We start from the raw sequence: 115,343 nt of genomic DNA on the forward strand, positions 1-115,343 counted from the left end.
ACCGCAAAGCATAGCTAATTCCGCAGCTAATTCATGCAAGGCGAGGGTGATTTCATATTGCAATTGCCAAGCTTGAGGACATAACAAAGATAATCCCACAGTGACATACTCCCGCGCCGCTTGATAAGCAGTGGCGGCTTTAGCTTTGCGACAAGCCATCAAATTAAGTTGTGCAAGTTCCTCTTTTTCAGTGACTTGGGTAATTAAATCTACACCCTGATTTAATTGATTCACAATTTCAAAAATTCGCCCTTCCCTTGCAGTGACAGAAACTTTTTGTAACAGTAGTTTGCCAATGCGGTAATGAGTTTTTTGTTTTTGTTCTAAAGGAATTAATGAATAAGCTGCTTGTTGAATGCGGTCGTGTAAAAATCGATATTGGACTGATATTTGATGATTTTGATGGTCATGGTTGATGATGACTTCATCATTCACATCTCTTTGATAAAACTTATAAATATTATTTGTCGGTAAAATTAACCCTTCCTGTAATGCTTTCCATAAATCTGCCGCCACTTCAATTTCTGATGTCTCCGCCACAATGGCTAAGGTTGTCAAATCAAATTGATTGCCAATATACGCGGCTAACTGTAATACATATTGCGTTGCTAATGGCAATCTTTGTAACTGAAATGTCATGAAGGTGACTACATCATTTGTCACTGCTTGTTGACTAACTTTTGTGATGTCGCATTCCCAACAGCCCAAGTCATAGTTAAATTGAATCAGTTGATCTTGATGCAGGGCTTTGAGAAACTGTGTTGTAAAAAAGGGATTGCCGTGGGTTTTTTGTGCTATCAGTTGTGACAGAGGCCAAGCTAAATTTTCAGGACATTTCAGGGTATCGGCTACTAATTGATTAACTTGTTCTTGGCTGAGGGGTAATAAGTGTAATTGATGAATTGTTGTGTGGTTTTTTTCAAGTTCAGCCAAAGTTAACATTAATGGATGTATGGGACTGACTTCATGGTCTCGATAAGCACCAATTAATAATAAATGGGTGGTGTCAGTCATTAATAGCTGCATTAATTTGAATGATGCGATATCAGCCCATTGCAAATCATCGAGGAATAATACTAAGGGATGTTCGTTAGTTGTAAAGACTTTGATGAATTTTTGCCAGATGAAATAAAATCGATTTTCGGCGCTTATACCTGAGAGTTCTGGGACTGGTGGTTGTTTACCGAGAATTTGTTCTAGTTCGGGAATGACATTAATGATGACTTGTCCACTGTCGCCAATGGCTGCTAAGATTTTGCTTTGCCATTGCTGAATTTGGGCATCGCTTTCTGTTAATAATTGCCCGATTAAATCGCGGAATGCTTGGACGAAGGCACTAAAGGGAATGTTGCGATTAAATTGGTCAAATTTACCTTTAATGAAATAACCATGTTGTTTGACGATGGGTTTATGTACTTCGTTGACGACGGCTGTTTTGCCAATTCCCGAAAAGCCGGAAACTAACATGATTTCTGTGGCGCTTTGACTGACTCTTGTAAATGCTTGTAAGAGGGTATCTATTTCGGCTTCTCTGCCATAGAGTTGATCAGGGATGAGGAAGCGATCGCACAAGTCCCTCTGTCCAATGATAAAATTCTCTATCTCACCTGTTTCTTTGAGTTGACGCAAGCATTTTTCTAAATCATATTTCAATCCCAAGGCGCTTTGATATCTGTCTTCGGCATTTTTCGCCATTAGTTTCATCACAATATCGCATAAAACTTTTGGTATTTCTTCTCTTCTATCTCCTGGATTTTGCTCACTTCGACTTCGCTCACTTCGACTTCGCTCACTTCGACTTCGCTCAGTGAGCCTCCTGTTTTCTAGACTAGGTGGCATTTTCGCAATGTGAGAATGTACCAATTCCATTGCATCGTTTGATTGAAATGGTAGTTCTCCTGTAAGTAGTTCGTAAAATGTTACTCCCAAGGAGTAGAAGTCTGTGCGGTAGTCAATACCCCGATTCATTCTTCCTGTTTGTTCTGGGGAAATGTAGGCTAGGGTTCCTTCTAAGACATTGGGGTTAACTAGAGTTTGGCTTTCTCTTGGGAGTAATGTTGCGATGCTAAAGTCGATTAGTTTTACTTGTTTACTTTCGGGATTTATTAAAATATTGCTGGGTTTAATGTCTTTATGGATGATGCCCTCTTGATAGAGCAAATCAAGTGCATCGCATAGTGAAATTGTGATTTCTAAAAACTCTTGTAGAGATGCTTGGTTTTGTTGCAGTAGCCATTGTTTGAGAGAGATGCCACCAAAATCTTCCATTACCAGCACATAACTGTTTTGATAAGATTCTAGGCTATAGGTTTGAATAATGAGAGGAGAATTGAGATTTTTTGTAATAGTGTACTGATTACAAAATGATAATAGTTCCTGATAGTTTGGGTAAGGATTTTTCAGAAATTTGATGACTACTTTTAATGAGTCAGTTTTTCGATATCCTCGATAAACTATGGTTCTGGAGCCATTGTATAGTTCTTCGGTGAGTGTGTAGTTGGGAAGACTGAGCATACTAATGAGTTACTAAATATACTTGATTATTATTCCCCTACATACATCATATAAAACAGTTCAGAGCAACTTTTTTGCTTTTTGAAGTCCTCTAAGCAATTTTGGGAACACTAAATAACACATTCTCCAGTCTGAACGCAGTTATGATTAGCACTCCAGTCAGTCTTCCCGGATATATAGTCAGCGAACAAATCTATGATGGTTCTAGAACTGTAGTTTACCGGACAGTCAGAGAAGCTGACAATTTACCTGTAGTCATTAAACTGCTGAAAAACTCTTATCCTAGTTTTAGTGAACTTTTATCTTTTTGCAATCAGTACAGCATCGCCAAAAATCTCAACTCACCGCTAATTATTCAAACCTATAGCTTAGAAGCATACAAAAATGGTTATGCGTTAATCATGGAAGATTTTGGTGGCATTTCTCTTCCAGAATGGAAGGCTAAGAATGGGGAAGAATTTCTGGAGGAGTTTTTAGAAATTGCAATTTCACTGTGCAGAACTTTAGATATTTTATATCACGAGCGGATTATTCATAAAGATATTAAACCGAGTAATATCTTAATTAATCCTTTAACCAAACAAGTTAAATTAATTGATTTTAGCATTGCATCTTTATTACCACGAGAAACACCAGCGATTGTTAATCCTAACGTCTTAGAAGGGACACTTGCTTATATTTCTCCAGAACAAACCGGAAGAATGAATCGCCCAATTGATTACCGGACTGATTTTTATTCTTTAGGTGTGACTTTTTATGAATTACTCACAGGAGAATTACCTTTTCAATCACATGATGCGATGGAGTTGGTACATTGTCATATTGCGAAAATGCCGCCTAGTTTAGAAGGTAGGAGGCTCACTTCGACTTCGCTCAGTGACCAGACTTCGACTTCGCTCAGTGAGCAAAATGGAGGAAGAAGGGCAGAAATACCAAAAGTTTTATGTGATATTGTCATGAAATTGATGGCGAAAAATGCTGAGGATAGGTATCAAAGTGCTTTGGGAATAAAATATGATTTAGAAAAGTGTTTATCTCAACTCCAAGCAACGGGTTTTATTGAACCTTTTGAAATTGGAAAACGGGATATATGCGATCGCTTCATTATTCCTGATAAACTTTATGGTAGACAAGGGGAAGTAGATACTCTATTACAAGCATTTGAACGAGTCAGCCAAGGCGCAACAGAAATAATGCTGGTTGCGGGGTTATCTGGAATTGGTAAAACGGCAGTTGTGAATGAAGTTCATAAACCAATTGTCAGACAACGCGGTTATTTTATCAAAGGTAAATATGACCAATTTCAACGGAATATTCCCTTGGGTGCTTTTGTGCAAGCATTCCGCGACTTGATAGGTCAAATCTTAACTGAAAGTGATACACAAATTCAACAATGGAAAAATAAAATTTTAGCGGCCGTGGGTGAAAATGGCGGGGTAATTATGGAAGTTATTCCCGAATTAGAAATCATTATTGGTAAACAGCCACCTGCTATAGAATTATCTGGCACAGCAGCACAAAATAGATTTAATTTATTATTTCAAAAGTTTACCCAAGTATTTACCTGTGCTGAACATCCCTTAGTGATATTTTTAGATGATTTGCAATGGGCAGATTCAGCATCATTAAACTTAATCCAGCTTTTAATGACTGATACAGGTTATCTTTTTTTAATTGGGGCGTATCGTAATAATGAAGTCAAGCCAGCAGATCCATTAATGTTGACTTTAAATGAAATTCAAAAAACACAAACCCCAATTAATACTATTTATTTAGCCCCATTAAATCAAATTGAATTAAATCAATTAGTATCAGAAACCCTAAAATCACCCGAAGATTTGGTATGGAATCTTTCTGTATTAATCTATCAAAAAACCCAGGGCAATCCGTTTTTTGCCACCCAATTTCTGAAATCATTACATCAAGAAAATCTCATTCAATTTGATTTTGACTTGGGTTGTTGGCAATGTGATATTACTCAAGTCAATCAACTGGCACTTACAGATGATGTTGTGGCTTTCATGGCATGGCAATTACAAAAAATGCCACAATCAACACAAAATATCTTACAATTAGCGGCTTGTATTGGGAATTCTTTTGATTTGGCAACTTTGGCAATTGTTTCTCAGCAGTCAGAGATAGAAACTGCTGCTGATTTGTGGAAAGCATTGCAAGAAGGGTTAATTTTACCCATTAGTGAAGTTTATAAATTTTACCAGGGAATTGAAGGCGATCGCCTGACCCTAGAATCAAGCAATACTAATCAACAATTGGCAAAGTATAAATTTTTGCATGACAGAGTACAGCAAGCCGCCTATTCGCTGATTCCTCAAGAGCGAAAACAAGCAACTCATCTCCAAATCGGGCAATTACTCCAACAAAATTTATCTGACACCGAACAAGAGGAAAAAATATTTGATATTGTTGGACATTTGAATCAAGGCATTCAGTTAATTACTGAACCAAAAGCACAGGAACAATTAGCGCAACTCAATTTAAAAGCAGGAACTAAGGCGAGAAATTCTACAGCATATTCCGCAGCCAGAATATATTTTCAAACTGGACTAGAACTATTACAAGAAAATTGTTGGATTCAGCAGTATGAATTGGCTTTGCATCTTCATGTTGCGGCGGCAGAAGCGAGTTATTTAACTAGTGACTTTGCCAGTATGGAACAAATAGCAAGCATCGTATTGCTATCGGCTCGCAGCATTTTAGATAAAGTTAAAATTTATGAAATTCAAATTGCCGCCCAAGTTTTACAAAGTAATGTGTTAGAGGCGATCGCAGTTGGCAGAACAGCATTAGCGCAATTAGGGGTCGAACTGCCACAAGCACCTGATCCAGCCTTGACTGGTAACATCCTACAAAACCTGAATACTCAACTTTCAGGCAGAAACATTGCAGACTTGCTCAATCTGCCATTAATGACCGATCCCACTACAGAAGCCGCAATCGAAGTGTTGGGAATGCTGTTTTCACCCATCATCCAAGGAATGCCCGGTTTATTACCCTGGTTAAGTTCGATGATGGTGAGTTTATCTCTGCAATCAGGTAATACTGTAGCATCCACAACTGGATATGGTATTCACGGGATGGTGTTGTGTGCATTCTTAGAAGATGCAGTCACAGGCTATGCTTTTGGTCAGTTGGCGATCAATTTACTGGAAAAATTTCAGATCCAAAAGCATAAATCCGTTGTCCTTTCTTTGTTTGGCTGCTTTATTCAACATTACCAAGAGCGATTAGATGCCACAATCCCTCTGTTGTTAACCGCCTACCAAACTGGTATCGAAACCGGAGATTTTTTACACGCTGGTTTTGCTTTGGGTGGTCACAGTGATGGCAGATTTTTCACTGGTGAAGAACTGCATCGTTTTGTTCCAGCGATGGCTGATTATAGTCTGGCATTGGCTCAGGTAAAACAATATTCGGCTCAAGTATATTTGAATTTGGGTAAACAAGCAGCGGAGAACTTAATAGAACCAGTTAGCCAACCAGATTACTTGATTGGTAATACCTACAATGAAACATTCATGCTGACTAAGCACCAGCAAGATAATGACTTCATTGCGATCGCCCAAGCTTATATCTACAAACTGCTACTTGCTTGCTATTTTGCTAATTATACAAATGCACGCAACTATATTGACCAAGCCAAGCCTTGTTTAATGGCAGTATCAGGATCGATTTTTGTACCGATTTTCCATTTTTATGCGGCGCTAACTTATCTAGGACTTGTCCCCAACCAGCCAGAAACAGAACAAGCCGAACTGCTGGCGGTTGCAGCCAGCCACCAAACATTTCTGCACCAATGGGCTGGTTATGCGCCGATGAACCACTTGCATAAATGGTATTTAGTCGAGGCTGAACGTCATCGAGTTTTGGGTGAAAAATTTGCCGCCAGTGAGTGTTATGACAAAGCGATAAATCTGGCTAAAGAACATCAATTTATCAACGAAGAAGCCCTCGCCCAAGAATTAGCAGCCAAGTTTTATCTGCAATGGGATAAACCGCGCATCGCCGAGGAATACATGATTCAAGCTTATTATGCTTATGCCCATTGGGGTGCAAAAGCCAAAATTGCCGATTTAGAAACACGCTATCCCCAATTACTTGCGCCGATATTACAATCAACTCGTGCGACGATTACAACTAACGAAACTATCCTGGCTTCAGGAATTTTCACCTCTACCAGTTCCCCTACTTCTAGTAGCAATATCTCTGATACCTTCGATTTAAAAGCGATTCTCACAGCTTATCAAACTCTGGCTGGCGAAATTGAACTAGGAAAATTGCTGTCAACATTGCTGGCGATTGTTGTGAAAAATTCTGGGGCTGATAAATGTGTCTTAATGTTATTGCGAGATGAGCGTCTGTTCATCAAAGGCTTGATGACAGAAGGAAAACCACCAGTTGTCTTGCAGAGGATTCCAGTTGAAGACAGTCAAGAAATTCCCCACAAGTTAATTTACAAAGTCAAGCACAACCGCCAAACTGTTGTCCTACGGGATGCAGTCGCAGATTATACCTTAGCCAACGACCCATATATTGTTCGACAACAGCCCAAGAGTATCTTGTGTAGTCCAATTTTGCATCAAGGTAAATTGCTGGGGATTTTATATCTAGAAAATAATTTAGCAACAGGAGCCTTCACTAGCGATCGCGTCGAACTGTTGAATTTACTCTGTACGCAAGCGGCGATTTCGCTAGAAAATGCCCGACTTTATGAGCGAGAACAAGAAAAATCCCATTCCTTACAAATTTCCCTGGCACAATTACAACAAACTGAAGCGTCTCTGGCTCAAGAACGAGAATTTTTAAATATCATCATTGATAATATTACAGATGGAATTGTTGTTTGTGATGCTAACGGCACATTGACCTTATTTAACAAAGCAACTTATGAATTTCATGGCTTACCAATAGCATCATTACCCCCTGAAAAATGGGCAGAACATTTTGACCTTTATCAGCCTGATGGGCAAACACCATTATCAACCCACGAAATTCCTTTATTTCGTGCTTTACAAGGGGAAAAAATCGAAAACGTCGAGATGGTAATTGCTCCCAAAAATGGTACACCGAGAATTTTGTTAGCTAGTGGTCAAGCAATCTTTGATGCTTGGGGTAATAAAATTGGTGCGGTAGTTGTTATGCGAGATATTAATGAGCGTAAACAAGCTGAACTGGCTTTACAACAAAAATCATTAGACTTACAAAAAGCTCTCCAAGACTTACAAACAGCACAATTGCAAATCATCCAAAGTGAAAAAATGTCAGCTTTGGGTAATTTAGTTGCGGGAGTGGCGCATGAAATGAATAATCCTTTAGGCTTTATTTCTGCAACTCTCAAACAAACTAAACCAAATTTGGGAGATATCATAGAACATTTAAAACTCTATCAAGTAAATCTAGAAAATCCTAGTACTGAAATTCAAGACCATGCCGAAGAAATTGACTTGGATTATCTGTTAGAAGATTTACCAAAAACTCTAGATGCCATGATGATTGCTTGCGACAGATTAAAAAATATTAGCACTAGTCTGCGGACTTTCTCGCGTGCTGATAAAGATTACAAAGTCCAATTCAATCTTCATCATGGCATTGATAGCACCATCTTAATTCTCAAACATCGCCTCAAAGCAAATGAACAACGTCCAGCGATTGAAGTTATCACTGATTACGGCGATTTGCCCCAAATAGAATGTTTTCCTGGACAGTTAAATCAGGTATTTATGAATATTCTCGCCAATGCGATTGATGCTTTAGAGGAAGCAAATACAGGTAGAAGCTTTACAGAAATCAAGGCTGATCCCAACCAAATTAAAATTACAACATTGCTTGTAGAAAAATCTGTCAAAATCTCAATTGCTGATAACGGTAAAGGTATGAGCGAAGAAATTAAACAAAAAATATTCGACCATTTATTTACTACGAAAGGAGTTGGTAAAGGTACAGGATTAGGATTAGCCATTGCTCGGCAAATCGTTGAAGAAGTCCACGGTGGTAAGTTAAGTTGTCACTCTGTTTTAGGACAAGGTACAGAATTTGTGATTGAAATTCCAGCGTGAGATTGATGGAGCAAGGTAAAAGAAAAGTTAAAAGGCAAAACTCTTCTTCTCCTTTCTCCCTGCTCCTTGCTCCCTGCGGTCTTTATAATAAGTCTTTTAGCGTACACAATATAACTTAAGCTATGGGTAGAGAAATTATAAATTCAGTTCCTTCACCAACAACAGAATTAACGGTGATTTTACCGCCGTGTTTTTCTTCAATAATTTGAAGGGCGATCGCCAATCCTAAACCTGTACCTTTACCCACAGATTTGGTAGTAAATAAATGGTCAAATATTTTTTGTTTGATGTCTTCACCCATGCCATTAGCATTATCAGCAATGGAAATATTGACATATTTATCTACTATTGCCGTCGTAATTGTAATGCAATTAGGATGAGCTTTAATTTCAGAAACTGTTTTGCCAATACTTGCTTCTTCTAAGGCATCAATCGCATTAGCCAGGATATTCATAAACACCTGATTTAATTGCCCAGGAAAACAGTTAATTTGAGGTAAATCACCATAATTAGTGAGCACTTCAATGGCTGGACGCTGGTTATTAGCTTTGAGGCGGTGCTTGAGAATTAAAATGGTACTATCAATACCTTCATGTAAGTTAAATTTAACTTTATAATTTTGATCCGCGCGAGAAAATGTCCGCAGGCTAGTGCTGATATTTTTCAATCTGTCGCACGCCATAACCATAGATTCAATCATCTTGGGAAAATCTTCTAAAATATAATCTAAATCAATTTCTTCAGCGTGTTCTAGAATTGTATATTCTGGAGTTTGTAAGCTTTCTTGATATAATTTTAGATGTGTAATCATATCAGACAAATTAGGTTTAGCTTGTTGGAGACTCGCAGCAATAAATCCTAAAGGATTATTCATCTCATGGGCGACACCTGCAACCAAATTACCCAAAGCGGACATTTTCTCACTTTGAACTATTTGTAATTGTGCCTGTTGTAAATCCTGCAATGCTGTTTCTAATTCTTGGGATTTTCGTTGAACAGCAGCTTCGGCTTGTTTGCGGTCACTAATATTTCTAGAGAAGACAAAATTATATTCTTTACCTTGGAAATCTACATAGTTAACCGTCATTTCAACTGGAAAAATTTGCCCATTTTTACATTGATGACAACTTTCAATAGTAAATGCGCCTTTTTCACAAACTGCTTGCCAATGTTCTGCCCATAATTCTTTTTTAAAAGTCGTATCGAAGTCAAAAATATATTTCCCAATTATCTCTTCTCGCAGATATCCTAAATCTTTACATACAGCATCATTCACATAGAAAATACGAGCATCTTTTTCAATCCACCACACAGCAACGGAAGCCTGATTAATTGAAATTTGCTTGAGTAATGAATCTTCTAGAGCTTTTTGCACTTGTTGGTAAAGCCGAGCATTTTCTAGAGATATTGCAGCTTGAGAAGAAAGTAAATTGATTACTTGGAGACGTTCAATAGTAAATACTCCAGTTGCTACATTATTCTCTAGATAAATAACCCCCATGAGTTTACCTTGGTTAAGAATCGGACTACACATTATACTTTTTGGTTGGTGTCTCTCAATATATAAATCACCAACAAATTTATGTTCAGTAGTTGCATCAATAATCATTAAATCTTTTAAGGTGCGTTTGACAACATTGATCAAACTAATCGGAACTTCTTGGGTATTTTCTAGTGTTTCGGGATTAGTCAAAATTTGAAAATTGCCAATTTGATAGATAGCTTTTACTATTAACTGTTCTGACTCTGAGATGAGCAAGACACATTTTTGTGCGCCTGTATTTTCTACCATAACTTGTAAGAGAATTTTCAGTAATTTTTCTTCGTGAATTTCCCTGGCTAATATTTGAGAGGCTTTCAGAATACTTTCTAAATCGAGATAACTGTTAATTTGAGTAGTAGATTGTGAAGAAATAAAAGGATGAATAGTATCAACTTTAGAAATTGTTGTTTCTGGCAAGAGATGAAAATGAGGGGTGGAATTAGTCATAAAAACTTGCGGATATGCTGAAGCCAAATTCTTACATTTAGCGTTAGCTCTCCATTGTTGATAACCAAGGTAAGCTTTTTTTAAATATATATAAGCAAATTCATCCTTACCTTTATTCAATAAGAATTTTGCTGCTTGTTCATTAGCGATCGCCTCATGGTGGATAAATCCGTATTCATGGGCAGAAGCAATAGCTTGATCATAGATTTCTATAACTTCTAAACCTTTACCAGCAATATGATTAATTTCTGCTTTGACTAGTAAATAAAGATGCTCAAAATTTTCATGACAATTGTTTGACCAAATTTGCAGTTGTTGTAATCTAGTTTGTAATTCTTCTAAAATATTCTTCTGTTCATCTTCTGTAGTTGTAAAATAGTACGCAGCTAAAATCAAACAATGATAAAGGTAGAATGCAGGAACAATCATTCCGGCTCTACGTGTATAAATGAGTTCGGCGGCTTTACAAGTTTGTGCATAAGCTTGCGGTAAATCGCCTGCCAAATAGTAAACTAAAGAACGCAAAATGTAATGTGTACACAATCCTGCTAATCGATTCTGCGCTTTACAACTAGCAATGAAATCTGCTTCTGTCCAAAATTGGCGATCGCATTCGATGGTTGTAACTGCTTCCCCAGCTAATTCCTGTAAAGAAAATCGAAATACAGCATTTACAACCTCAGTATACTTATTCTCAAATTTTTCTAACTCCAGTTGAATAATCTGGCTTTCTGCAAGTAATTCTTCAATATTTTGTCCAGCAAATAAACGATTACCAAAACATTCGGCGTAGCTATATCCGGTATAAGTTAAGTCTGATTTAACGAGAGCTTGCAGTTGATAGGATAAATGCACAGGTTTAACCCAACTCATCAAAAATGCACTTAAAACATGAGCTGTGCGACTAATTTGTAAAGCTTCATTCCATTTTTGAGCTAATAACAGTGCAATATTACCAAATTCATAGGCATCTTGATATTCTTCCGTCTCAAACACCAAGAGCATTCCATAACAAGAAAAACCATGACAACTACTAGGATGTAATCCAAATTCCAGGGAATATAAAACCATAGTGACAATTACCCAGGAAAAAAGTTCTGGTTTAGCAACATAAGTTGCAGGTAGCAATTCATCTAGCAGTTTCATCGCTAGTTTCTTGGCGGGATCACTCATCATTGGTAAATCCATTAAAGATGAAATAGATTTTCCTAACATGGAGGCTTTGATTTTTTTCATTCCCGCTTTAGCAACAGATTCAGGTAGATGTTCTGGAACATCCACACCCAAAAGTTTAAAAGCCTGATAAGTTATCTGTACAGCATCAAAGTAGCGTCCAGCCAGAACATTTAGTACCATTTGCTGGGTGTATATATCTGCCTTTTCTAAATCAGTCCGAGCTTTTAGTAATGTATGTTCAATCCATTGCAGAGAATTTTCAAAATTCCCGTTGAGATATTCAATATCCACTCGTTCACGATACATACTCATGGCTAAATTGGAGTCATATTCCCAAATAGCTTCATTTAATAGGCTCATTCCGGCAATCATATATTTCAAGGCTGCTGCATAAGCCATTGCTGTTTTAGCTTTTTGAGCAGCTTGTAAATTTAAACGAGCTACTTGTAAACAATCATCTAAATTATCAATTAATTCAATGCCGGAATTAAAATGATCAGTGATTTCAAATAAGCGTTCTGAAATTTCTGCTAACGAAATATTTCTTAAAATTAGCCGAGCAATATTAATATGTATTGATTTCCTACTTTCACTAGGAATCAGAGCATAAGCAGCTTGTTGAATCCGATCATGTCCAAAGCAATAGTTTTGAATTAATAGTTGTTCATCTAATTTAGATGTGGGGATAATAAATCCTGGTTGCAGGGCTAATTCTAAATTAGTGTAAATATATTGGTGAGATTTTTCACAAATAATTGATAAAGTATTTAAATCAAAGTTAGCTCCTATACAAGCTGCCAAACTGAGAATTTTTTGTGTTGTTTCTGGTAGTTTTTGCAGTTTTCCTATCATCAATTCAATAACATCATCAGTAATACCTCTAGCTTCAATTTGGGCGATATCCCACTGCCATATTCTCATCTCAGAATTAAATATTAATAACTCTTCCTGATACAATGCTTTGAGAAATTCATTGACAAAAAAGGGATTTCCTTCTGTTTTAGCTATAATCAAGTTTGCCAATGATGAAATTATGGCGATATCACTATATAAAGTATCAGCAACAAGTTGATTAATTTGTTCTAAGCCTAAAGGATTGAGAATAATTTGGTTGATTATTTGTCCCTGCTTTTTGAGTTCTTCAACCAGTAATATAAATGGATGTGCAGCATCAACTTCATTATCTCGATAAGCTCCAATAATTAACAGATTTTGGATATTTGCATCCGTCATCATCAGTTCAATCAGCTTAAGTGTTCCGATATCAGCCCACTGTAAGTCATCTAAGAAGATTACAAGCGGATGTTCAAAAGCGCCAAAGATGCCGATAAAACGTTGAAATAGAGAGTTAAACCGCATCTGAGTTTCTATTGGCCCTAATATTGGAACTGGAGGCTGTTTACCAATAATTAATTCAATTTCTGGGATAACTTCAATAATGATTTGTCCTTGATTACCCAAAGCTGTTTGCAATTTATCTTGCCATTTTTGAAATTGAATTTCGCTTTCTGTGAGTAATTGTTGTACTAGTTGGCGAAATGCTGTCACAATAGCAGCATAGGGAATATTACGTTGAAATTGGTCAAATTTACCAGAAATAAAATAACCTCTTTGTCGCACGATTGGTTTATGTACTTCATTGACAATTGAGGTTTTACCAATACCAGAAAATCCTCCAACTAAAATACATTCGCGGCTTCCTTGAGCAACACGGTCAAAGGTATCTAAAATTAGTTTTATTTCCTGCTCTCGTCCATATAATTTTTCAGGAATCAAGAAGCGATCGCATAAATCTCGTTGGGCAATGGGAAAGCTTTCTATACTTCCAGTGTCCTCTAATTGTAACCAGCATTTTTCTAAATCATATTTCAGTCCTAATGCACTTTGATAGCGATCTTCAGCATTTTTCGCCATCAACTTGTAAACAATTTCTGATATTACAGGTGGAATTTGGGAATTGATTTCATGTACTAAAGGTGCAGTTTTAGCTATATGACAATGTACCAATTCCATCGCATCTTCAGACTGAAATGGTAATTCTCCTGTGAGTAATTCATAAAAACTGATACCTAAAGAATAAAAATCAGTGCGATAATCAATACCTCGATTCATTCGTCCGGTTTGCTCTGGAGACAAATAACCAAGTGTGCCTTCCAGTACGTTAGGACTAATTAACATTTGAGTTTCTCGTGGCAACAGAGATGCAATACTAAAGTCAATTAATTTAACTTGCTTAGTTTCTAAATTAATTAATATATTGGTAGGCTTAATATCTTTATGAATGATGCGGTTTTGATAAAGAATATTTAAGATATTACTCATAGCAATTGCCACAGGCAAAAAGTCTCTGAGAGACAAATTGCTTTCTTGCTGCTCCATCCACTCTTTGAGAGATATTCCCCCAAAGTCTTCCATTACCAAAGCATAAGCATTCTGATAAGGTTCTAAGCTATAAGTTTGGATAATTTCAGGTAGCTGAAGACTTTTAGCAATAGTGTATTGATTGCGAAATAGTACCAATTCCCGAAAGCTGGGATAAGGATTTTTCAGCAGCTTAATGACTACTTTTAATGCGTCATTTTCTCGATATCCGCGATAAACCAGAGTTCTGGAACCATTGTAAAGTTCTTTGGTGAGTTTATATCCAGGAATATTCACAATGGTATCAAACATACTTTTAAATCCTCACAATGTTTAGATTTAGTATTCCCAGATATAGCAAGCTATTTAAGTTTTTGGACGAAATTTACACTGGAAGTTGAATCACAAACTCAGTACCTTTACTTAAAGTGGAGTGGCAAGTTAACTTACCACCGTGGGTTTCCTCCACGATTTGACGTGCGATCGCCAATCCTAAACCTGTACCTTTACCCACAGATTTGGTAGTAAATAAATGGTCAAATATTTTTTGTTTGATGTCTTCACCCATGCCATTAGCATTATCAGCAATGGAAATATTGACATATTTATCTACTATTGCCGTCGTAATTGTAATGCAATTAGGATGAGCTTTAATTTCAGAAACTGTTTTGCCAATACTTGCTTCTTCTAAGGCATCAATCGCATTAGCCAGGATATTCATAAATACCTGATTTAATTGCCCAGGAAAACAGTAGATTTGAGGTAAATCACCATAATTAGTGAGCACTTCAATGGCTGGACGTTGGTTACTAGCTTTGAGGCGATGCTTGAGAATTAAAATGGTGCTATTAATACCTTCATGTAAGTTAAATTTTACTTTGTAATCTTGATCCGCGCGGGAAAATGTCCGCAGGCTAGTGCTAATATTCTTTAAGCGATCGCAGGCAATCACCATTGCATCTATAATTTTAGGTAAATCTTCTAAACTATATTCCAAGTCAATTACTTCGGCATGTTTAAAAATCTCTGGATTTGCATCGGGGAAGCTATCTTGATATAACTTCAAGTGGTTAAATATATCTGCAAGAATTGGTTTAACTTGTTTGAGGCTGGCAACAATAAAACCCAAAGGATTATTCATTTCATGGGCGACTCCCGCGACTAAATTACCCAACGCTGACATTTTTTCACTTTGGACGATTTGTATTTGAGCTTGTTGCAAATTAGAGAGTGCTTGTTTTAATTCCTGAGATTTTTGTTTGAGTGCGATTTCTGCAAGTTTGCGATCGCTCACATCAATTACCACCCCATCCCAGATAATTGCGCCGTCGGCTTGCAGTTCGGGACGCGCATTTGATTGAATCCATTTCACTGTTCCCGAAGGTAAAATAATTCGCCACTCTTGCTCAAACGGTGTTAAATTTTGGGCAGATTCAGCAATTGCCTGGGCAATAAATGGGTCATCTTCAGGATGGTGTAGAGTGTAAAGGGCTTGTCTACCTGCCATCACCTCTTCTGGATCTACGCCATACAGTTCATAACAACCAGAACTAATATAAGGAACAGAAACCGCACCATCAGGCGCAAGCCGGAACTTATAAACCACACCAGGAATGTTATCTGCAAGATTGCGAAATTGAGCTTGGCTGGCTTGCTGTTGTGCTAAAGATTGTTCTAATTGTAGAGCATAGTTTTGAGCATCTCGATACAACCGGGCATTTTCTAAAGCAATCGCCGCTTGAGTGCAGAGTAAGTTGATAATTTCGATGCGATCGCTAGTAAAGACTTCGCTGGTTAAACTATTTTCTAAATACAAAACACCAATTAATTTACCCTGATTAATAATCGGAGTACAAACAATACTCTTGGGTGAATGTTGCTGAATATAACTATCTGTCACCCAGGTATTTTCTTTAGTGATGTTGTGAATAATAATTGGTTGCAGGGTGTGTTTAGCTGCATAAATCATTTTAATGGGGACATCATCACTGCTGTCGAGAGCATGGGGTGAGAAAATAGAAGTCTCGACATCCTCAATGGTTGCTATAGATGCCACAACCCAATCGACATTTTCTGACAATACCAATGCTATTTTCTGTGCTCCAGAATTTTGCAATAACACTTGCATTAAATTTGTAATCAATTCCTCAAGTTTGATTGCACTTAATAACACCCTTGAAGCCTTGAGAATAGCGCCGAAATCTAGACTGTCAGAAAAGTTGCTGCTATGAGAAGTAGAAGTTTGCTGAGTATATGTAGCAATAGTAGCGTTGCTGATGGTTTCTTGCAGATTCAGGTTAAGTCTTCGCTGTTGCAGAATATGTTGCAGCAGGTGGGGATATTTTTGTTCTAAATCGTCTGTTTTGGCTTTGGCACCCCAATGAGCATAGCAGTAATATGCTTGCTGTAGATATGCTTGGGCGACTGTTTCCTTACCCCAATCAAGATAAAATTTTGCCGCCAATTCATTCGCTAAGGCTTCTTCTTGAAGATAGCCATTTGCTTTTGCGCCGGCAATAGCGCGATCGTATAATTCCATCGCCTCCAGTTTTTGATCTAATACTCGATGCTGTTCGGCTTGAATTAAGTCATACTTATGTTGAAAATTCATTGGTGCAGGCAACGCCCTTTTCCGCAGCATTTCTTGATTAGCTGCGATAATTTCAGCATTACCTGATGTCGCTAACAGTGCCAGTGATTCATAAAAATACAACAGAGTTACACTGAATGTCCCAGCCCCGCCTCCTAAAAATTGTTTAGCCTGTTGGGCTACATCTACAGCTTGAGAATATTCTCCAAACAGGAAACACAAATACACTTTGTTTGTTAACAAAAACCACAATCCTGAGTTATCACCAAGTTGATGCAGTGTTGTCAACATACTTGCTTCGTCCATTGCTTCCCCAGTCAAAACAACAGGATTAGCCGCATTTCCTAAGAGATTTAACACTGTTTGTTCATAGGTTTTGATAAAATTTAAAGCTGTTTGCTGATGAATTTGTTGGATACCTTGACTGTATGTATTGATATTTTGAATTAGTTCGTTTAAAGGCTGCCCAGTAAAATAAGAGTTGGCACAATAAGTAAACCCAGCAAAACCCGCAAATACCAAGTCTCCTACTTCTAGACTGCGGTTGTATCCTTCTTGTAAGGGTGCAAGAGTTTGTTGGAGATGATGAGTGCAGAATTTAATAGAAAAATTGACAAGAACGAGTGTACGTCCATAAAACTCTTGTTCATGTAATTGTTCACAGAGGTTGAGTGCTAGTTGTCCAAACTCATAACCTGTGGAAAAGTCTTCCAGTACCCCACACAACAACAGCCCATAACCAACATAGCCACTTACAGAAGTATTGGCATTACCATACTGGAGTGATAATTCTAGTTGTTTCAAAGTCACCAGAGGAAATAACTCTGGCTGACAAGCATAGGTAGCAGCCCCAACCTCAACTAAAATCCGCATAGCAGCTAAGGCTATTGCATCAGTCATCGGTGGAAGAGTTAGTAACTCAGCCGCCGATCGCCCATTTAGTTGCAGGGCGATCGCTTGAAAAGCGGCGGGAATTTCTGCTGGTGCAGGTTGTTTCGGTAAATCAATGCCTAAATTATTCAGTAAATCTAATGCCATCTCAATGGCAAACACAAATTGACCTTGATTGGTGTAAGCTTCGAGTTTGACTTCGGTAATTTTGACAGTATCAGTGAGGGTTTGTGCATTTAGTTGAATTTCTTGGGCATAACCCTCCATTGCTGTAATATTACCTGATAAATAAGCTGATTCCGCCGCTAAATTATAGAGATTGAGAGTTAATAAATACTGGTCATTCCAGGCAGATTCATTTAATAATTCTAAGCCACTCCTGGCATAATCCAAAGCACTAGTATAAGCTGTGGCAACGATGGCTTTTTGACTAGCTTTGAGGTTACATTTTGCTAGTAAAAATTTTTCATTTACGTCAGTAATTAAACTCTGTCCTAAATTCATCTGCCCAACAATTGCAAAAATGCTTTCTTCCTGCTGCTCATCAGCAATATCTTGGAGTAAGAGTCTGCCAATTTGCAAATGATTGGCTTGCTTTTGTTCATCAGGAATTAATGAATATGCCGCTTGCTGAACGCGGTCATGGAGAAATTTATAGGTAACAGATTGAGAGTTTTGTGCAGTTGAATTTTGATTATCTGTACCTACAAAAAATTTATAAACTTCACTTTGGGGTAAGATTAATCCTGCTTGTAAGGCTTCCCACAAATCCGCTGCCGCCTCTCGGTCTGATTTTTGACAAACAATTGCTAAGGTTTTTAAATCGAATTGATTGCCGATACAAGCAGCTAGTTGCAATATTTCTTGTGTAGATGCTGGCAGTTTTCGTAACTGCATCGCCATAAATTCAACCACATCGTCAGTTAGCGATCGCTGGCTAATTTGAGTAATATAACATTGCCATAAACCTTGATTAAAATCAAAGTAAATTAGTCCATCTTGGTGTAAAGCTTTGAGAAATTGCGTACTAAAAAATGGATTACCTTGAGTTTTTTGATATATCAGATGAGCCAGTGGTAAAGATAATTCTGCTGTACAACCTAATGTATCAGCCACTAACTGATTGAAATTTGCTTCGCTGAGAGGTTGTAAGTTAATTGGATTAATTCTGGAATTACTTTTGTGAATTTCCTCTAATGTCAACATTAAAGGATGTCCAGGAAATACTTCATTATCTCGATAAGCCCCAATTAATAGTAGAAAACTACTATCGACTTCACTCATTAAGAGTTTAATTAGCTGTAAAGAAGCTAAATCAGCCCATTGTAAATCATCTAAAAATATTACTAAAGGATGTTCTTGAGTTGCAAATATTTGAATGAATTTTTGTAATAATAAATTAAAGCGATATTGCGCCGCCGTCCCAGATAATTCTTGTATAGGTGGTTGTTGACCAATAATTTTGGCTAATTCGGGAATCACATCCACAATTACTTGACCATTTTCGCCTAACGCTTGGAGAATTTTAGCTTGCCATGTTTGTAATTGTTGGTCAGTTTCAGTTAATAACTGCCGCATTAAATCGCTGAGTGCTTGCACAAAAGCTGAAAAAGGAATATTGCGGTTAAATTGGTCAAATTTACCTTTAATAAAATAACTACGTTGTCTAACAATTGGTTTATGCACTTCGTTGACAACGGCTGTTTTACCAATACCAGAGAAACCAGCAACCAAGACTAATTCACTGCGAAAACGAGATGAGTCGTGAACTGTAGCTACTCGCTCAAATGCTGCTAGAATTTGCTCAACTTCCTTTTCTCGGCCGTATAATTTTTCAGGGATGATGAAGAGATCGCAAATATCCCACTCAGCAATTTCAAAGTTGACAATTGTCCCAGTTGCTTGCAAATGCGACAAGCAAATTTCTAAATCATGTTTTAATCCTAAAGCACTCTGATAGCGGTCTTCGGCATTTTTCGCCATCAGTTTCATCACAATATCGCCTAAAACTTTTGGTATCTCTTCTCTTCTACCTTCTAGACTAGTCGGCATTTTCGCAATATGACAATGCACCAACTCCATTGGATCTTCACTGTTGAAAGGTAATTCTCCGGTTAACAGTTCAAAAAATGTCACTCCTAAAGCATAAAAATCACTGCGATAATCAATTCCGCGATTCATTCTGCCAGTTTGTTCTGGAGATAAATAAGCCAGAGTTCCTTCTAAAATATTCGGGCTAATCAGTGTTTGAGTTTCTTTAGGTAACAGCGAAGCAATGCTAAAATCGATAAGTTTAATTTCGTGGGTTTGGGGATTAATTAATATATTGGCTGGCTTAATATCTTTGTGAATTACCCGATTTTGATACAGGTAATGAAGAATATCACACATTTGCAAAGCAATAATTAAGAACTCCAGCAATGTTAATCTTTGATTGTTCAAATATTCTCGTAATGACAAGCCTCCAAAATCTTCCATCACGAAGGCATAGCTATTTCGATATGTGTCTAAACTTAAAGGACGAACAATCCCAGAAAAATCAAGTTCTTTCGTGATGGTGTACTGATTTTGAAATTGCAAAAGTTCGCTAAAACTGGGAAACTCTCGATTGAGTAATTTAATTACTACAGGTTGGTCGTCTACTGTGCGAATACCTCGGTAAACTACTGTTCTAGAACCAGAATAAATTTGTTCTATCAGTTGGTAGCCAGGAATTTTTGCTGTTATATCCACAGGTGTATTCATTTCCACATACCTCAGTACATAATTGGCATAGCAGACATTAACAAATTTATTATTCCCTTAGTTTAATTATTGTGAACAGTAAGATTTTTCTCAGTAGATCGTTGCAATTTTAAAGATAACTAGTAAAGCCTACGATTGGCATTTTGTTATCAAACAGAATTCAGCAGTCAGGAGTCAGAATCCAGAATTAAATTCTGTGGTCAGCCGCCTATGAATGACTGTAGGAATCCGCTTTGATTGTTGAAATTATCTGTAAAAGCTGGGAGTGGGGAATCGGGAGTCGGGAGTAGAAAAGAGCATTTTGTGGGTGTGCTGATTGTTTTCAGAAATCAAATATGATTCCTATATAGCAATCCTGTCTGAGTTGTGAAAAAATATTCTTTTTAACGTAGACGCGAAGCGGCTTCCCGTTCGCCGTCAGGCGTTCCCGAAAGGTAGGGTACCGCAAAGGACGCAAAGAAGGAGAGGAAGGGAAAGAAAAGGAATTTCACAAATAATTTAGGATTGCTATAGGTTAAAGATCCCAGAAAATAGAAGATTTTGCACTCTACAATCATCGGTGAGTCTGAATCTCCTCCTGATTGATTCTGACTCCTGAATTCTTCAATGGGAGACTAAATTCTAACTCCTCACTCCTGAATTATGGGGGATATTAGCATCTAAAAAGGGTAATATAGCTTGTGCAACTTCGGCTGCATATTCTTCAGACATTCCTAATGTGCCAGGTAGAGTTAATGATTGAATTTTTGGAATTGCGGCCATTGCAGTCATTTCTTGTTTGGAATAGGGAGGGGCTTGTGCTGCTAAAATTAACAGCACAGGCACAGGTGAAGATTGCAGTAATGTGAGAAATTCTTGGCGATCGCGCACTGGATCAAGTCCACCTGTCACAAAGGCCGCTGGGGCAAATCGCGCCCCTGGTTGTCGAGTAATTTGCTGTTTCTGCTCAATAAACTCTGGTGTGAGGTGTGATTTATCTGCATAAACATGCCTACCATACATCAGCCGCAAAAAGCCTTTGGTTGTATTTCCTTGATAAAGTCCTTGACCAATCACGGGAAATCTGACCAGTTGTCGGACTGCTGTTGCTAGTGGTTTGGGTACGCCCATTGTGGGTAAAGGGCCACGCCAAGTAGGCGCAACTAAAATTATGCTAGAGCAAGTCTGGGGTTGTTGTTGAGCCAGTTGCAAGGCATAGCCAGCCGTATGACCAGCCGCAATGATCGCCACTGGTTCCGAGAAAGTTTGTTGGACAAAGGCCTGAAGCATCTGCTGTAACAGCGTCGGTTGATAATCTAAAGCAGGGCGTTCAGATTCACCAAATCCCAACCAATCGAGTGTTACTGCTTGATAGCAATGGGCAATTCTCTCAGCAATTCCTTGCATTTCCCCACGGCTAGAAACCGTGCTAAAAGCAGGTAACAGCAATACAGGTTTACCCTGACCGACTGTATCGTAAGCGATCGCATAACGCTTTTGCTGCCACTCAAATGAAAATTGATGCTTTGTTTTCACAGCCATCTTAAACCCATCCAGCTTGTATCCATTTAACTTTAATGTAGAGCTGGAACAAGACTGATTTACAAAGGTTGTTTGTTAAGAAGGGTTTAGGGGTGTGAGGGTGAAGGGTTTTGAATACATACACCCCTTCACCCCTATACCCATTCACCCTTTCTTTCTTCAATCAGCTAAAGGTAAAACTAAACGACTAACTACCCGATAATCTGGTAACTGATAAAAATCTAGGGTTCCGCCTAACTGTTGTGTGAGTTGTTGACAAATTAGCAGGTGTAAAGCTGGTGGTTGGTTGAGGTAAGAACGGGCTAGTATATCTTTGGGTATTTGATGTTGTAGTGCCGCTAATAAAGGCGGTTCAATCATTCCATGATCTGTAATTGAGATTTCTAGCAATTTTTCTTCTAAGCGACGACACCAAATATCAATTCTGCCGCCACTTTGAGAACGGTTACAAGCGACAATCAATAATTCATATAGTACTAATTCAAATTTAACGATATCGCCTGTAATTGCTAAGGATGAGGGATAACTGGAAGATTGCAATCCTTTGAGGAAGATTCCACTATTACCGGAATCTGTATCTGTCGCTGATTGTCCTAAACCATGCACTCCTGCCCAAAGTTTACGTTGTTTGAGTAAATTATCCACTCGTTCGAGCGATCGCTTCAACAAACTGGCTATGGGCATAGTTTCAGAACTCTGATGCAATTGCCATTGCTCTAGTTTAACTAGGGCTGTCATGGCGGCGGTGTTATGGTCTAATTGCCGCAGTAAGAGTTTATAACGTGTCTGTGTCAGTTCATTACTGGGAATACCCAAGTCTTCAATTTGGCTGAATAACTGTGTGGCAGTGCGTTGAATTTCTTCGAGGCGACGATGTTTGTACCAGTTGAGTTGGCGCAATTCTTGGTTTGATGACTCCAGCAGTTTGGTGATTTGTTGTTGACGACGCGACCATGCTAATTGTGTCACCAAAGTCTCTGTAGCATTCAGACTTTGTTCTGTCCAATAACGTTCTCGGTAATCGGCAACCAAAACTACACCTGTGGGTGCATAATCAGCACTAGTGCGGAGTGCGATCGCTAAAACTTGACCAATGTTCTGCCCATTTAACCATTTTCTGGTTTCTGCTGGTAAATCATCAGCATACACACATACATAATCATCTTTGGCTAATGCCCACTGAATTATCGCTTCTGTGTGAATGGGAACTGGTTGATCGGTCACAACCGCAAATCGACTATCATGAATCACACTCGGAATAATTTCTGCAAAGTTATCCCCCGGCGACCAAGATAACAACACTGCTAACGGAGAATGGAGAACAGTGGCGATTTGTTCTATGGCGGTGCGTTCTAGACGTTCTACACCCGACTCAGTTGTGTCATTTTGGGTTTTTTCGAGAATACGTAAGCATCGCTGAATACTATGGAGAATTTTTTGCTGTTGTTCAACTTCCGCATTTAATTGCCACTGGCGGACAATTACGCCAATTTGTTGACTGACAGCCCACAATAATTCTTTGTCTAAGCTTGCCCAACCCCGATTTGTTTCGTGGGCAATCACTAACAGGGCATTTGGTGTATGCTCTTGAGCGCAGTTACAAACCAACAGCGATCGCATTCCATGTTCTAATAACAAAGGTCGCCAGTTAAAAAACCGCAAATCTTCTTCTACTTTCTGCACTTCTACGGCTGTGGTAGCGGACTTCAACATCTGCTCATCCATATCTTTGAGCGTATTGAAGCTAACTGTCAGGGGACGACGATTTTGGGGTTGGGTTTGAAAAATAATTTGATAACTATTTAAATCAGGGTTGTATTGTAAAAGTAAAAAACGAGTGGCAGCAAAGCGCGTTAAAACTTTAGTGGCACAGGTGCGTAAAGTTGCTTGCAAGTCATCTTCGTGATAAATTGCTTGGGCAACTTGGCTCGTTAATTGGGCATCTTCTTGAATTTGCTTGATAGTAGTATCCATAGTTTCGCTAGGCGCAACTAAAGAAACTAACCCAGCCGCACTTTGAACAAAGTTTTTATCTGCTTCTGTCCAAATGCGTGGTTCATTGGCTTCTACCGCCAGAAAACCCAATAGTTCTTTTTGCCACATAATCGGCGCGGCTAACAGCGATCGCACCTGTAAACGTTCCAACACTTTGGCAGTAAAATGACTTTTTAAAGAACTGCGCTCATCACCAATCAAAACAATTTGATTCACCGACAAAGCATAATAAAATTCACTTAAATCCTGGACTGTCATCCCCGCCGCTAGTTGCTGTTGGCTGTTATTCCGACCAATATTAGCCAGTTGATTACTCATCCGACACCAAAAATAACGCCCTTGGCGCTCAAACCAGTAAATATTTGTCCGGCTAGGCGCAACAAATTGATGTGTTGTTTGCACAACTGCTTTCAGTTTTTGGTCTATATTATTGAGAGTACGTAAGTTTTCTAATAAGTGTAATATCGGCTGATCAAGATGCTTTGTTTGCTGTTGCTGTAAATTCAATTCTTGTTGATAAAGCACTGCTCCCAGTTCGCCCAACACCATTAACAAACGAGCTTTGGCATCCCCTGGTAACAAATATCCCCAACGTTCCGAACCAAATAATAATAAACCTAAAAAACGGTCTCGATAGCGAATAGGTAAAACAACCGTTCCCTGAATATTAAATTTTTTCCCAATTTCTTGCCATTCAGCTGCGCGAGGTTCCAGCCGCAAATCAGCCACACCCAAGGGACGCTGTTCAATGACTACTTGTTCTAAAAGTCCGCCGGGAGTAAGTGTCACCTGTTTGCGTAAAAACTTAGTATCACCATCAGGCGCAACCCCACCTTTACCAACTAATGTATGTTTTGGTAAGTCATATAAAGCAATCCAAACCAAGTTGTAGTCAAACTGCTCTTGAATATAAGCAATCGTAGTATCAATCAGAACATCAACATTATCCTCTTCCCTCAAGGTTTGGAGGACACGTCCCAAAGCAATGATTGTATGTTCAGCTGCTATCGGTCTTTGTGGCTGCCCCATTGGATTTTTAGTTGACATCGCTCTTTAATATATAAGATGCCCAGAAAAGCAACCTAATACCATTTTGGATTTTAAATTTTAGATGTTGGATTCAAAAAGTACTGAGTCCAAAATTCTCCTCCTGCTCCCTTGTCTCCCTTGTCCCCTCTTCCCTCCCTTATCCCCCACTCCCAACTCTTTCAAGGGCAGGTTTTTAAACCTTCGATAAATAGTTGAGAATATTCTCAATTATGAAACGTAGTTTTAACTGTTCAGACAATAATTTTGGTTTTAAAAGCCCAAAAATTTGTCTAATAAAAAAAGCCTGCCCTTGAAAGCACTCCCAACTCCCCACTCCCTAACTTCCCCACATGGATATTTACCAAATTGCCCTTCGTCCACTACTGTTTAACCTACTGAAAACAGATGCGGAGTGGTTACATAAGCAGGCTATCAGCAGTCTAGATTGGTTATCGCAAAATCATCATGCTCCTGCTAGTTTAATCAATCAAACTTTACAGCAGTCTTTGTGTCTGTGCGATCGCCGTCTGGAACAAAATTTGTTTGGGCTAAATTTTCCCAACCCCTTGGGTTTAGCCGCCGGTTTTGATAAAGATGGGGTAGGCGCAAAAATTTGGTCTAACTTTGGTTTTGGCTTCGCTGAGTTGGGAACTGTGACTTTTCACCCCCAACCAGGAAATCCCCAACCAAGGTTATTTCGCCTACCTTTAGATCAAGCTGTCCTGAACCGGATGGGTTTTAATAATCAAGGTGCAGCAATTATGGCTGCTAGGTTAGCAGCACAAAAAGATTTCACTCATACAATACCCATCGGCATAAATTTAGGTAAATCGAAAATCACCCCGTTAGAAGCAGCCGCCGCAGACTACCTCAACAGTTTCCGCTTACTCAAAGAATTAGGCGATTATTTTGTGGTGAATGTCTCTTCACCCAATACACCAGGATTGCGATCGCTCCAAGATGCCGCTATGCTCAGTTCTATCTTGGACGTACTACAAACAGAAAACAATACACACAAACCAATATTTGTCAAGATAGCACCTGATTTAGAATGGGAAGCGATCGCCGACATTATTAGCTTGGCTAAAACCTACCAATTAGCAGGAATTATTGCCACAAACACCACAATCAGCCGTGATGGCTTGAAAACCCAGCTAATTCACCCAACTGGGAAACCCCCGCAAGATGAAGCTGGCGGAATTAGTGGTGCGCCATTGCGCGATCGCTCCACAGAAATTATCAAGTTTATTTGGCAGCAAACCCAAGGGCAAATTCCCATTATCGGGGTTGGTGGCATATTTTCCGCAGAAGACGCTTGGGAAAAAATCACTGCGGGAGCCAGCCTCATTCAAGTTTATACAGGCTGGATTTATGAAGGCCCCTTGATGGTGCGCCGAATTTTAACTGGTTTGCTGACCAAGTTAGAGCAGAATAAATTAAACTCCATCACCGAAGCGATCGGATTAAAAGTTTGAAGTATTCAGAGTCAGAACTCAGGAGTCAGAATAAATTTTTGATTCTGGATTCTGACTCCTGATTGGATTTCACCCCTAATCATTCATGACTCTTCTAAAGGAAAGAACTCTTTTGTTTTTTCCGAGAAACTCCAAGCAATACCATCAGGATCACGGCTGCGAGTCCATTCGGGAAAATCTGGATCATTACGCCGTTTGTAGACAGTGCTGGAATAAACATTCAACCGTTTCGCCAATTCCGATTGAATCAGTGAACCGAAAACTAACTGTTTTGCTAAATTGGGTTTAACTTCTGTATGAGTTGCTGGCGCTGCTAATTCAACTTCTGGTTCTGCTAATAGTGTTTGAGTTGCTGGCGGTGCTAAAAGCGATCGCGCAGCCGTTGTTACAGGTTGAGCAGACAAAGTTTTGACAGGCTCGCTACTGTCAAGAATATTACCCAAAATACTGGCAGTAATAAAGTAATAAACTTCATTGCCTGAACCAGCATTGACTATACTTGCACCAAACTCTGAAGCTTTGCCATCCAGGTAGCGTTTTGCTGTTGGGCCAGGAAAACTACCCCGCATTGCCAAGTCCATTGGTGTAATTTTGCCCTGGTTTTCCCGAACTAACTGATGGAAAACCGGGTTAACTCGCTGACACCATTGTTGCCATTGATATTGTTGCCAGATATTGAAACCAATAATCAAAACAACCAGCGCCAGCAAAAATCTCCAGGTAGAAACCAGGAAAATTATTAAAAACGATATTGGCAAAAGTAGAACGAGAAAACCTTTCCCGCCACTTTCCATTGTTTTTTCACTCATGCCGATTTTTGCCAAGCGAATTTTTTGGGAAATAATATATTATATTGGCAAAAATTGGGACTGGTTTTTGTATCTTTTGGCAAAATTACGGAAAAAAGCAGGTGTGCGATCGCTCATTTGCATCACCTAAAACCCAAACAACCCATATTTAAGGCAAAAATAGGCAAAAAATTTTTGCATGATGAAAAAACTCAGCAAAAACAAAAACTTTACATAAACATTAAGAAGTATTTCATCTTATATTCAACAAATCTCAGCGCACTTGACGTTAAAAATATTTATCTCTCACTGGCTCAACCTATTGACGTTTAAAATTACATATACTACATTAATACTACAAGTTGATATTCCCAAAGGAGTTAGCCAAAAACTGTAGCGGATAGCTCAAATACCAGAGCGCCCCCCTTGCCTGCAAAGGCCGACACATCAAGGGTTATCGCAAATAACTTAAACATCCTTGAGACAAAATTCTGGAGGTGCAGGTGAAAACCCTGCTCCGCTACACCCAACAAAGTGCTGAGTTAAAAATAATTCTTATGTGGCGGGTAGCTCAGTGGTAGAGTGCTTTACCCTTATTCACTCTTTGCCTGCAAAGGCCGAAGAATTGAGGGTTATCGATTAGGGTTCGAGAGGTCGCAGGTACCCTTCGGAAAGCCGCCACCGCGTCTACAAATCCTGCTCCGCCACCCAAAACTCTTGCTTTCTTCTTTGCGTCTCTGCGCCTTTGCGTGAGACACAATTACATATTTTTATGTGGCAGGTAGCTCAGTAGGTAGAGCGCCTAAACATCCTTATTCACCCCTTGCCTGCAAAGGCCGAAGAATGAGGGTTATCGCCTTCCAAGCGGGATGTCGCAGGTTCAAATCCTGCCCTGCCACCTTTCATTTTTGCCCGCAAGGGCCGGGAGATGAAACCATGAACTACAACTTCTTTACCAGAAACAAAATCAGCACCCCACAAACTCAACCCATCCCCGGACGGGAAGCCGAGATGATTCAAGGACGTTCCGGTGGCTGGATGTTTGATGCTGGCTTATGGAAGATGCTGCGGCGCTGTCTGTTAGTTGGGACAGCCCAAAGCACCTACTATGCTGGTAAACAAGAATTAACTGAAGACTTTGTAGCGGTTGTCAACCAAGCTGTTGCCGAAAATCCCAGCCGTGTTGCGGAAGAAATTCTCTATGCCAGCGATGGACGAGCTATCAATAACAGCGCACCTATCCTGGCTTTGGTCTTGCTGTCGATGGGTGAAACAAAAGAAGCCAAACAAGCCTTTGCTGAAATCTTTCCTCAAGTTGTCCGCACAGGTAGCCACTTCTACGAATGGTTGAACTACACCAAATCTCTGCGGGGCTTTGGTAAAGTTGTCCGGGAAGCAGGTAAAACTTGGCTATCAAGAGAAGATGTCAAAGGTTTGGCTTATCAACTCTTGAAATATCAACAACGCCAAGGCTTCACTCACCGCGATGCTTTGCGGTTATTCCACGTCAAACCACCTACAGAAAATCACCGTCAATTATTTGAATGGGTTGTCAGAGGTTGGGAGGAATTGCCCACAGAGATACCCTCACAAGCTTTGGCGCAGATTTGGTGGTATGAATGGCTGAAGCGCAACCCTGGGCAAACCCACGAAGCCATTTTGCAAGGACGCTTAACCCACGAAATGGCTGCACCTGTTGGCAATATGGACAAAGCTGCTTGGCAGTTGCTATTTCAAGAAATGCCCATCGGTGCAATGTTACGAAACCTGGGTTCATTAACTGAACTGGGCGTATTACGTGCTGACGAAAGTACCAACTTGCTACGGGTTGAAGAAGTTCTCAACAATAAAGAACATCTGCGTAAAGGTCGCATTCACCCAATCGATGTTTTAAAAGCCCTCAAAACTTACGAGTCTGGGGGAAGACTAGGACGCAGTAAGAAAACTTGGACTCCCGTTCCTCGCATCGTAGACATCTTAGAGAAAGCCGTTGAGTTGTCTTTTGATGTCGTAGAACCCACAGGCAAAGTTTTCATGCACGCTGTAGACGTTTCCGGTTCGATGGGTAGCTTAGTTGCAGACATGGGACTAAGTTGCTGTGAAATAGCCACCACAATGGCACTCGTCACAGCCAAAGCCGAGAAAAACTACATGATTCGCGGCTTTGCTAATGAATTTCGGAACTTAGATATCACTGCTAAAGATAGTTTTAGTTCGGCGGTGCGTAAAGCCAGCAATCAAAACTTCGGCGGTACAGATGCCTCTGTAGCTTACGACTGGATGATTCAAAATAAGTTCAAAGCTGATGTAGTCTGCTTCTGGACTGACTCAGAAAGCTGGGCTGGTTACAAGCATCCTAGCCAAGCCTTGAAGGAGTATCGCAAAAAAATCAATCCCAATGTCAAGGCTGTATACGTTACTCTGACACCATACCGCATCACCTTGGTAGATCCCCAAGATCCACTTTCTTGGGATTTAGCAGGATTCGACCCTGGTACACCTCGCATCATCCAAATGTTAGCGACAGGTGAGTTGTAAAAATTGTGAAGTATGAAGTATAAAATTTCATACTTCATACTTCTCGGCGGGTTATCCCTTGTTCGTAACTTGCCCTTTGGGACGAAGAATTTAGGGTTATCGGTTAACGTCTCCACCATCTCCGGGGACTAGCGGGTTCGATCCCCGCACCCGCCCTTATACTTTTTTTGAATTAAATATTACCGCTATAGGTCTTTGCTAAAATACCCTTAAAAGCGACAAGTAGTATGGGATGTCAGCCAAAGATAAATTTCATGATGCAGTTAAAATAGCCCTACAAAAAGACGGGTGGCTAATTACACATGATCCTCTCCGCATTCGGATTAGTTCTACAACTAAACTATATATAGACTTGGGAGCAGAAAAACTGGTTGCAGCTGAACGCAATGGGCAGAAAATTGCAGTTGAAGTCAAAAGTTTTTTGGGTGCTTCTGCGATGGCTGAATTCCATTTAGCTATAGGGCAGTATATTAACTACCGTTATGCTTTAACTGACTTTGGCTATGAACAAGTTTTATACTTAGCGGTACCGTGGCTCATTTATGATGAGTTTTTGACACAGCCATTTGTGCAGGCAGTCATTCAACGTAGTCAAGTCAATTTATTGATTTTTGATGACGAAAAAGAAGAGGTTGTGCTATGGCAAAGCTAGATATCTATCGAGAGTATATCCAAAGATTACTCAAAGAATATGCAGCGCGAGATTTAGGGGAAGATAATGTAGACGTACAACTGATTTTTGATACTGAACACGACCATTATCAGCTTTTTTATGTTGGTTGGCGTAATCGAAGACGTGTTTATGGCCCGGTCATACATTTAGACATTAAAAATGAAAAGATTTGGCTGCAATGGAATGGTACAGAAGATGATATTGCTGCTGATTTAGTAGAATTGGGTGTACCAAAGCAAGATATTGTTTTAGGGTTTCATTCGCCTTATATGCGTCAGTTTACTGATTATGCTGTGGGTTAAAATATTTATTTTTGAAGTTTAAAAATTCCCTGCCGAATCTTCCAACCAAGGTATAGTCGGTAAGTTTGAATTATCATTTTGTGGTAAAAGATTCGTATCTGGATAAATTGGTAATTTATCCAGTATTGCTAACACTTCTGCGGCTGATTGATAGCGTTGTTTAACATCATCTAATACCGTTTTTTCCAAAATCTCAGCTAGGGCATCGCTGACAATTACTTGATTTCTCCATTGCCATTCGCCATTCTCATTTCTATTCATTTCATGGGGGGCAATTCCGGTTAAGGCGCGAATCCCAATCATCCCGATCGCATAAATATCACTACTGTACTGCGGACGACCAAAGCATTGTTCGCTAGGTGCATAGCCTCTTGTCCCAATACCAATTGTAAAAGGGGCTTGTTCGGAATTTTCTAGTTGTGGAACTGAGACTTCTTTGACTGCACCAAAGTCTATTAAGACGAGTTTGTTATCTGTATGGCGGCGCATGATATTACTGGGTTTAATATCTCGATGAATCACTCCGTTTTCGTGAACAAAGACTAAGATTTGTAATAGTTCTTTGATAATTTCTCTGACTTGAGCTTCTCTTAAACCTTGACCAGATGGTAGTTCTTTAATCAAGGAATGACCTATGACATATTCCTGAACTAAATAAAATTCATCATCTTGTTCAAAATAAGCCAAAAGTTGGGGAATTTGCGGATGATTCCCCAGTTTTTCGAGGGTTTCGGCTTCGGAATGAAATAAACGTCTGGCAAGTTCTAAACTTTTTGCTTGGGTATTGGCTGGTTTTAATTGCTTGACGACACAGCGTGGATAACCAGGACGGTGCATATCTTCAGCGATGTAGGTTTCGCTGAATCCACCAGAACCGAGAACTTTGACAATTTTGTAGCGTCCGGCGAGGATTTTGCCAGATACGGCTAAATCCCTTTTCTGGAGTAAGTCTTGTAAGTCGTTTTGTTGGCTGATAATTTCTTGAACAACGGGAGATGTTTTATATTTCTGAAAGATTACGACTAATTGACGGGTTCGCAATTTTTCTCTAGCAACTTCTATTCCCAGATAAGACAATCCATTGAACGCGATCGCTATCATTGGGATGGCAGTGGGAAAAATTAACTGACCATGTATAAAGCACACATAGTTAATTCCTCCCCAAATACTAGCTGCGGCTAAACTAATCACAAAGCGTTTAATATTGCTCTTGCTTCTATTGGCAATGTAGACGGTAGCGCCAACTAAAATCAGCACAAACAATCCTTGCAATGTTGAACTAGAAATTGCTGGGGCGATCGCTTTATTCTGCATTAAAGTGGCGATCGCATTGGCATGAATTTCAACTCCCGCCATTCTCTGGGGGGGATTCACCGCCGCTACCGGGTGATAATCATTGTTGAGTTTATCGGTAGAGCCAATCAAAACAATTTTGTCTTGAAAAACTCTACCTTGCTGCAAATAGTTCTGCCAATTTGGAGGGTCGAGAACATACCATAAGGGAATTTGCTCAAATGTTCCGGCTGAACCCCAAAAATAAATGCGATCGCCTTTTGGCTGGGGATATTTGACTTGGGCTGCACCTAAAACTGCTTCATCAAAAGCAGGTGCTTTCTCTGTCAACATTCCATTAGCTGCTAACAGCTTGGGAAATTCACTGGCTAATTTATGAACTTTGCCATCTGCTTCTAAGGGGAAATTTACAGAACCAACTGTCACTCCACCAACTTGAAACATCTCTTGGGGTAGCGTCAACTGTGTAAAAGTCCCTTGATGGCTCTCAAAATCCTCATACAGCGCGGCTAAAGTCACTTTGTTGCCATATTTTTTTAAGACGGCTTGCAGTTGGCGATCGTCCTCACTGCCATAGCTACTGGGTGTGTCAAATACTACATCAACTGCCACAGCCCGCGCCCCAGCTTTGACTAATTTTTCGATAATTTGTCCATAAGCAGCCCGTTTAAACGGAAAAGATTTCAGTGGTTCTAGGTAGGCATACTGTTTTGGATCTGAATTATAGTACTGTTCGGGAACTGAAATTGACTGGTCGTCAATTGCCAAAATCACGATATCTGCTGGTGGTGCGATCGTACCCCGCAGTTGAAAAAACGCTGAAAATATCTGACTCTCCATCAAATTCACCCAGCCCACACCAGAAGTAGTCAGCAATGCTGAACCGATGGTAGATACAGCCACTAAAAAGTGACTTAAGCGAGCCACAAGTTTAGACTGTGAAGCTGTCAATGTGACTTTTGTGGGTTTGCCTGAAGCTGTATTGGCAGTAGAGACATTTTTTTTGCTGAAGGTAGATGTAGGTTCTTCTGCCATATCGTGTTAATAATTGGTTTACAGACAAATTGGTTGATTTAGTCTCGTTTCTACTAAAAACATATTGAAATAAAACTTAAATGAAAATCTTATACATTTGTAATCTATCTTCTCTGACTCTGGATAATATGCCAAATCTAAATGGGAAAGGCCTTCAAATCTAAGACAGTCTGAGTTATTTGTTGAGTGAGTTTGAGCATTGATGATTACTTGACTGGAGTCAAACCCAGGCAATTCCTACTGTACAGGCTGAGGTTGTGGCAAATTGGTCGCTGAAACTTGATTTCATGATGTAAGGATATAAAGGTGTTGGAGATCGACAATTAATTGTTGATTTCTGAGGTTCCACTCCTGAGTTAAACATCTCCTGTTGTCAGGATATTCATATTCTGCATTGGATAGCGGCCAGACTGTCATCTGTGACGACTCAATGTGAGACTCATAAAAATATTATCCAGGAAGCTGGATTGAAAATGACTCCGGCTGATTGTCTCCAGGTGATATTTGCCAAAAAGTTCCTAATTTTGTTAACAGGAAAACCAATATGTGGATTAATATACTTGAAATCTCTCCTTGAGTTCCCAGTTACCTCACATTTCTACATTTGCCAGAACAGATAACTTTACTTCACTCAACTGTATGTATATATGAGCATTAGCCAATATCCTCCTTTCAGACATATACCTTACCTCTTTAGGAGTAAAATTGACAGTTATATCACTAAGAATGCTGTTACTCAGCCAGCTTTATTGGTAGATTTTGATTGTATGACATATTTATATAGTGTTAGAGGTTAAACTATCCCACACCCAGCAGCTTGGGTTGATGTTTGCGTCAAATTTATGCTTTGCAAGAGGTAAGATAAAGGCTATACATGGGAAACTAGTTCCCATCTATTAGCAAATTTATGATTTAAGAGTTGCTATAATCTATTGTTCAATCTAAATTCATTGCTATATTTTAGGTGTAAATTTTTATGGGTTCCCCTATGAATCGTCTGTCTATTTTTGTAGACGGAAATAATATGTTCTATGCTCAACAAAAAAATGGCTGGTTTTTTGACCCTCGGCGAGTATTAGAATATTTCAAACACGAGCAATCAGAGACGACTTTAATTAATGCCTTTTGGTACACGGGCTTAAAAGACCCCCAAGATCAACGAGGTTTCCGAGATGCTCTTATCAGTCTAGGTTACACAGTCCGAACAAAAATTCTCAAAGAATACTATGATGATACTTCCGGCCGCTATTCCCAAAAAGCAAATTTAGATATAGAAATTGTCGTAGATATGTTTAATACTGTAGACCAGTATGACCGGGTAGTTTTATTTAGTGGTGATGGTGATTTTGAACGAGCGATTGAACTATTACGTTCTAAAAATACACATATTACAGTAGTATCTACAGAAGGAATGATTGCGCGAGAGCTGCGTAATGCTACGGACAGATATATAGATTTGAATGATATTAGAGACCAAATAGAAAAAGTGGATGGTCAAGTACCTTAGCAATAATTATTTACAAAAATAAGAGCGAAACAACTAAGGTTACAAATATTTAAAATAAAAGAACTACACCTAAACAAAAAACCAAAAAGATGAATAAACCAGAGCGAATTATCATTTTTGATACGACACTCCGCGATGGCGAACAATGCCCAGGTGCAACGCTGAATATAGATGAAAAGCTGGCGATCGCTAAACAATTAGCCCGCTTAGGCGTAGATGTAATTGAAGCTGGTTTTGCCTTTGCGAGTCCTGGAGATTTTGAAGCAGTCAGTAAAATTGCTCAAACTGTAGGGACAGAAGATGGCCCAATTATTTGTAGTTTAGCTAGAGCCAGACACGACGATATTAAAACAGCCGCAGAAGCAATTAAAGGGGCAGCACGGGGCAGAATTCATACATTTATTGCAACTTCTGATATTCACTTGCAATATAAGTTGAAAAAGACCCGGCCAGAAGTAGTGGCGATCGCCGAAGAAATGGTCGCTTATGCTAAGACTTTTACTGATGATGTGGAATTTTCGCCTGAAGATGCAGGGCGTTCTGATCCAGAGTTTTTGTATCAAGTATTAGAACGGGCGATCGCAGCAGGCGCAACTACAGTTAATATTCCTGATACTGTAGGTTACACAACTCCCAGCGAATTTGGCGCGTTAATTAAGGGCATTAAAGAAAATGTCCCCAACATTGATCAAGCAATTATCTCCGTTCACGGTCATAACGACTTAGGTTTAGCAGTTGCTAACTTTTTAGAAGCAGTCAAAAATGGTGCAAGGCAATTGGAATGCACCATTAATGGTATTGGTGAACGTGCCGGAAATGCTGCCTTAGAAGAATTAGTCATGGCGCTGCATGTCCGTCGTCAATATTTCAATCCCTTCTTAGGTAGACACGTTGATTCCGAAGAACCATTAACAAATATTGACACTCGACAAATTTACAAAACTTCCCGTCAAGTTTCGAGTTTGACAGGAATGTTAGTACAACCCAATAAAGCAATTGTGGGCGCAAATGCCTTTGCCCATGAATCTGGTATCCATCAAGATGGGGTATTAAAAAATAAACTCACCTACGAAATTATGGATGCCCAATTGATTGGTTTAACAGACAATCAAATTGTCTTGGGTAAACATTCCGGTAGAAATGCTTTCCGCACCCGCTTAAAAGAATTGGGCTTTGAATTATCCGAAACCGAATTAAACAAAGCCTTTGTCCGTTTTAAAGAAGTGGCTGATAAAAAGAAAGAAATTTCTGATTGGGACTTGGAAGCAATTGTCAATGATGAAATTCAACAAGCACCCGATTTGTTTAAAGTAGAGTTGGTGCAAGTTTCCTGCGGTAGCAATGCTCGTCCCACAGCTACAGTCACTCTCCGCACTCCAGATGGCGAAGAATTAACTGATGCCGCCATTGGTACTGGCCCAGTTGATGCAGTTTACAAAGCAATTAACCGCGTTGTCAACGTACCCAATCAGTTAATTGAATTTTCTGTACAGTCAGTCACGGCTGGTATTGATGCCATTGGCGAAGTCACAATTCGGCTGCGCTACGAATCAAGAGTATTTTCGGGTCATGCAGCCAACACAGACATCATAGTTGCATCCGCGCAAGCTTATGTTAATGCGTTAAATCGTCTTTACGCATCCTTACAAACAAAGCAACAGCCAGAAGAAGTAACTGCATAGATATATAGGACTTACGCACCAAGATTGTCTGTGGAAGTTGGGTTTAGGGGTGAAAGAGTTTTAGATACATACACCCCTACACCCTTACACCCTAAATCAATGTTTTTGGAGCATAACGTAAAAAACCTACACCTGTCAGGGATTGGGTGTGGGGGTGAAAGGGTATTAGGATAAAAATAAAGGTTGCGGCCATAGTTATGGTTCTACGTTTGACAGTTCCTCCACTAGAAAATGGCGATCGCTTGACTCGCTTTGAATTTGAACGGCGTTACAATGCCATGCCTAAGTTAAAAAAAGCTGAATTAATTGAAGGAACTGTCTACATGGCTTCACCTCTGCGTTTTGAACCCCATGCTGAACCCCACGCCGACTTAATGGGCTGGTTATGGAATTACAAAATTGCAACCCCAGGAGTACGTCTCGGTGATAACCCGACTGTGCGCCTTGATTTAGACAATGAGCCCCAACCCGATGCGCTGTTATTGATTGATGCTCAAGCTGGAGGACAATCACGTTTTAGCCAGGATGGTTATATAGAAGGCGCACCAGAATTAATCGCCGAAATTGCCGCCAGTAGCGCCACAGTTGATTTAGGTGACAAAAAGCGTGCTTATCGACGTAATGGCATTAAAGAGTATATTGTCTGGCAAGTCTTTGATCAGCAGATTGATTGGTTCTGCTTGGAAGCAGGAGAATATGTCAATCTGCAACCAAATCCAGCAGGGATATTTCAAAGCCAAGTCTTTCCAGGATTATGGTTAGATAGGTCGGCATTGTTAGCAGGTGATATGCAGCAGGTATTAACTGTATTACAGACAGGGCTGAATTCGCCTGAGCATCAAGCTTTTGTACAACAGTTAACCCAAGCAATGGAATTGAATGGATAAGTAAAAACAATATCACAAGAATTATCAGCAGAATTAAGTGATTTTACGCCCCTACAACGTTCGGCTGACGCTCACGGGGAAGCCCTTAAAGCCTGACAACGCCAGTCGCCTCCAGTTTTGTGAGTAATTTCGGTGTAAGTATTATTCTGCTTGACATAAACTGACAGTCAAGTTTAGATTAAGAAGTGTATATAAGTGTAAATTTAACATTGACTAATAATCGTCTGCTGTGACTTAGCAGGTTGACCATATTCACGACACATTCATAGTTGAGCCAAACTACATCTGAGCAACAGATTTCTCTTTTGTCTGTGTAGTCTGTGTTTTGATCAATGCCTTGTGTAAGCATGTTCTTACGTGGTAAATTATAAATAACGAACGTTCGATATAAATAAAATTGCTTGCTCGCCCCTAGAATCCCAAATCCATAATCATTTGACTTATGCCCAAAATTGTTGACCATGACCAATACCGGAAAGAACTTCTCAGCAAATGCTTTGATTTATTTGCTCAAAAAGGTTATGGCTCCGTGACTATGCGGCAGATTGCTCAAGAGATGGGGGTTTCGACAGGGACTTTGTATCACTACTTTTCTAGTAAAGAAGCCTTATTTGAACAATTAGTAGAGGAAATTTCACAGCAAGATGTGAGTGCAGCTTTGGCAGAACTAGAAGGGAAAGAAACTCTGTCAGAAGCAATGACAGCTTTAGGGAAATATCTAGTAAAAAACGAGGATTACTTTATTAAGTGGACATTTGTTTGGGTTGATTTTTGTCAACATCAAGACTCAGAGAAACTGCGACATCAAAGCAGTGTTTTTAAACGTGCTAATCAACGCTATCAGCAAGCTGCTTGTAGATTTTTGGGGGTTCAAGATCAGGTTTTAGCTTCTTTTGTCTTGAGCTTTGTGAATGGATTAATTCTGGAGAAATTATGGGGAGATGAAAGTATTGATTTTGTTGAGCAATGTACGTTGCTGGGAAAAATGTTGACAGTTTATTTGCAACAAAACAGCACGAGTCAGAATTAGTAAATTGAATTTTTAGAGGGGAATATGGGACAAAATCTACTATTGAAATCTGCCAATAAAAAATTACTGGGTTTATTGATTGGGGCTACGGCTATTACTGGGGGAATTGTGGTTTATGGTGTTTCTCAGTTTGGGTTAATTGGACGTACAGCTTCTCAAGAACCAGCGACTGTAACCGCCTCAGTACCAAAGGTTTCAGCTTTAGCCAGACTCGAACCAGAAGCAGAAGTGATTAGCTTATCTGCGCCTTTGGTTTTGGATGGCGATCGCCTCCAGGAAATTCGGGTGCAAGAAGGTGATATTGTCAAACCTGGGCAGATCATCGCCATTTTAGATTCGCGCGATCGCTTAGAAACTGCCGTACTCCAAGCCGAGAAACAAGTGCGTGTCGCCCAAGCCAGACTGGATCAAGTTAAAGCTGGTGCCAAAACTGGGGAAATTCAAGCACAAAGAGCCAACATCGAGCGTTTGCAGGCTCAATCTGTAGGAGATTTTATCGGACAACGGGAAGCGATCGCCCGGATTGAAGCGCAATGGGAAGGCGATCGAATTGCCCAAGCCGCCAGCATTCGGAAACTCGAAGCAGAACTCCGCAACGCCCAATCTGAATATGAACGTTATCAAAAACTATATACCGAAGGCGCAATTTCTAACTCTGCCTTTGACAGTAAACGCTTGATTGTTGAGACAAGCAAACAACAATTAGACGAAGCCAAAGCAGTTTTAGGGCGAATTAACTCCACCGCCAGCAGACAACTAGCAGAAGCGAAAGTTTCTTTAGCGCGAATTAACGCCACTGGGAACAAACAAGTTACCGAAGCCAAAGCCACACTCACCAGTATTGCCGAAGTCCGCCCTGTGGATGTGCAAGCCGCCAGAATGGAAGTTGAAAATGCGATCGCCGCACTCAAACGCGCCCAAACTGACCTACAAGCAGCTTATATTAGAGCGCCAATGACCGGACAAATCCTCAAGATTCACACCAGAGTCGGCGAAAAAATGAGTGAAAATGGCATTGCAGACTTAGCGCAAACCGAACAGATGATTGCAGTCGCCGAAGTTTATCAAACAGACATCGGCAAAGTCAAACTCGGACAAACAGCCACAATCACCAGTCCAGCATTTAACGGCGAGTTGCGCGGTGAAGTTTTCTATGTTGGCTTACAAGTCAATCGCCAAAACGTATTTAGCAACGAACCCGGAGAAAACTTAGATAGCCGAGTTGTAGAAGTCAAAATTCGCCTTAATCCTGAAGATAGTAAAAAAGTTGCAGGTTTGACAAACTTGCAAGTACAAACAGCAATTGAAATTTAGGGAGTAGGGAGTAGGGAGTGGGGAGTGGGAAATGGGGGAAAGTTACACCAATGACAAATGACAAATAAAAAATATGAAATTATTTCTCAAAACGCCATTAGCATGGCGGCAACTATTAAAAGAAAAAACTCGCCTCTTAGTAGCAGTCGCAGGTATTACCTTTGCCGATATGCTGATATTTATTCAGATGGGGTTTGAAGGGGCATTGTTTGATGCAGCTATCAAACCACATCGCAGTTTACAGGCAGATTTGGTATTAATTAATCCCCAATTTCAAACCCTGTTTTCTGTTAAAAGCTTTTCCAGAGAGCGACTGTACCAAACATTAGGTTATGAGGGTGTACAGTCGGTAAGCCCAGTTTATATTGGCACTGGACAATGGCGCAATCCCGAAACCAGATTAGAACGTGCCATTTTAGTTTGGGGGATTGATCCAGCAAAATCTGTGTTTAATTTTCCCGAAATTCAAAACAATCTAGACCCGATTAAACAATTAAATCAAGTGCTGTTCGACCAAGCCGGTCGTCCAGAATACGGCGCTGTGGGGGAGATTTTTCAAAAAACTGGCAAATTTGAAACAGAATTGAACAGTAAAAATGTCAGCGTCAAGGGCGTGTTTAGTAATGGTGCGTCTTTTGCGGCTGATGGTAATGTGATTGCCAGTGACTCTACCTTTTTACAAATCTTTCCCCAACGTAAAGCAGAGAGTATTGAAGTTGGGTTAATTACTCTCAAACCCGACGCAGATCCAAAAAAATTACAAGCGCAACTGATTGCCGGATTACCCAAAGATATCAGTGTCTTGACTCCAGAAGAATTTGCCCAAATTGAAAAAGCCTACTGGTCTAGTGGTACAGGTATTGGCTTTATTTTTGGGTTAGGTGTGGGAGTTGGGTTTATTGTTGGTATCGTGATTGTTTACCAAATTCTGTATTCCGATGTTTCTGATCATTTGCCCGAATATGCAACTTTAAAAGCAATGGGCTACACAGATCGCTATTTGTTAGTAGTGTTGTTCCAAGAAGCATTATTCCTGGCTTTTTTAGGTTTTATTCCGGCATTTTTCTTGTCTATTGGGCTGTATCAACTAGCCTACACCGCCACTATGTTGCCTATATTTATGAACTCGCAACGAGCAATCACCGTATTTATTTTAACAGTAATTATGTGTACAGGCTCAGGTGCGATCGCTATGCGTAAACTCACTTCTGCTGACCCTGCTGATATTTTCTAATTATCCAAATTTTATGTTACAAGAATCTCTGCCTGTAAATTCCTCCAACTCACTGGTTAATTTAGAACCTGTAATTACTGTCCATCAATTAAACCATTACTTTGGGGAAGGTAATTTAAAAAAACAGGTTTTATTTGATATTAATTTAGAGATTAATGCTGGTGAAATTGTGATTATGACTGGCCCATCTGGCTCCGGTAAAACCACCTTATTAACATTATTAGGAGGGCTACGTTCTGCCCAAGAAGGCAGTTTAAAAATTTTAGGACAAGAAATTTGCGGCGCTAGTAAAAGAAAATTAACTGTACTACGTCGTCAAATTGGCTATATTTTTCAGGCGCATAATTTGATGACATTTCTCACAGCAACAGAAAATGTGCGTATGTCATTAGAATTACATGATGAATACCTGAATGAAAATATGAATGCCAAAGCGATCGCCATGCTAGAAACAGTAGGCTTAGGCGAACGTGTAAACTATTACCCAGAGAAACTGTCTGGCGGACAAAAACAACGGGTAGCGATCGCCCGTGCCTTAGTCAGTCATCCTAAAATTGTCTTAGCAGACGAACCGACAGCCGCACTCGATAAAAAATCTGGACGCGATGTTGTGGAATTAATGCAGAAACTCGCCAAAGAACAAGGCTGTACAATTTTGCTAGTCACCCACGACAACCGGATTTTAGATATCGCCGATCGCATCATTTATATGGAAGATGGAATACTCAAAAGTGATGGTGTAGATGTAGCAACAAAAATGCACTAAATTATGAAAAAAGAAAACTAATGACAAATGACCAATGACAATTGACAATTAAAAATTGACAATTGACACTTGACTAAAATGCAAATTAGCAATTTATTTGTTGCTGGTGGCGTGGTGATGTGGCCGCTACTGGGGTTCTCTTTGTTAGCAGTGGCTTTGATTATTGAACGTATTTTATTTTGGATCAGAATTACCAATCGCCAAAATCTTGTTGTCAAAGAAGTACTCAAGCTTTATCGCTCAGATAATGTAGTTGGTGCTTTAAATAAATTACAGCAAAATACAGATTTACCCATCGCCCGAATTTTTCTCGCCGCTTTAGAATTAGAAGAACCAACACCAGAAGAATTTCGTTTGGCGCTAGAAAGTGAAGCACAAGCTGAAATACCCTTACTCAAACGCTTTCAAAACATTTTTGATACGATTATCGGCCTTGCACCATTATTAGGTTTGTTGGGTACAGTTTTAGGCTTAATTACTTCCTTCGCTTCACTAAATATTGGTGATGTCGGTGGTACAACAACAGTAGGTGTGACTGCGGGGATTAGTGAGGCTTTGGTATCCACCGCATCAGGATTAGTCGTGGCTATTTTTACCCTGTTGTTTGCAAATACCTTCAGAGGACTCTACCAGCGTCAACTGGCAAGGATTCAAGAGTATGGTGGACAGTTAGAATTACTCTATCGCCGCCGTTATGAAAGGAGAGATAAATTTTAATGATATTAAAAGTGCTGAGTGCTGAGTGCTGAGTGCTGAGTAGAAACTCAGCAACAATGGCAGAGTTAGTCATCACTCAATTCATCAGCGATTTGGTCATCATCAAGGTTAATCACAGGAACTTGTAAACGTCCTAGTTCATACATAAACTGGGGTTTGTTCATATTGCAAAAAGCAGCAGCTTTACCGAGTGAGAGTCTTCGTAACTCAAATAATTTAACAGCAAGCAAAAACGTGAGTTCTGCTTCTAAAGCTTGGGGTGATTTACCAGAGGTAATAAGTAAGTCATCAGGATATTGTAGGAAGAGGGTGTGCATTGTTCCTAACTCGGTTTTTTAGTTTAATTATGCTTGAATCTTCAATTGACTCTTTCGGCTATTCTCAGTTTGGCAGAACGCGATCGCGGGTTATTACTAATCTCTAACTCTTGTGCAGTGATTGGTTTTTTGGTGATCACTCGCAACAATGGAGAATTGCGTAAACCATGTTTAACTAAGCGGTCTTCCAAACTATGAAAACTAATTACCGCAATTCTCCCACCAGGGACAAGGGCGTTTGGTGCTTTGGCTAAAAAAGTTTCTAAAGACTCTAACTCATCATTGACCACAATTCGCAAAGCTTGAAAGGCGCGGGTTGCTGGGTGGATTCTACCATAACGGTATTTGGGAGGAACAGCAGAGGCGATCGCTTCCGCTAATGCTGTTGTTGTATCAAATGGACGACGTTCGACAATGCGTCTAGCTATACGTCGAGATAATCTTTCTTCACCGTATTTAAAGAAAATATCTGCAAGTTCCGCTTCTTCCCACTCATTAATTACATCCGCCGCAGTTAGGGAAGCTTGCTGATTCATCCGCATATCTAAACTTGCAGTGTGGCGAAAGCTAAAACCCCTTTCGGGAGTATCTAACTGGTAAGAACTTACTCCCAAATCGGCGAGGATACCATTAAAAGTAGCGTCGGGAAACTGATAAGCTGCAAAGTTACTTTGAATAAATTTTACGCGATCGCCAAACTCTGCTAATTCTTTCTTGGCTGCGGCTAACGCATCCTCATCTTGGTCAATAGCCGTTAACTGTACATCCGGCGCAGTTTGCAAAATCAACCGACTGTGGCCACCACCACCGACAGTTGTATCCAGATAATGACCTCCCCCAGACACCGCTAAACCTGCAATTACTTCTTGCGGTAACACAGGTAAATGAGAAAATACCTGTTCGTCAATAATTAGCGATGAGGAAGAATCAGAATTCATTAGACTTAACGCAAAAATCTGTAGTATTCCTATTGTATAGACATAGGAGACAAAGAGTTACTAAATATTCTGAATTCTGACTCCTGATTTCTAAATTCTTAGTTTCATTTTTTAACTTTTTGTTGGTAAATAGTAGCATCTGGTATTGGTTTAAACTTCTTCTCAAAATTGAGATTACTATTCAAAATAAAGCAAAATACTGCTCCGGGCAATTCAATTTCTTTTAACAGTGCATCAACCAATTGTGCGTTATCAGTTTCGTGATTGCTTTCCCAAAAGCTGAATTTTCGCACTACTCCCAGGACATAAAGTGGTTTTTCGGGGAAATACTGCACAACTTTTTGGACTAAATAAGCAGTTGTAATATTGGGATAGCGAGATAATTGCTGACGTAGATGAGTTATTTCTTCATCAGAAAGACTATGAGCTTTAAAGTCATCAGTTATATTTAAACTAGCGCGTTCTTCTTGACCACGTAAGAGTAAATCATAATGTTCTTCAGCAAGCTCATGATATAGTTCGGCTCGATCATCTTGTCCTTGTTTTTTGAGGAAAGAACAAATTATTTGATAACCATCAATGGCAATGTCGATATCTTTGGCGATCGCTCTTTCAATATGTTCTATTCCACTAGCATCTTGTTGTTTTAAGAGTATTTGTCCTAATAGGTAATTGGCGGAAGCGTGGGTATGATCTAATTTAATAACTTCGCGCAACAATGGTATTACTGCTTCTTCACCTTCTAGCTCAAATGTTAACAACGCTCTTGTCGTTGCTTCTCCTAATGATAGCGGTTGTTTTTCAGCTTTGGCATTGAGTTTATCTAAGATAGCTAATGATTGTTGTACTTCAGCATATTTTTGTCGCCAAGGTGTGGCAATTTTTTCACACCAAGCTTGACTAAAATTATCTCTAATGTTTTCAAAAGCGTTACCTAAATATTCTTGTGCTGCACTAATCAACATTGGTGCAGCTACAGATAATTCTTCTTGAATACCAGGAATAAACCCTAAAGCTTGTAATCTCTCTGTTAGGGAAGGATGAGTATCTGTATGATTCGTTTTTTCCGTCAGTGATTGCGCTAAATAAATGCTTGCTTCTCTCAGAGGTACGCCTTGAGTTAAAGCTGTTTGCATGGCGGTATAACTTGTTTTTGGCGGCTCAACTTCTGTTTGGACTTGATGATAAATGTTAGACCAAAAATAATTTTCTAAAAATCTAATTTTTACCTTGCGATTCATCAAAGCCTTGGCTGTATTTTCTACGCCTGTGATTTCCACTGCACATCTATCAACTTCATATTCATTTAATCTAGCTAATTCAAAAGAATAAGCATCAAAAAATGGAATATACCACTGGAAGAACTTATGAAAAACCACCCACAATGATTCATTACTACTTTGTTCTAATACTGCTTGAATACGATACCAAACCAGACGCTGACGATAAATCCAAGCATTGAAGCAATGATAATTTCCTGATAAATGTCCCAACTCATGGACTAAAACCGCCCGAAATTGTTCAGGGGGCAATGCTAACATTAATGGCAAACCGATAATCAGGTAATTTTGATACCAGCCAAATAAACCTAAGCGCGGTCTTTGGACAACGGTAGCATTAAAATCTGTGGTGAGTAAGATACGATGGAATCTGGGAGCCTTGAGTTTTGTCGTGATATCATCTACCAAACAAAACAAGCTAGGTACATCTTTGCGGCGTAATGCTAACCCTGTGGGTGGCGGACAAAATACCCAAAGCGATCGCCATAATATAATAGCGATCGCTAGTAAAAAAAGCACACCTTTAATAGTTCCACGGCTAAATGATCTAGCATTGAACATCAACCAGCCAATAGTTAGCAGTAATGCCACACTTACAGCTAAAATCATGAATATGTAGGCGTAACCTAACACAGCCAGACATGCAACGTGAAATCTATAAAGAGTTGGCTGTTGACTAGCAAAAATTTCTAATCTCTGAATTAGCTTATCAAAACGCTGTTGATCGAAAGCCATAGATGTTTACTAGCTTGTTCAATTTGCAATATAGCTGACACCATATATGCTTGACTTACGTAAAAATGCAGAACTCTCAAGTCATTTATTCTTTGCGCCATTCTACGTAAATATATAATGCTCAGAGTTGATACTTTTTAGGACAGGTAAAATACCTGTCCTAACTGTTGACTAATCCCAAATTAAACTCTGTGTAACCTTCTTATATATAATCACGAACATTTGGTCTGTGTGGTTCATCAGAGGAAGTATTAGAATCAGAATTACTACTTCTAGCGGCTGAAGAAGCCTGCGCTTGCGGAGAACCAGGAGAAGAAAGATTTAAGAAATCAATCAGTGTCAGAACACGTTTCTTAATTTGCCATTTACCATTTTTATTGACAACTGTGTCTACATAAGTACCGTTAGCAACGTCAATGCTGGTATCAGATAGCTTATGGGTTGCATGAAGGTAAGAAGACATAGTTGCTGTGTTGTTTTTGACATCTATATCGAAAGTACCTAGCAAATGTTGAGTAGCTGTATATCCGTTACCTTGAAATACTGAATAGACAAAATCAGCCCAGGCATTGGTGCCATACTTTGTTACACTAGTATCATCAGGAAAAATTGCAGTTATCTCAGCGTCGGAAGTAAAACATTTTTGGTAAATCTTTTTACCTTCTGGCAGATCACCTCGACCAATAGCATCAGTCCCTAATGCGTAACAAACTGACAAACTTTCAATTTCTGATTCTGCATTTGGTTGTGATGCACTGGCTACATCGAATTTACCCCCCACGAAAATAACCATCACACCAGCCAGCAAAATCAAGCTTAACCGCTTGACAAAGAATGACATTAAATTTGATGCAACCTGCTGAATTTCTCTGCCTTTTTTCATAGAATTAACGTCTCAATGCCTATATAAATGTCTGGATTTTTGCTTGTATTTTTTACTGCAAGCCGGAGGTTATCTAGCTAATCAAAAAATTAGCTAAATTCTGTTCACTTTACTCAGTAAAAAAATTATGCCAAAAGAGTTTTTTTAAGTACTTTTGAACATAGCAATAATAATAACAGTTTATGTGGCATATCCAACTGATGATTACAACCATTTTTTTATCAAAGCCAGAATTTTATTGGTGTGAAAATAAGTCATTCATTTTCTGTGTTATCACTTTCAATCCATAAAAAATTCATAAATACAATATGAAAAAACAATACACATTTCCTTTTAGGAAATGTGTAAAAACAATTTCAAACTAATAGAGACGTTGTGTACAACGTCTCTATTAGTTTGACTGTAAATTGATGTCAATTATTTATTAACCAGAAATAGGAATAGAAATGATAAATTCCGTGCCTACCCCTAAAGCTGACTCACAAGTTAAACTACCATTATGATTATCGACAATAATTTGCCGACTTATAGATAAGCCTAAACCTGTACCCTTACCCACATTTTTAGTAGTAAACAAGTGGTCAAAAATAGATGCTTTTACTTCGTCCGTCATACCTTTAGCATTATCTTTAATTTTAATTACTACCTGTTGCTTCGCCTGATCAACCCCGGTTTTGATAGTAATCGTATTCGTAATATCTGCTGAGTTATCTGCTAATTGTCGGGAATAGTAGGCTTCTTCTAAAGCATCAATGGCATTAGCCAAGATATTCATAAAAACTTGGTTTAGTTGTCCTAAGTAGCATTCTACTGAAGGAATGTTGCCATAGTCTTTAATAACTTGAATACCAGGATGATCATAATTAGCTTTTAAGCGATGTTGTAAAATCATCAAGGTACTATCAATTCCATCATGAATATTGGCTGATACTTTAGATTTAGTATCCGCGCGAGAAAATGTCCGCAGAGAAGTACTAATTTCCCGAATCCGTTTTGTCCCTGTTTTCATCCCATCAATCATTTTGGGTAATTCTTCCAACAGGATATCTATATCTATTTCTTCGGCTTTTTCATCAATTTCATCGCTAGGATTGGGAAAATTAGACTGATAAAGTTGTAGATAATCAATTAAATCAGTTACAGCATCTTTAGCTAAATCGAGATTGCCAGAAATAAAGCTAAGTGGGTTGTTAATTTCATGGGCAACCCCAGCGACTAAATTACCTAAAGATGACATTTTTTCACTTTGGATAATTTGTAATTGTGCTGCTTGTAAGTCCTGGAGAGACTGTGATAATTGCTTTGATTTATCTTGTTCGTTGGCATATAGACGAGCATTTTCAATGGCGATCGCCATTTGAGAAATCAAGACTTTTAAGACTTGCACTCTTTCAGGCATAAACGCCCCTGTGGACAATTTATTTTCTAGATAAATAATTCCTGTAATTTGTGATTGATAAATAATTGGCAAACAAAGAATTGATTTGGGTTTTGCTGCTTGGATATAGCTATCAAGGCTAAAAGGTTCAGTCGTGGCTGCATCATTTAAAATGAGATTTTCTTGGGTGCGGAAAACATAATTAATCACAGACAAAGGTAACTCTAGATAGCTATTGATAGGCAGTGATTGTAAAACTGTTACCATATCATCCACAGCATTACCCGCAGCTTCGATATATAGCTGATTTTCTTTTACCAGTAGTAATACGGCTTTTTGGGCGGCAGCATTTTCTAGTAAAATTTTGATTAACTTACTTAACAAGTTTTCTAAGACAATTTCATTGGTAATTGCTTGAGAAACTTTAATGAAGGTATGTAAGTCCAAGAAATCGTTTAAACCACTACTGGTAGTAGTGTGAGTTGTAGTACGAACGACATCTACTTTAAGAGCAGAATTATCAGGTGTGGTAGTTTGTTTAACCAGAAAAGGATATTTGACTTCTAATTGTTTAACTTTAGCGATCGCACCCCAACGAATACAGGCATAATAAGCCTTAGTAATGTAAGTTTGCTGAATTAATTCTTTCCCTACAGACTGATAAAACTCACCTGCTAACTGGTATGCTAAAGCCTCATCCAACAGATAACCATTAACTTGAGCTTTTTGAATAGCCAGTTCATAGTAATCCATCGCCTCCAAATGGCGCTGTAAAACTCTCTGTATTTCTGCTTCCACCAAATAAAATTTATGTAGGTGATTCATTGGTGCATGAGTCGCCCAGAGTTCCATTTTTTGCTGATTATTTCTGACTTTTTCTAAAATCTCAGTCTGTGTTGCTTCGGAAGCTGTTTGATAATTTGCCAGTTTTGCTAATGAATCATAAAAATAAAACAAGGGAACTACAAATAATCCAGTAACACCACCTAATGATTTTTCTGCCATTGCTGCATACTCGACAGCAAGCTGATACTCACCAAATAAATAAGCCAGCATCAGCTTATTAACAAACAGGTGATTCATGGTGTACAAATCATTTACCTGTTGATGAGTAGGTAACATCACTTGCTCATCGTAAGCTTCGCCCATTAAATAGTAAACATTCTCTGGACTGCCTTTCAAATTCAATACTGTTTGCAGATATATAGAATTCCAAGTAAAGGCGACTTGTTGTTGAATTTTTTTCAGTGATTCACAATAAGCAACCAGTTCTTTTTCTAAAATCCAGAGTTCTTTACCCAGCCAAAAAGAGTGATAAGGATAGATATATCCACAATAACCAGCATATTCTAAATCTCCCGTTTCTAAACCAGTGGCAAATCCTTGTTTAGAAGTGATTAAGGTTTCTTGAATATGCTCTTGCCAGTGCATCACATGGGCGCTGACTACTGTGAGAATTTTTGGTTTTAATTCTTCAGCATTAAATTGTGAGACTACATTTAATGCTAATTTTCCAAATTCATAGCCAACATCAATTTTGCCTTGAACTCCGCAAAGCAGTAATCCATATAAACTGTAGCCATAAGCAGAAACAGATGTATTGCCATATTTTAAGGACAAAATCACCATTTCATAGGCGATGAGGGGCATTAACTCAGGTGCAGTTTGAAAGGCTGCGGGGAGGACTCCCATCAAAATTCTCATTGCTGCGATCTTTTGGGGATCGGTCATTAATGGTAGGTTAATTAAATCTGCGATCGCTTTGGTTTGTAAATTAGCAGTAATCTCCTCTACCCTGAGTTCATATTCCACGGCTGTTGGTTGCTCTGGAATTTTAATTCCCAGTAACTCTAAAGTTGATAATGCGATTTGAATTGCTTTTCGTTGTTGTTTATGAATAATCGAGGCGATAATCTGCACTTCATAGACATGGACTTTATCGAGTAAAGTTTGCGCCTCCAGCAACACAACATCAGCCCATTTCAACATCTGCTCAAAGTTACCACCCAAATGAGCAACTTCCGCACCACCTTCATATAAACTTAGTGCTAACTGATATTCTGTTTGCCAAACATCTGTGCTTAACAGTTCTATGCCAATTTTGTAATACTTCAAAGCTGCTTCATAAGCTGTAGAAGCTTTCGCCTTCCGTCCTGCAATTAAATTAAACTTAGCTAATTCTGTCTTTTGTGATTGCTCAACTATGGAATTAACCCCGACATTTAGCTGATTAACTATGTCAAAAATATGAGCTTCGATTTCTGCTGGAGGGATATTTTTGACAAGCAACTGACCGATTTTTAAATGAGTATCTTGCTTTTGAGATGCTGGAATTAACGAGTAAGCAGCTTGTTGTACTCGGTCGTGTAAAAATTTATAACTAATTGTAGAAGTTTCAAATTTTAATTTGACAGCCTCTTCTTGATTAAAAACTAAGGGAATCCGGTAACTTTCATTTAAAGGAAGAATCAAACCAGCTTGTAACGCTGGGTATAATTCATTAGCTGTGATAGAAGGCGCTTTTTCATTGATAATTGTCAACACATCTAGGCTAAATCTATCACCGACACAAGCTGCTAATTTCAAAATTTCCTGAGTAGCCGGAGGTAGTTTTTCCAAACGACTAGCAACTAGCTCGACAACATTTTTATCAGTAATGCCAATTGCTTGGATTTTGTCTAAATCCCACTGCCATTGTTGACTATTAAAATCAAACAATAATAAATATTCTTGATAAAGTGCTTGCAGCAATTGAGTCAAGAAAAACGGATTACCACCTGTTTTATTAAAAATTAATTCGGCCAGTTGAAAAATCTGCTGTTTAAATGCTTGAGATGTCACATCCTGATTGCTGCTATGGCGGCTTGCTTGTAGAGTCTCAGCAATTATTTGGTTAACATGATGTAAATCTAAAGGTTGTAAAACCAGATTATTGACAATTGTGCCGACATTCTGAATTTCAGTGATTGTCTGAATTAAAGGATGGGTGGGGCTGACTTCATTATCTCTGTATGCGCCAATAAATAATAAATATTTACTGTTGGGGTTTGTGGTTAGTAGTTTAATTAAGTTTAAAGTAGCCGAATCTGCCCATTGTAAATCATCTAAAAATATGACTAATGGATGTTCCTTCTGAGTAAAAACCTGAATAAACTCTTCAAAAACCCGATGAAAGCGATTTTGCGACTCGGCTGCACCTAATTCTGGGATTTCTGGTTGTTTGCCAATAATTAATTCAACTTCGGGAATCACATCAGTAATTACCTTACCGTTTGTTCCCAATGCTGCTAATATCTTGCTTTTCCAGACGGCGATTTTTTCTGGATTTTCTGTTAACAAACAGCGTACTAAATAGGTAAAAGCCTGAATCAAAGAAGCGTAGGGTATATTCCGCTTGAGTTGGTCAAATTTACCCGAAATAAAGTAGCCTTGCAGTTGGGTAATAGGTTTATTAACTTCATTAACTAATGCAGATTTGCCAATCCCGGAATATCCAGAGACTAGCATAATTTCACTAGTACCAGCATTCACTCGCTCAAAGGCTGCTAAAAGTTCATTAACTTGGGTTTCTCTACCGTATAACTTTTGGGGAATTAATAACTGACTTAAAATATCTAACTTCCCAGGAATAAAGTTAGTAATTTCCCCTTTAGTTTCTAATTGTTCCAGACAATTTTCTAAATCAACTAATAATCCTGTTGCACTTTGATATCTATCTTCGGCATTTTTCGCCATCAGTTTCATGACAATTTCTGAAACTGCATCGGGAATGTCAGGATTCAATAACTGAGGATTGACTGGCGGAACTGCAATATGTCGGTAAACAACTTCTAGGGGATCTGGGCTGACAAATGGGATTTGCTGAGTCAGCATTTCATATAAAGTCACGCCCAGGGAATAAAAATCGCTACGATAGTCAAGAATGCGATTCATTCTTCCTGTTTGTTCAGGAGACATATAAGCCAGTGTCCCTTCTACACAATTAGGATTGGTAAATTGGGGAGTTTCTTTATTTAACCGCGAGGCGATACCAAAGTCAGCAAGTTTAACAGTATTGGTTTGTAAGTTAATAATAATGTTGCTGGGTTTGATATCTTTATGAATAATTTGCTGTTGATGAAGATGTTCTAAAGCTTTAGTTAATTCGATGGTAATTTTTAAAGATTGAATTAAGTCAAGAGTATTTGTTTGGACAAATTGAGCTAAAGATTGACCACCAAAATCTTCGAGTAATAGTCCGACACGATGCTCAAAATTTTCTAAACTTATAGCTTTAACAATGTAGGGAGAGTCTAAAGTCTGTTGAATCAAATATTCGTTTTTGAGGCGGGTAAACGCTTCTAGGGTGGGATATTCTTTTTTCAAAAGTTTGAGAATTACTGATTCTGTAGTTACTGGTGTGTGCGTGCGATAGATAATCGTTTGCAGTCCTTCATGGAGAGTGGAGAGGATAGGATATTCTGTAAGATGTGGCATTGGTTTTTAGTTTTAAAGGAACACAAATTAAAATAAAATCTGCACTAGTTATGGAAGAGTTACTGGTTTAATTATTCCCATTGTTCTAGCAATAATCACAATCATGTAAGTTATTAATGCCTCATATCAGTTTTTTGATTTAAAACTTGCAGGGAAAACTGATAAAAATATACAAAGGCAGATTTTAAACAAACAATTTTGGCTTATGGGAAGGTTAATTAAATTCAGTAAATTACCCAGTTTTTTGAGAAGATCACCCTGACACTCAATTCTAAGTACGATGTTGCTGTAAAAGCTACTGTGCTTGTACTTAACCTATTGTAAAGAGAGCGATCGCACTTCAACACAACCAGAGTTGAAAAAATTCCGATGCTTGAATTTCCGGCATCTCAAGCTCCATATAATAGTTGAAGAAGTGAAACAAAACGAAACATCGTAAAATCTCTCTGCTGCCACATCTTCTCCAACAAACTCCGGTATTGACAATGGATGCAGGCTTTACCCGCAAAATATTGTCCTTACAAACTTAACTTTGGCAGACACGATTTTATCGGTCTGGTTGGCATCTACGCGGTTCCTTTCAATTTTTGATCATGGGAGAACACGGAAATTTATGGCCAGAATAGAAACCCGTACTGAACCAATGGTGCTGAACATGGGGCCACACCACCCCTCAATGCACGGGGTTCTGCGGCTAATTGTCACCTTGGATGGCGAGGATGTCATTGATTGTGAACCGGTGATCGGCTATTTACACCGAGGTATGGAAAAAATTGCCGAGAACCGTACCACTGTTATGTATGTTCCCTACGTTAGTCGCTGGGACTACGCAGCAGGAATGTTTAACGAAGCTGTCACAGTTAACGCCCCCGAAAAGTTAGCTGGTATTACAGTCCCCAAACGCGCCAGCTACATCCGCGTCATTATGCTGGAACTTAATCGCATCGCCAACCACTTGCTATGGTTTGGCCCGTTCCTCGCTGATGTAGGCGCACAAACTCCCTTCTTCTACCAATTCCGAGAACGGGAGATGATTTACGATTTGTGGGAAGCAGCGACAGGCTACCGTATGGTAAATAACAACTACTTCCGCGTTGGCGGTGTGGCTGCCGATTTACCGTATGGTTGGGTAGATAAATGTGAAGAATTTTGCGACTACTTTTTACCTGTAGTTGATGAATACGAAAAGTTAGTTACCAATAACCCCATCTTCCGCCGTCGTATTGAAGGTATTGGTACAATTACCCGCGAAGAAGCAATTAACTGGGGGTTATCTGGCCCAATGTTGCGTGCTTCTGGTGTGAAGTGGGACTTGCGGAAAGTTGACCATTACGAATGCTACGACGATTTTGACTGGGAAGTTCAGTGGGAAACCGTCGGTGATTGTTTAGCCCGTTATATGGTACGGATGCGGGAAATGCGCGAATCTGTGAAGATTCTCAAGCAAGCCCTGAAAGGATTACCAGGCGGCCCCTACGAAAACCTAGAAGCGAAACGCCTAGCTGCTGGCAAAAAATCTGAATGGGATGATTTTGATTACCAGTTTATTGGTAAAAAGGTTGCCCCCACCTTCAAAATGCCCAAAGGCGAAATTTATGCCCGTGTGGAAAGCGGTAAAGGTGAACTAGGCATTTATCTGGTGGGTGATGATAATGTCTTTCCCTGGCGCTGGAAAATTCGCCCCGCAGATTTCAACAACCTGCAAATTCTACCTCACTTATTGCGGGGTATGAAGGTCGCAGATGTTGTGGTCATTCTGGGCAGTATTGACGTAATCATGGGATCTGTAGACAGATAAGCAATGATTATTGTAGGGTAGGCATCTTGCCTGCCCTAACACACCAAGTAATTAAAGCACTTTTCAGTGGTATAGCGTTTCTCAGTTGAACGCAGTACAAGTAGATAGGGATTAGAGGCTAGAGGCTAGAGAAATGTACCTCACTGGAATGAAAACCGCTATATTCAGAGTAGTAAAATTAGCTTCTTGGCCTCTGTTACATTACTTTGCATCTGAAGGCTGATTTGCCTGAGTACTAACAAAAAAGAATTAAAATAAACTCAGGTAAAACCAGGGAGGTGAACATAATTATGTCGATAAAACTTTTACCAGACCTTGGAGATTTAGCGGAAGGACTAGGAGTTACAGGTATTGTTGGGGTTGTGCTAGTGCCTGTATTGTTGCCAGTAGTAGCTGGTGTTGGTAGACCAGTAGCCAAAGCAGTTGTGAAAAAAGGGATATTGTTCTACGAAAAAAGCAAAGCTGCGATCGCAGAAGTCAGCGAAGTCTGGGACGATATCATTGCTGAAGCTAAGGCAGAAGTTGGTGAAGAACGGATGAAATCTGCCGAACCCAGAGAAATCTAAGCTGCGTCACCAAAATCTGAATTATTTACGACTCCCGCAAGACATATCCCACACCCCGCACTGTTTGAATCAGGCGTTTTTGACCTTCATCTTCAATTTTCAGGCGCAGATAACGAATATAAACTTCAATCACATTTGACTCACCCATAAAGTCGTAACCCCATACATTTTCTAATATTTGTTCGCGGGTTAATACTTCGCGGGGATGTTCCATTAAGAACTTCAATAACTCAAATTCTTTCATCGTTAAATCAATTACCCGACTATTTTGAATAGCGCGGCGGGTTGAAATATCTAAAACTAACTCCCCAAAGCGCAACTGTTCTGTCGTATCAATATCAGGTTTTAAATACAGGCGAATTAGCTTTAAAAATTCTTCTGGGCGGTAAGGTTTGAGAATATAATCATCCGCGCCAGCTTCTAGACAAGCTACACGGTCATCAACGGTATCCCGCGCCATTAACACCAGCACCGGAGAACGCATCCCAGTACTTCTGATATTTTTACATAAGGATAGTCCCGATTCGCCTGCCAACATCCGGTCTAAAACAATTAAAGCAGGTTGACAATCACGGCTATATTGCAAACCACTGGCGGCATCGTGGGCTAAAATCGCATCATAACCAGCTTCTTGCAAATCAGAAGATAGCTGATTTGCGAGGCTTTCATCAGTTTCAATCACCAACACACAGGGACTGTGAGCAACTGTCATAAATTTTAAGTCAAAAGTCAATGGTCAATGGTCAACAGGAGTAGCACTCAGCACTTGCCAATCACTTTGTTTTTCAATTCTATTTATAAATCAGTAATTCGGGAAAAAACCCAAAGAAACAATTTTGACTATAGTAAAGGTTGTCTATTGATAATGGGTGTCAGGGTTTAGGGGTTTAGGGGTTTAGGGGTGTATGTATCTCAAACCCTTACACCATTCGGCTGACGCTCACGGCGAAGCCCCACACCCTGTCACCCCTACACCCTGTCTTCACAGACAATCTTGGTGCGTAAGTCCTCAACTATTGACCATTGACTATTATGGCAATTCCACAGAGGTGGGTTTGGCGATATGCGGTAGACCCCAGCCGAGTTTTTCCCGTAAGATGCGGAAAAACTCTGGTGGTTGTAGACGAATAAACCGGACACTATATTGCGATCGCTCTAAATATACCCGATCTTCCGAAAACACATAACAGCCGCCATTGCCATCGACCACCATCACCAAACGCGGAATATTGACTGGATAAACATTTACAGTCTCCGTATCTGGGAACACCAAAGCCCTGGAAGCTAGGGAGTGAGGGCAAATCGGTACTAACTGTAAAGCTGGTATCCCCGGAGTGACTACGGGGCCACCTGCACTGAGGGAATAAGCCGTAGAACCTGTAGGTGTCGAAATAATTATGCCATCTGCGGCAATATCCACTGGCGCGTGACGACCAATAGCAATTTCAAAATGACACATACTAGTTAACGGTTCTCGATGCAGCACCATTTCGTTTAAGCATAGGGCTTCCCACAATACCGACTCTCCGCGCAATACTTTCACAGTCAGCATTGCCCGTTCTTCAATTTCATACTCACCCGCCATTGCTTGTTCCAGGGCTTGGGTAAGTTGATTGAGATAAGTTTCTGTTAAAAACCCCATGTGGCCGGTATTCACTGTTAACAAGGGAATACCCAAGGGCGCAACTTGACGAGAGGCAGCTAAAACAGTCCCATCTCCCCCCAAGACAACTGCAAACTTCATGTCTGAGTCAAACCCAGGGGGTGTTAAACCATCAATTGGAGTGTGGCATACGGGACTTTCGGGATTAGCGTAGCCCAGTATTCCACCGATGCTACTGGTGACACATACATCCCAACCCGCAGCAGTGAGTTTCTCTTCTAGTTCGATAGCGACACGACTGGCTATCGGTTTTAAATCATTGTAGATAATGCCTGCTTTCGGCACATTCAAATATCCAAACTTTTAGCGATGCTTTGTACTATGTAATCCTGACATATTTTGAGTCCGTGAGCAAAAGTCAAAAAGAGGCTAGGGACTAGCATTTTTTACTCAGCACGATTGACTATTGACTATTAACCTTTTTAAATGGCGATCGTTTGTCTTTTTGCTTTTTGGTCTTGGTTTTTTCGTAGTTTAGCTCTTTGAGCTTTTTCATAATTCTACTAAAATACTCTTGTAAATAAACTTCGAGAGTAGTTGTTTCTTGTTGATTTAAGCCAAATACTTGATACACTTCATCCATTGGGGCGTTTAATGGTCTGCCACTGGCCAACACTTCTGTAAACGCCAGCCTATCTGCCACATTCCATCCCCACTGAAAGAACCGGACACATCGGCGTACAGTCCGCAATAAGTTTAACGGCATTCTGGTGACTTTGGCATCTTTACCAGACAAGCGTTCACATAAGCTAATAATTTCTTCTGCACTCCAAGCACGAGTTCCCACAACTGGGAAGGCTTGTTTTTCTGTGGCTGGTACAGTCAAAGCCCGCACAGCAAATTTCGCAATGTCTTGAGTATCCATATAAGCAATCGGTGATGACTCACCAGTTACCCAAACTGGCTGTGCTTCTAAAATCGGGATACCATATTGACCAATTAGCCCCTGCATAAAGCCAGCTAACCGTAAAACTGTGTAGTTAAGCCCCGATTCAGCTAAAAATAATTCTGTACACCGCTTAATTTCCATTAGGGGTACTTCGGGGTATTTTTCCGCATCAATTATAGAGAAGAAAATAAAACGTTCCACACCAGCCGCTTTGGCTGCTTGAATTAAGGCTACTTGCCCTTCCCAGTCTACCTGCTTGATTGTTAAAGAATCGGTGGCACGGGAAGTAGCTGCATCAATAATTGCGGTGACTCCTTCTAGGGCGGCTGGTAAGGTTTCGGGGTAACACAAATCTCCGAGAACGAGTTCCGCGCCCCACTCTTTGAGAAATGCCGCTTTTTTACTACTGCGGACAAGACAACGCACTTTATACCCCTCATCGATCGCACGACGAGCCACTTGTCTTCCTAAGGTGCCAGTGGCACCGACTATTAGTAATGTCATGAGGGCTGTATTAAATCTTAATGTTTTATGAAAAGAATCTTAACAGAATTATATCCGTAAACAAAAGTTTACACTTTTCTTAGAAATTAATTAATACCCGAAAATTAAGAAAACAGCGTTGTCCGTTGTGCGGACACGCTATTTTTTCAGATTCCAGAGAGATTATTCTTCTGCACCCTGAATTTTCAGCAATAAAGCACCTAAAGCCCAACCCACGAAGATTAAACTAAAAGCCAGAAAAGCTGTACTGAAAATTTCGCCACCCATTGTTGTGTGTCTCCTTTGTGAATCGTTTGTCATAATTCTAAAGGCTAACCTTTAGATTGCATATAATTTGGGCTGTTTGTTGCCATCTGGTAAATCAGGAGTAGAAGTTTTACTTTTACCAATGACCCCAGATAGACTGAAGTTACTCAACAGCTACCGTTGAATTAGACCTGTGTAAACAATTCTAAACTAGTTTGATGGTTAATCCCGATGATTGCGGGATCAAGGCAATTCCATGACAAATCGAGATAAATTAGCCTTATGTATCAAAGCGAGCCAAATCTCATAGCCAAATCACACAAAGTAATTCGGCCTCGATTAGCACTAACATTGGGAGATCCCGCAGGAATTGGGACAGAAGTAATATTAAAAGCTTTGGCTGATCCAGAAGTAACTCAAAATTGTGATGTCACGGTAGTAGGAAATCAAAATTGGTTAGTGCAGACTTATGACCAATTAAATTTATCGGGTAATTTAGTCGCCTTGGCAAATCCCCACAGCTTAAAAGTTATTGATGTGCAGTTGCAGGAAAATCTCGATGAAATTGTTCCAGGTGTGGGTAATGGGGTGAGTGGTGCGGCGAGTTTTGCTTATATGGAATATGCGATCGCCCAAACATTAGCAGGTGAATTTGATGGTATAGTTACAGCGCCCATTGCGAAATCGGCTTGGAAAGCCGCAGGTTATAATTATCCTGGTCAAACAGAACTTTTGGCAGAAAAATCAAATGTAGAGCGATATGGGATGTTATTTGTAGCGCGATCGCCTTACACTGGTTGGACAATCCGCACCCTGTTAGCTACAACACATATTCCCCTACGCCAAGTAGCAGATACACTCACACCCCAATTACTCAGCCAAAAACTAGATTTATTGGTAGAGTGCTTACAAACAGACTTTGGTATTAGTAAACCGAGAATTGCGATCGCAGGTTTAAATCCCCACAGTGGCGAACAAGGACAACTAGGAACCGAAGAACTCGATTGGTTGATTCCTTGGATTAAACAAGAACAGCAAAAACACCCTCAATTGCTCTTAGAAGGGCCAATCCCTCCCGATACAATGTGGGTGAAACCTGGTCAAGCTTGGTATGGTAATTCATCCATCCAGAATCCAGCCGATGCGTATTTGGCACTGTACCACGACCAAGGCTTGATTCCTGTCAAACTCATGGCCTTTGACCGCGCCGTGAATACTTCCATTGGTTTACCATTTGTCCGCACTTCACCCGACCACGGTACAGCATTTGATATTGCAGGTAAAGGAATTGCTGACCCCACCAGTATGAAAGCCGCAATTCAATTAGCCTCTGAGTTAGCCAGTACTAGAAGGCAAGATCAAAAATATCCTTATGCTTGACTATCTAGATAAATATGCGCTATCCTTGTAAATTGTGTGGTTAAGGACGTATAGCTCAGTTGGTTAGAGCGCTACGTTGACATCGTAGAGGTCACTGGTTCGAATCCAGTTACGTCCATTTGTTGTACAGTGACTAATTATTTGTTGTTTTGTGACTTAAAGCATAACTTTGCCGCAACGGCAACTTTATGGTTGAAAACTCACCCGGCAAACTTATGGTTGAAAAAGTTGTCATTTAGTTAAACCTAGTTGTTGGCCTTATTGAGTTCCTAATCTTTCTACTCCAAGAAATTTGCTTGTACTTGCTGCAATGTAGCACGTACTTCTTTGTATCTCAAGTATCCAGGCTTAGTCATTGACTCGGATACAAGTTTTTCTGTAGGATATATGTCCTCACTGCATAGATCAGCTGCAATCTTTTTAACTTCCTTGCAAGACAGTTCTATATTTTCCAGACGTAATGCTTTACGGTAGTTCAGGTATTGGGTAGAAATATCCTGGCATAATTGCGGAAAATGCTGAAAAATAGTTCTTCTATCATATCCAAGTCGTTGAGCCACTTCTTTCATGGTTGGTGGGAACATCTCGTCACTCGCAAGTACGGCTAGTAAAGCATTCTGTACCTGCTCTGAGTCAAACAACTTTGGGGATATTCTTGTTGTGTGCGATCGCTTTTGAGATTGGTTTGTGATTCTCTTCAGAGAAGTACCAATATTTTCTGATGTGAGGAAATCTAATAAAGTGATTCCCAGAAAGTGGCAGATTCGGAGAAGTAAATCGATCTGGGGTAAAGTTTTCCCGCTTGTCCACATCCATACTGTATTCTTGGGTAGCCCAAGTAAACGGGCAAAACCTGCTACATTACCATCTGAAACTATCTCTATAGGTATACCAAGGGATTTTGTAATATTTTCTTTTAGTGGTGGAGTTTCCAAATATGGAGTTGCAGCAATTAATTCTCCAATTACCTCTGCTACCCAAATTTGCTGCTGCAACTCCTCTTTGGATAAAAATTCTTGCTGAAAAAATTCATCCACTGAGGTTTTACTGTAATTTATACCCAACCATTTGCCGCAATTTGAGCAGTATCCTGGTTGCGATCGCCAAGTGAGCAGGGGTATTGATGCTTGGCAATGAGGGCATATATCCTGAAGGAGCTTATGATGGTAGGGACATACTTTAAAACTACTGATATTCCAAACTAAAGGCTCATATATAGTTGAGATCAGTAATAATATTGTGCTAAACAGTGTCTTTCAATATTTATGGCTTTAATATTTTTGATTTCTTATACCACTGGGTTAGCACAAGCAATTTCCTAGTTGTTCAAGCAAAGTCTGGCGATCTAGATTTCGTCCAATCAGCAATAGCTCATTTTTGGGATTATCTTTCCACTCGTCATCATCAAGGGTAAACCGCTTACCGCACAAGTGGAAGATATGCCTTTTGGGACTTTCATCAAACCACATTATCCCTTTAGCGCGGAAAACGGTGTTAGGTAATTGATTATCCAAGAAATATTGAAATTTTCTGATGGCAAAAGCCTTGTCACTTTGGAAGAAGACTGAGGTGAAAGCATCATCAATATCAAAATATTTATCATAATCAAACAAGTCTACATTAAGAATTAAAGGCAGTGGTACTTGAGAGTGCTGGCTACGGACAATTCTCGCACCTTCTTTGACTTCGTTGATTTTTTGTTCTAATTGGCTCAGAGTAGCTTCATTAACTAAATTTGTCTTATTCAACAGAATAATATCACCATAGGCAATTTGACTATATGCTGCTTGAGAATCGAGTACCTTTAAGCTACAATTAGCTGCATTTACTACAGTGATAATCGAATCAAGGCGAGTTAAATCGCGCAATTCTGTGCCAAGGAAAGTTAACGCAATCGCTACAATATCTTCCAACCCAGAGGCTTCAACAATTAAGTAATCTATTCTCTCTTCTCTTTCTAAAACTTTATATACTTTATCAACCAAGTTATCGTTAATAGTATAGTTTTCAGACATATTAGATGATTGATACTTCTCAACTATATCTGAAACAACAGCAACTTCTCCAAACTCCCCAGCTATAACACCTACTTTTACATTTTCTTGGACTATATTTTTGATTATTTCGTTAATAAATGTACTTTTTCCACTGCCTAAAAAGCCAGTGATAATGGTGACGGATACACCCATTTTAGGCAACATTTTAGATAAATTTTGAATATATTTTGCAAAATTTTGTTTTTCTTTCTCTCGTTTTACATCTTTCAGAAATAAACTTTTTATAACTTCTTTTCTTTGTTGTTCTATTTCCTGTTCTATATGTTTAATATTGTTGACTGTTTGACTCCAATTAGATGCTATCTGCCATACTTGTGTGTGTTTTGCCTCTATATCGGTAAGTAAATCTTGAGAATTAATGGTTTGTTTATCAAATTTTTGCAACACCTGTATAGCTTCTTGTTCTACTCTCTCTAAAGCAAGGCGAACTGTGCGGATATCTAGCAATTGACTAGCTGCAAAAAATTTATGTTCCTGAACACTCAAGTTTCTTTCTCGAACAAATATCAACGCCTTTTGTAAATTTTCTCCGTATAAAAGTTTTGATTCATCTTTACAATTAGAAGCTAACCAAGCAATTACGGCTTCCGCATGAGGCCACAATAATTTTAAGCAATTTTCTACCCAACTTTTGTTGAATATAGACTCGTAAATAGGATTAGCAACTTTTAATTGATTCTGTACTTTAGTCACCAATCCTATACTGAGTAATTCTAATTGCTCTAAACTATCATCTACTGCTATTACTCCTTGTTGTAAAATTTGTTTATAGACTTCCAATGTCCAGAAAGAATGTGGTTGCTCCATGAGTAAATAATTATAAATTTTCCGCACATCTTCTAAAAACTCTTGATTTTTCCAGTTTTCAATTATTTGTGTTTTTATGAACCCTTCAAATTCTTCAACCTCCTTAATTGCATTATTAATAATGAAGTGACATAAATTTATAGTTAAACTGATATTTCCGTGAGTCCAATAAAATATTTTTTGAATAATGGCTTGAGGCTTATTAACATTCTTGGCTAATTCTGTAGTTGCTGCAATGAGGTTGACTTTTTCTGTGTCATCGGGAATTATCAATGCTAATTTCAGGGTATCTAATACTTGACTAACAATCAAAAATTCATGTTCTTCAATAGTTAAGTCTTTGCTTTCTGACCAAATCAAAGCCTCTTGTAATGACTGACCACTCAACAGATGTGATTCATCCTTAGTTTCCATCCACACTTCAAACTGTGGCGCAAATGGTCGCCAATCACTTATTTCTTGATTGACCCAGGTTAAATTAAAGATTGTGGCATATATGCGATTATAAATTATTAACTTATTTTGTTGCTGAAGGACTAAGCCAGACTGTAAAATTTCCCTTTGTTCTGCTGAGTTATCTTCTGCAATTTCTCCTTGTTGTAAAAGTTGTTGATAAAGTTGCAGAATATTAGGGACTAATTTTTTATTTTTGAGCAGAAGACTACGAATGGATTTAAAAAATTCTGCTGTTTCTTTGTTCTCCCAATTGGCAATTATATGGGTTTGGACTAGTTCTTCAATGTGTGCAGCTTCAGTATCTTCAATAATAACAGATTTATCATTAGTAATTAGCTGACCAAGCTTTTCGCTCAAAACAGGTTGAGCACCTGTCCAGGAAAGAACTTCCTGAATTATGATGTCAGGATTGCTAAATTTATTACCAAGTAAACCTTTAAGGGTGGCAGAATTTGCCTTTCTCAGTTCTTCAATATCTAATTCTCGACTAGCTCTCAAAAATTGGTTATCATCATCACTTAAGCTTTTTCCTTCTGCCCATTTTAGTCCATCTCGTAGTGCTTTACCTTGCAATAAACGGGAGTCATCTTGGCGATTAGACGCTAACCAAGCACTAAGGGATTCATCATAGGGACGTAGTTTTGCTAATTCTTGCCTAATCCAATTGGCATCGAAAACTGTTGAATATATTTGGTTATAAACTTTTAATTGACTCTGTTCCTTAACAATTAATCCTGACAAACGTAATTCTGTTTCTTCATAACTGTTATTTGGCTGTAACTGTTGGGACTTGAGAATATTTTGATATAGTCCAAGAAGAAGACCAGCACGTTGTTTATTATTGAGGAGGCGATCGCGTATCGTCCGTAAATGCTCTGGCTCATCTTGTGCTTCCCAATTTTCAATCAGATGCTTCTTAACTAGATTCTCAACCCATTGCGTTGCACTATCATCAAAAATTTCCGTTTCTGTATTGCGTATCAATTGACACAGTTTTTGCGTGAGAAACGGTTGTCCTCCAGTCCAATACAAAACTTCTGCCAGCAGTGATGTTCCGTTGCGGAATTTATCTTCTAATCCTTTGATTAAAGGTTCAACTTCTGCTAATTGAAATCCATGTAAATCAACAGCTTCACCAATATTAAATGGCGTTTGTTTCTTGTCTCTAATTAAATCAGATGGAGTCGCTACACCCAGTAAGGCAAATGTCAGTCGTCTTAAACTATGGTTATCAACACGCTGATTTTGGAAAAACCTAATAAGAGAGAAAAAATCATCGGCTGAAAAATCTTGACTTAGCACACTGTCAATTTCGTCAATGAAAATAACAATTGGTTGGTCAATTTTTCCTAACAACACTTCTGTAATAAAGGCTCTCAAACACGTCACTGCATCAAGATAGTGCCGCTTTTGTTGCCACCATGTCTGCCAATCAAAATCAAATCTGTTTTCTAAATGAAAGCTTTCTACCAAAGCATAAACAATACCTCCATACCACTGCTCTAAAGTAACTTTACGACCAATTCCGGTTAGGTCAATTACGCCACAAGCTATCCCCTGTGCTTTTAACCTTTGCATTGTCTGTACCCGCAAGCTAGACTTACCCATCTGGCGGGAGTTCAGCACATAACAAAGTTTGCCAGCCTGTAATTTTTGATAAAATTCTTCATCTGCTTGTCGCTTGACATAGCTAGGAGCGTCAACTGGAAGGCTTGCTCCGACCTGATAGGAGCTAGAATTGATTTGTGTCATCGTTTAACTTCCTGACAGGACACGGTGGAAATACTCACGGTAAAGTAGGCAACGAGGTATGACTTCATTCTTCTGGATTTGCACCAGTCCTAGACTGTGTAACTGATAAATTTGCATGGAATCCAACGCCACAGGAACAGGTGAATCAACTACCTTTTTTAGTGCTTGAGCTAATTTTGGCTTTCCTTGTAAAATATCCAAGAGCGATCGCAAATGATTGCTGTAAATTCCGGCTTCTGTTGTTGCTGAATCTAATAAATCTTCTAAGGTAATTTTCCCTGCCGCAATATAATACATTGCCAACCGCACTAAATATGGATGTCCTCCAACCATAGACATTAATTTTACTGTGAGTGCATCACTTTGTTCGATTTGATGCCTTTGCGCTAAATCTTCTACCTGTTGTCGATTAAACTCTCCTAACTCTACGGGTACTCCGGCATTAAAAGGTGATTGATGGATATCTAAGGGAATATGAGCTTCTGTAGAATGTGCTAATACTAGCCGTAGTTTTTCCCAATCCCGATTAAATTTTCCCTTTTCATGCCAAGAACGTAGCATTCCGAAGAAATTCACCACTAATTCCTGATTCTCAGGCAGAAACAATCGGTCTACTTCGTCTAAAATTAAGACTACCGGAGAATTGATATGAGCTAAAATATGCTTGTTAAAGTAAGCAGTACAGTTATCATTACTACTTAAAATATCTGTATTCCAAACATTCTTGACTTTATTATTCAGGTCTAGCTCATCACTAACTTTTCCACAAAGCCAACGTAGAAATGTATCGAGATTGCTTAATACAGCTTTTTCTACACTGCCAAAATCTAAATAAAATACTCGATAATTCTGATTTTCTGCATGATAACGAATCCTGATGAGCAAAGAAGTTTTACCCATCAGTTTTGGTGCTTTAATCCGAATTAGGGAGGCAGGCTGAACCAGTGTTTCATAGCAAAGAGATTCAATATCAGCATACTGAATATAAAAAGGCGAGTTAAGCGATACTAGACCATCTGGATATTCCAACTTAGGAATAGCAAACGTGTTATCAGCAGCAGGTTCTTGATGATTTGGTTGGAATGCTTGTTGTAATTGCTGAAGAATTGCCTTTATTTCTGCGTCTATTTGGTAGGTAATGCGATTACCAATGTGTATTGTATTCCCTTGAGCAATGTTAACGATGTAACTTCCTAACTGCACACGATTTTGTTCTGGAAGTATGCTCAGAACTTTCTGCAATACAGCCATATCCTCGTCACTACCAGTATTACCGAGGGTACGCTCAAGTATCTTGACTAACTCTTCCGGTTTAGGGAGGTTATTGTCCCATAATTGCAATTGGTTATCTGATGGCATAGTTGTGAGATGCTAGTTTCCGCAGATAAATGAGGAAATTGATGTTTTTCACTAAATAACACCATCAGCCCCATAAATTAGAGTATAAAATATTCCTCGCTATGGCATGACAGCAGAAATCACACATCAATTGCGAATGCGATGACTACCAATAGTTTGGTAGGCAATCCAGGTTACAAAAAATCTCAAACCACTCATGATAAAAAAAATTTTCTATTAAGTATAAAACATTGCTACCAAAGAGAAGACAGCCAGGAGAATATATCCGTAAACTGGGCAAGAAGCGGCAAAAATCCGCTTTACTAAATTATGCACTTGCAGTAGTAGTTCTTGTTGGGACAATTTTTTTATTCAGTATCTTCAGTAATTCTGCCTTGGCAATGATGGTCTTGCTAGGAGGATTAATCGCTTCTTACCGCCTACACAGCAATGGGCAATACTTGATGAAACGATCTGGTGATGCTCAAAACGGTGCTAAAGCTGAAACCCAAGTAGCTGCATTACTGTTCGCGTTGCAACATCAAGGATGGCAAGTAGAATACAACCTACGAATTAGGAGATGGGGAGATGCAGATGTAGTATTGTACTCTCCCAAAGGCAATTGGTACGTGATTGATGTCAAGTCACATGGTGGTACTAAAGTTTATGAAAGAGGTCATCTGCGAAAGCGTTATGGCAGAAATACCTATGATTTTGAGGAAGGTGATTTAATCAGCAAAGTAAAAGGTCAAGCTACAGAAGTCAGGTATTTAAAAGGTACTCAGCAAGTAACTGGACTGCTTTGCTTTACAAAGGGTGATGTCGATATTCCTAGTAATAATGCTGGTGAGATTTATGTGGTCACTGCTACTGATTTAGTCAATACTTTGTTGCAGTTGGATAAATGATTATAAATAGTTGTGATGGATTGTATATGAAAAGACTTATTGGAAATCCTGCTTTTCACATACCCATTGTCTAATCTTAAACCACCTGATGTTTAAGCATCTAGCTAAAACAAAATCTGAAAAAAATCAAAAAAATTGAGCTAGTTTACCGTATTCATCATTGTAGGGTCTAAAATTAAGCAGTTAGCTAACCGTAGAAATACGCTGCTACAAAACTTATGCTATCAAAGTTTATATTTCTTAATGGGAAAGCAAGATGCTGAGTAGTTTATTTGAGGACATTAAGGCTATTAGTGAATCTGAAGATCCTGAATGGATAGCTGCAAAACTGCAACAAATGAAAGACCCTGATGTGCAAAGCATTGTTGTGGGGGATTCTAATTTAGAAAGTTTTGATAAAGGGATTTTAGAATTTTTAAACTTAGTGCAAGACCAACCCTGGATGTATGCAACACACAAGTTTGGTTACATCGCGCCTTATAACTCAGGTTCAATACAACCCCAAGCCATCCAACATCCTAGTGCAATCCAACCCGACAATAGCCTTAAAAACAACCGCATCAATATTCGCTTAGATCGCCTCCACATTGAAAAGTATCCCGGTGGAGGGACACATAATGTCTTAATTACTTTTGCTGTGAGAAATCAACTCGCTAATACCCAAGAATCAGTCAGTTTCAGTCAAACCTATCGGGTGCAAGAGGGACAATCTGCTGGTATTGCTGGCTACCCCGTATTTATTGGTTTAAATGTGGGTTCACAGGGAATAGCCTTTGAATGCTCAACAGTAAACGTGAAAAATGAGGAAGACAAGACAATATTAGCAGCATTAGAATCTTCACCTTTTCAAAGTGGACTCAAACTTTTAACCACTACTCAACCAGCGATCGCACCGTTTACAGAAATTACTTTAGGAGTTGTAAGATTACTTGCTCAACGCAATGAAAATGTCGCTGTACAAAAATTTTACCTGGGACTAGATTTTGAAGATTCCGCAATGGGTTGTCGTTTAGCTGAAGGTAATTATATTGCTGTGCAAGTTGCTGATGAAACAGTCATTGACTGGAACAAATGGATTTACAAACCAGAGGTAGGAGCAATTGTCCATAAAGCAGACAATTCTCAACTACCTTACAACTACGTAATATTCCGTATTAGTCGGTACGAAGAATAACCAGATTATTTTGTATTAGCCACTTTATTGATAGGACAAGATAGAAATGACTGAGAAATTCACTCACGGTTATGCGTTATTAATTGGTGTTGGTGAGTCTGCTTATAGTAAATTATCTTTACCTGTGACTGTCAAAGATACCCAGGCAATCTATGCTGCCTTAATTGATCCCAATTTATGTGCTTATCCCGATGACCATGAACAGGCTCATATTCGGGTACTGAATAACAAAGATGCAACCAAGGCAGTTATTTTGGATGGATTAAAGTGGTTAAAAGAAAAAGCAGAATCTGACCCTGGTGCTACGGTATTTGTTTATTATTCAGGACATGGCTGGGTAGATAAAACCACAAAACAATATTATTTATTGCAGCATGACATTAAACCCACTAAAATCGCCAGTTCAGCATTATCAGCAGAAGATTTTACATCCGCATTACGCCAAATTCAATCTGAACGTTTATTAGTTGTAATTGATAGTTGTCACGCAGCAGGAATGGCAACTTCTAAAGATGCAGATTTAGAACTTGAAGAAGAGTTTGATGATTTTATCCGAGTTGCACCATCCAAAGGTTTAATTGATGAGTTGAAACAAGGTAAAGGCAGAGTAGTTTTCACTTCCTCTGAAGGTGAGCAAAAATCTTACTGGGTAAAAGATGAAACAATTAGTATTTACACTTATCATTTTCTGGAAGCTTTACAAGGTGCGGGAAACAAACCAGGTGATACAGAAGTAAGAGTTTCTAACATCATGAATCATCTTGGCAAAGCAGTACCTGAAACTGCGCGTCAGTTATATAACAAGGAGCAAGTCCCTCAAAATGATATGACTGGAGGAGATTTCGTAATTGCCAAGCTTCGCGGTGGTAAAGGTTTACCCGATAAAGGATGGGAAGAAGTGAAGCCTGAAGCAACACAGACTATTTACAAAATTGGCCAAATAATAGGTAAACAGCAAGCAGAAAATATTCTCAATATTGAGAAAGCCGATAACTTTCACTTTGGTAATGTCATTCACAAAAGTTAACTTTTGCGGTGCAACGAAGGATGAACAATGACTACCTCCGATGACCTCAAGATTATTTTTGCAAAACTTGCAGATAAAACAGCTACAAATGAGGATCTTGAACTTTTGCGTCAAGCCTATGAAAGTAGCCAAAGAATATCATTTCAATATGGTGAATCTGTCATCAACATTGGTGAAGGAAAAAGAATACAGATAGGAGATCAAATTTATCATGACATAAATATTGAAAGAATTAGAGAAATTGTTTTGTCTATACTGAATGAGCAGCAAAGTTCTACTCAAATCTATTTACCTTCAGCAATACTTGAATCTCAAGTATTAAAAGTATCCCCAAAAGGGAGAGAAAAGGCACGAAAAGAGATGATAAACAAGGCACTGAGTGAAGTTCATCTTGCAGAAAAAATAAAAATAGATATTTCAACAGTTCTAGATTTTTTTAATTTTGAGTTGGTTGAAAAAAATATTTTTACTCAAATCTGTGAACAACTGAATTTGCCTTGGCAGAATATTGTAGATGATATTGATGTAATAGTTAAAGAATTAAGGGAAAATATATATTCTTATATTCAAGAAATTTGTGGCAAAATGCGAGTTCTAGATATGGAGCATCCAATAGGACTATCTGCCATATATACCAGTGTTAATATTCTGCAAAAAATCTTAGGACGCAGACGCTTAGGAATTAGAGAACTATTACAAGGCTGTAATTTGCAAGAGTTTGATCGATTTGGTTTAACTGATATAAAAGAAAAGCGTGTACCTGGATTAGAAGCAGTAAAAATTTATAAGAAAATAATTATTTTAGGCAAGCCAGGAGCTGGAAAAACAACCTTTTTAAAATATCTAGCAATTCAATGCAATGAAGGTGTTTTTCAGCCAGATAAAGTCCCAATTTTCATTACACTTAAGGATTTTGCAGAATCAAAATATAGTCCAACTTTACTGGAATATATAAATCAACAGTTAGCGGAGTACCAGGCTGATAATTTACAAATAGCGAATAAAATTCTTGAAAGAGGTAGAGGACTAATACTACTTGATGGACTAGATGAAGTTAGAGAAAGCGAGCATGATCGTGTACTACGAGAGATTCGCCAATTCTCTGTAAGATTTAGTGAATGTCAGTTTATTATGACCTGCCGAATTGCTGCTAGAGAGTATACTTTTGAGCAATTTACTGAAGTGGAGGTTGCAGATTTTGATGACCAACAAATTCATGATTTTGTTGACAAATGGTTTCAAATAAAAAAAGATATCGTTAAAGTTGGTAAGTTTACTCAGAGGGTCAAGGAAAATGAGCCAATTCGGGAATTAGCAACTAATCCTTTACTATTAACATTGCTTTGCCTGGTATTTGAAGATTCAGGAGACTTTCCTCCTAATCGCTCAGAACTCTATAAAGAAGGGCTAGATGTACTACTAAAAAAGTGGGATGCTAAACGCAACATAGAACGAGATCATGTTTATAAAAGATTATCGCTTAAACGTAAACAAGACTTGTTGAGCCAAATTGCTTTCTCTACCTTTACACGCAGTGAATACTTTTTCAAACAAAAGTTTTTGGAAGAGCAAATTACGGATTATATTCGTAATTTACCTGATGCAAGCACAGATTCAGAAGTATTGCAATTAGATTGTGAAGCTGTACTAAAATCGATTGAAGCGCAACATGGATTGTTAGTAGAAAGAGCAAGGGGAATTTACTCTTTTTCACACTTGACATTTCAAGAGTATTTTACTGCTCAAAAAATAATTACTAGCTCTAATCCTAATGCACAAGAGCAAGCTTTGCACTATCTAGTTACTCATGTGAGCGAGAAGCGTTGGCGAGAGGTTTTTTTACTATCCGTCGGAATGTTAAATAATGCAGAATATCTCTTAACGCTGATGAAAGAAAATATAGATACTTTACTGGTTAAAGAACACAATCTTCAAAATTTTCTTAACTGGGTGCATCAAAAATCACAATCTACTCAACTTCCCTACAAATTAAATTCAGTACGAGCCTTCTACTTTGCAATAGCATATACTGTTAGTTTAAATATGAATAAAATTCGTGATATTAAAGCTGCTCGTGATCAAATTTTAAGCTGTACTCATGACCTCACCAACGCAATTGCTCGTGATTTTATACAAACTCTTGCTCGTGCTATTAGTAATGCGCTCGATAACGCTCAACAAATATCATTGTCACTCGATCTAGACCTTTGTTTTATTCTTGATCCTAACCTTACGCAAAACGCCTTGCTTCCTCGTGACATTGCACTCGCCTTTGATAGTGAACTGCAATATGAGTTGAAAGAACTCAGAGATGAACTACATATCGACAGTGAATACTCTTCTAAACAACTAGTTCAATGGTGGCACGATAAGGGTCGAGATGTTGTAGCAAGGCTTAATAGAATAATACTACCATTTGTTAATAGTGTTATTGATTGGCAGTTTAATCAAGAGCAGCAAAAACAACTGAAAGAGTATTATGAAGCAAATAAGTTATTAGTAAATTGTTTAAATAGTGACTGTTACATAAGTAGAGAAATACGAGAAAATATAGAAATAACCTTATTGCTACCGATAGTAAAATATCAATAGTTAGATCATAACATGAAGGTCTAATTCACAATTAGGCTATATTCCAGAAAATCTTATTACAAAATCAGAAATATTATAGAGAACACACTATTTCCTATCCGCCTTGCTCAAATTTTGTTTGCATAGGATCATCCGTTGGTGGATGCCGACCAATTTCTTTATCAGCCTCACGAATATTGATCACCCGTTCCCGGTTCAAGCTTAATGCGGTGACTGTTGCTCGTCCTGTAGCTGTCAAACCCACAATTAACAGTCCATCGGCAGACCAAATAAAATGCTCACTCCAGTTACACTGTCGTGGATTAAATAATGAAACTTCTTCTCCAGATAAAGGATCAGTTGCTGTCAGCCGATTTGTCTTTCTGCGATTGCAGTGAAAGCAAGCCAACGCCAGATTTTCTAAATTATCTGTTCCACCCAATGACAAGGGTATAACATGGTCTACGGTGAACTGTACATACTGCCATTGTTCAGAGGCATGGCAATACTCACATAGGTACTTGGCTCGTTGACGTACCTGCTTTTGGGTAACTTCAGGGATTTTACTACGAGAGGACACAATTTACGATGCTGACTGAGTTGACGCAAAGGATAAATTACGAATTGTACGATTGACAAAGCTTAAATAATCATCAATTTCTTCGTAGCAATCAAGTTCTTGTTCTTCTTCTGTACTGAGTGAAGTGTCTTGCTGTTTTGCCAACAGTTCTTCAACGCGACTTTGAACAGTGCTGGATGCTCGAAAAACTGGAATACCTTCCTCTAAATCAATCCGCACTGCACCATCAATGGGTAGCGTTGTTGGCAGACAGGATAGTTTCGGTGGCTGAGAGATGCTCATGGCAGTGCCAGAAAGTTAATCGATGAGTAGTTTGATTTTAGCTCAAAGGTGCGTAGGCGTAGCCCGTTGTAAATATTGCTTGCTGATTTAAGCATTTTAACCAAATTGTATAATTTTAAACATTTTTTGTGTAACAAATTACCTTAGCATCTAAGTAAAGGGATAATGCAACGCTAAAGCCAGTACAGCAACTTGGAGGTAGTTTTGAACGTAGCTAGTAAGGTAGATGCTATTCTCAACGCTTGGTTAGACTACATTAATTTAGATGAATATAGTAAAGCCAGGGTTGAAACCAACAGCGATAAAGTCAAACAGCGTGGTGTAAAGCTAGTACGTGACCATTTATTAATTGAGCAAGCCACGTTTTCAGAATTACAGCAAAAAGTTAAGCAAAGGCAAAATACCATACAAGAGGCAGTATGGGTTTTATCATTTCCCCAAGTTTTAGATGTAGAAAAGGGAAAATCTTATCTTTGTCCTCTGTTTAGCTTAGACGTTACATCTATCCTTAAAGGGGAGTATCAAGCACAAGGGTGGAACTTAGATAGCTTAATACTGATAGAAGCTGGAGACAATTTAGGTACTTTTCTGGGATTAGATGATGAACAGTGTGAAAAATTGATTACTCAAGATGGGCTACGAAGTTTTCTGGAAACTACTTTTAAGCTAACATTTGATAGCTATCAGAATTGGATGGAAAAGGTTGTTATTTCCCGTCGCTCTCGTGAACAAATTCAACGTCAGCCTTATTTATTTGAGTTTACAGGATCTGCATATAATTATAATCTCCGGCAAGACTTAAAAGAGATTAAATTAGGCTCGAAAAATTGCTCAAAAGGACATCCTGCTTTTGAATACTTGTTTGGTGAACCTAAGTCTGAAAAAGAAGAAGTTATCTATATGGGAGCTTTCCCAACTCACGCACCGACTAATTCACAATCAAAAGCACTCAAACACGCTCAAAGTGAACCGATAACAGCTGTACAAGGCCCACCTGGTTCGGGTAAAACTACTCTGATTCTTCATGTTATTGCTCAACAGGTAGTTAAACGCGCACTCAATTTAATTGAAATTGGTCAGAATATCAATAACCTAACGGTAGTTAGTAGCACGAATAATAAAGCAGTTGATAACGTCATTGAAAAGCTAGATGAATTTTTTCAAGATGAGTTATTTTATCTCAAAGGGGGAAATAAAGATAATATTGAATCAGCCAATGGAGCTATTGCAAAATTACGGCAAGCTATTGATTTTTTACAAAAGAATCAATTTGATGAGCACCTAAATAATTTATTAAAACGAAAAATTCAACAGATTAAAAAAGAATTGTTAGAAGAAGAGTCTAGATATTTAGAATTAAGCCGACAGTGGGATTTAGATAAACAAAGACATAAACATATTTCACAACAGATTCAAACGCTACAACAGAATTTAGACGAAATTCTCTCAACCTTAATTCCTTTTCAGCAACGAGCCAGAGATTTATCAAAGTACAATCAACTACCAATACAAGCCTATAACATTATAGAAAAGCATTTTAACAAGGCTGAATCACTTCTATCTGAAGGAAGATTAGCTTGGTGGGTTCGCTTTTGGCGTTGGCTGACTGGGAAAACGGAAGAACGTATTTTGCGTGAGCTAAATTCAACTTGTAAATCAGCTATAGAACAAACAGCTACAACTATTTTCCCTATAGAACCACCTACCAATCGCGCTGATTTAATTCAAAAAGCAGGCTTAGTTAGAGAAAGAATAAATGAAGCAGGTGAGTTAAAAAATGTACAAAAAAGATTAGAGGAAAAATATAAAGACAGAGACCAGATAAATCAGCAAAGGGAAGACGCTTTTAAGGAATTCCAGTTATTAGAGATTAGCTTGGCTAATCCACCAAAAAATTTTTATACATCCTTTCACCAGAAATTTCATGACAAGCACAAAGACCTATTTAAGCTATCGCGTGATTTTCTTATTCAACAAGCACTCTACAACAAACATAACATCAAACCAACTCTAGAAATTTATTGTAGTCTTATTTCAGGAGATTGGAAGTCGAAATATAAGATTGCGGAAAACCTAGATGAGCATATTAAAAATCTCAGCTTGATTTTTCCGGTAATCACTTGCACATTGCTTTCAATCCGCAAAATGATTCCTTGGATTGAGGAATGTGTTGACCGCACAATCATAGACGAAGCGGGAATGATTGACCAGCATAAGGCTTTTCCGTTATTAGTGCGATCGCGTAAAGCTATCATTGTTGGTGATCCTCTACAAATTGAACCTATTATTACTTTGGGCGATCAAAGACGCGAATATTATCGCCAAACAGCGTTTATTAATAGAGGATTAACAGACATTGATTACCATCGTTATAGTCCAGAAGAGGAGTATAGTGCTACGGCTTATCACCGCGCTGCTGGAGCAACTGGAGAAGGCGAAGATAAAGGTAAAGGAATTATTTTAAGAGAACATTACCGTTGTCAGCCTAGTATTATTCAATATTGCAATGCTATTGCTGACTATGATTTAGAAATCAAAACAGAACCAGTCAATTCTTTAGTAGAGTCGCACTTAATTGCTTATGATGTTGAAGGTAATATCCGCAATAATGTTAATGAGGAAGAAGTTACTGCTGTATGTGAGATAATTGAGCATTTAGTTAAACAAGGTTACTCAGTAGAAGATATAGGCGTTATTTCACCTTTTAAAGTTCATGCTGCTGCGTTGAGAGAACAATTAAGAAAAAAATTTTCTCAATTAGACTCAAAATCTGTTGGCACAGTTCACACCTTTCAAGGTTCTGAGAAAAAAGTCATTATCCTATCTACAAAAGTATGTCAACCGCAAGATAATGTTTACTGGATTAACAAACGACCAAATCTTTTAAATGTTGCTGTATCAAGAGCTAAAGAATTATTTATTTTAGTTGGTAATCTTTACAGACTAGAAAAAGGAAACCTGACTCGGCAACTTGTTGAACATATTCGAGAGTATGGAGTTGTATTAGAGTATAAATCAGCAGCAGAAATTCCTAAAGCAGAACCTGGTACTATTCCGGTTTATGATTGTGATCATTTAAGAATTTTTAGAGAAGCTATCGACCAAGCAGAGGAAGAATTGATAATTGTCACGCCTTGGATTAGAGGAAGTGAATCAAAACTGTTTGGTAAAGAGGTTGTTTCAGTTTTAGAAAGAAGAGTTAAAGTAACAGTAGTTTACGGAAATAAAGGTAACGAGGAGAATGATAATAATGATCCCACAATTGAGAATAAGCTGAGACATTTATTCTCACAATATCCAGGTTCACAATTAATTCGCTTAGGAGAAGGAAAACATATAGAAAGTAGAGGAACAAATGAAAGGATTTTGGTACGTGATACGAAACTGGCTATTATAGGAACTTGGAATTGGCTTTCTCACCCTTACAGAGCGCAATGTGGCAGGACATCGTTAAATATTAAACCTCAAATTCGCCAAGAAACAAGTGTACAATTTTCTGATTTATCGTCTATTGAGAGTATAAAAGCAAAAATTTATCAATTAATTTCACAATAGTTAAAAATTTTTAGATCAAAGAACAGACAACCCGGAATCCAATTTGCTTGTCCTTTGTGGTTGCAGCTTCAGAAAAGCGAGATGTAGAACGACATAAATTTGCAGGATGACCCCAAGAACCACCACGCAAAATTCTATATTCTTCATTTCCATCATCTACCCATGCACTACCATCTAATGGTGCGTCTTGATAGTCATCGTGTTCATAATCAGCGCACCACTCCCAAACATTACCGTGCATATCGTATAAGCCAAAAGTATTAGCTGGAAAACTACCAACTTCTGTTGTACATTGGCGATTAATGCTATTTATATTGTCACTGTCACCGCAATAATTGGCTAATTTATCTGTAATTATTTGACCAAAATGGAATGGCGTTGAGGTTCTAGCACGACAAGCATATTCCCACTCAGCTTCACTGGGTAAGCGATAATGCCTTCCTGTTTTCTGCGAGAGTCGCTCACAAAACTCTAGTGCATCATACCAAGAAACTCGTTCTACAGGTAAATTCTCGCCGTTAAAACAGGATGGGTCAGGTTTGAGGTGGTGGTTTATTTTTGGGAGGTTTGCAATAGCTCTCCACTGTCTTTGGGTAATAGGATATCTACCTATAAAAAAGGGTTTTATATTAACTAAATGTTGAGGACGTTCATCTTCTTGTGATGCTTCTTCCTCTCGTGATGCACCCATTGGGAAATTACCACCTGGAATGGAAACCATTTCCAGTACAACACTATTTCCTAAATCTTCTACAAAATACTCAGCTTGTGTACTGTAACGCTTTGTTTCTTTTCCTTTATGATCTACAGTTACAACTTCAAACTCGAAAATATTAAGCTCTGAGGGTAGTCGGCTAACTTGCTTATGTGAATTAGTGTTGACTAAAAACTTTTCGGTTGGGGTTTGAGGAGAAAAATTAGACGAAATCGAAACTTGGCTTTCCTGGAGAAATTTTTGTAACTGTCGGAGAATTGCCTTTACTTCCTCGTCTATACCACCTTGGTAGGTGATGCGATCGCCAATATGAACTCCATTTCCTTTCGCAATGTTAACAATGTTATTTGCTAACTGCATCTGATTTTGACCATCAACTGTCCTCAGATATTGCCGTAGTAAATTGATATCTTTTTGATTTCGACTACCATCGAGGATACGGTCAAGTATTTTTACTAACTCATCAGACGAAGGAAACTCTGGCATAATTGGCAAATGATCTGCCAGTAGCACTGTTGCACTTGACAGAACAGCTATAATATCAGACAGTTCAAATTTCGGCAATCTTACGACTTAAAATTTCAATTCCGGTAATATTATGCTTGAAAGCGTTGTTTTTAGGTGGAAGCAGGCTTACAAAAGAATTAGCATTTCCGGTTTGTCTGCGGCAAGGTTATGCTTTAACGAGCGGCAAAGTTACGCTTTAAATCATATGTTTTGTGATTTAAAGTTTGGTTTTGCCGCAACGGCAAAGCTATGCTTGAAAACTGTAACGGCAAAATCATGCCTGAAAAATTTTGAAAAAAAATCAACGTAAATTAAGCTAATCGGCATTTAAGCTGCAACATAGTCGCTATTACCTTTATTTTTGATTTTTCGATGCCACTTAAATAATACCATTTTGGATTTTAGATTTTGCGAAAAGTTGCGTGGGCGGGTTCCCCGACTTGAGCAAACTTTTCAAGACAGATTTTGGATTGGGTAAGGGTTGATCGGTAAGCTTTTGAGCCATCAATCTGTCGCAATCATTTTTTAATTTGGTATAACTAACTCGCCTTGATTTAATAGCTCATCTAGCAGTGACTTTAATTCATCTACTGATTTAAACAGACGATGGGCAATATATTCTTTACATGAGTGCCAGACTAACTCGATAATGTTGTAATCAGGACTGTAAGCAGGTAAAAATTCTCGGACAAAATTAGGAAATTCTTCAGATATTTTAGCTAGAATATCTTTACGTTTATGAAAGCTTGCATTATCTAAAATTAAAATAATCTTCGACCCAGATTTTTCAAAATCTTCAAAACTGTTTCCTTGATTTATCCATTCTTGCTTAATTAATTCATTTAATTGTTGTAATTGCTCATAAAAAATATCTGCGTTTCCTTTTTTAACGAAAAAGCATACTCGTTTTCGGTCTAATTCTCTGATTGCTCCCATGACATTAACACGACCACAACGTCGTTGTCCTGGAACATTTTTACGTTTTCCTTTTTTACCCCAACCCTTACGCCGAATCACACGTAAACTGAACCCACTCTCATCCCAAAACCATACCTGTAAACGTTCTGGTTGTTCTCGCGCTATTAATAAATATTGAGCAAGTTTTTCTTTAAACTTCGCTCTTTCTATTGGGTTTTGTTTATCTTCTAAATCATATTTAGCCCAGATATAACTATACTTTTTTCTCTTTAATATCCTCCTCACTTGAGAACTACTTAAATCAATCCCTGTTTTCTCGGTTAAATACTTGGCTAGTCTTTCTGCTGTCCATTTCCCAAATTCGTAACCTAATTCTGATGGGTCTTGGTCAACAGTTTTTAATAATAGTTCAATATATTCAGGAGTCGCTTTTCGATAATATGCGTACTCTCTTTTATTATGTAGAGTTTCTAGATCATCTGGATCACCGTGCATACACCAATATGCTACTGTTCTGTGCGAACAGCCCAAAAACTTTGCAATTTCTTGTTGTGGTTTCCCATCATTTTGCAGCAGAATGATAAGTATTCTTTCCCTAACGTGTGGTAGCTACGCTTTCTTTTAGAGCTTCTTGTAGATTGCTGACTTGTGACGGTTTTAAAAAGTTTTTGGCTGGGGGCGGCATAGTTGCTTTTGAACGGCTTCATCTTATTATTATGCAACTTTAGTGCCGATTAGCTTACAAAATTAGCTGACACAAGAATGAGCCTTGTAGTGTTGTTGACGGCAAAGTTATGCTTCCAGTAGCGGCAAAGTTATGGGTAAAGTCACAGAATTTGAGTTAAAAATCTATGTATGATATATATGTAACACGGTAAATCTAGCAACATACCGGGGTAAGAATAGCAGAGGGACAACGGCGGTGGGCATAGTAGTTGAGAATGTATCCAAAAATTTTGGTAGTTTTAAGGCAGTTGACCAAGTTGACTTAACAGTTAAAAGTGGTTCACTGGTGGCATTGCTTGGGCCATCTGGTTCTGGTAAATCTACTTTACTGAGGCTAATTGCTGGTTTAGAAATGCCAGATAGTGGCAAAATCCTTCTGACTGGAAAAGATGCTACTTATCAAAGTGTGCAAGAGCGAAATATTGGGTTTGTGTTTCAGCATTATGCTTTGTTCAAGCACATGACTGTGCGGCAAAATATTGCTTTTGGTTTAGAAATTCGCAAAGCCCCAACTAAGAAAATTCAAGGGCGGGTAGAACAGTTACTAGAGCTAGTACAATTGGGTGGATTAGGCGATCGCTATCCTTCACAGTTATCTGGTGGTCAAAGACAACGGGTAGCATTAGCGAGAGCCTTGGCAGTCGAACCGGAGGTGTTATTGTTGGATGAACCCTTTGGTGCGCTGGATGCCAAAGTGCGGAAAGATTTACGGGCATGGTTACGCCGCCTCCATGATGAAGTTCATGTTACCACTGTTTTTGTTACCCACGACCAAGAAGAAGCAATGGAAGTGTCGGATGAGGTCGTAGTCATGAATAAAGGACGGGTGGAACAGGTAGGTACACCAGCAGAGATTTACGATAATCCCGCGTCGGCATTTGTGATGAGTTTTATCGGCCCGGTGAATGTTTTACCAAACACTTCCAGAATTTTCCAAAGCTCTGGATTTGATGCACCACACCCAGAAGTGTTTTTACGTCCCCAAGATGTCATTATTGAAAAACAAGCCAATGGTGCAACGGCATCTGCTAAAGTCAGCCGCTTAATTCATCTGGGTTGGGAAATTCAAGTAGAATTAACTTTAGATGATGGACAAGTAGTAACAGCTCATCTCACACGCGATCGCTTCAACGAATTAGAGTTAGAGCCACAACAACGGGTTTACGTCAAACCCAAAGATGCCAAATCCTTTCCGGTATATTACTCAATCTAAAGTTAAAAATTAAATAATTACTTGCAAAAGAAGGATGAAGTACATTTATCCTTCTTTTTTGCTGTTAGGACTTACGCCAGAAGGTACTCCCAAACATAAACTCTCAGGACTTACGCACCAAGATTGTCTATGAAGATTGGGTGTAAGGGTGCAAGGGTGTGTGGCTTAATACATACACCCCTGTACCCCTACACCCCTCACAAGTGTAGGTTTTTAACAGAGTGATGAGTAGCGACTCTAAAAATCACGATTTAATCAGAGTTCCACCCCCCTCACACCCTTACACCCCTACACCCTAAATCAAGGTTTTTGGGGCATAACGTAAAAAACCTACACCTGTCAGTGTACCCCTACACCCTCGCCAAAACACTTGATTTTTCGTTTTTATGCGTAACCTTGTGTATAGGTGTTCCAAACCCCCACACCCTCTTGATGCGTAACTCCTACGTGTATAAGTTATTCTTTATTTTTCTTTATACTTCTATAAGTATATACTTACTTTTCTTAATATTAACTTAAGATTTAGAGATAAAATGTCTTTAAACTTTAAGTTGCAGTGTTCAGTTTTCTAAACTTGCCTACAATTAGGCATAGATAACCTCTACCCAATGGTAGAATTTTTGAGCAAAACAATCAGGCATAATTTTTGTCTGCTTAAATAAAAATATGAATGAAACATTACACCAAGGTATCAAACATCAACCAGCTAAAATACCTAATATCACAGTTAAAAACATAACAAGAGCTTGATGTTAGGCAGATAAATCTCTGTTACTGTGACAATATCAACTCATAATCCCAAAACTTAAGTTGGAATAGTTACAACTTTTTGTTAGCCAAAATCACATAGATAACTACCACCAATCATTCTTTCTCAAATTGCCAAAAGTTAAAAAAAGAAAAATCACGAAAATCTTGCTGAGATGTTTACTGCCATTTTTATTTGTAGAAATTTTAAATTCTTGTAATCAAGAAAGCTGGATTAAAGTCAGTAGCAGACAGATATAATGTATACATTTTTAAATTATTGGTTAAGTTCTGCAAATCCGACACTGAGAAAAATTGCTACCAAAAAGCAGCTTTATGAAATCTTATAAATTGCTACAATGAAACCCCGTAGAAACCGATAAAACTTCAAAGAAAGAAAACTTACTTTGGTTCTATGATTTAAGAGCTCAACCTATATCTATTAAAAATCCCTATTATTGACACCCCAAGCAAAAATAAAAGGTAAAAATATGAAGATAATTCCAGGTTTATCTAGGTCATTTGCGCTGCAACTACTAACATTTACAGCAATAGCCACGGCGACAACCTTAAAACATAATTCGTTACCAGCTTACGCCCAAGAGGCTCCCAAAGAACCCCAACCCACAACAGAGAGGATTTGCTCTTTAGATCCTGTGGAATCTTTATTACCACCACCCCAAGCCAAAACTAGCAATTCTTTATTTTCATACCTAGCTGCTGAGGGATTTACTCAGAGCAAAGATGGTTCCTGGGTATGTTATGTCAATGACCCGAAAAAAGAAGGACGTTATTACACCTTATTTAAAGTTCAAGAGCTAAATGGAAAGCTGGTTGGCAGTTCTTTTTTAGACGGTGGGAATTTAATTGAAGGTCAAGATAACCGCACCTTAGATTTTTTTATGACGCTGATTGAGCATCATCTCAATGGTGATCAAGAAAATCGCCAAAGCATACGTAGATATTTAGAATCCTTTATCTCTTTAGTCAAAGAAGGCAAAATCAAAGCTTCCCGTCGCGGATTTTTGTTTGACCAACCCAACCGTGCTTTAGTTGTCTACCACACAGTCGGTAACGATGCAGCCGGAGAACTCAAAGGGACAGCAATTACCCTCAACATTCAAATATCTGATAAAGTCAATGCCAACTCAACCAAGAGTGCAGTACCAACTTCTGTAGGAGAGAATATCCAACCTAACCAAAAATAACACGAATGATTGAATGGCTTGTCAGTGGTGTTTCGTTTATTGACCAGGAGATGTATCTTGTTGAAATCAACTGTCAAAAGCATAGGAATTTCGTTAACGTCTTTGGCAGTAGTATTGTCTGTTTGCCAATCTGCTAACGCACAACTAAATGTAGGACAGCGTAAAATCCAAAGAGGACTGGAGCGTGAGTACCTCCAATATCAGCTAGAAAATCGTAATCTCAGCGATGCGATCGTCATCCCTAGCTGTATTGTGGGTAGTGGTACTGGCTGTAATAAAACTGGCACAGTCCTGCAACAATTACTGGCAATTAATGGTGGCCCTAGTTACTACGATTTAGTAATTCGAGCCGCCGGGGGACAGCAAAACTACCAGAATTTCGCGGCTTTTTATGGCAACAATGAAAGATTGCCAGAAATTCCGTTTGCATCGTTTTGGAAAAGACAGTCTCCATCAATTGTGGATGGTTATCAATACGTCCTCGGCCAGCCTGTGAGCCGTAGTCCGGTGGCTGGTTTGGGTGCAGTGACTAGAAACTTTGCTTGGTCACCAATATCTAGAGGTGATAATTCTCTTAGTCCCAGAGAAGGACTATTAGATTTGAAGTATTCTTTCGGGCGTGAACTCTTGGTTGAGGTATCGAAAATTCCGAATCTCCAACAGCAGATTCGTGATTTAGATTTGCCTCCTGAGATGACGCAGTTTTATTTAAATAACCTCTCGCAAGGGTTAAATGCTTTAAAAACTGGAAATGAAGAGGCACTACAAGAAAACATTTTAAGAATCTTTTCCTTTCCCTATTCACCTAACTACACAACAAGCCCTAACTATGGGCGGGTATCTCTGGACACACCAAAAGAGTTAGACAACATTGAAGGTATCCCTATAGGTGGTGAAGAACTCAACCCCGACATCGCATTATTAGAACCAGACTCATTTCCGTTAGATTTAGATACTAGCCTACCTTTTGATGATGGTACCATACCTGGAAATGATAAATTTAACCCCTTCATCTTCGCTCCTCTGTTATTGATTCCGCCGATAATCCTCCTCCTAATGGGTGGAGGAGATGATGGTAGTTCTTCTCCCCCAGTCACAATTCCTCCAGTGGTTCCACCAGTTCCACCTACTCCCAACCCAACCCCAACCCCAACCCCACCACCACCAGTCAGGGTGGATGAACCATCAACATTGACCGCTATACTATTGCTGACACCTTTGTTGGGCATACTCAGCTATAAAAAGCGCACCACCAGAACAAGGACTTGTGTGAAATCTTAAGAGTCATCTTTGATTTTTGAAAAAACTTCAATATCTTTCAGGTCGGCATTTACCAGTATTTTTTAGGTTGGTTGAGAGTTGGACTGCAAATTACCATCCCAGCTATCTTTGATTAATAAAAATCCCTCGGCAAGCTACCGAGGGATATATTAATTAGTACTTTTCACCTAAAAATATCCCACTTCCTTAGAATACCTATTCGTTTTAAGATGAGTATGCCAAAATGCCAAATCGTTGTTATTTATGACTCAGCTGATCGAATACGAAGAAGCCAGCGCCGAAGTTCGTGCAGTCTATGATGATATTCGTGCAACACGACAAACAGATTACATTAATAATTTTTGGAAAGCTTTAGCTAATCATCCGCCGACGCTACAACGTACTTGGCAGACAATTAAGGAAGTGATGACTGGCCCTGGTGAACTTGACCCACTGGTGCGCGAGTTGATTTATATTGCTGTGAGTGTGACGAATGGCTGTGATTACTGTATATCGTCCCATACGGCTGCTGCCCGTGCTAAAGGGATGAATGATGCGATGTTTGGCGAACTGCTGGCGATTGTTGGGACTGCAAATATGACTAATCGTTTGGCTAATGGTTATAAAATTCCAGTGGATGAGCAATTTCAGTCATAATGAGGAGCTTAATAGAAAAACTTTGACTGGCATTAACGATTCATGGCTACCCGCACCCGCAGATTTAACTTTATTGGCGAATGAAGTTCATATCTGGCGAATTGACCTTGATATAGTAGACTCACTACAAGAAAGTTTTGCTGTAACTTTATCTAGTGATGAACTGACTCGCGCTAACCGATTTCGTTTTGTGGAACATCGCCAGCGTTTCATTGCGGGTCGTGGTAGTTTGAGAAATATATTGAGTCGTTACTTAAAGATTGCACCACAAGAAGTAAGATTTGACTATGAACCTCGTGGTAAACCACTTTTGGCTGATGGTTTAGCAGCTAGTGGTTTGTTGTTTAATTTGTCGCATTCTCAAGATTTGGCTTTGTGTGCGGTGAATTACACAAGCAAAATTGGCATTGATTTAGAGTATATGCGTTCTGTTTCTGATTTGGAGGCTCTTGCTCAAAGGTTCTTTTTACCGCGAGAATATGAGTTAGTGCGATCGCTTCCTCCTCATCAACAACCAGAAGCATTTTTTCGTTATTGGACTTGTAAGGAAGCTTATTTAAAAGCCACAGGTGATGGAATTTCGCAGTTAGAGCAAGTAGAAATATCTCTCACACCTAAACAACCAGCTAAATTACTCACATCTGAAGACTGGAGTCTTGTGGAGTTTACACCTGCTGATAATTATCGTGCGGCTGTGGCTGTGGCGGCTTCTGGTTTGGATTTCAAATATTGGCAGTTCAACGAAAGAACTGTTAAAAAATCCTCCTAATATTACGCCACCCAATTCCAGATAGAAAAATTAAAAGCGTAAGTATAAAGTGATATGGCAAACCAAGTTAAAATTGCATATCCCCAACGATTGTGGCGAGAAAATACCAAACCTAATGCCCATGAAAGCGACACAATGCCATAAGCATAACGACTAACAGACATCAATGCTCCAGAGAAGATGATGAGTAACAAGGAACAAAAACCGTAGGTTACAGCCGTTTTACTCAACTGGTGGCGAAAATACCACAACATATAACCACCACCAAATACCATCACAACTTTAATTAAACTGTCTTTGCCCACAGCAATAGCATCAGTTAAAATGTGCCACCAACTTGGTTGCGCCCATGCTTTTTGGATATGCACAAATGCTAAAGGATCTTTGAAAGCAATGGCACAATATACACTAAATGAAATTAATCCTAATGGGACACAAAGTCCGGCAAGATAAGCACTTAATGGTTTCTTTTCTTGCCAAGCAAGCAAAATAAAATTAGGTAATAATGTAATTCCTGTGGCGCGAGTTGCACTAGCCAAAGCCCCACAAATAGCAGCCCAAACATATTGACGATTATCGAATGCTCGCAAGGCTGCCGTAGTCAACAATAAAAATAAACCTTCAGTATAAATAACTGTGCCGTATAAAGAAAACGGACACCAAATCATCACAGCAGTTGACCATTTTGCCACATAACTTCCATGACGTTCTTTGACCCAAGAATATAACAGTAACAATGCCCCTAAAAAAGCAAAATTATTTACTAATGTACCCGCCACTTCAAAGGGTAAACCCAACACCATTAACCCACGACTAATTAAGGGAAATAAAGGATAAAAAGCAATAGGATATTGATTGCCATCTCTAGCATAGCTATAACCTTCAACAGCTATTTTGCGATACCACTTGCCATCCCAATGAGAAAATAATTCCCAACCTGGTTGCGGAAAAAAACCAGGATTATAGTCTAGGGGATATGGAGGTTGCCAGTATGGATGCACAGGTGATGTGTGTATTAAAGGAGCAACAACTTGCATAGCAATAATAATTACAAGTCTGCTCACGAGCCACATTAAAATTATAAAAAGATAGTCATTTATGGGGAGATTAATATTTTTAAATAGTATTGGTTGTTTAATTAGTTTTTTCATATAGGAATCATATTTGATTTTTGAAATATATGTAGGATGTATTAGCGACGGTGTAATACATCTACAGCAAATTTTTCGGTGCGTTACGGCTTACGCCTAACACACCCTACTGACTTGCATTTTGGATGACACTTCGCTATATTTTCGTCAACAAGTTTAGTGCCTAACTCACTATCATAATATTACTTAAGATTGAATGGTTGGCAAAATCAGACTTTAGGGAGATTTACGAGGTTGGCGTAATTCCCAGAGTGAGTAATACTCATCTCGATAAACAAGATTTATTTTAGCTTGGTTCTGAGTCGCTAATTTTTGTCGCCAAGTATCAGCAATATTGAGTAGGAAAACTTGGGTATAGCCGTCGGGAATTTTGGGAATAATTTGATTTTTCACCAACTTTAATCGGACAGTTGGATCTAAAAGATAACTCAAAGAAAAGATATTCCCATAATTAATCCCTTCCCCATCACTAATTAATAATGAACGGGAAGAACGATGAATAATTTGAGCAACTTGAAAGTTATCATAACTCACGCCTTTATTCCACCAAGTGCCAGCTTGATAATATACCCGCGCCGAAACTAGTCCAGTAACAATCAGCAGTGATAAAATGATTTGCCAAATTCTGCGTCTTGCTAAACCACCGTTATGAATTTGTGTAGCTAACAAATAAGCAACAGCAATTTGAATACCTAAATAAGCCGGGAAAAAATATGGCTCAGAACCTATCTCGATGCCACCAGAGTTTAAGGCTGATAAAATTAATGGTAATGATGGTACTAACATCAAAATTACAATAAATAGCCAAGTTTGATAGTTAGCAGTCAGACAGAGAAAGGCAATTGCACATCCGACTAAAATTACCAAAAGTCCTAAAATTAGATAACTGTAATTGTTATCTAACATCATATCTAAATCAAAAAATATTCTTCTGAACTGTGTTAGTAAGAATGGGAATACAGGCTGTGATGGTAATTGGCTATTTACTTCATTATTTGAGATTAAGAACTGCAAAAATTTGGCTAATCCAATAATTAGCCAAGGAATAAATGCAAAAAAGGCGACAACTGAAGCTGAGAGGTAAGCTAAAAAAGCTTTATTGAAGCGAAATCCGGCAATTGTGATCACATAAATTCCATGTGCGATCGCAACCAATATACTCCATATACAGGTGTAGAGGCTTAATACTAAAGTGACTGTATAAAGACTCCAATGAGAAAACTGATCTGGTGTTGATTTATCTCCAGATATTGACTCTAGTCGTAAAGCGCGGATGAGTGCAGCACTGTTAATGATAATAGTGACAAACCACAGAATATATTCTTGGGCTTCTGTGCCATATATTAGATAAACTGGAGAAACTGCGGCAAGTGCGATCGCAATCCCAGATACTGATAAGGATACAGGAAATAATTCCCGACATAACCAATAAATAGCCGGAAATACTAACAAGCTAATACAAGCTGATAAACTGCGAATCGATGTAATTGAATTACCAAAAATCTCTAGCCAAAATCGCGCGATCGCAAAATAAAGTGGTGTACGTTGCGGATTTTCTTTCGCTAAAGACATAATTGTATCACTCAGTCCTTTTTGGGAATTCACACCTTGGAACTGAGTTAAACTCTCTGGAGAAATTACACGATTATTAAATAATTGCTGCTTGACTTCCGCAACTGTATAGCCAGAAATTCGCAATGATGTATATGTTTCATCATGAGAATAAACTTTGCTATCTAGATTAAAAAAGCGGAACAATACAGCCATCACCAGCAAAACAATAATTAAAAACCGCAACCAACTTGGCATGATGGTGTTCTGCTGCATAGTTACATAAATTATATAGGAATCCGATTTGATTTCTGAATCTAGTTGTGTAGGCAGGGAGTAGGGAATGGGGAGTAGGGAGTAGGAAAGAAGCTTGACCTGAGTGTCCTGATTTTTTTCATAAATCAAATATGAGTCTTATAGGGAGATGAAAGATGGCGGACACTAGTAAAATTATTTATTTTTCAAACACTTGGGTAAATGCCATTTTGTAAAATTTTCTAGATTAGAAATAGTCAAAAAATCAATTGTTTTAAACTGTCGATCAATAGCTGGTAAACTACATATTTTAGCCCCGATACTTAAATAAGCTTGTAAAATCTTGGGAATTTCTACTTGACATTTATCTAAATTAGGTGGCGTAATTTCTAACTTGTATGGCGAATTGGGAGATACTAAAATACTTGAATGCGTGAAATTGTTTTTTTGAAAAAAATGATATGCACAAGCAGCTTGTCTCGCAGATTGTGTGAGTAATGAAGCACAACCAAAAAAATATTTATTCTTACTCCAGATGAGATAATTTGCTAGTCCTTCCCACAGTAATAACAAGGCTTGAGTGTGACGAAATTCTTTAGCAATACACGCACGTCCAACTTCTACCGATGTTTGCAGTATATGTTCAGGAATTGTGCTGAGATTAAACACATCAGCTGCATCAAAACCTAAACCTTGAGATGCCATTTGATAAGTTTGCATCCGATAAGTGCCAATTGTTTGACCAGTTTGTTTGGAAATCAACATTAAATGATGACAAACTTCATCAAATTTATCCCTATCCATCTGGGTGAGGCTAGAACTAGAAAATCCCAAGCCTAATTCCAGATTAAAGACTTCAAACCGCAAGCGGAAGATAGATTCTAATTCTTCTTCAGTTGCAGCCAGTCGCAAAATATACTTGTCGGTTTGAAGGACTGGAAAATCTGTCCAAGCAGAAGAAAGATTGCGTGAATAATGAATGTTGCGGTAAGAAATTTCCATCTGTCTTCCAACTGAGATGTGCGGAGATATCCTAGTCAATTCACACGCTTTACCCAAACATTCGATGCACTATCATACCAAAGCGTTACAGGCGTGATTTTCTAGGATATATTTCCAGAAAGGTCTTTTGATAAATCTTGACTTAGTAGCGTGTCAGGTTTATCGGAGAATTATCACTAAACCTCTTCTGAAAACAGTATTGATTTTCCCCATTTCATCAACAAATCCTCTCCCCGTCATGATTTGAGAAGTTAGTAGAGTCACCAGAGTGAGAAATGAGTGCTTTTATTATGCCTTTGAGTTAAAGAAAAATCTGGCAATAAGATACAAATTTTACGAATACATGAATTAATTTTGTTGTCAATAGACAATTTTCAGATTATGTAGTGTTTTTTGGTTAAATGTTATACAAAGTGGTTATGAATTCATCCTTTATACCCTATCTGATGAGCCAAATTAACTGGCTTAGTCATTTCGCATCAATACTACTAAGCAGCAACAACTTGCAGCTAATTTGATTAAACTTAAAGCTCCAGTTTTTAAGACAATAAAAGCACCCAAACCGATTAAAATAAAAGGTACAAGCTGATTAATGTAGCGAGTTAAAATATCTGCGATCGCCTTTTGATCAGCTAACCTATAAGCAACGTAGCATAAAACACCCAACAATAAAAAAAATACCCCAATAATTATCCAAAAGCTAGTTAAATTACTACTAGCAAACAGTGGAATATACACACTAATATTATCACTGCCATTAGCAATAGTTACTGCCGCAACACTATAAGTCTGGGGAGCGATAAAACTAATAGTATCTCTTCCTGAAGACGTGAAATTTTCTGCTACCAACTCTTCTTGATTGTCATCTTCTGGATTAATCAAATTACTAATACCGATAGCGATGGGAATCAAGCCTAACAATCCCAACCAGTTAGCACCTAAAACAAAACCACCAAATAAACCAGATAAACTTAAAATGACTAGGACAGTAAAACCTAAATACTGTCCTACAAAAATATGTTGCGGTCGAAAATCAGTATTGATTTGCGAAAAAAAAAGTAGCAAAATCACAATATCATCAATATTAGTGGCGCTAAAGGCAACAACACCTGTACTAATTGCACTAATTAAATCATCCATTTGCTAGAGGCTGAAACTTGGGTATGAATAATTTAGCTACATCTTTTTTTGAAGGCATCATTGCTTTCTCTGCTACTAATATTGATGACATCATAGTTCTACTACTACTATTCTCTCAGGTAGGTGGTAAATTTCGACGGCGGCATATTATATTTGGTCAATATCTTGGGTTTTTAGCTATCATCATTGCCAGCTTACCAGGGTTTTTTGGGGGTTTAGTTGTGCAGCGTGAATGGATAGGATTACTCGGAATCTTACCAATTGCGATCGGTGTGATGCAATTGCTCAACCGAGAACAAGAAACTATCGCCATTCAAGAAGTAAACACTGATTTTAAACAGCATTCACCAGTTAATTCATTATTATCTTTAATTTTGAGTATTTTGCATCCCCAAACTTATAAAGTTGCCGCAGTCACAATTGCTAATGGAGGGGATAATATTAGTATTTATATTCCCTTATTTGCTGGTCAAACCTTTGCCAGTTTGGGAGTAATTTTAAGTGTATTTTTAATTATGGTTGGTGTTTGGTGTACTGTTGCGTATTTTTTGAGCCAACACACTACCATTGCTTATCTTTTAAGTCGCTACGGTAAAATTATTGTGCCTTTTGTCTTAATTGGCTTAGGTTTATTCATTATGTACGAAAGAGGTACATTCAACTTACTACCTTGGGTCAATAGTCAATAGTTTATTTGATGATGAACACTAGCCTCTAGTCTTTCACTAAGCTTGATAAACTAACTTCCAACTTACCATCATCAAGATTGCATAGATAATAAATCGCAGTGGGCGTTGTGGCGCTATTTGACAGATTTTTGCACCCAACAATACTCCCGGAACGGAACCTAACCATATCGGTAACACCAAATTCCAATTAACTGTGCCTAAGCTGAGGTGTCCTAGGGAGGTAAACAATAATAAAATTGCAGCTTGCGAAATATCTGTCCCTACTAACTTACGTGCATCAAGGCGGAAAAAGGCTATGAGTACCAAGGCAAACATCGAACCAGAAGAAACACTCGTTAGTCCAACCAAACAGCCTAAAACTGACCCCAAAAGTATGGTGTAGAAACGACCTAAATGAGTAGTTAAGTCGATTTTTGGTAGTTCTGGTAAACTGAATTTAGGAAAAAATGTCAAAAGTAACAGTTGTACCAACGCTAGTACAGTAATGAGTAAAATTGTCCCCCCTAGCAAGCGCAGCAAAATACTGTCTAGGTTATATTCTCCAGCGTGCTTGATATAGTGCAGTATCCCCACACCCAACATTGAACCCGGAACACTACCCAAAGCCAGCCACTTGACTACTTCAGCGTCTAAGGTTTGTTGTTGCCAATGCTTAATGCTGCCAACTACCTTCATTAAGGTGGCGGCTACAACATCAGAACTGACAGCAATTGATGGCGGAACTTGAAAAACAAATATCAACATTGGGGTGATGAGAGAAGCTCCACCAATTCCTGTTAAGCCAACGACAATGCCCACCAAGAAGCTTAATAGTGGCAATAATAAATAATCCATACTCCTTCCAAAAATGCGGGTTTCTCGTACAGTCAAATCTGTCTACAGCAAAGCAGGAAAAACTACCGCCAAGTGCTAGGGGAAGCTCTTGGTGGTAAGAGATGATCCTTGTTGAAGATGAAGAACAGTTTTTTTACAGTGCTTTTAGCAAAAGAACTATAAGCCGACTGGTTTACCGTATTTTACCTATAAATAGGACAAAACGTCTAGCCTAATCTGACTGGATCAGGACTTACGCAGCAAAAATATCTGTGGGAATTGGGTATGGGGTTTTGAATACTTACACCCTTACACCCTCATACCCCTGCACCCTGTTCTAAAACCTTATTTTTTCGTTTTTTTGCGTAAGTCCTATGGATGTAGCGAAAAGACCAGATGTACTACGGCTAGATTTATAATTACCAAAATTATTGGTATTATGTCTGTCCAATTCTCACCAATGTGAGGGGAATTTATGTTTTTTAAATACTTTTTGTCAGGGATTTTGATAGGGGTGTAAGGGTTTAAGGGTTTAGAGGTGTAAGCGGAATGTCGAAAACCTAAACCTTTCCGTACCCCAAACCTTTAATTTTTCGTCTTAAGGCGTAAATCCTAATTTATTCACGATTAGGAACTGCGGGTTTTTTCCCGGAATTACGCACATTGACAACCTTACTCAGTAAGTCGAACCAAAAAGGCGCACCCATTGAAATGGCAATTCCACTGACAAACCAGCCAGCCAGCATTGTTAAATAGTGTTGGATGAAGGCGATTGTAAATTGATTATTTCTAGTGGCTTTTGGTAGTTGTTGGTCGAGGTTGACTTGGTTCCAGCCAATTGGGAGAGAAATATCTGTCAAAACTTGGTCGGTTGCTTCTTTGAGTTGTTTTAAATCTTGAGCGTTATTAGTTTCGACTATTTGACCGGCACTATTGACAATTGCTGTGCGAATTGCGGTATCTTTCGATAATCTGCTGACAATATGGAATGTATCTGCATTGGCAATAATAGCGATCGCAAAACCAATTAGCAACGCCACACCTTTGGCATTCCGCTTATAAACACCAGAGGCGCGTTCCATTGAGTTATTAAAGGTTTGCTCAATTTCGCGGCGTAATATATTAACGCCATCCTCTGTTGATTTGGCTTTCAGTTGAGCGCGTTTAGCTAATGTCGCCATATTACCCACCACGGAGGGCGGTAGTTTTTGACTAAACTGTTCTAATCTTTGGCTGAGATATTGAAATGTTTGGTATGCTTCGCTATCTTGATCTTGAAACTCCTTGATAAACTCTTGCTGGACTTCACTACCAACACTAATTAACTGCACAACTTCGTTAATCCCAGGGCGTAATCCTTTTAAACAAATTGTCTGTTCAATATCATCAAAAGTATCTGCTCTTAAAACTTTTAACCGCCCAAGAGCATTATTTAATAATTCATGTTCTGGCATATCAGCAGCAAAACATCCAATGTATCTATCTACACTTTTAGCCATACGACTCAGGCTTGTAGATAAATCTATTTTATCTTTCTGGAAATCAGCAATAATGAGTTTAAAACTTTCCGCTACAGTTTGATTAAATTCATCACGAGTATTTGCTAAAAACTCTTGAATATGAGCATCTGTATGATCTATCCTCGCTTCTATCCGAGATAAGATAATTTCAAATTCTGCTAACTGCTGATGTGTAAAATTTATCAGTCTTGATTCTGTTAACTTTTGGACGAGCTTAGGTAAGCCTAATGTGTCCATCAAGGTTGTCGCAAAGGTTTCCGCCGGGATGTAAGAAGGCGCACTATGTTTTTGCTTTCTTGCTTCGTCTTTGCCATTTCTGAGATACCCAAAAATACTTTTAGTTCTCTTTTCCCCTGGCAGAGAAATCTTATTCAGAATAGAGGATAATAACCAAATAAACTTCCGTGGTAAGGTTGTTAAAAATCCTTTAGCTTCTTGGTTAACACTTTGCAGCAACGGATGATTATATATGTCGTTTACCAGTTGAATAACATTATCATCATCTGATTTGCTGACATCACCTGCAATCAGAATTTCAATTGATTTTTTTAAGTGAACAGCCCGCCATTGTAATACTGTTGTCAGTAGTTCCTGGATTTCTGAAGCCAATAAACTTAATATTAAGTAAATAAATACTAATCCAATTGTTATATCTAGTATAAAAGGTAGACTCATCGATTGTTTCCCAACAAATAATACACACCTGGTTGGTAACAGTTGTATCATTTTTAGCAATCAATGAGTGTTAAATAAAATGAAAAAAAATAGTAGGGTTGCTCAAAAAATTTATCGCTAATCAGAGAAAATTGAGTTAACCTGGGAATCTAGTAATTGTAAAGACAAATGTTGTAACAGGGTGCAACATTAGAGATGCGCTTTGGTCTCTATGCAATACAAAGTGCTGAGTTGAAAGTGCTGAGTGCTGAGTTGAAAAACCATCCACGTTAGCATGAAGGCGCTAGTTCCAGTGAAATTGAAATGCTGCATAGGTCAATGAGTACTTTTTCTTGACTCAGTAAGCAACGTACTGACTCCTCAGCACTAAGTAAAGTCAAACTAGCAAGTAAAATGATGATCGTAGAATATGCAACAAGGAAGCTTTATTTGGGGTCATCGAGAAAAGCAGCATCGGGCGCTGGAAAAATGGATTGATTGGGTTTGGATATTAGTATTGCTGTTGGCGGCAGTGCTATTATTTAGTATCAATCTGGGAAACTTACCGTTGCGAGATTGGGATGAAGGAACGATCGCTCAAGTTTCCCGTGAAATTTGGAATGCACCCGCAGGTTCTCTACGTTGGCTTTATCCCACTTTAGGCGGCGAACCCTACTATAACAAGCCACCTCTAGCCCATTGGTTAATTGCGGGAACTTACGCTGTTGTCGGCGTGAATGAGTGGACAACACGTTTGCCCGGAGCAATTTTAACAGCTTTGTCTGTGCCTTTGCTTTACTGCATTGGTCGAGAAATCTTTCGTCAACGTTGGGCGGCGGTTTACAGTGCTTTAATTTATCTGACAATGCTGCCTGTGGTACGTTATGGCAGATTAGCAATGAGTGATGGCGTGTTAGTCTGCTTTTTGCTAGTGATGATGCTGTGTGTATTGCGATCGCGCCGTGATTTACGCTATTGCTTGGGCGTGGGGATTAGTTTTGGCTTGATTTGCCTCACACAAGGGTTTTTCGGCATTTTTCTGGGTGCGATCGCTATGATATTTTTATTTTGGGATACCCCCAGATTGCTCACAAGTTACTATTTCTGGACAGGTATCTTAATCGGAATTTTGCCGACTGTAGGTTGGTATGTCGCCCAAATCTCGCACTATGGTTATGCTGTGGTGAAAGTAGGCTTACAAAATCAATCTCGTAGCCAAGTTGATACATTTCTCATCAATAGTTATCAAGTACCTTGGTATTACATGATTGAGCTTTTGAAGTGGACATGGCCTTGGTTACTATTTGTACCCCAAACTTGGCGTTATGTTTGGGAAAATCGCAACCTGAGTTGGGCGAAATTAATTCAGGTATGGTGTGGCTTTTATTTGGTTAGTATTTCTTTGTTAGATACCAAATTACCTTGGTATATCTTGCCAATATACCCGGCTTTAGCTTTAGCCTTTGGGGCGCTATTAGCTGAGACAGAAAACTTACCTTTATTGTCATCTTATCCCCGCAGTTGGGTAGTGGGATTGTCTGTACTGGCGGTTCTGGCTTCTGCTAGTAGTATGTATTTTAGTTGGGGTATACCGCCCAAAACAGATTTACAACTGATTTTTGCCGCAGTTGCAATCACGATGATTTTGGCAGCAATTTTAGCAGAACGTGGTGATGGGCAATTTTTAAAGATTTTATTTTGGGGAAGTTATATTGCATTATTTTTATTAGTGAAATCTAACTATTGGGCTTGGGAATTATCCGAAGCTTATCCAGTTAAACCAGTGGCGACGATGATAGCCCGTGTGAATCCTGCTGTCAAAAAGATTTATACATCTTTTCCTCACCATCGTTCGTCTTTAGATTTTTACAGCGATCGCACTATTATTCCAGCTAAGGCTGACGAACTGCAATATTATTGGCAATACAGTAGCAAACCCTACTTTTTACTCAATGCTGCCGCACTAAATAACCTCCAGTTAGAATCCATGAAAATCATTGATCAAGCTGAAGGTTGGAAATTAGTGACAAAAGAAACTCCTCGTTTATAAGGCAATACAGTTCAGTTAAGGTAACAACTTAGACTGGTGTAGATTGGGTGGAGGAACAGAACCCAACATTCACGCATACTTTGTTGGGTGACACTATCGCTACCCCCAACCTACTATTCTAAATAGGAGATTTAACGGTTTTCAACTAGTGGGTGATTCAGACCCGCCATTAATTGATTCTGACTCCTGAATTCTGAATTCTGACTTCTGCTTCATTCTACTTCTTCACAGTTCCTAATATTCAATGCCTGACTCATGCTGACAATATAATGATGTATAAAAACTCCACATAAAATATATCTCAAATTATGAGGGGTAGTGACATCAATAAATAGTCACTACCCCTCACATTCAGCATTACTATCTAAGCATTTACTTAGGCAGGAAGCAATACAGTATCAATAATGTGAATGACACCATTATCAGCATCAACATCTGCTGTGGCAACAGTGGCATCATTGACTTTGACACCATGAGAAGCATCAATTTTCACATCAGAACCTTCAATTGTAGTAGCTGATTTCAGCTTAACTACTTCACCTGAAAGTACCTTGCCGGAAACGACATGGTAAGTCAGAATTTTCGTAAGTTTTGGAATGTCTTTAAGTAATTTATCTACTGTGCCTTCTGGTAGTTTAGCAAATGCTTCATCAGTAGGTGCAAAAACAGTAAATGGCCCAGCACCTTTGAGAGTATCTACCAAATTGGCAGCTTTGATTGCTGCAACTAGGGTATTGAAAGAACCAGCCTGAACGGCGGTGTCAATTATGTCAGCCAAGGTTTTTACCTAGTTTGTGTAATCTACTCATCACTATAGCCTACTTTAGAAAAAATAGTATTTCTTGCTACAGATTTGTCTAAATAAAAAATAGCCTCATTACTGGATGTTTTTTATACAAAAAAACTAATTTTATTTTTCACTTGCCTACCTAATTAATACCAAGAAATCTAATCTGTAAAAAGTAAAACATAACTGCTATACTAAACGGGTAGGCTGAAACATAGCCTACATAATATAGTGTAAAAATCAGCAATCACATTAAGAGGATTACACCCGATTTTTGAGATAATATTCTTCGTAAAAAGCTAGAATATTTTGGTATACAAGCCTCATTAGATACATTTTTAGGTATCAATTTTTATGATAAAAGACTGCGAAACCTAAATTGTGGCAACCAAAATATGTCTAAAGTAATACAAATAAATGTCGAGAAAAATTGAAGACAATAAATATAATTGTCATTCAAATTAAAGAGGCAAAATTACTTAATTGACTAATTCATATTCAGAATTTAAGCTCTGCAAATTTTTTCCATGATTTCGGTGAATTATTAGACCTCTTACACAAATAGTTGAACAGTTATTTATTTGCATTCTTCTTTGCGCCTACCCTTCGGGAACGCCAAGGGCGAAGGCGTGAGCTTTTAAATAATATGGTTGGCAACACCAAAGGATTCATGCAAGAGGTCTATTGAACTTAGGCAAACGAAAAAGTCGGTTTTTCTGAATTTTTTAAAGGAGTCTCTTCATGAGCCTGATCGTCAAGTCAATTCTCAATGCAGATGCAGAAGTTCGCTATCTTAACCCCGGAGAACTAGCGTCTATTAAAAGCTTTATCAAGAGTGGTGAGCGCCGTCTACGGGTGATTCAAGATTTAACGGCAAATCGCGATCGCATAGTTAAGCAAGCTGGAAATCAACTGTTTCAAAAACGTCCAGATATTGTCTCACCTGGTGGTAACGCTTACGGTCAAGAAATGACTGCTACTTGCCTGCGGGATATGGATTATTACCTGCGGTTGATCACTTACAGTATCATTGCTGGTGATAGCACACCTATCCAAGAGGTTGGGGTGATAGGCGCTCGTGAAATGTATCGGTCTCTGGGTACTCCCATTGAAGCGGTAGTAGAAGGTATTCGTGGAATGAAGAATACCACTATCTCGATGATGTCAGTAGAAGATTCTCAAGAAGTCAGTGGGTACTTTGACTACCTCATCGCTAGTCTTCAGTAGTTGATAGTTGCAACTGTTACTTGAGTTAACACTACAGAGGAAATTAATGATGTCGAAGCAAAAAAAAGGTAATAGAGAAGTCAAAAAACAAAAAAAAGATCCTCAGAAAAAAAAAGAGAAAAAAGACCCGAATAGATATGATGGTTTAACTAAATCATGATATCTAGCAATATTAGTTGATTGTCCAAATTAAGTGATTTATATACCCCACGGCTTTAAGCCGTGGGGTATCTTTTTGATCAGGTGAGTAATTAAACTTATAGCCTAATTAGCATTCCTAATCCAACTTCCTTTCTTGAAGCCTTTCGTTTTTCGGCAATGCCAACTCATCATGGTTGGTGTTTTGCTGCATAATGGCGATCGCGCTGAATAAAACTGCACCGCCAAGTGCTAGAGTAAGCAAAGGTCGTCTTAGCGGCAGAAAATCCCGAATAATTCTTGCCAAGGGGCTACTTTGGCGACGCAATGCCGAAGCTAAAAGTATATGCTTAAAAGTAAAAGGATCGCGGACATAATGACCACTACGACAGACAACTAATCTTTCCTGGCAATAGGGACAGGTAAATAAACCTATGTAAGCCTTGATTGGTTTGGGTCTAGCATTTCTTTGGCAAATTGGGCAAGTAACATAATGATTATCAAATATGGGTGTGTTCATTTACCTTGTCCGCCTAGTCCATCTACTTGCTCGATAAAGATAGGTATATTGAATTTGTGAGTAACGCACAGTAGCCTTACTAGTCGAGTATGACGGACTGAAGCCAGTGATTTGGGATTGACTCTGAACACGGGGTGCAGAAGTTGAAGATTTTGGATACATTCTGCCTGCTAGTGACGACAGATGAACCAAAAACATCTAAAATCGGCAATCTCAAATCGAAAATCGGCACAGTCAATCATCCTTTAAGTGTTCTACTAGGGATAACTCAATGGTCGCAACACGAGTATAGCTAGATTTGAGTGAGGATGACTGCTGTTTGCTGCTCACTTATGGTAAATCTACTCAATACCTTAATAATGTATTTTATCGGCAGAAAATTGCGAAACTGCTAATTTGTACCATACCAGCGATCGCTGGCCATTGAATATTAATTTTCTCTCATCTGACTGTTCTCCTAGAAAACTTCACCCAATATATTTTTTTAATCAAAGCTTTATAAAAAGGAGTCAGAAAACAGAAAACAGAATTCAGAATACTCTACCCGCAAAGGGAGAGAGTTTTAATTACGTAAAATTTATGACTTACGCACTGTACAAAATAACTATCTTGTGTATCAACGGAAATACGTTGTTTCAGCCTTTGATCAATCACTCTAGATTAGGTGCGATCGCTAAAATATCATTGAAAAATCTAGCTATAAACCTTAAAAACCCTACCTGTTATTTTGGTTTGTCTGTCAATGCGTAAGTCCTAAAATTATTGAATTGGAGTTTTGCCACAGCATTTGTTAAAACGCGAAATAGTCACGCTTAAGCTGCTACTGCCGTCTACATACTGAATTCTGGCTCCTGATTTCTGAATTCTCCTGCATAAATCCACCTCATCTCACTTACTTGTCTGGTTGATAAATAATGGCTCACAATGAGAAATAACAGATAACTATTTAAATTTTTTCTTACATTTACCCCTACCGTTCAATGACTCTCTTGCCTCCCACCAACGTCAGGAAGGTAACGGAACAACCTGCATTTCCTACACCTTCTCACCGCTTAACACATCTCCTAAACCGTTTTCAACCCACACCGGAAACAGTTGTGCTGTTTTTAGCCATATTAATTGGTGGTGGTACTGGCATGGGTGTAGTGACCTTCCACTATTTAATTGAGCTAATTCACCATCTGATGCTAGAAGACTTGATGAGTGTCATTGGTGCTTGGGGTGGCTGGACTTTAGCCTGTGTCCCCATTCTGGGTGGATTAGTTGTCGGATTAATGCGCTGGCACACCCAAGATTTTGGCCCTAGTTTGTCAACTTTAATCGCCGCCTCCCAAGGCACAGCAGTTCAGCGTCCCTTGAGGCCTGTCACCAAAATGATTGCCGCATCTGTTTCTTTGGGAAGTGGGGCTTCTTTGGGGCCAGAAGGGCCGAGTGTGGAAATTGGCGCTAACTTTGGGATGTTGTTGTCTCTGATTCTTCAAGTCTCCCAAGAACGTCAGCGTTTGTTGTTAAGTGCTGGTGCAGCCGCAGGTTTAGCCGCCGGATTTAATGCACCGATCGCTGGGGTATTTTTTGCCTTAGAAGTAGTTATGGGGGCGACATCTTTTGCCACTTCGGCGGTGAGTGTGGTGTTACTCGCGGCGGTTGTGGCGGCGTTAATTGCCCAAATTGGCTTAGGGGCGCAACCTGCCTTTACTTTACCTGCATACCAAGTCCGTAGCCCGTTTGAATTACCTTTGTACCTCGGCTTGGGTTTAGGCGCGAGTTTAATTTCTTTGTCTTATACCGAGTTAATTCGGTTAGCTAAAGCCTGCTTTGCTGGCACAATTCCTGGCTTGGAATTTTTTCAACGTATCCCCAAATCAATTCACCCAATTATCGGCGGGGTAATTTTAGGCCTAGTGGCTTTGCAATTTCCCCAAATTTTAGGCATTGGTTATGGCACTGTCCAAGCCATGCTGCAAGATGTGGAATTTTCCTTAAATCTGTTGCTGGCTTTGCTGGTAGTGAAATTATTCATGACAGCCATTAGTGCGGGGAGTGGTTTTGTGGGTGGTTTATTTGCCCCAGCCATGTTTTTAGGCGCTTCCTTTGGCTCGGCTTATGCCAAAATTCTATGTCTCATTGTCCCAGGAATTGACGCATACATGGCTGCACCCCCAGCTTATGCAATGGTGGGTATGGCGGCTGTGTTGGCGGCTAGTGTGAGAGCGCCATTAACTGCGATTATTATGCTGTTTGAATTAACTCGTGATTACCGCATTGTTTTACCGTTAATGGCGGCAGTGGGTTTAAGTGTGTGGTTGATAGATCAAATTAAACCAAATGTTAACTCTAACTCAAAGCTGCAACAATTTGGTTTAGCCGATTTAAAAGATGAGCAAGCAGAAATTGTGCAGGAAATTTTAGTGGAAGATGCTGTACTTTCCTGTCCAAAAAAATTACCTGCAACTTTAGGATTGTTAGAAGCCGCGATGGAAATGACCCGCGATCGCACACGCAGTGCTTTAGTAATTAATGAAGCCCAGCAATTAGTCGGGATTATTTCTTTAGAAGATATTAATCGCGCTCTGACTCGCTGGCAAAATTACCAAAACTCTGCTACAGAAAATACTGGTGAATTATCCAATCAAACTCTCATGGATATTTGCACCACGGAAATTCTCTATGCTTGGCGGGATGAACCTTTATCTGAAGCTTTAGATCGAATGGCTTTGCGTGGTTTGCATCAGTTACCAGTGGTAGCTAGAGACAACCAAGAGCGGATTTTGGGTTTATTAGAAAAAGAGCAAATTGCCTTAACCTGCAATTTAGCCGTCACCCGCAAAACACTCCACCAATATATTTTTAGTCAAAAGTCAATGGTCAATGATCAATAGTTAATAGTCATGATTTCTATTGACTCTTGACTCTTGACTTTGCACTCTTGACTATTTATTATGCTGAGGCTTCGATTTCCTCAATACCTTCTCTGTCTTCTGGATCTACTTGGCGCAGGCGAATGTGTTTCTTACCTAAAGTGATCAGAAACTCGTCACCGGGCTTGAGATTCATCTGTTTTGTGTAAGCAGAACCAATCAGTAAGTTACCGTTAGATTGCACACTAATCCGATAGCTGGCACTGCGTCCACCGCGTCCATTTGCATTCGGCGCACTATCTAACTGAATGCCTTCAGCATCAATGAGAGCATTCAAAAATTTCATCATATTGACACGCTCTATACCATTTTTGGTCACGGTATAGTAGCCGCACTCCTTAGCTTTTTCTTCTTTGCTAAGGTTCTCTAGCTCTTTGACTTTTTTGAGCAGATCCTCCCCAACTAGGGGTTCAATTTTTTTCTGTTTAGGCATCAACTTAGGTTGAAAATGAATGGTTGAAGTAGTTGAATCGATTTTATTTTAGCTGAGGTTGAGTTGATAGGAACAAAATTCATTCGTTTTTATATCAACCTAGCCAAGTATATTACAATCCTAGCCAGAATTGTTGCACAATTATCAATAATGTCAAGACAATCTATTGTTTAGATATCGACTAATGCTGATGGCTATATATAGTTTGGAAAAAACTGCTAAACTATAATTGTTTAAGTTTTTTAAACTAAGGCAAAAAAGTTTATCTACTCAGTCAGCTTGCTTCTGGGAACATAAGATGATAAGCAACCCTGATTTTGAGTCAATAATCCATAGTCCACAGTCAAAGGCAAAATCTATTTATTAGTAATTTTCTAACTTGTGACTATTGACCATTGAGCATTGACTATTGACTTTTGACTCTTGACTAAAAAATAATGAAACTAACTACCAAAGGACATTACAGTGTCAAAGCATTGCTAGATTTAAGCTTACAGCCAGATTATGGGCCAGTATCTGTCAGAGCGATCGCTCAACGTCAAGACATTCCAGCACCATACCTGGAAAAATTACTAATAGAAATGCGCCGTTCGGGGTTAGTCAAATCAATTCGGGGCAGCATTGGTGGCTACCAACTAGCAAGAGAACCCAAAGAAATCTCTATCGGACAAATATTAGAAGCCGTCGGTGAAACTATTACCCATATTCCTGATCGCCACCCAACACCAATACAAGCAGAAGATTGGGTAACATACACTCTTTGGCAAAGACTCAACCAAAAACTTAAAGAAGCTTTATACAGTATTACCCTAGCTGATCTCTATTACGATGCCCGCAGTTGGCAAGCATCTTTAGGAGAAGAAGCAAGTTTTGTGGTTTAGTCAAGTAATTTTGGATTTTAGATTTGCGATTTTGGATTGACCCCGACCACAAGGGTGCGGGGCTTGGGGATTTTGGATTAACGATTTTAGATTTTTACAGACAAATGGGGTGGGGCTTGTACCCTAAAGAATCCAAAATCCAAAATCTAAAATTCGGAGGGTCAATGGCCATTAGTCATTAGCAATACTCCCGACCAATGACTGATGACAAAGGACAAAGGACAAATGACATTAATCATCGCCGCAATTTTAGATTTCTTAATAGGTGATCCTTGGGGTTGGCCGCATCCAGTCCAAGTTATGGGATGGATAATTTCTCGCTTCACAAAATTTGCATTATCGATATGTCAAAATTCCATAACACAAAGAATCGCGGGAATTTTCCTGGCGATGATTGTAATTATTGGTAGTGGTGGCATCGGTTGGTTAATCATTCAAGTTGCCCAATGGTTACATCCAATATTGGCCATAGTTATAGAAAGTATTATTTTGGCTAGTTGTTTTGCCTTGAGAAGTTTACGAACCGCCGCCACAGATGTTTTACAACCTTTAATTGCGGGTAATTTATCCGAGGCGCGTCAAGCTTTAAGTAATTATGTTGGTCGAGATACCCAAAACCTTTCAGAAGCAGAAATTTTGCGGGCTGTGTTAGAAACAGTCACCGAAAATGCCACCGATGGAGTTATGGCTCCATTGTTTTATGCTGCTGTTGGTGCTTGTTTGCCAAATTTAGGTGCAGTTCCTTTGGCTTTGGCCTATAAAGCCAGCAGTACCTTAGATTCAATGGTGGGTTATAAAGAAGCGCCTTACACTTATATAGGTTGGTTTAGCGCCCGGTTGGAAGATTATTTAACTTGGCTACCTTGTCGTTTAACTGTAATTACCTTGGCACTGTTATCGGGTAAGCTGTTGCATGTTTGGCGGATATGTCGCAGAGATGCCGTTTTAGATCCCAGTCCCAATTCTGGTTGGAGTGAATGTGCTTATGCGGCAATTTTGGGCGTGCAGATGGGTGGCATAAATTGGTATCGGGGTGTGGCAAAAGAAAAACCCTTGTTAGGCGATGCCATTTACCCAATTACGCCGACTAGCATTAATCAAGCTTTGCAACTAACGCGCTATAGCTTTTTATTGTGGTTAGGAATAGCGATCGCTATACTATTCTTGCTGCCAAACAGGTAATGATAGAAGTAATCAGTCAATTGACTATTGACTATTAACCAAACTTTTTATGTGTGCAAAAGTAGTTGAAATTCTCTCATCAGAAGATTTACGGCGTACCTTAACTCGCTTGGCTTCCCAAATTGTCGAGCGATCGCGCGATTTATCACAATTGGTACTTCTGGGTATTTATACTAGAGGCGTACCCTTAGCAGAACTATTAGCACGTCAAATTGAAACCCTAGAAGGTGTAAGCGTACCTGTAGGAGCCTTAGATATTACTTTTTATCGAGATGACCTTGACAAAATTGGCTTACGGACTCCTGCTAAAACCAACATTCCCTTTGACTTGACTGGAAAAACCGTCGTCTTGGTAGATGATGTCATTTTCAAAGGTAGAACCATTCGCGCTGCTTTAAACGCTGTGACTGAATATGGTAGACCAGAAATTATTCGTTTAGCAGTGTTAGTAGACAGGGGTCATCGAGAAGTACCAATTCACGCAGATTTTGTTGGTAAACAATTACCCACCGCTAAAGAAGAAGTCGTCAAAGTTTATTTACAAGATTTAGATGGGCGAGATGCAGTGGAGTTAATTGGAGATTAAGTCAATTCTGTACTGTGGAGTCAAAGTATCAAGTAAAGGAAGGTTTTAACCCTTGACTAATCAACTCTTATCAAAAGAAAAATTGCACGCCTCACTTCAGAACATCCAAACCAACAGTGATGGCTCTCCCATAACTAATTTGCAGCTAGAGAAAACTACAGCCGCAGAAATTGAACAATTAACCACAGAACTAGAAAGCGTTAATCCTTACCCTCATCCGCTTGTATCTGCGATTTCCTTGCTAGATGGTGCTTGGCAATTGCAATACTCCACCGCCAGAGAAATCCGTTCTTTAGCTTCCTTGCCATTAGGATTAAAGGTAGGTAGAGTTTATCAAGTGATTGATGTTGGCAATAAAAGATTTTTCAATTTAGCTCAAGTGAAACATGCTCTGGGGCTAGTATCAGGATATGTAAGAGTCACCGCTAATTTCGAGCCTGTAGCCGACAAACGCATCAACGTCTATTTTGACAAACGCTACCTATCAGTTGAGAAGATTATTGGGATTAATACTCCGCAACTCAATCCATTTAAGGTGATTCCGGCTAACAATCCTGCTGGTAGAGTCGCCACCCTTGACATTACTTACCTGGATGAAACCTTAAGAATTGGACGTGGCGGTGATGGTAGTTTGTTTATTCTGACTAAATCTGAGCATTTACCAGAAGGCTCAGGTGATTGAATTTTGTAGAAGCGATCGCATTTTTGCCTGTAGATAGTTTGATAAAACAAGGGTAGAGTTTGAGCTACCACTAATGACTACTACCAAAATTCATTTAGCTGTTGCCATTCATCAGATGATTCTGTTGGTGTTTTACACAGAGATTGATTGCTGGCAGTTTCGCTTGATTAGTCCTGGTGGTGAAGTTTTTGGTGAGCGCAAACTTTACTTTACACCCGAAGCTGCGGAGAAAGCAGGGCGGGAGTGGATTCAACAAGGTTCTTAATTCAGAAACTCTGACACTCCACATCTGAGGTAAATTTCTCTAGCCTCTAGCCTCTAGCCTCTATCCCCCATCTACGTGTACTGCACTCAACTGAGAAACGCTCTAGTACAATATGGCGTAAATAAATAGACCACACTTCGGCTACGCGGTAGTTGAGCGAAGCCGAAACTCAGTGACCATAAGAAATTGCTAAAAGTCTTGCGGTATCGTTATTATTTCTTTTTCCTTTTGCCTTGTTGTACTAGTCTAAATAGCAAACAGAACAATAGCTCTACCTGAACCCCTGGCAGGTTGATTCTGCACTGCGTTCTTGAAAGAAAATCTGTAACTCATCGATTTTTGTCATCTTGGGATTCTTAGTATTACTTACATAATACAAAAATATTACACGATTGTCTACTCTAAGTAGTTTTGCAAGTAACTGAGGGTGAATCGCTTCATTTCTGCTATCAGCCGTTGTCGAAAAGGTTTTTCTTGAGTGAGGGAAAGCCACATTAAATTACCGATCGCTTTTACCAAGACAAAGGCGATCGCTTCATAATCCGCCTGATCTAACCCTGCTTCTCGTTGTGCAAGTAAACTAGCCAAATCTCCCATGAGTTCCGTATCAGCAGCATCTTCAATGGCTTGCACTTCCGGTATCACACCTTGGACTTGCATGAAAATCTCATAGTAGCCGGGATACTCCCAGAAAAATTTTTCACTGATATCAATCAAATGGTCAACCAGGGTAGATAAGGGTAATTCTGCCCATTCAGGATGATTGAGTATTGCCAATCTTTGATGTAAAAGTTTGCTGTAGCGCAGGGCTAAAGCTTGCACAATGGCGGTTTTATCAGGGAAAAACTGATAGAGTGAACCGATGGGTATTTGAGCTTGAGAGGCGATCGCATTGGTCGTAGTCGCATCATATCCCTGCGTAATAAACAGTTTTTCTGCCACATCTATAATCCGGTTGACTCGCTCCTGACTGCGGGCTTGTCGGGGTTGGCGGCGCATTCCCACTGGCTTTGAGGGGCTTTGAGTCATACATAATCTCCAGAATGAAAATAAATATTTGAGGATTACTCACATTCTAGTTGACAAATATGAATAACGCTCATATTATCTAAATATGAGCTTCGCTCACATAAACCAGCAACTGAAATGGAGTCTCTGACAATGAGCAAAAATTTACAGACCCTACCCCATCCCAATCCTGTAACCGCATTAGAAGAATACAGCCGCGATCATCTGGGATTTATGCAACACTGCACCCAAGAGTATGAAGGTATCGTTCCTCTGAAATTTGATGATCAATGGTTTTGTCTGTTAACCAATCCCGACTATATTACTGAAGTGTTAAAAGACAGACTCTTGTTTGTGAAAACAAAAGACCTGCAACTAATACATGAAGTGCTAGGTAATGGCTTGTTAGTCAGTGAAGGTGATTTTTGGTTGCGACAACGACGACTAGCCCAACCAGTCTTCCACCAACAGCAGATTAACAGTTATGGTGCGGTGATGGTGGATTATGCCGAGCAAATGTTAAAAACTTGGCAAGATGGGGAGGTGAAAGATATACAAGCAGCCATGATGCGCCTCACCCTCGACATCGTGATGAAAACCCTGTTTGATCAGAATTTACAGGATACAGCCGCAGGTAGTGTTGGTAATGCGCTGGATGAAACAATGAACTGGTTTGAATATCAAACAGCCAAAGATATCATGTCTGCGCTGTCGGAAATTGGGGACATAAAACAAAATACCCAAGAAATGAGTGCTGAGGAGATGGAGAGACGTTACCAAGAAGCGATCGCCTTATTTGATGAAACAATCTATGCCATCATTAAACAGCGTCGCGCCAGTGGGACAACAGGCAAAGATTTATTGGGAATGCTGATGCAAGTCGAAGATGCGGATGATGGTAGCCGCATGACTGATAAACAATTGCGAGACGAAGCCGTAACATTAATTTTGGCAGGACACGAAACCACCGCTAACGCCCTTTCTTGGACATTCATGCAATTGGCGCAAAATCCCGATGTCCGCGAAAAACTCAGCGCAGAACTGAAAACAGTGTTAAACGGACGCACACCCACCCTAGCTGATTTACCCCAGTTAACTTATACCAATTGGGTGATTAAAGAATCCATGCGGCTGTATCCCCCTGTAACCGAAATTTCACGGGAAGCAACCCAAGATTGTGAAATTGGTGGTTATTTTATTCCCAAAGGAACAAACTTAATCGTTAGTCAATGGGCTATGCACCGAGATGGGCGTTATTTTTCCGAACCAGAATTGTTTCAGCCAGAACGCTGGGCTAATGATATGGAAAAACAATTACCTCGTGGTGTGTATTTCCCCTTCGGTGATGGGCCGCGTGTTTGTATTGGTAAGAGTTTCGCCCTGATGGAAGCTGTTTTATTACTAGCAACGATCGCCCAAAAATTCCAACTGGATCTCGTTAGCGATCAAAACATTGAACTTCAGATATCTATTACCCTCCGCGCCAGACACGGTATTCAATTTCTCTTGAAAGCAGCTGCATAGAATTTACTTCAAATTATGAGAAGTTGGTTGCGGTCAGATACCCGACTTCTTCAATCAGTCGGGTATCTATTTTTCTCTCAGTTGTAAAGGTGATGAAATTATGAAGGAATTAATAGAGCAAGATCAGATTATTCAAAGCACTCAAAATAGTTCTGAAAGTATTTTATCTTTGGCACGCTTAAGTGATTCTATTTTTGCTTTTGCAATGGCTTTAATGGTAATTGCATTTGACTTACCAGAAGATGCTAAAGGCATGACTGATGGTGATATCAATGGGTTTTTGTGGAGTCAGTTAAAACCTTTAGGAACATACACTATCACCTTTGTTTTAGTCGCAACTTATTGGATTTCCCACTCCCGACAATTAAAGTATTTGCGGAGAACTGATGAAAACCATTTGTGGATTTCTGTAGGGTATTTAATGGTCTTGTTTTTAGTGCCTTTATCTAATGATTTAGTTATAACCTTTCCAGATAATTTTCTGGTCAAAGTTTGGTTTAGTTTAAATATCGCTGTCATTGGGTTTGTTTCTTGGCTAAGTTGGTCTTATGCGACAGGCGATCGCAAATTAGTAGATAGCGATTTAGATGATGCAACAATTCGCTCAATCAAAATCAAAGCCTTAATTGAACCGATATGTGCATTGATTTCCATTGGGGTGGCATATCTTAACCAAGAGTTATGGGACTATTTTTGGGTGTTGCTGTTTTTTATCTATTCTCCGTTGGAAAAATATTTAAATAAATCGGATGATTTGTTGTGATAAATTTGTTGAATTTAGCCAATCATTTATAAGAATAATTTCAAAGGTAAATAAATCAGATGTTAGCAAATTTGAGTCTTCCGCGTTGGACAGTTTGGTGTTTTGTGATTCCGGTGCTGTTTCTCAATCTTTGGTTATTGCAAATTATCTCACAGCAATTACAACCTATTCCCAGCATTTTATTAGTCGCTGGTTTACTAGCTTTTCTCTTAAATTTTCCGATTAGTTATCTCGAAAAACGGGGTGTGGGAAGGATTTGGTCGGTATTGTTGGTTCTCATATTTGCAGTCACAGCTTTTTTAGTTCTGGGTTTTGGTGTCGCACCGATTGTATATCAACAATTAATTGAATTTGGCGATCGCCTACCAGCATTAATTGACCAAGGACAACAGCAACTCCACGAAATTCACATCAATATACCCCTAGCACACTTATCTTTTGATGCTTCCAACCTCACTACAGAAGTTATCAATAAATTTACCCAAAGTCTAGAATCTTTACCCAGTCAAATTGTAGATTTTCTCTTTGGTATCTTTGATAGTACGCTGAATTTACTGATTACAATCGTCCTCACCATACTCTTAATTTTCAACGGTTCTAGTTTGTTGAATGCGCTGTTTAAACTATTCCCCCAACCCTGGAATGTTCAATTACCATCTCTGATTCAGCAGAGTTTCCAAAACTACTTTGCTGGACAAGCAACTTTAGCAATGATTGAAGGTACTGCACTCATAGTTTTATTTTTGGTGTTTCAAATTCCTTTCGGACTATTATTTGGTTTGGTGATTGGGATAGCCAGTTTTATCCCTTTTGGTGGAACTGTGACAGTATCCTTGATTCTTCCCATACTTGCTATCCAAAATATTTGGTTAGCAGTGAAGTTATTAGTAATAGTGGTGTTGGTGGGACAGATTAACGAAACTATTGTTGCACCTCGTCTAATGGGTCAAATGACTGGCGTAAATCCTGCTGTTATTTTTATTTCTCTGCTGTGTGGTGCAAAATTAGGTGGGGTGTTAGGAATTCTGCTGGCTGTACCCCTAACCAGTTTGTTGAAAAGATTTGCAGAACCCTTGTTTAACACTGATAAACTAGGCAATACTACACCATAAATCAATTAAAAATTAAATTTATTAAAATTCATCAGGGATTTGGTGAGTTATTGTTACCTAAATATTTAGCTTTTAATTCTTCTAATTCTTGATCTATTTTGCTGTTATTTGTAGGTGGCGATGTGGTATTTTTTGGCTGTACTTGATTTGGTTGAGATTTGCCACCTATAAATTGAGTTTTTAATTCTTCTAATTCTAAATCAATTTGGCTTGGTGTTTTGCTCACAACTTGCGGTGGTAAAGTTTGTGATGACGACTGAACCTGGGATTTTATAGGTGTATGTGGTTGATTATTAGGCGGAGACTGGGTATTTAAGTCCTGGAGAATTTCATCTACTGTTTGATAACGTCTAGCGGGAATGCTTTCTAGCATTTTATTGAGAATGCGACTTAAATGTGGACTCACAGGAGTAGATAAATATTGTTGCCAAGCCCAAGTATCACTATTAGCATCATAAGAATCAAAAGGCGATCGCCCAGTTAATAAGTTAATACAAGTAGCCCCCAAACTATAAATATCACTGCCAAAAATTGCTCGACCTCTAATTTGTTCTGGTGCTACATATTCTGGACTACCAATACTTGTACCAGTGTGATTTAAAGCTGTACCAGTTGCCGATTTAGCTGCGCCAAAATCCACTAAAACTAGTTTGCGATCGCTCTCACGTAAAATAATATTTTCCGGTTTAATATCACGGTGAATTACTTGTCTAGCATGACAAAACTGCAACACCAATAATAAATCATGTAATAGTTGATAAATCTGCGTTTCGCTAAAAGTCCCATTTTGGGCTAACTCCTGCGCTAAATTTAACCCATTGATAAATTCTTGTACCAAATACTGCCGATCATCTTGGGTAAAATATGCCAAAAGTTCTGGAATTTGTGGATGTTTACCTAATTCATCCAACTGCACCGCTTCTTGGTTAAATAACTCCACCGCTTTTTTGACTGTATTTGTACCTTGGGCTTGCGGATAAAATTGCTTAATCACACAGCGCGGTTTTGAGGGTTTATCTTCATCGACAGCCAAAAAGGTTCTGCCAAAACCACCTTGTCCTATTGGACGAATGGCACGATAGCGTTCTTTAAGGAGAAGCTTAGAACCACAAGTCGTACAGAACTTCACATCAGTCGGATTTTCTGGTTTGGAACACCGAGGATTAAGGCAGTAGCTCATGCGTTGCGAACTGAGGGAGACTTGTTTTTATTGTCCCTTTTACTTGACGGAAGAGTGTTGATATTTGCTAAATGTAACTTCAAAATAACCGATGATTCTACCACTGGGGAGAATTTATGCAACTTGATCCTGTTGATTCAACACCTGCAACCAATTAATCAGCCTTTGGCGTTGTGCTTCACATACCTTGATACTTGCCGACCGTAGTGTCTGGCGAGGAAAGATTTCTCGTAAGTCAGCCACCATTTCTAGAGTTTCACAAGTCTCTAAACATTCGGCGATGTAATCAATTGATTCCATTTTCAGCCATTCGGGAGTCGCTTCCAAATCGCAAATTTGATAATTCATAGTTTGATGTTTGGACTAGGCGATCGCTTAATTTGGTTACAGAACCACTATTTTAACCTTGGATCGGCTATTGCATTTACATATTCAGAGCCGGAATAATGTACTTTATTAGGACTTACGCAAAAAAACGAAAAAATAAGGTTTTAGAACAGGGTGCAGGGGTATGAGGGTGTAAGGGTGTAAGTATTCAAAACCCTGACACCCCATACCCTTTCACCCTTACACCCAATCCCCACAGAAAATTTTGATGCGTAAGTCCTGTTTATATTCGGTCAGTTGGCGAACAGAAAGCAACCATTGATGCTTCAGGTTTACTAAATAGCGATCGCATTTTTCATCGCCTGTAGAAGTAGAATTTATCCGCTAGTCTATTTGTCTGATAACCTTCTAATAGTTAATTTTGGTTCGGGAATTTTAGAAAAAATCACCGATAATTGGACTATTTACAAATAATAAAACAGTTGGTGCAAGATGCAGCGATCGCACAACTTTTTTCCTACACCTCTGTACTTTCAAAGACACGATATCAATAAGTAAGTTGGTGATAATAAACCAAACTATATTAGGAAAAGTAAAACTAATAACAACAGGATAAATGGTAAATTACACCAATCTACTTATTTCCCAACTTTAATTGGCATTTTTGTAAGGCAGGTCAATTCTCGCTGTACCTACAGGAATTTCCCCTTGTAAGCCAGTTCGTTTAGCGGTGACTCCATAGAGTAATATTCTTCCATCTAAAATTTTTGTTTGTACACCTGTCAACTGCACTTCTACAGACTTACCAGAAGCTATTGGTTGATCAAAAGTAATTGACAAACGCTCTTTTGTGATTTCTGTTTTTGCTGCAATCTCTTTACCCGAATCATCTACCACCCGAACATTAGTAAAACGTTCCATTTGGTTGGGTAGAGAAATCATTAAGTCTTGTACAGACATTCCCAGTACCGCAACTTTAATGAAATGTGTATCATTTCTCACTCCAGAGTTGGTAATACTCGGAACATTAACTGTATAGGCAATTTGAGACGATGATGCAGAATCTAGCTGTTGAGATTTGGTTGGGGTAGCTATAGCCGTAGAAGCTGTTGTGAGTATTAAAGCAGACAAACTACCAAATATTAAAGCTTTCATAATTAAAACCTCACTTTGGGGTGAAACAATACCTTGCTGTTATGCAATCTATCTACATCAATACATTAGTTGATTAACATGAAAAAACGCTGAGTAATAAATTAAAATTTATAAAGAGTTGGCTTTAATTTCTATATCAAAAATAGTTATTGAGGCTCAAAAGGTTTGCCAGTCAAGGGTTATGTACCATATAACCACTAACTTACCTGACTGTAAGCAGCATTTTAAACACCCATTATTAGAGGGTGTTTCAGAGACTAAATCCCTCCTTGCAAACGGGAGAAATCCCATAATTTATGTATTGATAATCAAACATATAGGAATCCGGTTTGATTTCTGAATTTATTTGTGTGGTGCGCGAAGCGCAGCGCAAGCGCGATAGGTAGGGAATAGGGAATGGGGAGTCGGGAGTAGGAAAGAAACCTGATCTGAGTGTACTGATTTTTTTCCCAAATCAAATATGAGTCCTATAGCTTTTCTGAACCTAGTGACGTACAAACAAAAATCATTAACCGCAGATAAACGCAGATAGATTTGTTCTTCAGAGGATGTTTTAAAACATGCTTGTGATGTATCAAATACTTTTAGATCCCCCTAGCCCTCCCTTTTGAAGCTATCTATTATAAACATATTTCTTAACAGAAAAATTGACAGAAGGGAGAAAAGATGTAGTTGGTATAAAAGAGAGAAAATCTACCAAAGTCAGCGCATGGAACAATGGATCACAAAATAACTAGAAACAATAGAATTAGGAGACATCAGAAGAACCAAACGGTTAATCAAAATCGTAGAAAATTTAAGTACTAAACCAGAAGCAAGTATTCCCCAAGCCAGTGGCACATAGGCGGCAACTAAAGCCACCTATGACTTTTGGAATTTACCCTACATCAAACCATCCATGATTAGACAAGGACATCGAGATGCAACACTAGAGAGAATAGGTAAGCATGGGTTAGTGTTGGCGATTCAAGATGCCACAGAACTCAACTATACGACTCACAAAGCCCTATCGAGAACAGGATATCTCGATAGCAAATATGCTCAAGGATTAAAAGTCCACTCAGTCCTGACAGTCTTGCCACAGGGAATAACCATTAGGCATCATAGAGCAACAACAGTTATCCCTGGTTGATTGAACGTTATCATTATGTTTTGAAAAGTGGTTGTGGCATCGAGAAGCTACAACTGGAAACTGCACACATTTGGCTACTCATAGCATCGTTGCTTGGCGTTTATTGTTCTTGACTTACTTAGCTTGTTGTCAAACTGATGCTAAATGACTACAAGTCAAGCATGTAACTGCTCCATGATGTACATTTGTTCTTCTTGAATTTTTTCATGTTCGACGACAAACACATTGGAGTAGAGGTTTGCCATCACTTGTTTGCCTTGTTGGGTGAGTGATAAGTAACGCAGACTATCCTTGATATAAGGATGTACGCCATTCCAATAAAATTTGGCGTAGTTTTTGCGTAAATCGGCTGGGGTTTCGTAGCCTAAAACTTTATTCATCCCCGTTTCTTCAAACTCGTAGTATAACGAGGTAATTTTCTTTAAGTAACGGGGGTCACTCAATTGTCCAATTAAATCAGCCGCCCGTACTAAGCCAGCAAAGCTAATAGTGTCATGATGATCTTCGGCTGCGGGTACAGGGAAGCGAGTCCATTCAATGTTACTTTTAATCACTTCAGCATCTATGAGCTTGTGTCCACCAAAACGCTCATCAATGAATAGTTTGGCTCTATCGACATGATAAGGTGTCAAACTGGCATCAGAAGCACCAGGATGCAGGGAAATCATTCTGCCGTTTTTCCCTGTGGCGTATAAACTTGCGGCTTCTTGGTCTTGGCGGCAAACTCCTTTGACATAACCAATATCGTGGCAAACTAAGGAGATAATAAAGTGCAACCAATCTTCACTAGAAACGCCACCTTCGCGGATGTGTTTGCCACGTAAAATTTCTTGCCCTACCAAGGTGACTAAAATAGAGTGTTCGACATTGTGATATAGGGCATCGCTATTGGCAATATTTTCCAACGCCATGCTCCCAGCCCAGGCTATGATGTCTTGATAATCGTTTTTGAGACAGCCATAAGTACGACTGTAGCCTTCTCGAATTTGCTTGACAAAAGCATCTATTAAAATTTCAGTGGCGTTGAACATATTGGTTGCTCAGTTCAGATCAAAAGATTTCTTGTTTGTGATTAAGATTCCCAAAATTAAGGCTTTAGTTGGTATTGAAAAGTATATTCATCATTTTTAACCCAAGTATGGCTGTGAATGCTAGTTGCAGAAATCTGCCTCACATGATAGGTATACTTTCTTAGTTGGCTGTCAACAGACACTATTTGGCGTATCCTACGCTCATCAGTGTTTCATATTTATGCACAAAATCCAGTGATCTGCATACAAAGGATCTGTGACGTTAATAAGACTCAGAGTGTGATGGAAATACAAAGTCAGATAAAGTAGGAATTTACGTATAATTACGGTTTTTTCTTTTTCTTTATAATAAAAAACATGACTTATGTCATCGTAGTCATATTGGGGATTATTACAGTCAAAACTAAAGATAGAAGTCAAATTTAATATACGGTAAATAGTCGCAAACTTTCTTAAAAATAACTAACATTTTGTGTGTTTCCGCAGTGGAGGTGCGTCTCTTGAGTGATGAAAGTATTCCAGAACTAGAACGAGAAGAAATGGTCGAAGCATGGCAGAAATCAGCCAGACAACCGACTCGCCCTTGGCTAACACCAATGTTTATGGGTGTTGGCGTGGGGATAGCGATCGCATTAGGTGGGATGGGTGTGTTAACTCAATTACCAGCGCGGCAAGACAAAGCTGTAGCGAATAAAATCACGCCTAAATCTAACCCAGTCCTGACGGTGACTGTTTCCCCGGTCGAAACCACTCGTGTTTCTCGCACCTTAAATACTACAGGTACGATCGCCGCCCGTGATTTAATTCCAGTTCTGCCTCAAGCCAATGGTTTGCAAGTCAAAATTATTCCCGAAGATATTAAGGAAGGCACTTATGTGAAAAAGGGACAAGTTTTGGCAATTTTAGATGATTCGATGTTGCAAGCCCAAATGAGTGGAGCCAGAGCCGAGGTAGAATCCAAACAAGCTGATGTGGGTTCCAAACAGGCGGGTGTGGTTTCACAGCAAGCTACTGTCGCATCTTATCAAGCGATCGTGCGACAAAGAAAAGCTGATTTAGCCCAGTCCAAAGCTAAGTTAGAAGAAGCCCAAAAGAATTATCTGCGTTATCGCAAATTGGCAATGGCTGGGGCGATTAGTCTGCAAGAACTGGATACTCGCGCCTACACAGTCAAAACGGCTACCGAGGCGGTGCGACTGGCTGAAGAAAATATTCGCAGCGCCCAAGCCAATGTAATTAGCGCCCAAGCCACTACCGGGA

At 39.1% G+C, this 115,343-nt stretch carries 78 protein-coding genes, 2 tRNA genes and 2 pseudogenes (2 of these 82 cut by a window edge); 44 read left to right on the plus strand and 38 right to left on the minus strand.

Annotated elements, in window-relative coordinates:
• On the minus strand, positions 1-2,514 hold the 5' end (the start) of the coding sequence (locus tag H6G79_RS17885) for an ATP-binding sensor histidine kinase (protein ID WP_191049364.1). The gene continues 2,934 nt to the left of window position 1, outside the view; only the first 2,514 of its 5,448 coding nucleotides appear in the window; its start codon is at positions 2,512-2,514; its stop codon lies beyond the left edge, outside the window.
• A 143-nt stretch (positions 2,515-2,657) separates the two neighbouring features.
• Here H6G79_RS17885 and H6G79_RS17890 point away from each other — a divergent pair, with 143 nt between their 5' ends.
• Positions 2,658-8,588, plus strand: coding sequence for an ATP-binding sensor histidine kinase (locus H6G79_RS17890; RefSeq protein ID WP_190590816.1), 5,931 nt, complete (start codon positions 2,658-2,660; stop codon positions 8,586-8,588).
• 115 nt (positions 8,589-8,703) lie between these two features.
• On the opposite strand, the gene H6G79_RS17895 is transcribed toward H6G79_RS17890, so the two are convergent.
• The 4 genes from H6G79_RS17895 to H6G79_RS17910 all read right to left on the minus strand — a co-directional run bounded on the left by H6G79_RS17895 (position 8,704) and on the right by H6G79_RS17910 (position 24,886).
• Entirely contained in the window at positions 8,704-14,427 is a 5,724-nt protein-coding gene (locus H6G79_RS17895) for an ATP-binding sensor histidine kinase (protein WP_190590814.1), read from the minus strand.
• 73 nt (positions 14,428-14,500) lie between these two features.
• On the minus strand, positions 14,501-20,341 hold the full coding sequence (locus H6G79_RS17900; protein ID WP_190590812.1) for an ATP-binding sensor histidine kinase: 5,841 nt from the start codon (positions 20,339-20,341) through the stop codon (positions 14,501-14,503).
• Between the two features lie 621 nt (positions 20,342-20,962).
• A complete protein-coding gene (locus H6G79_RS17905) occupies positions 20,963-21,862 on the minus strand; it encodes an alpha/beta fold hydrolase (RefSeq protein ID WP_190590810.1) in 900 nt (299 codons plus the stop codon).
• 159 nt (positions 21,863-22,021) lie between these two features.
• Positions 22,022-24,886, minus strand: a complete 2,865-nt coding sequence (locus H6G79_RS17910) for a GAF domain-containing protein (RefSeq protein ID WP_190590866.1) — start codon at positions 24,884-24,886, stop codon at positions 22,022-22,024.
• A gap of 350 nt (positions 24,887-25,236) precedes the next feature.
• On the opposite strand from H6G79_RS17910, the gene H6G79_RS17915 reads away from it, so the two are divergent.
• Complete coding sequence (locus H6G79_RS17915; protein WP_190590808.1) at positions 25,237-26,361, plus strand: quinone-dependent dihydroorotate dehydrogenase; 1,125 nt, start codon at positions 25,237-25,239, stop codon at positions 26,359-26,361.
• 83 nt (positions 26,362-26,444) lie between these two features.
• Here the strand turns inward: H6G79_RS17915 and H6G79_RS17920 are convergent, their stop codons facing one another.
• Complete coding sequence (locus H6G79_RS17920; protein ID WP_190590807.1) at positions 26,445-27,170, minus strand: hypothetical protein; 726 nt, start codon at positions 27,168-27,170, stop codon at positions 26,445-26,447.
• 754 nt (positions 27,171-27,924) lie between these two features.
• Here H6G79_RS17920 and H6G79_RS17925 point away from each other — a divergent pair.
• The 4 genes from H6G79_RS17925 to H6G79_RS17940 all read left to right on the plus strand — a co-directional run bounded on the left by H6G79_RS17925 (position 27,925) and on the right by H6G79_RS17940 (position 30,662).
• Positions 27,925-28,048, plus strand: a tRNA-OTHER gene (locus tag H6G79_RS17925).
• 37 nt (positions 28,049-28,085) lie between these two features.
• Positions 28,086-29,687, plus strand: a complete 1,602-nt coding sequence (locus H6G79_RS17930; RefSeq protein ID WP_190590805.1) for a TROVE domain-containing protein — start codon at positions 28,086-28,088, stop codon at positions 29,685-29,687.
• A gap of 232 nt (positions 29,688-29,919) precedes the next feature.
• Positions 29,920-30,339, plus strand: coding sequence for a XisH family protein (locus H6G79_RS17935; RefSeq protein WP_190590803.1), 420 nt, complete (start codon positions 29,920-29,922; stop codon positions 30,337-30,339).
• Positions 30,327-30,662 (plus strand): XisI protein, encoded by a 336-nt coding sequence (locus H6G79_RS17940; protein WP_190590801.1) that lies wholly within the window; start codon positions 30,327-30,329, stop codon positions 30,660-30,662. Before H6G79_RS17935 ends, H6G79_RS17940 begins: the two co-directional genes overlap by 13 nt.
• A gap of 18 nt (positions 30,663-30,680) precedes the next feature.
• Here the strand turns inward: H6G79_RS17940 and H6G79_RS17945 are convergent, their stop codons facing one another.
• The gene (locus tag H6G79_RS17945) at positions 30,681-32,990 is read right to left on the minus strand and encodes a CHASE2 domain-containing serine/threonine-protein kinase (protein ID WP_190590799.1); all 2,310 of its coding nucleotides are present in this window, start codon (positions 32,988-32,990) and stop codon (positions 30,681-30,683) included.
• Positions 32,991-33,966: 976 nt separating this feature from the next.
• Here H6G79_RS17945 and H6G79_RS17950 point away from each other — a divergent pair.
• The 8 genes from H6G79_RS17950 (at position 33,967) to H6G79_RS17985 (ending at position 42,127) form a co-directional block, all read left to right on the plus strand.
• A complete protein-coding gene (locus tag H6G79_RS17950; RefSeq protein ID WP_015114631.1) occupies positions 33,967-34,497 on the plus strand; it encodes an NYN domain-containing protein in 531 nt (176 codons plus the stop codon).
• Positions 34,498-34,586: 89 nt separating this feature from the next.
• Positions 34,587-36,179 (plus strand): 2-isopropylmalate synthase, encoded by a 1,593-nt coding sequence (locus tag H6G79_RS17955; RefSeq protein ID WP_190590798.1) that lies wholly within the window; start codon positions 34,587-34,589, stop codon positions 36,177-36,179.
• A gap of 197 nt (positions 36,180-36,376) precedes the next feature.
• On the plus strand, positions 36,377-37,066 hold the full coding sequence (locus H6G79_RS17960; protein WP_190590797.1) for a Uma2 family endonuclease: 690 nt from the start codon (positions 36,377-36,379) through the stop codon (positions 37,064-37,066).
• Between the two features lie 442 nt (positions 37,067-37,508).
• Positions 37,509-38,096 carry a TetR/AcrR family transcriptional regulator gene (locus H6G79_RS17965; RefSeq protein ID WP_190590796.1) on the plus strand — a complete coding sequence of 196 codons (588 nt, stop codon included), beginning with the start codon at positions 37,509-37,511 and terminating at the stop codon, positions 38,094-38,096.
• A 24-nt stretch (positions 38,097-38,120) separates the two neighbouring features.
• Complete coding sequence (locus H6G79_RS17970) at positions 38,121-39,410, plus strand: ABC exporter membrane fusion protein (RefSeq protein ID WP_190590795.1); 1,290 nt, start codon at positions 38,121-38,123, stop codon at positions 39,408-39,410.
• A gap of 73 nt (positions 39,411-39,483) precedes the next feature.
• A complete protein-coding gene (gene devC / locus H6G79_RS17975; protein WP_190590794.1) occupies positions 39,484-40,644 on the plus strand; it encodes an ABC transporter permease DevC in 1,161 nt (386 codons plus the stop codon).
• A gap of 13 nt (positions 40,645-40,657) precedes the next feature.
• Positions 40,658-41,410, plus strand: a complete 753-nt coding sequence (locus H6G79_RS17980) for a DevA family ABC transporter ATP-binding protein (RefSeq protein ID WP_190590793.1) — start codon at positions 40,658-40,660, stop codon at positions 41,408-41,410.
• 78 nt (positions 41,411-41,488) lie between these two features.
• On the plus strand, positions 41,489-42,127 hold the full coding sequence (locus H6G79_RS17985; RefSeq protein ID WP_190590792.1) for a MotA/TolQ/ExbB proton channel family protein: 639 nt from the start codon (positions 41,489-41,491) through the stop codon (positions 42,125-42,127).
• A gap of 65 nt (positions 42,128-42,192) precedes the next feature.
• On the opposite strand, the gene H6G79_RS17990 is transcribed toward H6G79_RS17985, so the two are convergent.
• The 5 genes from H6G79_RS17990 to H6G79_RS18010 all read right to left on the minus strand — a co-directional run bounded on the left by H6G79_RS17990 (position 42,193) and on the right by H6G79_RS18010 (position 52,134).
• The gene (locus H6G79_RS17990; RefSeq protein ID WP_190590791.1) at positions 42,193-42,444 is read right to left on the minus strand and encodes a UPF0175 family protein; all 252 of its coding nucleotides are present in this window, start codon (positions 42,442-42,444) and stop codon (positions 42,193-42,195) included.
• Between the two features lie 41 nt (positions 42,445-42,485).
• Complete coding sequence (gene rsmH / locus H6G79_RS17995; RefSeq protein WP_190590790.1) at positions 42,486-43,382, minus strand: 16S rRNA (cytosine(1402)-N(4))-methyltransferase RsmH; 897 nt, start codon at positions 43,380-43,382, stop codon at positions 42,486-42,488.
• A gap of 104 nt (positions 43,383-43,486) precedes the next feature.
• Positions 43,487-45,397: a M48 family metallopeptidase gene (locus H6G79_RS18000; protein WP_190590789.1), complete on the minus strand. Its 1,911-nt coding sequence runs from the start codon at positions 45,395-45,397 to the stop codon at positions 43,487-43,489.
• A 202-nt stretch (positions 45,398-45,599) separates the two neighbouring features.
• Entirely contained in the window at positions 45,600-46,280 is a 681-nt protein-coding gene (locus H6G79_RS18005) for a nuclear transport factor 2 family protein (RefSeq protein ID WP_190590788.1), read from the minus strand.
• A gap of 424 nt (positions 46,281-46,704) precedes the next feature.
• Entirely contained in the window at positions 46,705-52,134 is a 5,430-nt protein-coding gene (locus H6G79_RS18010; RefSeq protein WP_190590787.1) for an ATP-binding sensor histidine kinase, read from the minus strand.
• Positions 52,135-52,747: 613 nt separating this feature from the next.
• Here H6G79_RS18010 and H6G79_RS18015 point away from each other — a divergent pair.
• Entirely contained in the window at positions 52,748-53,932 is a 1,185-nt protein-coding gene (locus H6G79_RS18015) for an NAD(P)H-quinone oxidoreductase subunit H (protein WP_190590786.1), read from the plus strand.
• 290 nt (positions 53,933-54,222) lie between these two features.
• The gene (locus tag H6G79_RS18020) at positions 54,223-54,498 is read left to right on the plus strand and encodes a DUF5132 domain-containing protein (protein ID WP_190590785.1); all 276 of its coding nucleotides are present in this window, start codon (positions 54,223-54,225) and stop codon (positions 54,496-54,498) included.
• A 25-nt stretch (positions 54,499-54,523) separates the two neighbouring features.
• Here the strand turns inward: H6G79_RS18020 and nblR are convergent, their stop codons facing one another.
• The 4 genes from nblR to H6G79_RS18040 form a co-directional block, all read right to left on the minus strand.
• Positions 54,524-55,210, minus strand: coding sequence for a response regulator transcription factor NblR (nblR, locus tag H6G79_RS18025; RefSeq protein WP_190590784.1), 687 nt, complete (start codon positions 55,208-55,210; stop codon positions 54,524-54,526).
• 318 nt (positions 55,211-55,528) lie between these two features.
• Positions 55,529-56,446, minus strand: coding sequence for an NAD(+) kinase (locus tag H6G79_RS18030; protein ID WP_190590783.1), 918 nt, complete (start codon positions 56,444-56,446; stop codon positions 55,529-55,531).
• A gap of 118 nt (positions 56,447-56,564) precedes the next feature.
• Entirely contained in the window at positions 56,565-57,554 is a 990-nt protein-coding gene (locus H6G79_RS18035; protein ID WP_190590782.1) for an SDR family oxidoreductase, read from the minus strand.
• A gap of 162 nt (positions 57,555-57,716) precedes the next feature.
• Positions 57,717-57,821, minus strand: a complete 105-nt coding sequence (locus tag H6G79_RS18040) for a PetM family cytochrome b6-f complex subunit 7 (protein WP_062294992.1) — start codon at positions 57,819-57,821, stop codon at positions 57,717-57,719.
• A 261-nt stretch (positions 57,822-58,082) separates the two neighbouring features.
• On the opposite strand from H6G79_RS18040, the gene pdxA reads away from it, so the two are divergent.
• Both pdxA and H6G79_RS18050 read left to right on the plus strand, forming a co-directional pair.
• On the plus strand, positions 58,083-59,180 hold the full coding sequence (gene pdxA, locus H6G79_RS18045; RefSeq protein WP_190590781.1) for a 4-hydroxythreonine-4-phosphate dehydrogenase PdxA: 1,098 nt from the start codon (positions 58,083-58,085) through the stop codon (positions 59,178-59,180).
• A 44-nt stretch (positions 59,181-59,224) separates the two neighbouring features.
• Positions 59,225-59,298: transfer RNA gene (locus H6G79_RS18050), tRNA-Val, on the plus strand.
• A gap of 160 nt (positions 59,299-59,458) precedes the next feature.
• Here the strand turns inward: H6G79_RS18050 and H6G79_RS18055 are convergent.
• The 4 genes and pseudogenes from H6G79_RS18055 to H6G79_RS18065 form a co-directional block, all read right to left on the minus strand.
• On the minus strand, positions 59,459-60,217 hold the full coding sequence (locus H6G79_RS18055; RefSeq protein ID WP_190590780.1) for a helix-turn-helix domain-containing protein: 759 nt from the start codon (positions 60,215-60,217) through the stop codon (positions 59,459-59,461).
• 264 nt (positions 60,218-60,481) lie between these two features.
• Entirely contained in the window at positions 60,482-61,381 is a 900-nt protein-coding gene (locus tag H6G79_RS36340; RefSeq protein ID WP_199333989.1) for a GTP-binding protein, read from the minus strand.
• Between the two features lie 1,803 nt (positions 61,382-63,184).
• A pseudogene (locus tag H6G79_RS36345) lies at positions 63,185-64,252 on the minus strand (AAA-like domain-containing protein); the annotation flags it as partial.
• A 3-nt stretch (positions 64,253-64,255) separates the two neighbouring features.
• Positions 64,256-65,611, minus strand: a complete 1,356-nt coding sequence (locus H6G79_RS18065; RefSeq protein ID WP_190590778.1) for an AAA-like domain-containing protein — start codon at positions 65,609-65,611, stop codon at positions 64,256-64,258.
• Positions 65,612-65,841: 230 nt separating this feature from the next.
• Here H6G79_RS18065 and H6G79_RS18070 point away from each other — a divergent pair, with 230 nt between their 5' ends.
• The 4 genes from H6G79_RS18070 to H6G79_RS18085 all read left to right on the plus strand — a co-directional run bounded on the left by H6G79_RS18070 (position 65,842) and on the right by H6G79_RS18085 (position 71,291).
• A complete protein-coding gene (locus H6G79_RS18070; protein WP_190590777.1) occupies positions 65,842-66,498 on the plus strand; it encodes a nuclease-related domain-containing protein in 657 nt (218 codons plus the stop codon).
• 256 nt (positions 66,499-66,754) lie between these two features.
• Positions 66,755-67,672, plus strand: a complete 918-nt coding sequence (locus H6G79_RS18075; RefSeq protein WP_190590776.1) for a hypothetical protein — start codon at positions 66,755-66,757, stop codon at positions 67,670-67,672.
• 46 nt (positions 67,673-67,718) lie between these two features.
• Positions 67,719-68,699: a caspase family protein gene (locus tag H6G79_RS18080; protein WP_190590775.1), complete on the plus strand. Its 981-nt coding sequence runs from the start codon at positions 67,719-67,721 to the stop codon at positions 68,697-68,699.
• A 27-nt stretch (positions 68,700-68,726) separates the two neighbouring features.
• Entirely contained in the window at positions 68,727-71,291 is a 2,565-nt protein-coding gene (locus H6G79_RS18085) for an NACHT C-terminal helical domain 2-containing protein (RefSeq protein WP_190590774.1), read from the plus strand.
• 94 nt (positions 71,292-71,385) lie between these two features.
• On the opposite strand, the gene H6G79_RS18090 is transcribed toward H6G79_RS18085, so the two are convergent.
• Together H6G79_RS18090 and H6G79_RS18095 are read right to left on the minus strand one after the other, a co-directional pair.
• Positions 71,386-71,850, minus strand: coding sequence for an HNH endonuclease (locus tag H6G79_RS18090; protein WP_190590773.1), 465 nt, complete (start codon positions 71,848-71,850; stop codon positions 71,386-71,388).
• Between the two features lie 3 nt (positions 71,851-71,853).
• Complete coding sequence (locus H6G79_RS18095; protein WP_190590772.1) at positions 71,854-72,132, minus strand: hypothetical protein; 279 nt, start codon at positions 72,130-72,132, stop codon at positions 71,854-71,856.
• Positions 72,133-72,336: 204 nt separating this feature from the next.
• On the opposite strand from H6G79_RS18095, the gene H6G79_RS18100 reads away from it, so the two are divergent.
• Complete coding sequence (locus H6G79_RS18100; protein ID WP_190590771.1) at positions 72,337-75,687, plus strand: AAA domain-containing protein; 3,351 nt, start codon at positions 72,337-72,339, stop codon at positions 75,685-75,687.
• Between the two features lie 10 nt (positions 75,688-75,697).
• Here H6G79_RS18100 and H6G79_RS18105 read toward each other — a convergent pair whose 3' ends face one another.
• Complete coding sequence (locus H6G79_RS18105; protein ID WP_242048437.1) at positions 75,698-76,966, minus strand: SUMF1/EgtB/PvdO family nonheme iron enzyme; 1,269 nt, start codon at positions 76,964-76,966, stop codon at positions 75,698-75,700.
• Positions 76,967-77,000: 34 nt separating this feature from the next.
• Between H6G79_RS18105 and H6G79_RS18110 the strand changes: the two genes are divergently transcribed.
• Positions 77,001-77,219, plus strand: a complete 219-nt coding sequence (locus H6G79_RS18110; RefSeq protein ID WP_190590770.1) for a hypothetical protein — start codon at positions 77,001-77,003, stop codon at positions 77,217-77,219.
• 215 nt (positions 77,220-77,434) lie between these two features.
• On the opposite strand, the pseudogene H6G79_RS18115 reads toward H6G79_RS18110, so the two are convergent.
• Positions 77,435-78,512, minus strand: a pseudogene (locus tag H6G79_RS18115) (IS630 family transposase).
• 237 nt (positions 78,513-78,749) lie between these two features.
• Between H6G79_RS18115 and H6G79_RS18120 the strand changes: the two are divergent.
• The 5 genes from H6G79_RS18120 (at position 78,750) to hetI (ending at position 84,407) form a co-directional block, all read left to right on the plus strand.
• Positions 78,750-79,766, plus strand: coding sequence for a TOBE-like domain-containing protein (locus H6G79_RS18120; RefSeq protein WP_190590769.1), 1,017 nt, complete (start codon positions 78,750-78,752; stop codon positions 79,764-79,766).
• A gap of 1,238 nt (positions 79,767-81,004) precedes the next feature.
• Positions 81,005-81,721, plus strand: coding sequence for a hypothetical protein (locus H6G79_RS18125; RefSeq protein ID WP_190590768.1), 717 nt, complete (start codon positions 81,005-81,007; stop codon positions 81,719-81,721).
• A gap of 57 nt (positions 81,722-81,778) precedes the next feature.
• On the plus strand, positions 81,779-83,002 hold the full coding sequence (locus H6G79_RS18130; protein WP_190590767.1) for a hypothetical protein: 1,224 nt from the start codon (positions 81,779-81,781) through the stop codon (positions 83,000-83,002).
• 243 nt (positions 83,003-83,245) lie between these two features.
• On the plus strand, positions 83,246-83,638 hold the full coding sequence (locus H6G79_RS18135; RefSeq protein ID WP_190590766.1) for a carboxymuconolactone decarboxylase family protein: 393 nt from the start codon (positions 83,246-83,248) through the stop codon (positions 83,636-83,638).
• Entirely contained in the window at positions 83,619-84,407 is a 789-nt protein-coding gene (hetI, locus tag H6G79_RS18140; protein ID WP_190590765.1) for a 4'-phosphopantetheinyl transferase HetI, read from the plus strand. Before H6G79_RS18135 ends, hetI begins: the two co-directional genes overlap by 20 nt.
• Before the next feature lie 2 nt (positions 84,408-84,409).
• On the opposite strand, the gene H6G79_RS18145 is transcribed toward hetI, so the two are convergent.
• From H6G79_RS18145 to H6G79_RS18160, 4 genes are all read right to left on the minus strand, one after another.
• Complete coding sequence (locus H6G79_RS18145; RefSeq protein WP_190590764.1) at positions 84,410-85,558, minus strand: hypothetical protein; 1,149 nt, start codon at positions 85,556-85,558, stop codon at positions 84,410-84,412.
• Between the two features lie 216 nt (positions 85,559-85,774).
• The gene (locus H6G79_RS18150; RefSeq protein ID WP_190590763.1) at positions 85,775-87,385 is read right to left on the minus strand and encodes a glycosyltransferase family 39 protein; all 1,611 of its coding nucleotides are present in this window, start codon (positions 87,383-87,385) and stop codon (positions 85,775-85,777) included.
• Between the two features lie 174 nt (positions 87,386-87,559).
• Complete coding sequence (locus H6G79_RS18155; protein ID WP_190590762.1) at positions 87,560-88,366, minus strand: GNAT family N-acetyltransferase; 807 nt, start codon at positions 88,364-88,366, stop codon at positions 87,560-87,562.
• Positions 88,367-88,831: 465 nt separating this feature from the next.
• Positions 88,832-89,506 carry a cadmium resistance transporter gene (locus H6G79_RS18160; protein WP_190590761.1) on the minus strand — a complete coding sequence of 225 codons (675 nt, stop codon included), beginning with the start codon at positions 89,504-89,506 and terminating at the stop codon, positions 88,832-88,834.
• Between the two features lie 23 nt (positions 89,507-89,529).
• Between H6G79_RS18160 and H6G79_RS18165 the strand changes: the two genes are divergently transcribed.
• Entirely contained in the window at positions 89,530-90,195 is a 666-nt protein-coding gene (locus H6G79_RS18165) for a cadmium resistance transporter (protein ID WP_190590760.1), read from the plus strand.
• Positions 90,196-90,231: 36 nt separating this feature from the next.
• Here the strand turns inward: H6G79_RS18165 and H6G79_RS18170 are convergent, their stop codons facing one another.
• Positions 90,232-91,029: a sulfite exporter TauE/SafE family protein gene (locus H6G79_RS18170; RefSeq protein WP_190590759.1), complete on the minus strand. Its 798-nt coding sequence runs from the start codon at positions 91,027-91,029 to the stop codon at positions 90,232-90,234.
• A gap of 596 nt (positions 91,030-91,625) precedes the next feature.
• Positions 91,626-93,203 carry a hypothetical protein gene (locus H6G79_RS18175; RefSeq protein WP_190590758.1) on the minus strand — a complete coding sequence of 526 codons (1,578 nt, stop codon included), beginning with the start codon at positions 93,201-93,203 and terminating at the stop codon, positions 91,626-91,628.
• Between the two features lie 409 nt (positions 93,204-93,612).
• Between H6G79_RS18175 and H6G79_RS18180 the strand changes: the two genes are divergently transcribed.
• Positions 93,613-95,232, plus strand: coding sequence for a glycosyltransferase family 39 protein (locus H6G79_RS18180; protein WP_190590757.1), 1,620 nt, complete (start codon positions 93,613-93,615; stop codon positions 95,230-95,232).
• Positions 95,233-95,608: 376 nt separating this feature from the next.
• Here H6G79_RS18180 and H6G79_RS18185 read toward each other — a convergent pair whose 3' ends face one another.
• Entirely contained in the window at positions 95,609-96,010 is a 402-nt protein-coding gene (locus H6G79_RS18185) for a fasciclin domain-containing protein (protein WP_190590756.1), read from the minus strand.
• A gap of 750 nt (positions 96,011-96,760) precedes the next feature.
• Between H6G79_RS18185 and H6G79_RS18190 the strand changes: the two genes are divergently transcribed.
• Complete coding sequence (locus H6G79_RS18190) at positions 96,761-97,246, plus strand: allophycocyanin (RefSeq protein WP_190590755.1); 486 nt, start codon at positions 96,761-96,763, stop codon at positions 97,244-97,246.
• A gap of 277 nt (positions 97,247-97,523) precedes the next feature.
• Here H6G79_RS18190 and H6G79_RS18195 read toward each other — a convergent pair whose 3' ends face one another.
• Positions 97,524-97,904, minus strand: a complete 381-nt coding sequence (locus tag H6G79_RS18195) for a hypothetical protein (protein ID WP_190590754.1) — start codon at positions 97,902-97,904, stop codon at positions 97,524-97,526.
• A gap of 980 nt (positions 97,905-98,884) precedes the next feature.
• Here H6G79_RS18195 and H6G79_RS18200 point away from each other — a divergent pair.
• Positions 98,885-100,783: a chloride channel protein gene (locus H6G79_RS18200; RefSeq protein ID WP_190590753.1), complete on the plus strand. Its 1,899-nt coding sequence runs from the start codon at positions 98,885-98,887 to the stop codon at positions 100,781-100,783.
• A 58-nt stretch (positions 100,784-100,841) separates the two neighbouring features.
• Here the strand turns inward: H6G79_RS18200 and H6G79_RS18205 are convergent, their stop codons facing one another.
• Entirely contained in the window at positions 100,842-101,255 is a 414-nt protein-coding gene (locus H6G79_RS18205; protein WP_190590752.1) for an AbrB family transcriptional regulator, read from the minus strand.
• A 437-nt stretch (positions 101,256-101,692) separates the two neighbouring features.
• On the opposite strand from H6G79_RS18205, the gene H6G79_RS18210 reads away from it, so the two are divergent.
• The 5 genes from H6G79_RS18210 to H6G79_RS18230 all read left to right on the plus strand — a co-directional run bounded on the left by H6G79_RS18210 (position 101,693) and on the right by H6G79_RS18230 (position 104,851).
• Positions 101,693-102,136 carry an RrF2 family transcriptional regulator gene (locus tag H6G79_RS18210; RefSeq protein WP_190590751.1) on the plus strand — a complete coding sequence of 148 codons (444 nt, stop codon included), beginning with the start codon at positions 101,693-101,695 and terminating at the stop codon, positions 102,134-102,136.
• A gap of 225 nt (positions 102,137-102,361) precedes the next feature.
• Positions 102,362-103,318, plus strand: coding sequence for an adenosylcobinamide-phosphate synthase CbiB (gene cbiB, locus H6G79_RS18215; RefSeq protein WP_190590750.1), 957 nt, complete (start codon positions 102,362-102,364; stop codon positions 103,316-103,318).
• 49 nt (positions 103,319-103,367) lie between these two features.
• Positions 103,368-103,904, plus strand: coding sequence for a bifunctional pyr operon transcriptional regulator/uracil phosphoribosyltransferase PyrR (pyrR, locus tag H6G79_RS18220; protein ID WP_190590749.1), 537 nt, complete (start codon positions 103,368-103,370; stop codon positions 103,902-103,904).
• 52 nt (positions 103,905-103,956) lie between these two features.
• The gene (locus H6G79_RS18225; RefSeq protein ID WP_190590748.1) at positions 103,957-104,586 is read left to right on the plus strand and encodes a PAP/fibrillin family protein; all 630 of its coding nucleotides are present in this window, start codon (positions 103,957-103,959) and stop codon (positions 104,584-104,586) included.
• A 73-nt stretch (positions 104,587-104,659) separates the two neighbouring features.
• Positions 104,660-104,851: a hypothetical protein gene (locus H6G79_RS18230; protein ID WP_190590747.1), complete on the plus strand. Its 192-nt coding sequence runs from the start codon at positions 104,660-104,662 to the stop codon at positions 104,849-104,851.
• A 396-nt stretch (positions 104,852-105,247) separates the two neighbouring features.
• Here H6G79_RS18230 and H6G79_RS18235 read toward each other — a convergent pair whose 3' ends face one another.
• Positions 105,248-105,880, minus strand: a complete 633-nt coding sequence (locus H6G79_RS18235; protein ID WP_190590746.1) for a TetR/AcrR family transcriptional regulator — start codon at positions 105,878-105,880, stop codon at positions 105,248-105,250.
• A 132-nt stretch (positions 105,881-106,012) separates the two neighbouring features.
• Between H6G79_RS18235 and H6G79_RS18240 the strand changes: the two genes are divergently transcribed.
• The 3 genes from H6G79_RS18240 to H6G79_RS18250 all read left to right on the plus strand — a co-directional run bounded on the left by H6G79_RS18240 (position 106,013) and on the right by H6G79_RS18250 (position 109,258).
• A complete protein-coding gene (locus tag H6G79_RS18240) occupies positions 106,013-107,383 on the plus strand; it encodes a cytochrome P450 (protein ID WP_190590745.1) in 1,371 nt (456 codons plus the stop codon).
• A gap of 100 nt (positions 107,384-107,483) precedes the next feature.
• On the plus strand, positions 107,484-108,146 hold the full coding sequence (locus tag H6G79_RS18245; RefSeq protein ID WP_190590744.1) for a TMEM175 family protein: 663 nt from the start codon (positions 107,484-107,486) through the stop codon (positions 108,144-108,146).
• Between the two features lie 59 nt (positions 108,147-108,205).
• Complete coding sequence (locus H6G79_RS18250) at positions 108,206-109,258, plus strand: AI-2E family transporter (RefSeq protein ID WP_190590743.1); 1,053 nt, start codon at positions 108,206-108,208, stop codon at positions 109,256-109,258.
• 31 nt (positions 109,259-109,289) lie between these two features.
• On the opposite strand, the gene H6G79_RS18255 is transcribed toward H6G79_RS18250, so the two are convergent.
• The 3 genes from H6G79_RS18255 to H6G79_RS18265 all read right to left on the minus strand — a co-directional run bounded on the left by H6G79_RS18255 (position 109,290) and on the right by H6G79_RS18265 (position 111,920).
• Complete coding sequence (locus H6G79_RS18255; RefSeq protein WP_190590742.1) at positions 109,290-110,438, minus strand: serine/threonine-protein kinase; 1,149 nt, start codon at positions 110,436-110,438, stop codon at positions 109,290-109,292.
• 114 nt (positions 110,439-110,552) lie between these two features.
• Positions 110,553-110,786, minus strand: coding sequence for a hypothetical protein (locus H6G79_RS18260; protein WP_190590741.1), 234 nt, complete (start codon positions 110,784-110,786; stop codon positions 110,553-110,555).
• 630 nt (positions 110,787-111,416) lie between these two features.
• Positions 111,417-111,920, minus strand: a complete 504-nt coding sequence (locus H6G79_RS18265; protein WP_190590740.1) for a DUF2808 domain-containing protein — start codon at positions 111,918-111,920, stop codon at positions 111,417-111,419.
• Positions 111,921-112,704: 784 nt separating this feature from the next.
• Between H6G79_RS18265 and H6G79_RS37745 the strand changes: the two genes are divergently transcribed.
• Both H6G79_RS37745 and H6G79_RS18275 read left to right on the plus strand, forming a co-directional pair.
• Entirely contained in the window at positions 112,705-112,764 is a 60-nt protein-coding gene (locus H6G79_RS37745) for a hypothetical protein (protein WP_396019809.1), read from the plus strand.
• Positions 112,765-112,818: 54 nt separating this feature from the next.
• The gene (locus H6G79_RS18275) at positions 112,819-113,052 is read left to right on the plus strand and encodes a hypothetical protein (RefSeq protein ID WP_190590739.1); all 234 of its coding nucleotides are present in this window, start codon (positions 112,819-112,821) and stop codon (positions 113,050-113,052) included.
• Positions 113,053-113,207: 155 nt separating this feature from the next.
• On the opposite strand, the gene H6G79_RS18280 is transcribed toward H6G79_RS18275, so the two are convergent.
• Positions 113,208-114,083 (minus strand): Npun_R2479 family HD domain-containing metalloprotein, encoded by an 876-nt coding sequence (locus H6G79_RS18280; protein ID WP_190590738.1) that lies wholly within the window; start codon positions 114,081-114,083, stop codon positions 113,208-113,210.
• Positions 114,084-114,622: 539 nt separating this feature from the next.
• Between H6G79_RS18280 and H6G79_RS18285 the strand changes: the two genes are divergently transcribed.
• Positions 114,623-115,343: the 5' portion of an efflux RND transporter periplasmic adaptor subunit gene (locus H6G79_RS18285; RefSeq protein ID WP_190590862.1), read on the plus strand. Its footprint extends 698 nt past the window's final position; only the first 721 of its 1,419 coding nucleotides appear in the window; it begins with the start codon at positions 114,623-114,625; its stop codon lies off the right edge, out of view.

It is taken from the genome of Anabaena sp. FACHB-83 (assembly GCF_014697485.1).
GTDB lineage: Bacteria > Cyanobacteriota > Cyanobacteriia > Cyanobacteriales > Nostocaceae > Nostoc_B.

Coding starts and splice junctions, on each gene's coding strand:
- H6G79_RS17890 (WP_190590816.1), top strand. CDS start 2,658: ATGATTAGCACTCCAGTCAGTCTTCCCGGATATATAGTCAGCGAACAA.
- H6G79_RS17895 (WP_190590814.1), bottom strand. CDS start 14,427: ATGTTTGATACCATTGTGAATATTCCTGGATATAAACTCACCAAAGAA.
- H6G79_RS17900 (WP_190590812.1), bottom strand. CDS start 20,341: ATGAATACACCTGTGGATATAACAGCAAAAATTCCTGGCTACCAACTG.
- H6G79_RS17905 (WP_190590810.1), bottom strand. CDS start 21,862: ATGGCTGTGAAAACAAAGCATCAATTTTCATTTGAGTGGCAGCAAAAG.
- H6G79_RS17910 (WP_190590866.1), bottom strand. CDS start 24,886: ATGGGGCAGCCACAAAGACCGATAGCAGCTGAACATACAATCATTGCT.
- H6G79_RS17915 (WP_190590808.1), top strand. CDS start 25,237: ATGGATATTTACCAAATTGCCCTTCGTCCACTACTGTTTAACCTACTG.
- H6G79_RS17920 (WP_190590807.1), bottom strand. CDS start 27,170: ATGAGTGAAAAAACAATGGAAAGTGGCGGGAAAGGTTTTCTCGTTCTA.
- H6G79_RS17930 (WP_190590805.1), top strand. CDS start 28,086: ATGAACTACAACTTCTTTACCAGAAACAAAATCAGCACCCCACAAACT.
- H6G79_RS17935 (WP_190590803.1), top strand. CDS start 29,920: ATGTCAGCCAAAGATAAATTTCATGATGCAGTTAAAATAGCCCTACAA.
- H6G79_RS17940 (WP_190590801.1), top strand. CDS start 30,327: ATGGCAAAGCTAGATATCTATCGAGAGTATATCCAAAGATTACTCAAA.
- H6G79_RS17945 (WP_190590799.1), bottom strand. CDS start 32,990: ATGGCAGAAGAACCTACATCTACCTTCAGCAAAAAAAATGTCTCTACT.
- H6G79_RS17950 (WP_015114631.1), top strand. CDS start 33,967: ATGGGTTCCCCTATGAATCGTCTGTCTATTTTTGTAGACGGAAATAAT.
- H6G79_RS17955 (WP_190590798.1), top strand. CDS start 34,587: ATGAATAAACCAGAGCGAATTATCATTTTTGATACGACACTCCGCGAT.
- H6G79_RS17960 (WP_190590797.1), top strand. CDS start 36,377: ATGGTTCTACGTTTGACAGTTCCTCCACTAGAAAATGGCGATCGCTTG.
- H6G79_RS17965 (WP_190590796.1), top strand. CDS start 37,509: ATGCCCAAAATTGTTGACCATGACCAATACCGGAAAGAACTTCTCAGC.
- H6G79_RS17970 (WP_190590795.1), top strand. CDS start 38,121: ATGGGACAAAATCTACTATTGAAATCTGCCAATAAAAAATTACTGGGT.
- devC (WP_190590794.1), top strand. CDS start 39,484: ATGAAATTATTTCTCAAAACGCCATTAGCATGGCGGCAACTATTAAAA.
- H6G79_RS17980 (WP_190590793.1), top strand. CDS start 40,658: ATGTTACAAGAATCTCTGCCTGTAAATTCCTCCAACTCACTGGTTAAT.
- H6G79_RS17985 (WP_190590792.1), top strand. CDS start 41,489: ATGCAAATTAGCAATTTATTTGTTGCTGGTGGCGTGGTGATGTGGCCG.
- H6G79_RS17990 (WP_190590791.1), bottom strand. CDS start 42,444: ATGCACACCCTCTTCCTACAATATCCTGATGACTTACTTATTACCTCT.
- rsmH (WP_190590790.1), bottom strand. CDS start 43,382: ATGAATTCTGATTCTTCCTCATCGCTAATTATTGACGAACAGGTATTT.
- H6G79_RS18000 (WP_190590789.1), bottom strand. CDS start 45,397: ATGGCTTTCGATCAACAGCGTTTTGATAAGCTAATTCAGAGATTAGAA.
- H6G79_RS18005 (WP_190590788.1), bottom strand. CDS start 46,280: ATGAAAAAAGGCAGAGAAATTCAGCAGGTTGCATCAAATTTAATGTCA.
- H6G79_RS18010 (WP_190590787.1), bottom strand. CDS start 52,134: ATGCCACATCTTACAGAATATCCTATCCTCTCCACTCTCCATGAAGGA.
- H6G79_RS18015 (WP_190590786.1), top strand. CDS start 52,748: ATGGCCAGAATAGAAACCCGTACTGAACCAATGGTGCTGAACATGGGG.
- H6G79_RS18020 (WP_190590785.1), top strand. CDS start 54,223: ATGTCGATAAAACTTTTACCAGACCTTGGAGATTTAGCGGAAGGACTA.
- nblR (WP_190590784.1), bottom strand. CDS start 55,210: ATGACAGTTGCTCACAGTCCCTGTGTGTTGGTGATTGAAACTGATGAA.
- H6G79_RS18035 (WP_190590782.1), bottom strand. CDS start 57,554: ATGACATTACTAATAGTCGGTGCCACTGGCACCTTAGGAAGACAAGTG.
- H6G79_RS18040 (WP_062294992.1), bottom strand. CDS start 57,821: ATGGGTGGCGAAATTTTCAGTACAGCTTTTCTGGCTTTTAGTTTAATC.
- pdxA (WP_190590781.1), top strand. CDS start 58,083: ATGTATCAAAGCGAGCCAAATCTCATAGCCAAATCACACAAAGTAATT.
- H6G79_RS36340 (WP_199333989.1), bottom strand. CDS start 61,381: ATGTTGCCTAAAATGGGTGTATCCGTCACCATTATCACTGGCTTTTTA.
- H6G79_RS18065 (WP_190590778.1), bottom strand. CDS start 65,611: ATGCCATCAGATAACCAATTGCAATTATGGGACAATAACCTCCCTAAA.
- H6G79_RS18075 (WP_190590776.1), top strand. CDS start 66,755: ATGCTGAGTAGTTTATTTGAGGACATTAAGGCTATTAGTGAATCTGAA.
- H6G79_RS18080 (WP_190590775.1), top strand. CDS start 67,719: ATGACTGAGAAATTCACTCACGGTTATGCGTTATTAATTGGTGTTGGT.
- H6G79_RS18085 (WP_190590774.1), top strand. CDS start 68,727: ATGACTACCTCCGATGACCTCAAGATTATTTTTGCAAAACTTGCAGAT.
- H6G79_RS18095 (WP_190590772.1), bottom strand. CDS start 72,132: ATGAGCATCTCTCAGCCACCGAAACTATCCTGTCTGCCAACAACGCTA.
- H6G79_RS18110 (WP_190590770.1), top strand. CDS start 77,001: ATGCTTGAAAGCGTTGTTTTTAGGTGGAAGCAGGCTTACAAAAGAATT.
- H6G79_RS18125 (WP_190590768.1), top strand. CDS start 81,005: ATGAAGATAATTCCAGGTTTATCTAGGTCATTTGCGCTGCAACTACTA.
- H6G79_RS18135 (WP_190590766.1), top strand. CDS start 83,246: ATGACTCAGCTGATCGAATACGAAGAAGCCAGCGCCGAAGTTCGTGCA.
- hetI (WP_190590765.1), top strand. CDS start 83,619: ATGAGCAATTTCAGTCATAATGAGGAGCTTAATAGAAAAACTTTGACT.
- H6G79_RS18145 (WP_190590764.1), bottom strand. CDS start 85,558: ATGAAAAAACTAATTAAACAACCAATACTATTTAAAAATATTAATCTC.
- H6G79_RS18150 (WP_190590763.1), bottom strand. CDS start 87,385: ATGCAGCAGAACACCATCATGCCAAGTTGGTTGCGGTTTTTAATTATT.
- H6G79_RS18155 (WP_190590762.1), bottom strand. CDS start 88,366: ATGGAAATTTCTTACCGCAACATTCATTATTCACGCAATCTTTCTTCT.
- H6G79_RS18160 (WP_190590761.1), bottom strand. CDS start 89,506: ATGGATGATTTAATTAGTGCAATTAGTACAGGTGTTGTTGCCTTTAGC.
- H6G79_RS18165 (WP_190590760.1), top strand. CDS start 89,530: ATGAATAATTTAGCTACATCTTTTTTTGAAGGCATCATTGCTTTCTCT.
- H6G79_RS18170 (WP_190590759.1), bottom strand. CDS start 91,029: ATGGATTATTTATTATTGCCACTATTAAGCTTCTTGGTGGGCATTGTC.
- H6G79_RS18175 (WP_190590758.1), bottom strand. CDS start 93,203: ATGAGTCTACCTTTTATACTAGATATAACAATTGGATTAGTATTTATT.
- H6G79_RS18180 (WP_190590757.1), top strand. CDS start 93,613: ATGCAACAAGGAAGCTTTATTTGGGGTCATCGAGAAAAGCAGCATCGG.
- H6G79_RS18190 (WP_190590755.1), top strand. CDS start 96,761: ATGAGCCTGATCGTCAAGTCAATTCTCAATGCAGATGCAGAAGTTCGC.
- H6G79_RS18195 (WP_190590754.1), bottom strand. CDS start 97,904: ATGAACACACCCATATTTGATAATCATTATGTTACTTGCCCAATTTGC.
- H6G79_RS18200 (WP_190590753.1), top strand. CDS start 98,885: ATGACTCTCTTGCCTCCCACCAACGTCAGGAAGGTAACGGAACAACCT.
- H6G79_RS18205 (WP_190590752.1), bottom strand. CDS start 101,255: ATGCCTAAACAGAAAAAAATTGAACCCCTAGTTGGGGAGGATCTGCTC.
- H6G79_RS18210 (WP_190590751.1), top strand. CDS start 101,693: ATGAAACTAACTACCAAAGGACATTACAGTGTCAAAGCATTGCTAGAT.
- cbiB (WP_190590750.1), top strand. CDS start 102,362: ATGACATTAATCATCGCCGCAATTTTAGATTTCTTAATAGGTGATCCT.
- pyrR (WP_190590749.1), top strand. CDS start 103,368: ATGTGTGCAAAAGTAGTTGAAATTCTCTCATCAGAAGATTTACGGCGT.
- H6G79_RS18230 (WP_190590747.1), top strand. CDS start 104,660: ATGACTACTACCAAAATTCATTTAGCTGTTGCCATTCATCAGATGATT.
- H6G79_RS18235 (WP_190590746.1), bottom strand. CDS start 105,880: ATGACTCAAAGCCCCTCAAAGCCAGTGGGAATGCGCCGCCAACCCCGA.
- H6G79_RS18240 (WP_190590745.1), top strand. CDS start 106,013: ATGAGCAAAAATTTACAGACCCTACCCCATCCCAATCCTGTAACCGCA.
- H6G79_RS18245 (WP_190590744.1), top strand. CDS start 107,484: ATGAAGGAATTAATAGAGCAAGATCAGATTATTCAAAGCACTCAAAAT.
- H6G79_RS18250 (WP_190590743.1), top strand. CDS start 108,206: ATGTTAGCAAATTTGAGTCTTCCGCGTTGGACAGTTTGGTGTTTTGTG.
- H6G79_RS18255 (WP_190590742.1), bottom strand. CDS start 110,438: ATGAGCTACTGCCTTAATCCTCGGTGTTCCAAACCAGAAAATCCGACT.
- H6G79_RS18260 (WP_190590741.1), bottom strand. CDS start 110,786: ATGAATTATCAAATTTGCGATTTGGAAGCGACTCCCGAATGGCTGAAA.
- H6G79_RS18265 (WP_190590740.1), bottom strand. CDS start 111,920: ATGAAAGCTTTAATATTTGGTAGTTTGTCTGCTTTAATACTCACAACA.
- H6G79_RS18275 (WP_190590739.1), top strand. CDS start 112,819: ATGATTAGACAAGGACATCGAGATGCAACACTAGAGAGAATAGGTAAG.
- H6G79_RS18280 (WP_190590738.1), bottom strand. CDS start 114,083: ATGTTCAACGCCACTGAAATTTTAATAGATGCTTTTGTCAAGCAAATT.